The 115,343-nt window shown below is 42.9% G+C and carries 113 protein-coding genes, 4 rRNA genes and 4 pseudogenes (2 of these 121 only partly in view); 85 read left to right on the forward strand and 36 right to left on the reverse strand.

Annotated elements, in window-relative coordinates:
- From ONZ52_RS24595 to ONZ52_RS05040, 7 genes and pseudogenes are all read left to right on the forward strand, one after another.
- Positions 1 to 44, forward strand: partial view of a septum site-determining protein MinC gene (locus tag ONZ52_RS24595; protein WP_321160256.1) — the 3' end only. Its footprint begins 208 nt before the window's first position; only the last 44 of its 252 coding nucleotides appear in the window; its start codon lies off the left edge, out of view; its stop codon occupies positions 42 to 44.
- The gene (gene minC / locus ONZ52_RS24600; protein ID WP_321160257.1) at positions 7 to 435 is read left to right on the forward strand and encodes a septum site-determining protein MinC; all 429 of its coding nucleotides are present in this window, start codon (positions 7 to 9) and stop codon (positions 433 to 435) included. The genes ONZ52_RS24595 and minC overlap by 38 nt, the downstream gene beginning before the upstream one ends.
- A 144-nt stretch (positions 436 to 579) precedes the next feature.
- Positions 580 to 1,383 (forward strand): annotated as a pseudogene (gene minD / locus ONZ52_RS05025) (septum site-determining protein MinD); the annotation flags it as partial.
- Positions 1,384 to 1,389: 6 nt separating this feature from the next.
- On the forward strand, positions 1,390 to 1,647 hold the full coding sequence (gene minE, locus ONZ52_RS05030; RefSeq protein WP_111605983.1) for a cell division topological specificity factor MinE: 258 nt from the start codon (positions 1,390 to 1,392) through the stop codon (positions 1,645 to 1,647).
- Positions 1,648 to 1,737: 90 nt separating this feature from the next.
- Positions 1,738 to 2,607, forward strand: coding sequence for a cytochrome-c peroxidase (locus ONZ52_RS24605; protein ID WP_321160258.1), 870 nt, complete (start codon positions 1,738 to 1,740; stop codon positions 2,605 to 2,607).
- A gap of 2 nt (positions 2,608 to 2,609) precedes the next feature.
- The gene (locus ONZ52_RS24610; RefSeq protein ID WP_346433223.1) at positions 2,610 to 2,996 is read left to right on the forward strand and encodes a hypothetical protein; all 387 of its coding nucleotides are present in this window, start codon (positions 2,610 to 2,612) and stop codon (positions 2,994 to 2,996) included.
- A 156-nt stretch (positions 2,997 to 3,152) separates the two neighbouring features.
- Complete coding sequence (locus tag ONZ52_RS05040; RefSeq protein ID WP_265217623.1) at positions 3,153 to 4,205, forward strand: aldo/keto reductase; 1,053 nt, start codon at positions 3,153 to 3,155, stop codon at positions 4,203 to 4,205.
- A gap of 169 nt (positions 4,206 to 4,374) precedes the next feature.
- On the opposite strand, the gene fusA is transcribed toward ONZ52_RS05040, so the two are convergent.
- The 5 genes from fusA to ONZ52_RS05065 form a co-directional block, all read right to left on the reverse strand.
- Complete coding sequence (gene fusA / locus ONZ52_RS05045; protein WP_265217624.1) at positions 4,375 to 6,465, reverse strand: elongation factor G; 2,091 nt, start codon at positions 6,463 to 6,465, stop codon at positions 4,375 to 4,377.
- Positions 6,466 to 6,852: 387 nt separating this feature from the next.
- On the reverse strand, positions 6,853 to 7,521 hold the full coding sequence (locus ONZ52_RS05050; RefSeq protein ID WP_265217625.1) for a TIGR04211 family SH3 domain-containing protein: 669 nt from the start codon (positions 7,519 to 7,521) through the stop codon (positions 6,853 to 6,855).
- Between the two features lie 123 nt (positions 7,522 to 7,644).
- Positions 7,645 to 7,791 carry a DUF934 domain-containing protein gene (locus ONZ52_RS05055; RefSeq protein WP_265217627.1) on the reverse strand — a complete coding sequence of 49 codons (147 nt, stop codon included), beginning with the start codon at positions 7,789 to 7,791 and terminating at the stop codon, positions 7,645 to 7,647.
- Positions 7,763 to 8,122 carry a DUF934 domain-containing protein gene (locus tag ONZ52_RS05060; RefSeq protein ID WP_265217628.1) on the reverse strand — a complete coding sequence of 120 codons (360 nt, stop codon included), beginning with the start codon at positions 8,120 to 8,122 and terminating at the stop codon, positions 7,763 to 7,765. The genes ONZ52_RS05055 and ONZ52_RS05060 overlap by 29 nt, the downstream gene beginning before the upstream one ends.
- A complete protein-coding gene (locus ONZ52_RS05065) occupies positions 8,106 to 9,767 on the reverse strand; it encodes a nitrite/sulfite reductase (RefSeq protein WP_265217629.1) in 1,662 nt (553 codons plus the stop codon). The genes ONZ52_RS05060 and ONZ52_RS05065 overlap by 17 nt, the downstream gene beginning before the upstream one ends.
- Before the next feature lie 251 nt (positions 9,768 to 10,018).
- Between ONZ52_RS05065 and nfuA the strand changes: the two genes are divergently transcribed.
- Positions 10,019 to 10,600 carry a Fe-S biogenesis protein NfuA gene (gene nfuA, locus ONZ52_RS05070; protein ID WP_111605977.1) on the forward strand — a complete coding sequence of 194 codons (582 nt, stop codon included), beginning with the start codon at positions 10,019 to 10,021 and terminating at the stop codon, positions 10,598 to 10,600.
- Positions 10,601 to 10,684: 84 nt separating this feature from the next.
- Here the strand turns inward: nfuA and ONZ52_RS05075 are convergent.
- Together ONZ52_RS05075 and ONZ52_RS05080 are read right to left on the reverse strand one after the other, a co-directional pair.
- Positions 10,685 to 11,762: pseudogene (locus tag ONZ52_RS05075) on the reverse strand (3-deoxy-7-phosphoheptulonate synthase).
- 96 nt (positions 11,763 to 11,858) lie between these two features.
- Positions 11,859 to 12,620: a sulfite exporter TauE/SafE family protein gene (locus ONZ52_RS05080; RefSeq protein WP_265217630.1), complete on the reverse strand. Its 762-nt coding sequence runs from the start codon at positions 12,618 to 12,620 to the stop codon at positions 11,859 to 11,861.
- Positions 12,621 to 12,727: 107 nt separating this feature from the next.
- On the opposite strand from ONZ52_RS05080, the gene cysB reads away from it, so the two are divergent.
- Positions 12,728 to 13,702, forward strand: coding sequence for an HTH-type transcriptional regulator CysB (gene cysB / locus ONZ52_RS05085; protein WP_111605974.1), 975 nt, complete (start codon positions 12,728 to 12,730; stop codon positions 13,700 to 13,702).
- A gap of 97 nt (positions 13,703 to 13,799) precedes the next feature.
- Here cysB and wrbA read toward each other — a convergent pair whose 3' ends face one another.
- The 4 genes and pseudogenes from wrbA to ONZ52_RS05105 all read right to left on the reverse strand — a co-directional run bounded on the left by wrbA (position 13,800) and on the right by ONZ52_RS05105 (position 17,502).
- Entirely contained in the window at positions 13,800 to 14,402 is a 603-nt protein-coding gene (gene wrbA, locus ONZ52_RS05090) for an NAD(P)H:quinone oxidoreductase (RefSeq protein WP_265217632.1), read from the reverse strand.
- Between the two features lie 15 nt (positions 14,403 to 14,417).
- On the reverse strand, positions 14,418 to 14,762 hold the full coding sequence (gene arsC / locus ONZ52_RS05095; protein WP_265217633.1) for an arsenate reductase (glutaredoxin): 345 nt from the start codon (positions 14,760 to 14,762) through the stop codon (positions 14,418 to 14,420).
- A gap of 69 nt (positions 14,763 to 14,831) precedes the next feature.
- Positions 14,832 to 16,557 (reverse strand): annotated as a pseudogene (locus tag ONZ52_RS05100) (proline--tRNA ligase).
- A gap of 75 nt (positions 16,558 to 16,632) precedes the next feature.
- Positions 16,633 to 17,502 carry an SMP-30/gluconolactonase/LRE family protein gene (locus tag ONZ52_RS05105; RefSeq protein WP_265217634.1) on the reverse strand — a complete coding sequence of 290 codons (870 nt, stop codon included), beginning with the start codon at positions 17,500 to 17,502 and terminating at the stop codon, positions 16,633 to 16,635.
- An 85-nt stretch (positions 17,503 to 17,587) separates the two neighbouring features.
- On the opposite strand from ONZ52_RS05105, the gene ONZ52_RS05110 reads away from it, so the two are divergent.
- The 18 genes from ONZ52_RS05110 to ONZ52_RS05195 all read left to right on the forward strand — a co-directional run bounded on the left by ONZ52_RS05110 (position 17,588) and on the right by ONZ52_RS05195 (position 37,271).
- Positions 17,588 to 18,034 carry an HIT domain-containing protein gene (locus ONZ52_RS05110; protein ID WP_265217635.1) on the forward strand — a complete coding sequence of 149 codons (447 nt, stop codon included), beginning with the start codon at positions 17,588 to 17,590 and terminating at the stop codon, positions 18,032 to 18,034.
- A 62-nt stretch (positions 18,035 to 18,096) separates the two neighbouring features.
- Complete coding sequence (locus ONZ52_RS05115; protein WP_265217636.1) at positions 18,097 to 19,719, forward strand: DUF2786 domain-containing protein; 1,623 nt, start codon at positions 18,097 to 18,099, stop codon at positions 19,717 to 19,719.
- A gap of 164 nt (positions 19,720 to 19,883) precedes the next feature.
- Positions 19,884 to 21,401: a fumarate hydratase gene (locus ONZ52_RS05120; protein ID WP_111605967.1), complete on the forward strand. Its 1,518-nt coding sequence runs from the start codon at positions 19,884 to 19,886 to the stop codon at positions 21,399 to 21,401.
- Positions 21,402 to 21,784: 383 nt separating this feature from the next.
- A 16S ribosomal RNA gene (locus ONZ52_RS05125) occupies positions 21,785 to 23,327 on the forward strand.
- Between the two features lie 339 nt (positions 23,328 to 23,666).
- Positions 23,667 to 26,555: ribosomal RNA gene (locus ONZ52_RS05130) — 23S ribosomal RNA — on the forward strand.
- 197 nt (positions 26,556 to 26,752) lie between these two features.
- Positions 26,753 to 26,867: ribosomal RNA gene (gene rrf, locus ONZ52_RS05135) — 5S ribosomal RNA — on the forward strand.
- Between the two features lie 162 nt (positions 26,868 to 27,029).
- Positions 27,030 to 27,144 (forward strand): 5S ribosomal RNA (gene rrf, locus ONZ52_RS05140).
- The 16S, 23S and 5S rRNA genes sit together here, the layout of an rRNA operon.
- 1,531 nt (positions 27,145 to 28,675) lie before the next feature.
- Positions 28,676 to 29,341 (forward strand): response regulator, encoded by a 666-nt coding sequence (locus tag ONZ52_RS05145; RefSeq protein ID WP_265217637.1) that lies wholly within the window; start codon positions 28,676 to 28,678, stop codon positions 29,339 to 29,341.
- A 79-nt stretch (positions 29,342 to 29,420) separates the two neighbouring features.
- A complete protein-coding gene (locus tag ONZ52_RS05150) occupies positions 29,421 to 30,761 on the forward strand; it encodes an ATP-binding protein (RefSeq protein ID WP_265217638.1) in 1,341 nt (446 codons plus the stop codon).
- Positions 30,762 to 30,833: 72 nt separating this feature from the next.
- Positions 30,834 to 30,962 (forward strand): hypothetical protein, encoded by a 129-nt coding sequence (locus ONZ52_RS05155; RefSeq protein ID WP_265217639.1) that lies wholly within the window; start codon positions 30,834 to 30,836, stop codon positions 30,960 to 30,962.
- Between the two features lie 287 nt (positions 30,963 to 31,249).
- Complete coding sequence (ehuB, locus tag ONZ52_RS05160) at positions 31,250 to 32,053, forward strand: ectoine/hydroxyectoine ABC transporter substrate-binding protein EhuB (RefSeq protein ID WP_265217641.1); 804 nt, start codon at positions 31,250 to 31,252, stop codon at positions 32,051 to 32,053.
- Positions 32,054 to 32,205: 152 nt separating this feature from the next.
- Positions 32,206 to 32,778, forward strand: a complete 573-nt coding sequence (gene ehuC / locus ONZ52_RS05165) for an ectoine/hydroxyectoine ABC transporter permease subunit EhuC (protein ID WP_265217643.1) — start codon at positions 32,206 to 32,208, stop codon at positions 32,776 to 32,778.
- Complete coding sequence (gene ehuD / locus ONZ52_RS05170) at positions 32,775 to 33,452, forward strand: ectoine/hydroxyectoine ABC transporter permease subunit EhuD (protein ID WP_265217644.1); 678 nt, start codon at positions 32,775 to 32,777, stop codon at positions 33,450 to 33,452. Before ehuC ends, ehuD begins: the two co-directional genes overlap by 4 nt.
- The gene (ehuA, locus tag ONZ52_RS05175) at positions 33,449 to 34,228 is read left to right on the forward strand and encodes an ectoine/hydroxyectoine ABC transporter ATP-binding protein EhuA (RefSeq protein WP_111607622.1); all 780 of its coding nucleotides are present in this window, start codon (positions 33,449 to 33,451) and stop codon (positions 34,226 to 34,228) included. The genes ehuD and ehuA overlap by 4 nt, the downstream gene beginning before the upstream one ends.
- Positions 34,229 to 34,663: 435 nt before the next feature.
- Positions 34,664 to 35,413: a ZIP family metal transporter gene (locus ONZ52_RS05180; RefSeq protein ID WP_321160260.1), complete on the forward strand. Its 750-nt coding sequence runs from the start codon at positions 34,664 to 34,666 to the stop codon at positions 35,411 to 35,413.
- A gap of 50 nt (positions 35,414 to 35,463) precedes the next feature.
- Positions 35,464 to 36,636, forward strand: a complete 1,173-nt coding sequence (locus ONZ52_RS05185; protein ID WP_265217645.1) for a benzoate/H(+) symporter BenE family transporter — start codon at positions 35,464 to 35,466, stop codon at positions 36,634 to 36,636.
- Positions 36,637 to 36,682: 46 nt separating this feature from the next.
- The gene (locus ONZ52_RS05190; protein WP_265217646.1) at positions 36,683 to 37,027 is read left to right on the forward strand and encodes a GntR family transcriptional regulator; all 345 of its coding nucleotides are present in this window, start codon (positions 36,683 to 36,685) and stop codon (positions 37,025 to 37,027) included.
- A 25-nt stretch (positions 37,028 to 37,052) separates the two neighbouring features.
- Positions 37,053 to 37,271 (forward strand): GntR family transcriptional regulator, encoded by a 219-nt coding sequence (locus ONZ52_RS05195; protein WP_265217647.1) that lies wholly within the window; start codon positions 37,053 to 37,055, stop codon positions 37,269 to 37,271.
- Here the strand turns inward: ONZ52_RS05195 and ONZ52_RS05200 are convergent.
- The 13 genes from ONZ52_RS05200 to nadC all read right to left on the reverse strand — a co-directional run bounded on the left by ONZ52_RS05200 (position 37,250) and on the right by nadC (position 48,045).
- Entirely contained in the window at positions 37,250 to 37,951 is a 702-nt protein-coding gene (locus ONZ52_RS05200) for a sensor histidine kinase (protein ID WP_265217648.1), read from the reverse strand. The two genes, ONZ52_RS05195 and ONZ52_RS05200, sit on opposite strands and share 22 nt — an antisense overlap.
- Entirely contained in the window at positions 37,941 to 38,519 is a 579-nt protein-coding gene (locus ONZ52_RS05205) for a tetratricopeptide repeat protein (RefSeq protein WP_265217649.1), read from the reverse strand. Before ONZ52_RS05205 ends, ONZ52_RS05200 begins: the two co-directional genes overlap by 11 nt.
- A gap of 19 nt (positions 38,520 to 38,538) precedes the next feature.
- Positions 38,539 to 39,153, reverse strand: coding sequence for a response regulator (locus tag ONZ52_RS05210; RefSeq protein WP_265217650.1), 615 nt, complete (start codon positions 39,151 to 39,153; stop codon positions 38,539 to 38,541).
- Positions 39,154 to 39,179: 26 nt separating this feature from the next.
- The gene (gene yacG, locus ONZ52_RS25255) at positions 39,180 to 39,296 is read right to left on the reverse strand and encodes a DNA gyrase inhibitor YacG (protein WP_428981155.1); all 117 of its coding nucleotides are present in this window, start codon (positions 39,294 to 39,296) and stop codon (positions 39,180 to 39,182) included.
- A 79-nt stretch (positions 39,297 to 39,375) separates the two neighbouring features.
- Positions 39,376 to 40,008 carry a dephospho-CoA kinase gene (coaE, locus tag ONZ52_RS05220; protein ID WP_265217651.1) on the reverse strand — a complete coding sequence of 211 codons (633 nt, stop codon included), beginning with the start codon at positions 40,006 to 40,008 and terminating at the stop codon, positions 39,376 to 39,378.
- A gap of 4 nt (positions 40,009 to 40,012) precedes the next feature.
- Complete coding sequence (locus ONZ52_RS25260; protein WP_409419435.1) at positions 40,013 to 40,792, reverse strand: prepilin peptidase; 780 nt, start codon at positions 40,790 to 40,792, stop codon at positions 40,013 to 40,015.
- Between the two features lie 6 nt (positions 40,793 to 40,798).
- Positions 40,799 to 41,863, reverse strand: a complete 1,065-nt coding sequence (locus tag ONZ52_RS05225) for a type II secretion system F family protein (RefSeq protein WP_265217652.1) — start codon at positions 41,861 to 41,863, stop codon at positions 40,799 to 40,801.
- Between the two features lie 121 nt (positions 41,864 to 41,984).
- Positions 41,985 to 42,800 carry a GspE/PulE family protein gene (locus ONZ52_RS05230; RefSeq protein ID WP_265217653.1) on the reverse strand — a complete coding sequence of 272 codons (816 nt, stop codon included), beginning with the start codon at positions 42,798 to 42,800 and terminating at the stop codon, positions 41,985 to 41,987.
- The gene (locus ONZ52_RS05235; RefSeq protein WP_265217654.1) at positions 42,797 to 43,249 is read right to left on the reverse strand and encodes a pilin; all 453 of its coding nucleotides are present in this window, start codon (positions 43,247 to 43,249) and stop codon (positions 42,797 to 42,799) included. The genes ONZ52_RS05230 and ONZ52_RS05235 overlap by 4 nt, the downstream gene beginning before the upstream one ends.
- Positions 43,250 to 43,317: 68 nt before the next feature.
- Positions 43,318 to 43,686, reverse strand: a complete 369-nt coding sequence (locus ONZ52_RS05240) for a hypothetical protein (RefSeq protein ID WP_265217655.1) — start codon at positions 43,684 to 43,686, stop codon at positions 43,318 to 43,320.
- Positions 43,687 to 43,857: 171 nt separating this feature from the next.
- Positions 43,858 to 45,957 (reverse strand): phosphate acetyltransferase, encoded by a 2,100-nt coding sequence (gene pta, locus ONZ52_RS05245; protein WP_265217656.1) that lies wholly within the window; start codon positions 45,955 to 45,957, stop codon positions 43,858 to 43,860.
- 46 nt (positions 45,958 to 46,003) lie between these two features.
- Positions 46,004 to 47,194, reverse strand: coding sequence for an acetate/propionate family kinase (locus ONZ52_RS05250; protein WP_265217657.1), 1,191 nt, complete (start codon positions 47,192 to 47,194; stop codon positions 46,004 to 46,006).
- 2 nt (positions 47,195 to 47,196) lie between these two features.
- Positions 47,197 to 48,045, reverse strand: coding sequence for a carboxylating nicotinate-nucleotide diphosphorylase (gene nadC / locus ONZ52_RS05255; protein ID WP_265217658.1), 849 nt, complete (start codon positions 48,043 to 48,045; stop codon positions 47,197 to 47,199).
- 981 nt (positions 48,046 to 49,026) lie between these two features.
- Here nadC and aceE point away from each other — a divergent pair.
- From aceE to ONZ52_RS05370, 23 genes are all read left to right on the forward strand, one after another.
- Positions 49,027 to 51,693, forward strand: a complete 2,667-nt coding sequence (gene aceE, locus ONZ52_RS05260) for a pyruvate dehydrogenase (acetyl-transferring), homodimeric type (RefSeq protein WP_265217659.1) — start codon at positions 49,027 to 49,029, stop codon at positions 51,691 to 51,693.
- Between the two features lie 97 nt (positions 51,694 to 51,790).
- Positions 51,791 to 53,719, forward strand: a complete 1,929-nt coding sequence (gene aceF / locus ONZ52_RS05265) for a dihydrolipoyllysine-residue acetyltransferase (RefSeq protein WP_265217660.1) — start codon at positions 51,791 to 51,793, stop codon at positions 53,717 to 53,719.
- 909 nt (positions 53,720 to 54,628) lie between these two features.
- A complete protein-coding gene (locus ONZ52_RS05270; RefSeq protein ID WP_265217661.1) occupies positions 54,629 to 55,597 on the forward strand; it encodes a sigma 54-interacting transcriptional regulator in 969 nt (322 codons plus the stop codon).
- A gap of 236 nt (positions 55,598 to 55,833) precedes the next feature.
- Positions 55,834 to 56,070, forward strand: a complete 237-nt coding sequence (locus ONZ52_RS05275; protein WP_265217662.1) for a hypothetical protein — start codon at positions 55,834 to 55,836, stop codon at positions 56,068 to 56,070.
- Positions 56,071 to 56,115: 45 nt separating this feature from the next.
- A complete protein-coding gene (gene tssC / locus ONZ52_RS05280; protein ID WP_265217663.1) occupies positions 56,116 to 58,053 on the forward strand; it encodes a type VI secretion system contractile sheath large subunit in 1,938 nt (645 codons plus the stop codon).
- 43 nt (positions 58,054 to 58,096) lie between these two features.
- Positions 58,097 to 58,711 (forward strand): type VI secretion system tube protein Hcp, encoded by a 615-nt coding sequence (locus ONZ52_RS05285; RefSeq protein ID WP_111607601.1) that lies wholly within the window; start codon positions 58,097 to 58,099, stop codon positions 58,709 to 58,711.
- Positions 58,712 to 58,715: 4 nt separating this feature from the next.
- Positions 58,716 to 59,105 (forward strand): hypothetical protein, encoded by a 390-nt coding sequence (locus tag ONZ52_RS05290; protein ID WP_265217664.1) that lies wholly within the window; start codon positions 58,716 to 58,718, stop codon positions 59,103 to 59,105.
- Positions 59,106 to 59,196: 91 nt separating this feature from the next.
- Complete coding sequence (gene tssF, locus ONZ52_RS05295) at positions 59,197 to 61,041, forward strand: type VI secretion system baseplate subunit TssF (RefSeq protein WP_265217665.1); 1,845 nt, start codon at positions 59,197 to 59,199, stop codon at positions 61,039 to 61,041.
- Positions 61,005 to 62,108, forward strand: coding sequence for a type VI secretion system baseplate subunit TssG (locus ONZ52_RS05300; protein WP_265217666.1), 1,104 nt, complete (start codon positions 61,005 to 61,007; stop codon positions 62,106 to 62,108). Before tssF ends, ONZ52_RS05300 begins: the two co-directional genes overlap by 37 nt.
- A gap of 9 nt (positions 62,109 to 62,117) precedes the next feature.
- Positions 62,118 to 62,630, forward strand: coding sequence for a hypothetical protein (locus ONZ52_RS05305; protein ID WP_162623509.1), 513 nt, complete (start codon positions 62,118 to 62,120; stop codon positions 62,628 to 62,630).
- Complete coding sequence (gene tssK, locus ONZ52_RS05310) at positions 62,627 to 64,024, forward strand: type VI secretion system baseplate subunit TssK (protein ID WP_265217667.1); 1,398 nt, start codon at positions 62,627 to 62,629, stop codon at positions 64,022 to 64,024. Before ONZ52_RS05305 ends, tssK begins: the two co-directional genes overlap by 4 nt.
- Positions 64,021 to 64,161: a hypothetical protein gene (locus ONZ52_RS05315; protein WP_265217669.1), complete on the forward strand. Its 141-nt coding sequence runs from the start codon at positions 64,021 to 64,023 to the stop codon at positions 64,159 to 64,161. Before tssK ends, ONZ52_RS05315 begins: the two co-directional genes overlap by 4 nt.
- Positions 64,154 to 64,552, forward strand: a complete 399-nt coding sequence (locus tag ONZ52_RS05320; protein WP_265217670.1) for a DotU family type IV/VI secretion system protein — start codon at positions 64,154 to 64,156, stop codon at positions 64,550 to 64,552. The genes ONZ52_RS05315 and ONZ52_RS05320 overlap by 8 nt, the downstream gene beginning before the upstream one ends.
- A 73-nt stretch (positions 64,553 to 64,625) precedes the next feature.
- Positions 64,626 to 64,769 carry a hypothetical protein gene (locus tag ONZ52_RS05325; protein ID WP_265217671.1) on the forward strand — a complete coding sequence of 48 codons (144 nt, stop codon included), beginning with the start codon at positions 64,626 to 64,628 and terminating at the stop codon, positions 64,767 to 64,769.
- Complete coding sequence (locus tag ONZ52_RS05330) at positions 64,754 to 67,504, forward strand: type VI secretion system protein (RefSeq protein ID WP_265217673.1); 2,751 nt, start codon at positions 64,754 to 64,756, stop codon at positions 67,502 to 67,504. The genes ONZ52_RS05325 and ONZ52_RS05330 overlap by 16 nt, the downstream gene beginning before the upstream one ends.
- A 31-nt stretch (positions 67,505 to 67,535) precedes the next feature.
- Positions 67,536 to 68,540, forward strand: a complete 1,005-nt coding sequence (locus tag ONZ52_RS05335; protein ID WP_265217675.1) for a hypothetical protein — start codon at positions 67,536 to 67,538, stop codon at positions 68,538 to 68,540.
- A 164-nt stretch (positions 68,541 to 68,704) separates the two neighbouring features.
- Positions 68,705 to 68,842: a hypothetical protein gene (locus ONZ52_RS05340; RefSeq protein WP_265217676.1), complete on the forward strand. Its 138-nt coding sequence runs from the start codon at positions 68,705 to 68,707 to the stop codon at positions 68,840 to 68,842.
- Positions 68,843 to 68,901: 59 nt separating this feature from the next.
- Positions 68,902 to 69,372 carry a type VI secretion system ImpA family N-terminal domain-containing protein gene (locus ONZ52_RS05345; protein ID WP_265217677.1) on the forward strand — a complete coding sequence of 157 codons (471 nt, stop codon included), beginning with the start codon at positions 68,902 to 68,904 and terminating at the stop codon, positions 69,370 to 69,372.
- Between the two features lie 2 nt (positions 69,373 to 69,374).
- Complete coding sequence (locus tag ONZ52_RS05350; RefSeq protein ID WP_265217678.1) at positions 69,375 to 70,130, forward strand: type VI secretion system protein TssA; 756 nt, start codon at positions 69,375 to 69,377, stop codon at positions 70,128 to 70,130.
- 189 nt (positions 70,131 to 70,319) lie between these two features.
- Complete coding sequence (locus tag ONZ52_RS05355; protein WP_265217679.1) at positions 70,320 to 70,748, forward strand: hypothetical protein; 429 nt, start codon at positions 70,320 to 70,322, stop codon at positions 70,746 to 70,748.
- Between the two features lie 1,549 nt (positions 70,749 to 72,297).
- Positions 72,298 to 73,002, forward strand: coding sequence for an IS4 family transposase (locus ONZ52_RS05360; protein ID WP_265217680.1), 705 nt, complete (start codon positions 72,298 to 72,300; stop codon positions 73,000 to 73,002).
- 591 nt (positions 73,003 to 73,593) lie between these two features.
- A complete protein-coding gene (locus tag ONZ52_RS05365) occupies positions 73,594 to 73,728 on the forward strand; it encodes a hypothetical protein (protein ID WP_265217681.1) in 135 nt (44 codons plus the stop codon).
- Positions 73,729 to 74,172: 444 nt separating this feature from the next.
- Positions 74,173 to 75,237, forward strand: a complete 1,065-nt coding sequence (locus tag ONZ52_RS05370) for a GNAT family N-acetyltransferase (RefSeq protein ID WP_265217682.1) — start codon at positions 74,173 to 74,175, stop codon at positions 75,235 to 75,237.
- 134 nt (positions 75,238 to 75,371) lie between these two features.
- Here the strand turns inward: ONZ52_RS05370 and ONZ52_RS05375 are convergent, their stop codons facing one another.
- Positions 75,372 to 75,707: a hypothetical protein gene (locus ONZ52_RS05375; protein ID WP_265217683.1), complete on the reverse strand. Its 336-nt coding sequence runs from the start codon at positions 75,705 to 75,707 to the stop codon at positions 75,372 to 75,374.
- A 565-nt stretch (positions 75,708 to 76,272) separates the two neighbouring features.
- Between ONZ52_RS05375 and ONZ52_RS05380 the strand changes: the two genes are divergently transcribed.
- The 8 genes from ONZ52_RS05380 to ONZ52_RS05415 are packed head-to-tail and all read left to right on the forward strand — an operon-like array spanning position 76,273 to position 84,038.
- On the forward strand, positions 76,273 to 76,968 hold the full coding sequence (locus tag ONZ52_RS05380) for a contractile injection system protein, VgrG/Pvc8 family (protein ID WP_265217685.1): 696 nt from the start codon (positions 76,273 to 76,275) through the stop codon (positions 76,966 to 76,968).
- Positions 76,968 to 77,567 carry a hypothetical protein gene (locus tag ONZ52_RS05385; RefSeq protein WP_265217686.1) on the forward strand — a complete coding sequence of 200 codons (600 nt, stop codon included), beginning with the start codon at positions 76,968 to 76,970 and terminating at the stop codon, positions 77,565 to 77,567. The genes ONZ52_RS05380 and ONZ52_RS05385 overlap by 1 nt, the downstream gene beginning before the upstream one ends.
- 49 nt (positions 77,568 to 77,616) lie before the next feature.
- Entirely contained in the window at positions 77,617 to 79,374 is a 1,758-nt protein-coding gene (locus ONZ52_RS05390; protein ID WP_265217687.1) for a serine-rich family protein, read from the forward strand.
- 2 nt (positions 79,375 to 79,376) lie between these two features.
- The gene (locus tag ONZ52_RS05395) at positions 79,377 to 81,791 is read left to right on the forward strand and encodes a DUF2169 family type VI secretion system accessory protein (protein WP_265217688.1); all 2,415 of its coding nucleotides are present in this window, start codon (positions 79,377 to 79,379) and stop codon (positions 81,789 to 81,791) included.
- A complete protein-coding gene (locus ONZ52_RS05400) occupies positions 81,781 to 82,017 on the forward strand; it encodes a pentapeptide repeat-containing protein (protein WP_265217689.1) in 237 nt (78 codons plus the stop codon). Before ONZ52_RS05395 ends, ONZ52_RS05400 begins: the two co-directional genes overlap by 11 nt.
- Positions 82,018 to 82,024: 7 nt before the next feature.
- Positions 82,025 to 83,092, forward strand: coding sequence for a pentapeptide repeat-containing protein (locus ONZ52_RS05405; protein ID WP_265217690.1), 1,068 nt, complete (start codon positions 82,025 to 82,027; stop codon positions 83,090 to 83,092).
- The gene (locus tag ONZ52_RS05410) at positions 83,089 to 83,628 is read left to right on the forward strand and encodes a DUF3540 domain-containing protein (protein ID WP_265217691.1); all 540 of its coding nucleotides are present in this window, start codon (positions 83,089 to 83,091) and stop codon (positions 83,626 to 83,628) included. Before ONZ52_RS05405 ends, ONZ52_RS05410 begins: the two co-directional genes overlap by 4 nt.
- 11 nt (positions 83,629 to 83,639) lie before the next feature.
- A complete protein-coding gene (locus ONZ52_RS05415) occupies positions 83,640 to 84,038 on the forward strand; it encodes a DUF4150 domain-containing protein (protein WP_265217692.1) in 399 nt (132 codons plus the stop codon).
- Here ONZ52_RS05415 and ONZ52_RS05420 read toward each other — a convergent pair.
- The 3 genes from ONZ52_RS05420 to ONZ52_RS05430 form a co-directional block, all read right to left on the reverse strand.
- Positions 84,028 to 84,618, reverse strand: a complete 591-nt coding sequence (locus ONZ52_RS05420) for a hypothetical protein (RefSeq protein WP_265217693.1) — start codon at positions 84,616 to 84,618, stop codon at positions 84,028 to 84,030. The two genes, ONZ52_RS05415 and ONZ52_RS05420, sit on opposite strands and share 11 nt — an antisense overlap.
- Before the next feature lie 12 nt (positions 84,619 to 84,630).
- Entirely contained in the window at positions 84,631 to 85,071 is a 441-nt protein-coding gene (locus ONZ52_RS05425) for a hypothetical protein (protein WP_265217694.1), read from the reverse strand.
- A 130-nt stretch (positions 85,072 to 85,201) separates the two neighbouring features.
- The gene (locus ONZ52_RS05430) at positions 85,202 to 85,573 is read right to left on the reverse strand and encodes a methionine-R-sulfoxide reductase (RefSeq protein WP_265217695.1); all 372 of its coding nucleotides are present in this window, start codon (positions 85,571 to 85,573) and stop codon (positions 85,202 to 85,204) included.
- Positions 85,574 to 85,993: 420 nt separating this feature from the next.
- Here ONZ52_RS05430 and ONZ52_RS05435 point away from each other — a divergent pair, with 420 nt between their 5' ends.
- Positions 85,994 to 86,131, forward strand: a complete 138-nt coding sequence (locus tag ONZ52_RS05435) for a hypothetical protein (RefSeq protein ID WP_162623506.1) — start codon at positions 85,994 to 85,996, stop codon at positions 86,129 to 86,131.
- 70 nt (positions 86,132 to 86,201) lie between these two features.
- On the opposite strand, the gene ONZ52_RS25580 is transcribed toward ONZ52_RS05435, so the two are convergent.
- From ONZ52_RS25580 to ONZ52_RS05450, 3 genes are all read right to left on the reverse strand, one after another.
- The gene (locus ONZ52_RS25580; protein WP_487348997.1) at positions 86,202 to 86,348 is read right to left on the reverse strand and encodes a GFA family protein; all 147 of its coding nucleotides are present in this window, start codon (positions 86,346 to 86,348) and stop codon (positions 86,202 to 86,204) included.
- 77 nt (positions 86,349 to 86,425) lie between these two features.
- Positions 86,426 to 86,605 (reverse strand): GFA family protein, encoded by a 180-nt coding sequence (locus ONZ52_RS25270; RefSeq protein WP_265217696.1) that lies wholly within the window; start codon positions 86,603 to 86,605, stop codon positions 86,426 to 86,428.
- A 40-nt stretch (positions 86,606 to 86,645) separates the two neighbouring features.
- Positions 86,646 to 87,470 (reverse strand): pyridoxamine 5'-phosphate oxidase family protein, encoded by an 825-nt coding sequence (locus tag ONZ52_RS05450; protein ID WP_265217697.1) that lies wholly within the window; start codon positions 87,468 to 87,470, stop codon positions 86,646 to 86,648.
- A gap of 160 nt (positions 87,471 to 87,630) precedes the next feature.
- Here ONZ52_RS05450 and ONZ52_RS05455 point away from each other — a divergent pair, with 160 nt between their 5' ends.
- Both ONZ52_RS05455 and ONZ52_RS05460 read left to right on the forward strand, forming a co-directional pair.
- Positions 87,631 to 87,819 (forward strand): hypothetical protein, encoded by a 189-nt coding sequence (locus ONZ52_RS05455; RefSeq protein ID WP_265217698.1) that lies wholly within the window; start codon positions 87,631 to 87,633, stop codon positions 87,817 to 87,819.
- 1 nt (position 87,820) lies between these two features.
- Positions 87,821 to 88,342 (forward strand): dienelactone hydrolase family protein, encoded by a 522-nt coding sequence (locus ONZ52_RS05460; protein ID WP_265217699.1) that lies wholly within the window; start codon positions 87,821 to 87,823, stop codon positions 88,340 to 88,342.
- Between the two features lie 80 nt (positions 88,343 to 88,422).
- Here the strand turns inward: ONZ52_RS05460 and ONZ52_RS25275 are convergent, their stop codons facing one another.
- From ONZ52_RS25275 to ONZ52_RS05475, 4 genes are read right to left on the reverse strand one after another with little or no spacing between them, the layout of a single operon-like run.
- Complete coding sequence (locus ONZ52_RS25275) at positions 88,423 to 88,788, reverse strand: TOBE domain-containing protein (protein WP_428981157.1); 366 nt, start codon at positions 88,786 to 88,788, stop codon at positions 88,423 to 88,425.
- A gap of 23 nt (positions 88,789 to 88,811) precedes the next feature.
- Complete coding sequence (locus ONZ52_RS25280) at positions 88,812 to 89,504, reverse strand: ABC transporter ATP-binding protein (protein WP_428981158.1); 693 nt, start codon at positions 89,502 to 89,504, stop codon at positions 88,812 to 88,814.
- Positions 89,505 to 89,521: 17 nt separating this feature from the next.
- On the reverse strand, positions 89,522 to 89,860 hold the full coding sequence (locus tag ONZ52_RS05470; RefSeq protein ID WP_265217701.1) for an IclR family transcriptional regulator C-terminal domain-containing protein: 339 nt from the start codon (positions 89,858 to 89,860) through the stop codon (positions 89,522 to 89,524).
- Between the two features lie 4 nt (positions 89,861 to 89,864).
- Positions 89,865 to 90,305, reverse strand: coding sequence for an IclR family transcriptional regulator (locus ONZ52_RS05475; protein ID WP_265217702.1), 441 nt, complete (start codon positions 90,303 to 90,305; stop codon positions 89,865 to 89,867).
- A 203-nt stretch (positions 90,306 to 90,508) separates the two neighbouring features.
- On the opposite strand from ONZ52_RS05475, the gene ONZ52_RS05480 reads away from it, so the two are divergent.
- The 23 genes and pseudogenes from ONZ52_RS05480 (at position 90,509) to ONZ52_RS05585 (ending at position 112,946) form a co-directional block, all read left to right on the forward strand.
- A complete protein-coding gene (locus ONZ52_RS05480) occupies positions 90,509 to 91,384 on the forward strand; it encodes a carbohydrate ABC transporter permease (RefSeq protein WP_265217704.1) in 876 nt (291 codons plus the stop codon).
- Positions 91,384 to 92,235, forward strand: a complete 852-nt coding sequence (locus ONZ52_RS05485; RefSeq protein ID WP_111607572.1) for a carbohydrate ABC transporter permease — start codon at positions 91,384 to 91,386, stop codon at positions 92,233 to 92,235. The genes ONZ52_RS05480 and ONZ52_RS05485 overlap by 1 nt, the downstream gene beginning before the upstream one ends.
- Before the next feature lie 5 nt (positions 92,236 to 92,240).
- Positions 92,241 to 93,704 (forward strand): alpha-galactosidase, encoded by a 1,464-nt coding sequence (locus ONZ52_RS05490; RefSeq protein ID WP_265217705.1) that lies wholly within the window; start codon positions 92,241 to 92,243, stop codon positions 93,702 to 93,704.
- A gap of 1 nt (position 93,705) precedes the next feature.
- Positions 93,706 to 93,909: an alpha-galactosidase gene (locus ONZ52_RS05495; protein ID WP_265217706.1), complete on the forward strand. Its 204-nt coding sequence runs from the start codon at positions 93,706 to 93,708 to the stop codon at positions 93,907 to 93,909.
- A gap of 1 nt (position 93,910) precedes the next feature.
- A complete protein-coding gene (locus ONZ52_RS05500; protein WP_265217707.1) occupies positions 93,911 to 94,402 on the forward strand; it encodes an alpha-galactosidase in 492 nt (163 codons plus the stop codon).
- Positions 94,403 to 96,139, forward strand: a complete 1,737-nt coding sequence (locus ONZ52_RS05505) for an IlvD/Edd family dehydratase (RefSeq protein ID WP_265217708.1) — start codon at positions 94,403 to 94,405, stop codon at positions 96,137 to 96,139.
- The gene (locus ONZ52_RS05510; protein WP_265217709.1) at positions 96,139 to 96,912 is read left to right on the forward strand and encodes an SDR family NAD(P)-dependent oxidoreductase; all 774 of its coding nucleotides are present in this window, start codon (positions 96,139 to 96,141) and stop codon (positions 96,910 to 96,912) included. The genes ONZ52_RS05505 and ONZ52_RS05510 overlap by 1 nt, the downstream gene beginning before the upstream one ends.
- Positions 96,912 to 97,415 carry a 2-dehydro-3-deoxygalactonokinase gene (locus ONZ52_RS05515; RefSeq protein ID WP_265217710.1) on the forward strand — a complete coding sequence of 168 codons (504 nt, stop codon included), beginning with the start codon at positions 96,912 to 96,914 and terminating at the stop codon, positions 97,413 to 97,415. The genes ONZ52_RS05510 and ONZ52_RS05515 overlap by 1 nt, the downstream gene beginning before the upstream one ends.
- The gene (locus ONZ52_RS05520) at positions 97,375 to 97,917 is read left to right on the forward strand and encodes a 2-dehydro-3-deoxygalactonokinase (RefSeq protein WP_265217711.1); all 543 of its coding nucleotides are present in this window, start codon (positions 97,375 to 97,377) and stop codon (positions 97,915 to 97,917) included. Before ONZ52_RS05515 ends, ONZ52_RS05520 begins: the two co-directional genes overlap by 41 nt.
- Position 97,918: 1 nt before the next feature.
- Complete coding sequence (locus ONZ52_RS05525; protein WP_265217713.1) at positions 97,919 to 98,554, forward strand: 2-dehydro-3-deoxy-6-phosphogalactonate aldolase; 636 nt, start codon at positions 97,919 to 97,921, stop codon at positions 98,552 to 98,554.
- A 40-nt stretch (positions 98,555 to 98,594) separates the two neighbouring features.
- Positions 98,595 to 99,023, forward strand: a complete 429-nt coding sequence (locus ONZ52_RS25005) for an SMP-30/gluconolactonase/LRE family protein (protein WP_346433224.1) — start codon at positions 98,595 to 98,597, stop codon at positions 99,021 to 99,023.
- Entirely contained in the window at positions 98,998 to 99,348 is a 351-nt protein-coding gene (locus tag ONZ52_RS25010) for an SMP-30/gluconolactonase/LRE family protein (protein ID WP_346433225.1), read from the forward strand. Before ONZ52_RS25005 ends, ONZ52_RS25010 begins: the two co-directional genes overlap by 26 nt.
- A 125-nt stretch (positions 99,349 to 99,473) precedes the next feature.
- The gene (locus tag ONZ52_RS05535) at positions 99,474 to 101,444 is read left to right on the forward strand and encodes a beta-galactosidase (RefSeq protein ID WP_265217714.1); all 1,971 of its coding nucleotides are present in this window, start codon (positions 99,474 to 99,476) and stop codon (positions 101,442 to 101,444) included.
- A 115-nt stretch (positions 101,445 to 101,559) separates the two neighbouring features.
- The gene (locus ONZ52_RS05540) at positions 101,560 to 102,783 is read left to right on the forward strand and encodes an ABC transporter substrate-binding protein (protein ID WP_265217715.1); all 1,224 of its coding nucleotides are present in this window, start codon (positions 101,560 to 101,562) and stop codon (positions 102,781 to 102,783) included.
- Positions 102,784 to 103,029: 246 nt separating this feature from the next.
- A complete protein-coding gene (locus ONZ52_RS05545) occupies positions 103,030 to 104,577 on the forward strand; it encodes an ABC transporter substrate-binding protein (RefSeq protein WP_265217716.1) in 1,548 nt (515 codons plus the stop codon).
- Positions 104,574 to 105,509, forward strand: coding sequence for an ABC transporter permease (locus ONZ52_RS05550; protein WP_265217717.1), 936 nt, complete (start codon positions 104,574 to 104,576; stop codon positions 105,507 to 105,509). Before ONZ52_RS05545 ends, ONZ52_RS05550 begins: the two co-directional genes overlap by 4 nt.
- Entirely contained in the window at positions 105,506 to 105,820 is a 315-nt protein-coding gene (locus tag ONZ52_RS05555; protein WP_265217718.1) for a hypothetical protein, read from the forward strand. The genes ONZ52_RS05550 and ONZ52_RS05555 overlap by 4 nt, the downstream gene beginning before the upstream one ends.
- Positions 105,787 to 106,293 carry an ABC transporter permease gene (locus ONZ52_RS05560; protein WP_265217719.1) on the forward strand — a complete coding sequence of 169 codons (507 nt, stop codon included), beginning with the start codon at positions 105,787 to 105,789 and terminating at the stop codon, positions 106,291 to 106,293. The genes ONZ52_RS05555 and ONZ52_RS05560 overlap by 34 nt, the downstream gene beginning before the upstream one ends.
- Positions 106,290 to 107,681: an ABC transporter ATP-binding protein gene (locus ONZ52_RS05565; RefSeq protein WP_265217720.1), complete on the forward strand. Its 1,392-nt coding sequence runs from the start codon at positions 106,290 to 106,292 to the stop codon at positions 107,679 to 107,681. Before ONZ52_RS05560 ends, ONZ52_RS05565 begins: the two co-directional genes overlap by 4 nt.
- A 189-nt stretch (positions 107,682 to 107,870) precedes the next feature.
- Positions 107,871 to 108,122: a hypothetical protein gene (locus ONZ52_RS05570; RefSeq protein WP_265217721.1), complete on the forward strand. Its 252-nt coding sequence runs from the start codon at positions 107,871 to 107,873 to the stop codon at positions 108,120 to 108,122.
- Positions 108,123 to 108,237: 115 nt separating this feature from the next.
- Entirely contained in the window at positions 108,238 to 109,740 is a 1,503-nt protein-coding gene (locus ONZ52_RS05575) for a PAS domain S-box protein (protein WP_265217722.1), read from the forward strand.
- Positions 109,706 to 112,021: a PAS domain-containing hybrid sensor histidine kinase/response regulator gene (locus ONZ52_RS05580; RefSeq protein ID WP_265217723.1), complete on the forward strand. Its 2,316-nt coding sequence runs from the start codon at positions 109,706 to 109,708 to the stop codon at positions 112,019 to 112,021. The genes ONZ52_RS05575 and ONZ52_RS05580 overlap by 35 nt, the downstream gene beginning before the upstream one ends.
- 5 nt (positions 112,022 to 112,026) lie before the next feature.
- A pseudogene (locus ONZ52_RS05585) lies at positions 112,027 to 112,946 on the forward strand (GGDEF domain-containing response regulator).
- A gap of 91 nt (positions 112,947 to 113,037) precedes the next feature.
- On the opposite strand, the gene leuA reads toward ONZ52_RS05585, so the two are convergent.
- Complete coding sequence (gene leuA / locus ONZ52_RS05590) at positions 113,038 to 114,711, reverse strand: 2-isopropylmalate synthase (RefSeq protein WP_265217724.1); 1,674 nt, start codon at positions 114,709 to 114,711, stop codon at positions 113,038 to 113,040.
- A 194-nt stretch (positions 114,712 to 114,905) separates the two neighbouring features.
- On the opposite strand from leuA, the gene ONZ52_RS05595 reads away from it, so the two are divergent.
- Positions 114,906 to 115,343: the 5' portion of an Lrp/AsnC family transcriptional regulator gene (locus tag ONZ52_RS05595; protein ID WP_265217725.1), read on the forward strand. Its footprint extends 36 nt past the window's final position; the window shows 438 of its 474 coding nt (coding positions 1-438); its start codon is at positions 114,906 to 114,908; its stop codon lies off the right edge, out of view.

A 115,343-nucleotide genomic window follows, 5' to 3' on the forward strand; every position in this document is an offset into this window, starting at 1 on the left:
CGGTCAGTGGCACTCGGTCTTGGTGTGATTGGTTGGCGTTGTGATCCAGAGGCTTTGCCTGTATGGAAGGCGTTGGTCAAAATTCCGCTTTTGCCTGCGAGTAAAGCAAGGGCAATTACGACATCCACAGCGGAAAAAGAAGAGGCTAGTCCAGATGTGGTGGTGAAAACCGTTGTTGAAGAGCGCCTCGTGCCTCAAACAACGAAAGTGATTACTAAACCGATTCGTTCTGGGCAGCAAGTCTATGCCGAAGGGGATTTGATTATTCTGAATCAAGTCAGTGCGGGCGCGGAAGTGTTAGCCGATGGTAATATTCATGTCTATGGTGCATTGCGTGGGCGTGCCTTGGCTGGCGTAAAAGGTGACGTTGAGGCAAGAATTTTTGTAAAAGCATGGAGGCTGAACTGGTTTCTATCGCAGGTAATTTTATGTTGAGTGATGCGCTGCGAAATATCGTTTGGAAAGATGGGGCGCAAGTGTTATTAGTTGACGATAGTTTAGAAATCGTACCGCTCTAAGGTTTACTATTCATTTAATTAGTTAGATAAACCCTATTTGGGTTTGTCGGGGGATAAAGCATTGGCAAAAATTATAGTAGTCACCTCAGGCAAGGGGGGTGTCGGAAAGACGACATCCAGTGCTGCTATTGGGACTGGTATCGCGTTAAAAGGACATAAAACGGTTATTATCGATTTCGATGTAGGCTTACGTAACTTAGATTTAATTATGGGCTGTGAGCGTCGAGTGGTTTACGACTTTGTGAATGTTATCAACAAAGAAGCGACTCTATCTCAAGCTTTGATTAAAGATAAGCGGACAAAAGATTTGTTTATTTTGCCTGCGTCACAGACTCGCGATAAAGATGCCTTGACTACTGAGGGCGTTCAGTGGGTTCTTGAGGAGCTTGCTAAAGAGTTTGAGTACATTATTTGTGACTCTCCAGCCGGAATCGAAAAGGGCGCTCAAATGGCGCTGTATTTCGCTGATGCGGCCATCGTTGTAACGAACCCAGAAGTGTCATCTGTGCGCGACTCTGATCGTATTTTGGGTATTTTGCAAAGTAAGTCAAAACGTGCAGAAGAAGGGAGAGAGCCTATTGAAGAGCATCTACTCTTAACTCGTTATCATCCTGGGCGTGTTGCTCTAGGAGAAATGTTAAGTGTATCCGATGTGGAAGATATTTTGGCGATTCCATTGCTTGGTGTCATTCCTGAGTCGGAAGCGGTTTTAAAAGCGTCAAACCAAGGTACGCCGGTTATATTAGATACTGAATCCGAGGCGGGTCTTGCTTATATGGATGCGGTTGACCGTTTGATGGGCGAAGAGCGTCCGTTGCGATTCTTAGAAGTTCAGAAAAAAGGCTTCATCAAACGATTATTAGGGGTTAGTGTGGGAATTTTTGACTATTTTAAAAGCAAAAGCGTGCCTAGCTCCGCGTCTGTTGCTAAAGACAGACTGCAGATTATTGTGGCTCATGAGCGCAGTAAGCGCCATCAACCTGATTATTTGCCACAAATGCAACAAGAAATCATTGATGTGATTCGTAAGTATGTGAATATCGGTAATGAAGATGTGCAGATACAGCTCGACAATACCGATGATTGCTCTGTGTTGGAGCTAAATGTCACGTTGCCTGAGCAAAATTAGTCTTATTTTACGGGTTACCATTAGAAAACACCTAACACCTTCTTGATATAGATCGTGTTAGGTGTTTTTTTTTTGCAAAATTAATTAAGAATGATTGTCATTGTTTTACTGATTTTTTGTGTCGGTGTATTATCTAGCTTATTCATTTTTCAGTTTGAGCAAAATTTAATGCTGCGTTCTTGTTTTAGTATGATGGCTGTTGTGGTGTTTCTCTCTGCTTGTAGCGAACCTAAACAAGCAGTGGGTGTATCTAACGCTGAGAACGTTTCTCCCGAACTTCCCATTTCTCTTTCAGATCCGAAAGCGCTGCTTGGTTCGCAATTGTTCTTTGATACAAATTTATCGAAACAGCGTAATCAGTCTTGTGGTACGTGTCATGATATTGCTAATGCGTTTGTTGATAAGAGACAAGATGCATTGTTGGGTGCGGTCTCATTGGGAAGTGATGGCCATTCAATGGGCGGACGCAATACACCAACAGCAGGCTATGCGGCTTTTTCTCCTGCTTTTTATCGTATGTCGAATGGCGAATATCGTGGCGGTCAATTTTTGGATGGTCGGGCCTCTGGATTGGCTCAACAAGCTGAAGGGCCTTTTTTGAACCCTTTGGAAATGGCCTTACCGGACGGTGCTTCCGTTGTTGAACGAGTCAAAGAAAATCCACGCTATGTTGATTTGTTCAATACGCTTTATGGTCAAGATATTTTAGAAGACGCGCAAACCGGCTATGCAGCCATCACGAATGCGATTGCAACGTTTGAGAAAACGGCATTGTTTATGCCGTTTGATTCAAAATATGACCGAGCATTACGAGGTGAAGCTAAACTGACGCCTCAAGAGGAGCTGGGAAAACCTTGTTTTTCTCTCAGCAATTTACTAATTGTAACGCATGTCATCAACTCGGTACGTCACCACTCAATGCCCAAGAAACGTTCACGAATTATGAGTATCGTAATATAGGCGTGCCTGCGAATCCGGCCTTGATGGCGTTCAATGGCAATAAAAAAGACCTCGGCCTTTTAGATAATCCAATGATTGATGACCCTAAGCAGGCTGGTAAATTCAAAGTACCTTCTCTGCGTAATGTCGCTGTGACAGGACCTTATATGCATAACGGTGTGTTTAAAGATCTGCGTACCGTTGTGCTTTTTTACGATAAATATAATAACCCTATGCGTAAGTTGAATCCTGAAACAGGTGAGCCTTGGGCAGAGCCTGAAGTGGCGGAAAATATCGACTTAGTGAGCCTAGAGAAAGGCCCTGCCTTGCCAGATCAGCGTGTAGATGCCATTGTGGCCTTTCTGAAAACATTAACAGATCAGCGATATGAGCCCTTGCTTGAGAAATAGCGCTGTTTTCTACTTGTTTTCTGATTGGCGATTTTGGTCAACTCCTTATTGTTTTCATTGATAAAACTGGCGAGTGAGTGCGTTTTTTATTACATTGTCTCTTTGGTGTAAATTCCGCATCTTATATGTGTCACTTGAATTTGAAGGATTGAGAGAATGAAATACGTTCCACTCGGCCGAACTGGCTTAGATGTTTCTCGTGTTTGTTTGGGTACCATGACTTGGGGGACTCAAAATAATCAAGCAGATGCTGATGTTCAGATTGAATACGCGTTAGCAAATGGTGTGAATTTTATTGATACGGCTGAGATGTATTCTGTTCCGCCAACGCCAGAGTCTTATGGTAAAACGGAAACCATCATAGGTAATTGGCTTTCTCGCAATCCATCGCGCCGTAAAGAGTTCGTGCTTGCCACCAAGATTGCTGGCCCTGGTATGAAGTACGTTCGTAATGGTAGTAATATTTCTGGCAAGACGGTGATTGAAGCGGTTGATGCTTCGCTAAAGCGTTTGCAAACGGATTATATTGACCTCTATCAGCTTCATTGGCCTAATCGTTCTACTCCTCACTTTGCTAAGCACTTTCCTGGTGTTATCAGTTTTACGGATGTCGACCGCGATGAGCAGTCCGCTCAAATGTTGGATATTTTGCAAGGCTTAGAGACTTGTATTAAAGCGGGCAAAATTCGTCATTTTGGTTTGTCGGATGATACGACATGGGGGATTAATGAGTTTATCCGTTTAAGTGATAAACATGGGTTGCCTCGTGTTGCGTCTATTCAAAATGAATTTAGTTTATTGCATACCAAAGATTGGCCTTATTTGATTGAGAATTGTGTGCACGAAGAGGTTGCCTATCTGCCATGGTCACCTCTAGCGGCTGGTGCCTTAACTGGGAAATATCTTGGAGAGTCCCGTCCTGAAGGCAGCCGTTGGACGTATGCTCAACGCAATGGTATTTTCCGCGATACCGCTTTGGTGGAGAAGGCTGTTTCTGCTTATTTAGACGTTGCGAAGAAGCATGGTTTTACTCCTGCGCAGCTTGCTTTGGCTTGGTGTGATCAGGTAGATGGTGTTAGTTCAACGATCATTGGTGCAACGTCTCTAGAGCAATTGAAAGAGGATATGTCTGCGTTTGACATGGCACTGTCTGAAGATGCGTTAAAAGACGTTATGTCGGTGTTTAAAGAGTATCCAGTGCCTTTCTAAATGGCTTTTAATGGTTCTTAAATCATGTGATGTAAAAAGGCGCTTCGGCGCTTTTTTTGTTTCTTTAAAAAGGGAGATGTAAATAGGGTGATGAGCAGCTGTTTATTTAGGCAATAAAAAACCCGAAACACAATTATGTTTCGGGTTTTTGAAGATTAAAAGCGAGTAATTAGTTCTTTTCTCTTTCTTTCTTTTCTTTAACTGCAGCGATAACAGTTTCCGCTACGTTAGAAGGACATGGTAGGTAGTGAGAGAACTCCATAGAGAACTGACCACGACCAGACGTCATTGTACGTAGAGTACTGATGTAACCAAACATTTCAGAAAGAGGAACGTCTGCTTTGATGCGAACACCAGTCAAACCTTTCTCTTGGTCTTTGATCATGCCGCGACGACGGTTCAAGTCACCGATAACGTCACCAACGTGGTCATCTGGCGTGAACACGTCAACTTTCATGATTGGTTCAATCAACTGTGGGCCAGCTTTTGGCACAGATTGACGGAAAGCACCTTTTGCAGCGATTTCGAAGGCAATCGCAGAGGAGTCAACTGCGTGGAAGCCACCGTCGAACAATTCAACTTCAACGTCTAATACAGGGAAGCCTGCTAGAACGCCTTGGTTCATCATAGACTTGAAGCCTTTTTCTACCGCAGGGAAGAATTCTTTTGGTACGTTACCACCAACAACTGTAGAAGTGAACTTGAAGCCAGAACCCACTTCACCAGGTTTGATACGGTAGTCGATTTTACCGAACTGACCAGAACCGCCAGATTGTTTCTTGTGAGTATAAGTATCTTCAACCGCTTTAGTGATTGTTTCGCGGTAGGCTACTTGTGGTTGACCAACGATTAGATCTACACCATAAGTACGTTTTAAGATATCTACTTTGATGTCTAGGTGAAGCTCACCCATACCTTTAAGGATGGTTTCACCAGAATCTTGATCCGTTTCAACGCGGAAAGTTGGATCTTCTGCAACCATTTTACCGATAGCGATACCCATTTTCTCGTTACCACCTTTATCTTTTGGTGTAACAGAGATAGAGATTACTGGCTCAGGGAAAACCATCGCTTCAAGTGTGCAAGGATGTTTTGGATCACAAAGAGTGTGACCAGTTTGAACGTTTTTCATGCCCACGATAGCAATAATATCGCCTGCTTGTGCAGTGCTGATCTCGTTACGGTCGTTTGCTTGCATTTCTACCATGCGGCCTACACGTTCAGTTTTGCCCGTGAAGCTGTTAAGGATAGTGTCGCCTTTGTTCAATACGCCTGAGTAGATACGTACGAAAGTAAGTGCTCCGAAACGGTCGTCCATGATTTTGAACGCAAGCGCTTTAAGAGGCTCTTTAGCATCCACAATCGCTTTTCCACCTGTTGGGTTACCTTCTTCATCAGTAAGATCTTGAGGTTCCACTTCAGTTGGGCTAGGTAGGTAGTCAACAACCGCGTCTAGAAGAAGCTGCATACCTTTGTTCTTGAAAGCAGAACCACAGTATGTAGGGAAGAATGCTAGATCACGAGTACCAATACGGATGCAGCGTTTCAAGTCTTCAACAGAAGGCTCTTCGCCATCCATGTAAGCCATCATCACGTCATCATCTTGCTCAACCGCAGTTTCGATTAGCTTTTCACGGTATTCTTCAACTTGATCAACCATGTCTGCAGGAACATCTTCGATACTGTAGTTTTCTGGTTGGCCAGAGTCATCCCAGATGTACGCTTTGCGAGTTAATAGATCAACAACACCACGGAACTCATCTTCTGTACCAATTGGTAGAACCATGATTAGTGGTGTTGCGCCTAGTACTTTTTTAACTTGTTCAGTAACGCGGAAGAAATTAGCGCCAAGACGGTCTAATTTGTTAACGAAAATCAGACGTGATACTTCTGAGTCGTTCGCATAGCGCCAGTTAGTTTCTGATTGTGGTTCAACACCACCAGATCCACAGAATACACCGATACCACCGTCAAGAACTTTAAGTGAACGGTATACTTCTACTGTGAAGTCAACGTGTCCAGGTGTGTCGATAACGTTAAAGCGGTGATCTTTCCAAAAACAACTAACAGCCGCAGACTGGATGGTAATACCGCGCTCCGCTTCTTGTTCCATGAAGTCAGTAGTAGATTCACCCTCGTGAACTTCACCGATTTTGTGGATCATACCGGTTAGTTTAAGAATACGTTCTGTGGTGGTGGTTTTGCCCGCGTCAACGTGAGCAAAAATACCGATGTTTCTGTATTTTGATAAGTCAGCCATTACATTACTCTAAATAAGTGAGGACGAAATTTGCGCGTTAGTATACAAGACTTTTTGCTTTGTAGTCAGGTATTTCGCGCTATTCTATTATATTTTATGTGTTTAAAGGAAGGGCAAGATAAAGGCATTTTGGAAATGAATAACAAAGATGTAGGAATTGTTAGGAAAATGTTCTCTAAAAGTCCACATCTCAGCATAACTAATGCGATACATTGAAAAGGCGTGGTGTTCCTTTGAGCGTGTTGGGTGTAGTTTTGTTCGGTCCTTAGGGGATGAAAATAACCAATGCCAGTGTTTACTGCATTTGGTTTAAGTAATGGGGTGGCGAAACTGCCTATTTGATAACAAAAAAACAAGTCAGCACGACCCCCATGTTGTATTTTTACATTAACCCCAAGAACCTGAGTTGCTCTTCTTTCGTCTTAGCATGGGTAGCAAGGAGCCTAATAACAAACTACCCGAAAGAAGTGGCGGCGCCGTAATAAACCATTGTTGCTCTGTGGTATCTTGCAGTTTTTCTGACTGGGCAATGGCGGCCTCTGCTTGCTGTTTGAGGCTCTCAAGTTGATAACTTGCATCGTCATTTTGAGCGACGATGATTTGTGCTTTTTTCGTTAAGTTAACCGCCTCTTGTAATTGTTGCTTGAGTGACTCATTTTCTTCTTTTAGGGCGGTGTTGATTTTACTGAGCTCTTGAAATTTCTCTTGGCTTAGATTGAGAGCTTTGACAATTTCTTCTCGGCTTGCAATGCTTTTATCAAGACTAGCCTGTATTACGTCAAGTTGATCTCGAGTAATAATATTTTCACTAAGGAAGTAATCAGCAACCCATCCTTCGTTGCCGCTAGGCGTGCGAACTTTAGTATAACCTTCGCTTTGTTCTAATACCTCTAAAGGTGTGCCACTTTTTAAACCTCTTTCTACGGCTCTAGTATTGTTATCCAGCCCTTCTCTAATGGCGACAAACTGGATGTCTGAAACATACACTGTCGCGGAGTGCGCAGTGGCAGAAAGTAATAGGCCAACAATTAGGCCTGTAATGCGTTTTTTAGACACGTTAAGTTCCTTTAACAATCAATCACTTTATCTTTTTAGTACGATAATCATGAGGTGATCATTACGCAATAGAAAAGGCCATTGTAATGGCCTTTTCTGTGGTTTTAATTGTAAAAAGTATCTTTAACGGCGAAGAAATAGAGGTCTTGGCTCCGAAACATCACCTTGATAAGCGACTGAGAAGGATTTATACAAGAGAAGGGCTTTTTCTAAGTCAACGTTGTCGTTAAATTGAAAGCCGTTAAATCCGACTCGTAAAAGATAGCCCAACTGATCTGGGATGAAGTTGCCAAGGGCATCTTATTTCGCCTTGGTAATGTAGCCTCTCTCTTAGTAGTCGAGCGTAACTAAAACCTCTTCCGTCGGTAAAAGCCGGAAAATGTATGCCAATAACATCGAATTGACTCAAATCAACGTCTTGTAGAAATTCGACCCCATCACCAGCTTCTAGCCAAATACCTGCGACACTGCCAATGGTATCTTTATCAGTAAGCCATTTTTGTGCTGCTACAATACTGTTTGATGTTATTTCTTGCTCAGCATCTTGTAACCAGTTGTATGGATTGTCGATGATGTTGCCGTTTTTAATTAGCTTTGGCATAAGCGGCCTCTTTAAATGGTGTGATGCCAACGCGGCGGTAAGTATCAATGAAACGTTCATCTTCATAGCGGTTTTCTACATAAACGTTCATGAGCTTTTGTATGACACTACTTATTTCTTCTTGGGCGAAAGAGGGGCCTAAAATTTTACCTATGCTTGCATCGTGTCCAGAAGCGCCACCAATTGAAATCTGGTAGAACTCTTCGCCTTTTTTGTCTACACCAAGGATGCCTATGTTGCCGACATGGTGGTGACCGCATGCGTTCATACAGCCAGAAATGTTCAAATCAATGTTGCCTAGGTCATATAGGTAGTCTAGGTCATTGAACGTTTCTTGGATTTGAGCCGCAATGGGGATAGATTTTGCATTAGCTAATGCACAGAAATCGCCACCAGGGCAGCAAATCATGTCTGTGAGTAGGCCAAGAGTAGGTGTCGCAAATCCCGCTTCTTTAGCGGCATCCCAAAGTTCTATCAATTGGTCTTGGCGAACATCGGCTAATACAAGGTTCTGCTCATGGCTGACACGCAATTCGCCGAAACTAAATTGATCTGCAAGGTCTGCAGCCCTATGCATTTGCTCTGCCGTTGCATCACCTGGAGCTTGGCCTGCTTTTTTTAGTGTCAGCGTAACGATGCGGTAACCTGCTTTTTTGTGTTCGAATGTGTTGCGTTCGAACCAACGAGCAAAGCCTGCACTGTCAGCCAGTTTACTGGTTAAATTTGCTGGATTATTTTCCAATACGGCATAGTTTGGTTCGCTGAAAAAGCTTTGTAGGCGTTCGAACTCACTCATTGGAACGGTGCTTTCTTTGCCTCTTAAATGTTGCCATTCAGCCTCAACGCGGCTTCTGAACTCTTCGATACCTAACGCTTTGACTAATATTTTGATTCGCGCTTTGTATTTGTTATCACGACGGCCTTGTTGGTTGTAAACACGAATAATCGCGTCTAAGTAAGTCAATAGGTCCATGCGTGGAATGAATTCGCTGATAGTAACGCCAACCATCGGGGTGCGGCCTAAACCACCGCCAACGATAACTTTAAAGCCAATTTCTCCAGCTTCGCTTTTCTTGATGTGTAGGCCAATATCATGCACTTGCGTCGCTGCACGGTCTGCTGATTCAGTCGCATTGACAGCGATCTTGAATTTGCGTGGTAAAAAGGCAAACTCAGGGTGAAAGGTAGACCATTGGCGAATCAGTTCGCAATAGGGGCGTGGGTCAACAATTTCATCAGAAATAACACCAGCGTACTGGTCTGTTGTTGTGTTGCGGATGCAATTCCCACTGGTTTGAACCGCGTGCATCTGCACTTCTGCTAATTCAGCTAAAATATCTGGCACGTCTTCTATTTTTGGCCAATTCAGTTGCAAGTTCTGGCGCGTACTAAAGTGGCCATATGATCTGTCATAGCGACAGCTAATATCGGCTAGCTTTCTTAATTGCGTACTGGATAGCATCCCGTATGGAATGGCGATCCTAAGCATTGGGGCGTAGCGTTGGACATAAAGACCATTTTGTAGTCTTAATGGTAAGAATTCTTGATCGCTCAATTCTTTATTTAAATAGCGGCGTGTCTGGTCGCGGAATTGTGCTACACGCTCTTCAACAAGTTGTTGGTCAATGGCGTCGTACTGATACATAGTGAAATGAACCGTGGTTAATAAGTGTTAGTTGACTCATGGTAGCAAATATCCTTTATTCTAAAAATGAATATTTATCTATATCTTTAGGGGTTTTCCTAATAAGGCTTATTAAGAATCTTATTATGAGAAAATCCTCTAATTGAGAAAGAGGAAAAATACCCTACTTTTTTACTTGGTCTTTGGCTTTGCTCTTCATCTCCTGTAATATATCCCCTATTGATCGTTATATAGATTTTGAAAGGGTTATTATGAATATTACAATTACCGATGGTGCCCAAGAATATCTTTCTTCTTTGCTAGAAAAACAAGGTGTAGAAGGTATTGCTGTGCGAATTTTTATCCAGCAACCAGGCACACCTTACGCTGAAACCTGTCTTGCTTATTGTCGTCCGGATGAAGTTAATGAGTCGGATGAGATATTGAATCTGCCTAAATTGAAAGTGTACATCGAAAAAAATTCTGTGAACTTTTTAGATGAGGCCTATGTAGACTATGCGACAGAAAAAATGGGTGGTCAGTTAACCATTAAGGCGCCTAATGCAAAGATGCCGAAAGTAACCTCTGACAGTCCTATTGAAGATCAAATCAACTACGTATTGTATTCTGATATTAATCCAGGGTTGGCTGCCCATGGCGGTGAAGTGAGTCTGCTTGAGGTCATTGACGGTCAGATTGCTGTGCTGAAATTTGGTGGTGGTTGTCAAGGTTGTAGTGCGGTTGACCTTACTCTTAAAGAAGGCGTTGAAAAGACCTTAATGGAGAAAGTTCCAGGACTGACGGCTGTAAAAGATTCAACGGATCATACTGTTACTGATAACGCATTTATGTAAATTTACTTACCGAAGAATTCGGTATGTAAAAAAGGGGCACCTTTTGATTGAGGCGCCCCTTTTTTGTTGTGTGCTTTTTAATGCTTATCCGCGTTGGCGTTTTGGTAATACGTCACGCAAGGCATTCGACATTTCTGTCAATGCTTTTTCCGTTGTTTCCCAGTCAATGCAGGCGTCAGTAATAGAGACGCCATATTGTAAATCCTCGAGATTGGCGGGCACCTTTTGATTGCCCCAGCCAATGTTGCTTTCTATCATTAACCCCATAATGGATTGGTTGCCATTAATAATTTGTTGTGTTGCATCTTCTGCGACAGTGACTTGGCGCTCAGGTTTTTTGCTAGAGTTCTCATGAGAGGTATCTACCATGATATTTACTTTAAGATTGGCTTTTGCCAGCTCTTGCTCTGCTTCTGCAACAAATTTTGTTTCGTAGTTTGGTTTGCCGCCACCGCCTCGAAGTACAATATGTCCGTAATCGTTGCCTTTTGTGTTTACAACAGTGACTTGACCTTCTTCGTTGATGCCCAAGAAAGAATGCGAGTGAGACACTGATTGCATGGCATTAATCGCAACGGTTAGTCCGCCATCCGTGCCGTTTTTGAAGCCAACTGGGCCAGATAGCCCTGATGCCATTTCGCGGTGGGTTTGCGATTCTGTGGTCCGAGGCTCCAATGGCAGACCAGCTAATGAGGTCTTGAATATACTGAGGTGAAATTGGATCTAGTGCTTCAGTGGCAAGAGGAAGACCAAGTTCGGCTAAATCAATAAGCAACTTACGGCCAATACGAATGCCTTTATTGATATCAAATGTTCCATCTAGATTTGGATCGTTGATTAAACCTTTCCAGCCTACAGTAGTGCGTGGTTTTTCAAAATAAGCGCGCATGATGATGTAAAGTGTATCATCCAGTTTTTCCGCAAGGGCTTTTAGGCGTGTTGCATAATCTAGAGCGGCTTTCGGGTCATGAATGGAGCATGGTCCAATAACGATTGCCAAGCGATGATCTTTTCCATCCATAATGTTTTTGATAATGTCGCGTGATTGCGCTACGTTGCTGCTAACACTTTCGCTTACGGGCAGCTCTTTCTTTAATTGACTCGGTGTTACCAGAGGGGTAAAGGAGGCAATATTTAAGTCTTCAAGACGTTTGTTACTCATTGCGGGGTTTCCTGCTTTTTTGCTTTTAGTTATAGCTGCTTACAATATCGTGTTTTTCTCTTTGAATGAACCGCTTAGCTGTGATTTTTTGACTTTTTAGAAGAAAAGATATTTTACTCCAAAAGAGAGTAAGGCAGAGGCTAATAAAGGCTGTAATACATGATTTGGAACATGGCTTGCGATGCGGGTTCCAATATAGATGGTCGGGATAGAGCCAATTAAAAGGGCGGCCAGTAAGGTGTAATCAACATTGCCCAAGAAAATATGTCCAGTACCCGCAACGAGGGTAAGGGGCACGGCGTGAGCTAGATCTGTCCCTACAATGTTTTTTGCTCTCATGGCGGGAAACAGTATCATCATTATAGCCGTGCCTAAAGCACCAGCGCCCACGGAAGTGAGTGTAACAAGGGCACCTAAAATAAAGCCACAGATGAAGACAATTTTTGTGCTTTTACTTTCTGCCATATTGAAGCTGAATGTTTTGGTCAGTTTGGCTCTGAATAGTATAACGATGGCGGTTAAAACTAACATCGCGCCTAATGTGCTGGTGAGTATCTCTTGATAATGATCGGGCTTTTCAAATCTTGATAATGCCCATACTGTGATGAAAGATGCGGGAATACTGCCTGCTGCCATAGCGAAAACAATTTTCCAGTTCACATTGCCGCGTTTAGTGTGCATCACGACACCAGTGCTTTTGGCTATCCCTGCGTACATAAGGTCTGTACCAATGGCAATATGAGGTGGGAAGCCAAACATTAACAAAAGTGGCGTCATCAGTGAGCCACCGCCCACGCCCGTGATGCCGACCGCTAACCCAACAGCAGCGCCAGCAAAAACATACCAAATAAAATCCATAGAAAGCCACATTAAGGTTATTTAAGCTGGCAACACTAGAGGTTTTTTACTATTCTATAAAGTAATATTTTATTATGTTTTTAACTCTTTTTCGAATAAGGCTCGCAATGAAGTTACAACAGCTTAGGTACATATGGGAAGTGGCGCGTCATGACTTAAATGTTTCTGCGACTGCACAGAGTTTATATACGTCACAACCAGGCGTGAGTAAGCAAATTCGTCTGCTAGAAGATGAGTTGGGTGTGGAGGTGTTTGCGAGAAGTGGAAAGCACTTGACGCACATTACACCAGCGGGTGAAAAAATCATTGCGTTAGCTGGCGAAGTGTTGAGTCAGACACAAAATATTAAGCGTGTCGCGAAAGAGTTTAGTGACGAACGTAAAGGCTCTCTTGATATTGCAACAACTCACACGCAAGCACGATATGCCCTGCCTAAGGTGATAAATCAGTTCATTGAAGGTTACCCCGACGTCAGCCTGCATATGCATCAGGGTACACCAATGCAGATCGCTGAAATGGCCAACGATGGGGTTGTGGACTTTGCGATTGCAACCGAGGCTTTGGAGTTGTTTGGTAATTTGGTGATGTTGCCTTGTTATACTTGGAATCGCTCTGTAGTGGTGCCAAAAGGACACCCTTTGGCACAGGTTAAAAAGCTCACCTTACAAGCTCTGGCTGAATATCCTATTGTTACATATGTATTTGGCTTTACTGGGCGGTCGCAGCTAGACCAGGCTTTTCAACAAGCCGATTTGCAGCCAAATGTGGTCTTTACTGCCGCCGACTCTGATGTCATAAAGACATATGTTCGTTTGGGGCTTGGTGTAGGTATTGTGGCTTCAATGGCCCATGATGCTGTGCAAGACGCCGATTTGGTTGCTTTAGATGCCTCTCATCTTTTTGCTGATAGTTGTACGAAAATAGGCATTCGGAGCAGTACATTTATTCGAGGTTATATGTATAGGTTTATTGAGTCGTTTGCCCCGCATCTGACAAAGGACTTGGTGATGGCGGCGATGGCGGCAGGAAACCGACAAGAGGTTGAATTGTTATTCAAGGATATTGAGCTTCCAAGGCACTGACGTTAAGCGCCTTTTTAGGCGTGTAGGGTGTTAAAAAAGCCGCCGCAGAATGTCTTGTGCGACGGCTTTTTTATTGGTTTTGGAGGGATCAAAAAGATTATTTTTGCAATTTTATTGCCATTTCAGCAATGCGCTTTCCTTGCGCTTCGCAGAGTGCTTTTTCATCATCTGTCAAAGCGGTTTCGTTGGTGCTATTTGCTAGGTGGCTGGCGCCATAAGGGGTTCCGCCAGCCGTTGTGTTAATCAGTTCTTTGTTTTTATACGGAAGGCCAAGCCAAACCATGCCATGATGCAGTAATGGTGTCATCATGCTGTGAATACACTGTTCTTGTCCGCCATGCATGGTGCTCGCACTGGTAAAGCCGCAAGCGGGTTTGTCTATCAATCTTCCCGTTAACCATAATGTCGAAGTTTGATCGATAAAATGTTTTAGTGGGGCGGCCATGCTGCCAAAGTAGGAAGGTGAGCCGATAGCAAGCCCTGCGCAGTCTGCGAGTTCTTCCAAGGTGCAATAAGGGGCGCCTGCATCGGGCAGGGCGGGTGATGCGATTTTTGTGGTGTCGGATACCTCGGGAACTTGGCGTACCTTTGCCTCGATGTCACCAACTTTGTTGATCCCACGAGCGATATGTTTTGCCATTTCGGCAACTGAGCCGTGACGACTGTAAAATAAAACTAATACGTAAGGTGACTGGGTCATTTCCGTACTTCCTTGTTAATTAAATAAAGTCAAAACATCTTCAGGTGGTCTGCCAATCTTTGCCTTGTTGTTGTGTATGACGATAGGGCGTTCTATTAAAATTGGATGGGAATGCATAGCTTGCAGGCATTCTTCGTCTGTTGAGTGTGTGCTTAGGCCAAGTTCTTTGAATATGGCTTCTTTTGTGCGCATGAGTGCCTGCGGTGTTATCGCAAGCTGGGTCACAAGTGTTTTAATTTCTTCTAGGTTGGGTGTGTCTTGCAAATATAGGCGGATAGTGGGCTGGATATTATTTTCTTCGAGCAGTTGTAGGGTTTGTCGAGATTTAGAGCAGCGAGGGTTGTGGTAAATAGTCGTCATGCGGGGTCCATTTGTAGCGATTATAAAAAAGCCTGACAGAGGCAGATGCTTCCATCAGGCTTGTCGATTTTATTTTTTGCTTAAAATGAAATCGACAGCATCGGCAATTGCGATGTCTTCGTTTTCACCTGCTTTGCGATATTTGTATTCTAGGGTGCCTTTTTCAAGCCCTTTATCTCCGACAACTAAGCGATGCGGGATGCCTAGAAGTTCGCAATCCGCGAATTTAACACACTGGGCGTTCTTTGCGGTCGTCTAGTAATACGTCTAAGCCTTTCGCTTTAAGTTCTGCGTATAAGCGATCACATTCTATTCGTACAGCTTCGGATTTGTCGTAATTCATTGCCACGATGACAATATCAAATGGCGCAATACTTTCAGGCCATAAAATACCTTTTTCATCAAAATTTTGTTCGATTGCTGCTGCAACAATACGAGAAACACCAATGCCATAACAGCCCATGTGCATGACTTGCGCTTTACCATTTTCATCTAAAACGGTGGCTTTAAGGGCTTCAGCATATTGTTGGCCAAGTTGGAAAATATGGCCCACTTCAATGCCGCGTTTGATGACAATAGTGCCTTGACCATCTGGTGATGGGTCACCTTCTACAACGTTACGGATATCAGCAATTTCAAATGCCGCGCAATCGCGTTCCCAGTTTAAACCAGTAAAGTGGTAGTCGTCTTTGTTTGCGCCAGCACAAAAATCGGACATGACAGCGGCTGAACGATCTGCAATAACACGAATGCCTTTTTCTGCTAGACCTTTTGGTCCAATGGAGCCGGGAGCGCAGCCTATTTTAGCAATAATGTCGGCTTCATCAGCAAATTCAAAAGGAGAGAGAATGCCGTTTAATTTTTCTACTTTGATTTCGTTGATGTTGTGATCGCCACGCAACACAAGAGCAACAATTGTTGGTTGGTTGTCTTCGTCAATAGCCTTTACTAGCATGGTTTTTACTGTGCTAGTAACATCGATTTGTAAGAATTCAGCCACTTTTTGGATAGTTTTGCAGTCGGGCGTAAATACTTCTTTTATCTCTTGGGTTGGAGCGTCGGCTTTTTGTTTTAGACAAATTGCTTCGGCAAGTTCAATGTTGGCCGCAAAATCTGAGGAGTCGCTAAAAGCAATGTCGTCTTCGCCGGAGTCTGCTAGCACATGAAATTCATGTGAGTATGCGCCACCAATGCTGCCTGTATCAGCACGAACAGGACGATAGTCTAAACCAATACGATCAAATACATTGCAGTACGCTTGATGCATGACATCATACGTTTCTTGTAGTGATTCAGCGCCAACGTGAAAAGAGTATGCGTCTTTCATGCAAAACTCGCGAGAACGCATTACGCCAAAACGAGGGCGAACTTCATCGCGGAATTTGGTCTGTATTTGAAAGAAATTCATTGGTAGCTGTTTATAGCTAGTCAATTCATTGCGAGCCAGTTCAGTAATGACTTCTTCATGAGTTGGGCCAAGGCAATAGTCGCGCCCGTGGCGGTCTTGCAGACGAAGCAATTCTGGGCCATATTTCTGCCAGCGTCCGGTTTCTTGCCACAGCTCTGCAGGTTGAACACCAGGCATGATCACTTCAAGTGAGCCGGCTTTCTCCATTTCGTCACGAACAATGTTTTCAATTTTGCGGAAAACTTTTAAGCCTGTTGGTAGCCATGTATATAAGCCTTTAGAGACTTGACGAATCATGCCCGCGCGAATCATAAGCTGATGGCTGGTAACAACTGCATCCGTTGGGGCATCACGTAGTGTGGAAAATAAATAATTGCTTGCGCGCATAATAATGTTTGTACTTTAAGGTTAAGTGATTAATGTTAAGTTGCAGATTTAAGTGTAATCATAAAACTAAAGGTTTTAGCCTGCGAAGCGAGGCTCAATTTGGCCCGTTACATCGGTTTCAATGGCAAAAATCCCGCCAGCTTCTGGGAACTGCTTTAGTTCCTCTTCGGTTTGTGCGGCACGACAAGTACTCACAAATAATGTCTTCATTTCAGGTCCGCCAAAAGCAACCATTGTTGGATAGGTGGCAGGAACGGGATATTCTTCTAAAATCTTCCCTTGAGGGCTAATTTTAACAACGCGCTGACCTTGGTAAAGTGCTGACCAGTAGTTTCCTTCGCTATCAACAGCGGCACCATCTGGTCGGCCGTTACCTCGAGGAAATTCAATGAAGGTGCGTTTATTTGTTGCGACACCGCTTGCTAAGTCATAATCAAATTGATAAACCACATGGTTCGGAGTATCAGAGTAGTACATAATCGTATTGTCAGGAGAGAATGCTAGGCCATTGGAGGTCCATGCCGCTTGATCTATAAGCGTTTCTTTGCCTTGACTGAACTGATGCAGGGCGCCATTGAAGGCGTCTTTTGGAGAGTACATAGTACCCGCTAAAAAGCGTCCTTTTGCATCACATCGGCCATCATTAAAACGTGTAGTTTTTTGATCGTAAGAAGCGAGCCAGTAGGGTTTTAACTCGGCATTAAAATGTTCGAATGTGTAAACGCCAGAGCGAAACGCAGCGACAAAGCCTTCTTGCTCGTCTAGTGAAAAACAGCCTATTTCTTCATCAAATTTACGATGTGCTAGGCTTTTGGATTTTGTGTCATAGGCGTATAGTATGAAAGAATCTATATCGACAAAATAGAGCGTTTGAGTACGTTCGTCCCAACGAGGACATTCGGCTAATTTTGCTTGTGCATTTACAGCGCACTGCATATCAGTCATGCGGCCTCCAAGTCTCTGAGAGTTTTAGAAAATAGGATGCTATAGTGCTTATTAAAGCCTTTTTTGTAAATAGGAAGATGTAAAGATGTTTGAGTTAGATCCAGTATTGAGTCGTGATTCTATTCTTGTCGGGCACTTTTCACTGTGTCAGCTTCGTCTCATTAATGATGCTCAGTTTCCATGGTTTATTTTGGTACCTCAAAGAAATGATATTACTGAAATATATCAACTGGTAGAGGAAGATCGTCAACAATTGATGGCAGAAAGTTGCCTTTTGGCGGAAACGCTTCACGATGCTTTTTCCGCCACTAAGCTTAATATTGCCGCTATTGGTAACCAAGTGCCACAGCTGCATGTGCATCATATTGTACGTTATAAAGTAGATCCATGCTGGCCAGCACCAGTTTGGGGTAAATTGTCGGCCGTTCCTTATGGAAAGGAAGACTTGGCTGAAATATTGCAAAAGGTTCATTCGTTGTTGAGTGATGATTTGACGTTGCCGAGCGATGATGACGCAGAGCTCTATTACTGAACAAATATCTCAACTTATAATCTATACTGAGTGAAAATTAGCCAACTTGGAAAGCATGTTTTATGAGCATTAGCAAAAGGAAGAAGGCCATACAAAAAGTGGTTAAATTATTAAATTTAGCGACTTCGACTAATTCAAGTGAATCTGTTATGGCTTTGCGTCATGCGGAGTCTCTAATTAGGCAGTATCAGGTGGCTCAAAGGGAGTTACCCATTTTGCAGTTGTGTGATCGATCCATGCTTTATCGTGTAAGTTGGGGCGGGGCTGCGCCACGCCATCAAAAAGAGAGTGCGGTCAAATCGTCTTCAGAAGGGTCTGTTTATCAGCGGCGTTTCAGTGAAAAAAGTAGCGATGCTAGTAGGGCTTATGAATCGGCTCGCACTATTTTGGATGATATAGATTTGTCAGGTTACCAAGGTGCCGAAGAGGTGCTTCGTGATTCATTTACTGCTGATAACGTTGACGATGTTGAAATTGAGAGTGAATGTTTTAGTGTTGATGATGTAGTGCCGGAAAATATGTTGGAAGGTGTGGAAATGGCAGCTCAGTCTGTTGTGAACGATGGGGGACAAGATAGCTCAACTATTTATACGTCTAGTGACAATGTTATTAATGCGACAAAAGCTTTTCGTCCTGATGGATATGAGTTTACTGAGACGCTTAAAACGCAATACGCAACTAGCAACCCAAATGTGCCATTTGTTGAGGATGGCTATTGGTCTAAGGTGTATGAAAAGCTTGTTGACTTTGATGAAATCAAGGTTCAAGCAGACATAGAGGCGTTAAATCAGCAGCTTCTTCTTGCACAAGAGAATTTGCAGCTTAAGAAAAAGAAGCGTTATGAGCATGAGCAAAATGAAGTGCAGGAGCGCTCTGAGCGAGCTCGTATTGAGCAGAGTTTTGAAGAGGCCATTGAGCGTGCTTTTCAGGCTAGGGCTAAATCTTACGAGGCTTGGGAAAGTAGTTGTACTAAAGTTCGCATGGAGCGTTTGAAAGAAGAGCAAGAGGCTGTTCAAGGGTATGATGCAATTAGTCATGCTTTGGCAAAAAATAAAGAATCCTTTAGGCAGCATTTGCAGCGTAAAGAGGATTACAGGGCGGCGAAAATTATGCACGAGTTGCGTCGGCACCTTGTGTTGGCTGTCTCTGTAGGTGCAGAAGCAACGGCATCATACGAGAAGGTTATTGATATTATGTCAACCAATGGCTTATCTCTTAAAGATTTAGAGTTTTCAGATATAAAAAATAAGAGTTTGTTTATTCGGTTGTTGGAGCGTGAATCGGCAAGTATTGCAGATGTGCATGCAAGAGAAGCGCATACGGAAGAAATGTTGGATAAATTCTTAACCTCCAGCCAAGCCAAAAAAGAGTCTCGAGCGTCAGAAAATCCGATACAGCATATTCAGCGTTTGCTTATCGCTGCTAGTGAAGGTGGGCAGTTTGAAACGCAGAAAAATTTAGAACAAGTGACTTACTTGATGGAAGTTAATGGTATAGGTGTAAGGGATATTGGTTATGGATTCATTAAAAAGTATTCGGTTTTTATTCGCTTGATTAATTGGGAGGCGGAGAGAATCTCTTCCTTACCAGAGCGTGAGAAGTTTACCGCTCAAATTTTAGAAGAGTACATTCAGCACTCGGTACAAAAGCCGAAGTCGGATAGAGAGCAAAAAGCTAACCGTTAATGATCTTAGGTGTAGTGTGCCAAATTTTTCCTCTATATACCCCTCATTCATTTGATTGATGAGGGGTATATTTTTTTAAAACCCACCTTAATGCTTTCCTTGCAGGGCTGCATCTTTTACCATTTCGTTTTCGATTTAATCGTGAGACTCGGCAGGAGAGAAGCATGAGCATTATTAAAGAAGATGATCTGATTGATAGCGTTGCAGACGCGTTGCAGTTTATCTCTTATTATCACCCTTTGGATTTTGTAAAAGCAGTACATGAAGCGTACGAGCGAGAAGAAAGTAAGGCTGCGAAGGATTCGATGGCACAAATTCTTATTAACTCTCGTATGTGTGCAGAAGGTAAGCGTCCAATCTGTCAGGATACCGGTATTGTTACTGTATTTGTTAAGATAGGAATGAATGTGCAATGGGAGAGCACAAGAAGCGTCACTGATATGATTAATGAGGGTGTGCGCCGTGCTTATCTTCATCCAGATAACGTCTTACGTGCTTCTATTCTCGCTGATCCTGCTGGCGCTCGTAAAAACACCAAAGATAATACGCCTGCTGTGATTCACATGGAGGTCGTGCCTGGTGATACGGTTGAAGTTCACGTCGCTGCTAAAGGTGGTGGTTCTGAGAATAAATCCAAACTGGCGATGTTGAATCCTTCTGATGATATCGTTGAATGGGTTAAGAAAACAGTTCCTACTATGGGGGCGGGTTGGTGCCCTCCAGGTATGCTTGGCATAGGTATTGGTGGTACAGCAGAGAAAGCCATGGTGATGGCGAAAGAATCTTTGATGGAGCCAATCGATATCCACGAATTGAAAGCTCGTGGCCCTCAAACTCGTGTTGAAGAGCTTCGTCTGGCTATTTTTGATGCAGTGAATAATTTAGGTATCGGTGCGCAAGGCCTCGGTGGTTTGACAACGGTTCTTGATGTGAAAATCATGGATTATCCAACGCATGCCGCTTCTTTACCTGTTGCTATGATTCCAAACTGTGCAGCTACTCGTCATGCGCATTTTGTGCTTGATGGTTCTGGTCCTGCAGATTTAGTTCCACCGTCATTGGATGATTGGCCAGAAATTACTTGGGAGGTTGGTGAGAGTGTTCGTCGAGTAGATTTGAATACCATTACACCGGAACAGGTTAAGGAATGGCAGCCTGGCGAAACGATTTTGTTAAATGGCAAAATGCTGACGGGTCGCGATGCCGCGCATAAGAAAATGGTTGAGATGATGGCTAACGGCGAAGAGCTTCCTGTTGATCTTAAAGGGCGTTTTATCTACTACGTAGGTCCTGTTGATCCAGTAAGGGATGAGGCGGTAGGTCCTGCTGGTCCAACGACGGCGACTCGCATGGATAAGTTTACTCGCACCATTTTGGATAAAACGGGCTTGCTTGGTATGATTGGTAAGTCTGAGCGTGGTCCTGTAGCCATTGAGGCGATTAAAGAGTTTGGCGCTGTCTACCTTATGGCTGTTGGTGGCGCGGCTTATTTGGTATCTAAGGCGATCAAAAAAGCAGACGTGGTGGCCTTTCCAGAGTTAGGAATGGAGGCTATCTATGAATTTGATGTTGTCGATATGCCAGTCACTGTGGCGGTAGATACCATGGGGACATCTGTGCATATTACTGGGCCTGCTGAATGGAAGGCGAAAATTGAAGCGCAAGCGCTCGAAATAAAATAGTCGATTTTAAAAAGGCTATGTTAAAAGTTTTAAAAAAAGTCACTGCGTTGATCGGCGCAGTGACTTTTTTGTTTTTGTAGTGTTTTTTTATTTGCAAAGTGGTTGCATAGATATAAATAGTCTGTATTATACACGACCTCAGCCGCACAACGTGTGTGGTGACGCTCTTTAAAATAAATAATCAGATAATTTGTGTGGGCGCTCGCTGGAGGCTTCAGAAGATTGTCCGGATTGGTTTTTAACTGATTCGAGATGGTCAAAAAAATTGAAGTCTTGCGAAACGTCTAACACGTCAATTCGCTTTATGTTGTTTCGTTGTTCTTCGGGATGATGAAATGATTAAGTTATTGTTAGTGTAATAGATTTTGAGTAAGCAAACTTTTTAACTGAAGAGTTTGATCATGGCTCAGATTGAACGCTGGCGGCAGGCTTAACACATGCAAGTCGAGCGGTAGCACGGAGAAACTTGTTTCTTGGGTGACGAGCGGCGGACGGGTGAGTAACGCGTAGGAATCTACCTAGTAGAGGGGGACAACATGTGGAAACGCATGCTAATACCGCATACGCCCTGAGGGGGAAAGGAGGGGACTTTTCGGAGCCTTCCGCTATTAGATGAGCCTGCGTGAGATTAGCTAGTTGGTAGGGTAAAGGCCTACCAAGGCGACGATCTCTAACTGGTCTGAGAGGATGACCAGTCACACTGGGACTGAGACACGGCCCAGACTCCTACGGGAGGCAGCAGTGGGGAATATTGGACAATGGGCGCAAGCCTGATCCAGCCATGCCGCGTGTGTGAAGAAGGCCTTAGGGTTGTAAAGCACTTTCAGGGGTGAGGAAGGGTGATTGGTTAATACCCAATTATCTTGACGTTAGCCCCAGAAGAAGCACCGGCTAACTCTGTGCCAGCAGCCGCGGTAATACAGAGGGTGCAAGCGTTAATCGGAATTACTGGGCGTAAAGCGCGCGTAGGTGGTTTGTTAAGTCGGATGTGAAATCCCAGGGCTCAACCTTGGAATGGCACCCGATACTGGCAGGCTAGAGTATGGTAGAGGGGTGTGGAATTTCCTGTGTAGCGGTGAAATGCGTAGATATAGGAAGGAACATCAGTGGCGAAGGCGACACCCTGGACTAATACTGACACTGAGGTGCGAAAGCGTGGGGAGCAAACAGGATTAGATACCCTGGTAGTCCACGCCGTAAACGATGTCTACTAGCCGTTGGGTTGTAATGACTTAGTGGCGCAGCTAACGCAATAAGTAGACCGCCTGGGGAGTACGGCCGCAAGGTTAAAACTCAAATGAATTGACGGGGGACCGCACAAGCGGTGGAGCATGTGGTTTAATTCGACGCAACGCGAAGAACCTTACCTACTCTTGACATCCAGAGAAGAACGCAGAGATGTGTTTGTGCCTTCGGGAGCTCTGAGACAGGTGCTGCATGGCTGTCGTCAGCTCGTGTTGTGAAATGTTGGGTTAAGTCCCGTAACGAGCGCAACCCTTATCCTTACTTGCTAGCGGGTAATGCCGAGAACTTTAAGGAGACTGCCGGTGACAAACCGGAGGAAGGTGGGGACGACGTCAAGTCATCATGGCCCTTACGAGTAGGGCTACACACGTGCTACAATGGCGTATACAGAGGGCTGCGAACTTGCGAGAGTAAGCGAATCCCAGAAAGTACGTCGTAGTCCGGATTGGAGTCTGCAACTCGACTCCATGAAGTCGGAATCGCTAGTAATCGTGAATCAGAATGTCACGGTGAATACGTTCCCGGGCCTTGTACACACCGCCCGTCACACCATGGGAGTTGATTGCTCCAGAAGTAGGTAGTCTAACCGTAAGGAGGACGCTTACCACGGAGTGGTCAATGACTGGGGTGAAGTCGTAACAAGGTAGCCCTAGGGGAACCTGGGGCTGGATCACCTCCTTAAACGATAGAAACCTCTGGTGAGCGTTCACACAAATTATCTGATGTGTATGGAGCTTAATGATTATTCATTGGCGAGATACAGTATCTAGTTTAGAAAAGCTTAGCGATCAAAGCTTTTGAAGCAAGACACTAAACAAAGCGTCACGCAAGTGATGGTTTAGTCTCTGACTTAGTGCTTTGCACTAAACTTGCTCTTTAACAATTCGAATTTTGAAATAGACGATAATCAAGCGTCAAACCGGTGGAAAGCATCTTTAACCTAGATGACTTTCTAAATCGTAAATCCAGAGGGGTACAAAAGCCCTTTGGTATGTGATCCGAAACTATTTTGGGTTATATGGTCAAGTGACCAAGCGTGCACGGTGGATGCCTTGGCAGTCAGAGGCGATGAAGGACGTGGTAATCTGCGAAAAGGTTCGGGGAGTCGATAAACAGGCTTTGATCCGAACATGTCCGAATGGGGGAACCCACTCTACTTGTAGAGTATCCCACAGTGAATACATAGCTGTGAGGAGGCGAACGAGGGGAACTGAAACATCTAAGTACCCTTAGGAAAAGAAATCAACCGAGATTCCCTAAGTAGCGGCGAGCGAAAGGGGATTAGCCCTTAAGTGGTTTTGGTGTTAGTAGAAGGCTCTGGAAAGTGCCGCGATAGAGGGTGATAGCCCCGTATACGAAAACACCTTAATCATGAAAACGAGTAGGACGGGACACGTGTTATCCTGTCTGAATATGGGGGGACCATCCTCCAAGGCTAAATACTCCTGACTGACCGATAGTGAACCAGTACCGTGAGGGAAAGGCGAAAAGAACCCCTGTGAGGGGAGTGAAATAGATCCTGAAACCGTGTACGTACAAGCAGTGGGAGCGGACTTGTTCCGTGACTGCGTACCTTTTGTATAATGGGTCAACGACTTATTTTCAGTAGCAAGGTTAAACATGTAGTGGAGCCGTAGGGAAACCGAGTCTTAATAGGGCGTTTAGTTGCTGGGAATAGACCCGAAACCGGGCGATCTATCCATGAGCAGGTTGAAGGTTGAGTAACATCAACTGGAGGACCGAACCCACATCCGTTGAAAAGGCTGGGGATGACTTGTGGATAGGAGTGAAAGGCTAATCAAGCTCGGAGATAGCTGGTTCTCCTCGAAAGCTATTTAGGTAGCGCCTCGTATCTCACCATTGGGGGTAGAGCACTGTTTGGGCTAGGGGGTCATCCCGACTTACCAACCCCATGCAAACTCCGAATACCAATGAGTGCAATTACGGGAGACACACGGCGGGTGCTAACGTCCGTCGTGGAAAGGGAAACAACCCAGACCGTCAGCTAAGGTCCCAAAGTTACAGTTAAGTGGGAAACGATGTGGGAAGGCTTAGACAGCTAGGAGGTTGGCTTAGAAGCAGCCATCCTTTAAAGAAAGCGTAATAGCTCACTAGTCGAGTCGGCCTGCGCGGAAGATATAACGGGGCTAAAACTGTACACCGAAGCTACGGATGCTTAGTTTACTAGGCATGGTAGAGGAGCGTTCTGTAAGCCGTTGAAGGTCAAGCTGTAAGGCAGGCTGGAGGTATCAGAAGTGCGAATGTTGACATGAGTAACGATAAGGGGAGTGAAAAACTTCCCCGCCGGAAGACCAAGGTTTCCTGTCCCATGTTAATCAGGGCAGGGTGAGTCGGCCCCTAAGGCGAGGCAGAAATGCGTAGTCGATGGGAAACAGGTTAATATTCCTGTACTCGTGCATATTGCGATGGAGAGACGGAGAAGGCTAGGCCAGCACAGCGATGGTTGTCTGTGTTTAAGGCGGTAGGTTTAGGGCTTAGGCAAATCCGGTACCTTTTAAGACCGAGAACTGATGACGAGCCTCTTTTGGGCGAAGTGGTTGATGCCATGCTTCCAGGAAAAACTTCTAAGCTTCAGATATGCAGGAACCGTACCCCAAACCGACACAGGTGGTCAGGTAGAGAATACCAAGGCGCTTGAGAGAACTCGGGTGAAGGAACTAGGCAAAATGGTACCGTAACTTCGGGAGAAGGTACGCCGGCCGGTGTGAAGGACTTGCTCCGTAAGCACTAGTCGGTCGAAGATACCAGGTGGCTGCGACTGTTTATTAAAAACACAGCACTCTGCAAACACGAAAGTGGACGTATAGGGTGTGACGCCTGCCCGGTGCTTGAAGGTTAATTGATGGGGTTAGCGCAAGCGAAGCTCTTGATCGAAGCCCAAGTAAACGGCGGCCGTAACTATAACGGTCCTAAGGTAGCGAAATTCCTTGTCGGGTAAGTTCCGACCTGCACGAATGGCGTAACGATGGCCACACTGTCTCCACCCGAGACTCAGTGAAATTGAAATCGCAGTGAAGATGCTGTGTATCCGCGGCTAGACGGAAAGACCCCGTGAACCTTTACTATAGCTTCACAGTGAACTTTGAACCTACTTGTGTAGGATAGGTGGGAGGCTTTGAAGCGGTGACGCCAGTTACCGTGGAGCCACTCTTGAAATACCACCCTGGTATGTTTGAGGTTCTAACTCAGGTCCGTAATCCGGATCGAGGACACTGTGTGGTGGGTAGTTTGACTGGGGCGGTCTCCTCCCAAAGAGTAACGGAGGAGCACGAAGGTGTGCTCAGCATGGTCGGAAATCATGCATAGAGTGTAAAGGCAAAAGCACGCTTAACTGCGAGACAGACACGTCGAGCAGGTACGAAAGTAGGTCTTAGTGATCCGGTGGTTCTGTATGGAAGGGCCATCGCTCAACGGATAAAAGGTACTCCGGGGATAACAGGCTGATACCGCCCAAGAGTTCACATCGACGGCGGTGTTTGGCACCTCGATGTCGGCTCATCACATCCTGGGGCTGAAGCCGGTCCCAAGGGTATGGCTGTTCGCCATTTAAAGTGGTACGCGAGCTGGGTTTAGAACGTCGTGAGACAGTTCGGTCCCTATCTGCCGTGGACGTTTGAGATTTGAGAGGAGCTGCTCCTAGTACGAGAGGACCGGAGTGGACGAACCTCTGGTGTTCCGGTTGTCACGCCAGTGGCATTGCCGGGTAGCTATGTTCGGACGGGATAACCGCTGAAAGCATCTAAGCGGGAAGCCTCCCTTAAGATAAGATCTCACTGGAACATAAGTTCCCTAAAGAGCCGTTCGAGACTAGGACGTTGATAGGTTGGGTGTGTAAGTGCTGTGAGGCATTGAGCTAACCAATACTAATTGCTCGTGAGGCTTGACCATATAACACCAAAGTGGTTTTTAAAGCGGAAACGCTACAATCACAGACACAGATTACGATAAAGCATCAGCAATGATGAGCATCGGTTTGATACTTGGTTATCACTATTTCAAAATGAATTGTTAAAGATCCAAGCACGTATTCGCGTGTTGTGGTGAGACGAAAAGAGTCCAGCCAGAACAAAACGCAAAACGAATTGCTTGACGATCATAGAGGCGTTGAACCACCTGATCCCATCCCGAACTCAGAAGTGAAAAGCGCCATCGCCGATGGTAGTGTGGGAGATCCCATGTGAGAGTAGGTCGTCGTCAAGCTTTATATTTAAGAAATAGATCCACACTGTAATGTGGGTCTATTTTTGATAGATAAGCATGTGACACTAGTTTATCGTCAAGCTTTATATTTTAAGTCCTATTATATTAGGCAGTTGAGAATTTGGTTTTATTAGACAGTTGCTAATAAAGCAAACCAGTTTTCTTGATGATCATAGAGGCGTTGAACCACCTGATCCCATCCCGAACTCAGAAGTGAAAAGCGCCATCGCCGATGGTAGTGTGGGAGATCCCATGTGAGAGTAGGTCGTTATCAAGATTTAATTAAGAAGGCCCTGATGGCTTCAGCTATCAGGGCTTTTTTTTGTTTTCAAAAAGCGAGTTTTAATACAAAACAAGAGGCGTTGAACCACCTGATCCCATCCCGAACTCAGAAGTGACTTTTTACATGCCACGGCGTTCGCCATCGCCGATGGTAGTGTGGGAGATCCCATGTGAGAGTCCCACAAGGGGATAAGCATAGGTCGTTATCAAGATCTAATTAAGAAAGCCCTGATAGTTCATACTGTCAGGGTTTTTTTTGTTCAAAATAACCCTTAGTGAACCTATAGCGCTCGATGTGTGGGGCTTTTTATAAGAGCTTAGCATGTAAGAGTCCCACAAGGGGATAAGCATAGGTCGTTATCAAGATCTAATTAAGAAAGCCCTGATAGTTCATACTGTCAGGTTTTTTTGTTCAAAATAACCCTTAGTGAACCTATAGCGCTCGATGTGTGGGGCTTTTTATAAGAGCTTAGCATGTAAGAGTCCCACAAGGGGATAAGCATAGGTCGTTATCAAGATCTAATTAAGAAAGCCCTGATAGTTCATACTGTCAGGTTTTTTTTGTTCAAAATAACCCTTAGTGAACCTATAGCGCTCGATGTGTGGGGCTTTTTATAAGAGCTTAGCATGTAAGAGTCCCACAAGGGGATAAGCATAGGTCGTTATCAAGATCTAATTAAGAAAAGCCCTGATAGTTCATACTGTCAGGGTTTTTTTTGTTCAAAATACCCTTAGTGAACCTATAGCGCTCGATGTGTGGGGCTTTTTATAAGAGCTTAGCATGTAAGAGTCCCACAAGGGGATAAGCATAGGTCGTTATCAAGATCTAATTAAGAAAGCCCTGATAGTTCATACTGTCAGGGCTTTTTTATATCATGTCGTTTCATAGGCCTTTGTATCTCGTCGGGTGATAAGCATATGGTGCGTTTTGTGAAAGGCAGGTACTGACTTTACGCTTCACTGTGTGTTCAGGACTTTAGGATAGTTGCTATTACAATATACTTCTAAGTTGGCTGAGAGTGACACGTTTTCTGCTAGCCATTTTGCTAAAAAAAACGTTATCATGGAAATAATAAGATATGTTTCTTAAGGGAAGATTAAATCTTCAGACTGATAATGCTAAGTTCTGCTTAAGCTTGTTTGGTTATAGTGCGGAATGCTTCTGCCATAAAGTATAAAGCGATAATTTTTCTATTATCGTCTTTGATGAGTCTCAAGTCTTCAGTTTGCCTGCTTTGGCGTTGCTATGATTGGTTTGTTTCAATAGTTTGTCTTTTATATAAGATTTTAGTGTATGGGTGATTTGGGGAGAGGTAAAAAGATGAAGTGTTCAACTTTCGATTCAGTCGAAAATATCGGTTTACAGCCGCTGTTATTGTCAAATTATGATGTCTTTAGAGTGCAATTCTACTATCCTTTTTTACTTATAGTGGTTTGATTAACGCATGTCAAAGAGCGATAGGAAAAGTGCGATTAAATCGTGTTTTTGGCTCTGCTTTGGCGTATTTATGAGAGAAGGATTGGGTTTGCGTATACTTGTAGTAGAAGATGATACTTCTTTGGCTGACGGTTTGGTGACGGCATTAAAGCGTGAAGGATATACGGTAGATTTGCTTCATGATGGTATCCATGCATTAGAAGCGTTAGTTAATGAAGTCTTTGATTTAGTGGTATTAGATTTAGGTTTGCCAAGATTAGATGGCTTAGCAGTATTGAAGCAAATAAGAGCAAATGAAAATGCGGTGCCGGTCTTAATATTGACAGCCAGAGATGCATTAGAAGATCGAGTAGCTGGCTTAGATCTGGGGGCTGATGACTATCTTATAAAACCTTTTGATGTCACTGAGTTGAAGGCAAGGACTAGAGCTTTACTACGCCGCAGTTATGGTCGAGCGATCAGTGAGATTTCTTATAAGGGACTTGTTTTGTATCCTGCGAGCCATAAAGTCACCTATCTCGACAAAGAGGTGAGTTTAACACGTCGAGAATATGCTTTGCTTCATGAGCTTATCAGTCAGCCTGGACATGTATTTACGAGAGACATCCTGCAGCAGCTGATGTATGGATGGGGAGATGATGTTGAAAGTAACGCATTAGAAGTTCATATTCATCATTTGCGTAAGAAACTATCGCCTGATTTGATTCGCACCATACGAGGTATAGGTTATGTTGTTGATCAAGAAATGGGTTAATAAGCAAATTCTGAGTTCGATTAGGAAAAGAACGCTCTTCTTTGTGATGTGCCTTTTTAGCATAACAAGTATTGTTGTTATGCTGATAGGTTTATTGTTTGCGAATCATGAAGTTGAGGAGCTGTTCGATGCAAGATTGGCTCAGCAAGCTAGGTTATTGCTTACTTTATCAGGGAATATTGAAAAGCTTGATTCGAACGTAAATGCCATATCACCATTGTTAATTGATGAAGCAAACACAGACCCATCCGTTGGTCATAAATATGAAAGCAAGATTTTTTATCAAATTTGGCGTGATGATGAGCTAAAAATCGCGTCAGATTCAATGACATTATTGCAACAAGAAGAAGACACTGATGGCTACGGTAATGCCATAGCAGACCATTATCAATGGCGTACATTTACCTTAAGCCAAATGGCGGGTAACCTTAAGGTGATTGTTGCAGAGCGTTCTGATGTGAGAGGAGAAATTGTCGATCAGATCGTCTTTCAAACACTTTTCCCTGAAATTTTAGCTTGGCCTGTTTTGGCTATTTTAGTGTGGGCTGCGGTGGGCTTTGGCCTTGAGCCACTCCAACAGCTTGCTCAACGAATTAAAAAGATTACGCCGAATAAGTTAGAGCCTATCGAAATGTCGTATGTTCCTGAAGAGTTGCTGCCTGTAAAAAACGCTTTAAATGGGTTGCTTATGGAGATTGATTCTCTAATGGAAAGGGAAAAGCGATGGATTGCCGATGCGGCTCACGAATTACGAACACCTCTGAGTATTCTTAGAGTGCATGCCGAGAACGCCGCATCAGCAGAGAATGATCTGGAGCGAAATCAATCCTTATTGCAGTTGACACTCGGGGTGGATAGATCAACAAGAATTGTATCTCAACTCCTTGCGTTGGCTCGACTTGAGCATCAAAAAACTGTCATAAAAACAAAAATTGATGTGTTAGCCATTAGTCGCTCAATGATTGCAGGGATTCTTCCTTTAGCATGGAAAAAACATATTGAGATCAGCTTAGACGTTGAGGATGATAAATCGTGGAATTGTCATGTAGAGCCTAATCATATCGAGATATTGCTGCAAAATTTAATCAGTAATGCCATTAAGTTTTCACCTAATGAATCGATGATACACGTCGCTTGGACTCAATCTGGAAATCAAGTCGAATTGAACGTTATCGACTTTGGTAAGGGGGTGAATCAAGGTGATTTACAGCGGTTGACTGAACGGTTTTTCCGTTGTGGCGAAGTTGAAGGGGCTGGCCTAGGGCTATCGATTGTAAAGAATATTGTCGATAAATACCAAGGCTCATTATTTTTTCAGGAGACGAAACCTAACGGCTTAACCGTATGTGTTAGGTTGCCTGTTTTGTCTGTAATTTTTGACAACCAAAAGAGAGATAGCTTACCTGTATTAGGCTCTTAGCCAGTATCGATTTTATTTAATTTTGATCTCTTATTATGCTGGAATCTGTCTATTATTGAAGAGATTAGTAAAATGAAAGAGCTTGTTAATATGTTGCATAAATTGACTGGATTTCTGTCTCTAAGACGTTCTATTGATACCAACTTGCAAGAGGAATGGCAGGGTTGGGATGCTTGGGTCAGCATTGATAGAATACATTGATAACATCCCAATTGGTCTGAAGTGGCTCAATCACTAGGCCGCTTCAAACGTCTAATCTTGTCCTTTCAAATTTACTTTCTTAGCGTTATTCCCTCCCGCAATGTGCGCCCAAAATTCGGTAAGTTTCTTTTAGAAAACACCTTATTGTTTGCCTTTTTTATTGGGTTTTAAAAGAGATCTAATGATTACAGATCTAAATAATGCTTGATCATTTGGTGCATTTTATTTAGGGTAAAAAGACTTATTGCGATTTTTTAACCATTTTTCTAAGTGACATGAGGTTTATTATGAAAAAACCATTACAAAAATACATTATATCTCTAACGAATATTGTGTTCGCTCTCTGCTCTACTGCCGTTGTGGCAAATACGTTAGATAAAATACAGGATGAAGGCACGGTAACGATCGGGGTGGCGAACGAAGTGCCTTATGGCTACACCACATCAGATGGAAAGCCTGCGGGTGAAGCGCCTAGCATTGCTGTCCATGTTTTAAATGAATTAGGCGTGGATGATGTAAACGTTGTGGTAACGGAGTTTGGTTCTTTGATTCCTGGTTTGCGTGCAGGGCGTTTCGATGTTATTGCGGCCGGTATGTATATTACGCCAAAGCGCTGTGAACAAATTTTATTCTCCAACCCAACATACAGTATTGGCGAGGGCTTTTTAGTGAAAAATGGCAATCCAGAAGGATTGAATGGTTATGATGATATTAAAAGTAAGCCTGTTAAATTAGGTGTTATGTCTGGAGCGGTAGAATACGGCTACGCTCGAGATTTTGGTATTGAAATGAGTAAAATCGTTACATTGCCTGATTATCCTTCTGGTGTGGCGGCATTGAAGTCTGGTCGCATTGATGCGCTTGCAGGAACAAGTTTAACCATGGCCTCTTTAGGGCAAAAAGATGATCGTGTGGAGTTAGCTCAGCCATTCAAAACTTTGGTTATCAACGGTGAAGAAATTAAGGGTTATGGTGGTTTTGGCTTCCGCCCAGCCGATACGAGTTTGCGCGATGCATTTAATGAAAAAATAGCGAGCTTTGTTGATACTAAAGAACACATTGCGATGGTTGAATCTCTATGGTTTTGGTAAACACACCTCACCAGGTGGTATGACTGCAAAAGAATTATGCCAATAATACTGGGGAAATAGCGTATGGAATTTGGAGAAATTGTCTCCGTGTTGCTCCAGGGAGCCATTGTCACAATAGAGATTGTGGCGATGGCTCTACCCTAGCTGTGGTGATGGCTTTTAGTTTCGGATTGATTCGTCTTTATGCACCAGCCCCTTTCAAACAAATTGCTATTTTTTATATTGAATTTTTTCGCGGTACTTCCGCTTTAATTCAGTTGTATTGGATATATTTCGTGTTGCCGTTTTTTGGTATCACAATTGATGCAATGACGGCTGCTGTGGTGGCTTTGGGGTTAAATATTGGCTCTTACGGCACTGAGGTCGTTCGAGGTGCTATTCAAGCCGTTCCAAAGGGGCAGTATGAGGCTTCAATTGCGCTCAATTTTACGGCTTCTCAGCGTTTATGGCGCATAATCATGCCTCAAGCTCTTGTGAATATGATTCCTCCTTTTGGTAATTTGGCTATTGAGTTAGTAAAAGCAACCTCATTAGTCTCTTTGATTACGATCGGTGATTTAACCTTTAAAGCCAAGTCATTGGCCGATACTACTTTACAAGTGGGGGAAATATTTGGTGTTGTTTTATTATTTTACTTTGTAATTGCTCAGTGCTTAGTATTTTTCATTAGGCGCTTAGAAACACATTTGGGCAAGGGCTTAGGTCGTGGAGGCATTAACTCATGAATGGATTTCAATGGGATTGGGCATTTACCTGGGAAGTGTTACCGATGATTTTGTCCGCAGCAAAAGTCACTTTATTGGCCACCTTGCTAGGCAGCATTTTTGCTATTTTTATGGGTTTGGTATTTGCCTTACTTCGTCGCAGCAACAGAGGTTTACTGCGTATTAGTGTTTACTGGGTAGTCGAGTTTATACGCAGTACGCCTTTATTAGTGCAGATTTTCTTTTTGTATTACGTCATGCCAGAATTTGGCGTCAGTTTATCTCCGCTTGCAACGGGTGTATTGGCCTTAGGCCTTCATTATGGCGCTTATCTATCAGAAGTCTTTCGCAGTGGGATTGATGGTATTGAGAAAGGCCAGTGGGAAGCCGCAAGGGCGTTAAATCTTTCTTTGCTCGATACTTACAAAGACATCGTATTGCCTCAAGCTATACGTCCTATGATTCCCGCAACAGGGAATTATATCATCGCGATGTTTAAAGAAACCCCTCAGCTTTCAGCAATTACGCTCTTAGAAATGTTGCAGATAGCAAAAATCATTGGCTCTGAAAATTTTCGCTATTTAGAACCATTTACCTTAGTGGGTATTTTGTATCTTGTATTTAGTATAGCAGCAGCCTACGGCATCCATCAGGTTGAAAGACGCTTTCCAAAAGAAGGATTTAGTTTGAAATGAACGCGCCAATTATTGAGTTTAAAAATGTTAAAAAGTGCTTTGGCGATACCGTTATCTTCAGTGATTTTAATTTTAAAGTAGAAGAAAATGAAATCGTTTCGATTATTGGACCTAGTGGTTCTGGTAAAAGCACGCTATTGCGAATCTTGATGACTTTAGAAGGCATCGATGGTGGCTATATTAATGTGGCGGGTGAGTCACTTTGGCATATGCCTTGGCAGGGGCAATATGTCCCTGCCAACGGTAAGCACTTGCATAAAATGCGACACCATCTTGGTATGGTGTTTCAGCATTTTAACTTATTTCCACATATGACAGTGAAGAGGAATATCACTGAAGCGCCGATGCGTGTGAAAGGTATTTCACGTGAGGAGGCCGAGGCATCAGCGGAAAAACTGCTTAAATTAGTGGGGTTGTCTGATAAAGCAGATAGTTACCCCAATGATTTATCGGGAGGTCAGAAGCAGAGGGTAGGTATTGCTCGAGCTTTGGCCATGAAGCCATCCATTTTGTTACTGGATGAAATAACCTCCGCTTTAGATCCTGAGCTTGTTGATGAGGTTTTGGATGTTATTCGAAATCTGGTTAAAGAAGACAGTTTTACCATGCTACTTGTCACCCATGAAATGTACTTTGCTCGTGAAATTAGTGACAGAGTTTGCTTCTTCGACAATGGTGCGATTGTTGAAGAAGGGGCACCAGAGACGATTTTCACGCAGCCTAAAGAAGAGCGTACAAAAGCCTTTCTAAATGCCTATCTTGGTAACAATAGTTAGGGACGATGCGAACAAGCCCTCTTGCCTCAGCATGTGGATAAAAGCCTGTTGTTCGAGGTGAGTGCCGAATGTGAATCGTGGTTCTATTTTCGAGGTGCTCAACAAAGAATGCAGACTTTTAGACCATGCCCTGCGGGTCTTTCGGAGCTTGCTATTAGAAGTAACAGGCCACATATCGTTGCGACTCTTTGAAAGGTATCTACATTCCTTCAGAGTCGCGCCTTATTTGACGATTTCTCTGAAAGACTGAGTCTTAGTAGACTTATTCGTACCTTCCCTAGCAAGACCTTCCTATATTCGTGTTAATAACTCAATAAGGCGTCTATTCGTGTTAATAACTCAATAAGGCGTCTACCGAGCGCCTTATTTTATAACGATAGCAAATCCCTCATTCTCCACTGATAATGGCGCTATATATTATGGAGTATCAAATATATGACGCCTTTGTATGGTTTACTTTTGCTGACTTTATTTGCGGGTTTGGCTATGCCTTTGGGGGCATTAATTGCGCATTTTGAGCGTATAACGCCAGAATGGCTAGAAACAGAGTTGATGCACGGCATCACGGCTTTTGGTGGTGGTGCATTGTTGTCTGCCATTTCCCTAGTCCTTGTACCTGAAGGGATTGGGCATTTTTCCACTTGGGCTGCTGCTATATTGTTTCTTTTAGGTGGCATGATGTTTATGTGCCTAGATATCTTTTTATCTCACAAGAAGACCGCTATGAGTCAGCTAGTGGCAATGTTAGCTGATTTTATTCCAGAATCACTAGCTTTAGGTGCCGCATTGGCTTTGGGTGGTGTCAATGCCGCATTGCTTGCCGTTTTGATTGCAATGCAAAATTTACCTGAGGGCTTTAATGCTTTTCGAGAATTGAAATTGTCTTCCGATTATGGTCCTTGGACTATTATCCTGTGCTTTTCCGTATTGGCTTTGTGTGGCCCTGTGTCTGGCGTTATCGCGTATTTGTGGTTATCTGATTGGCCCGCTATTGTGTCGGGTATTATGTTGTTTGCTTCTGGCGGCATTCTATACGCTGTATTTCAAGATATTGCTCCACAGGTTCCTTTAGAAAAGCATTGGTACCCCACCGATGGGTGCGGTATTGGGTTTTGCGTTGGGTTTGGTGGGTTATATGCTTACTCAATAATTAAGATAACAAAAATGTATACAAAAATAGTTTGAATGCAATATAGTTAGTGTCCTATTTAGCTTATTCCCAAGGAAGTAGTGTTGTGCTTAGAATTTTAAATGATATGAGTTTAAGTGCATTAGTTGCAGGTTTTGTAGCGGTGTTAATTGGTTTTGCTAGCTCGGTTGCTATCGTATTTCAAGCCGCTCAGGCGGCTGGTGCGGATTCAAGTACGATCATTTCTTGGATTATGGCATTGGGCTTTGGCATGGGAGCGACTTGTTTTTTTCTATCCTTATGGTATCGGTCTCCAGTAATTACAGCCTGGTCCACACCTGGTGCGGCTTTACTTGCTACTAGTTTGGGTAATATTATTTATACCGAAGCAATAGGGGTGTTTATTTTCGCAGGAGTGTTAACGCTATTAACAGGTGTATCAGGCTTATTCGATAAAGTGATGCGTCTGGTTCCTTTGCCAATTGCTTGTGCTATGTTGGCTGGTGTTCTTTTTAAGTTTGGTCTTTCGATTTTTGATTCAATGATGAGTGATGTTTTCCTTGTCGGAAGTATGTTGCTGACTTATTTGGTAAGCAAGCGTTTTGTGCCTCGCTATGCTGTGTTATTCGTGTTGATGATTGGAGTTACTTATGTCTTGGCAAGGTCTGATACTTCCATTGTGTCTAACATTCCTTTAGAAGTGGGTGATTTGGTCTGGGTTTGGCCGGAGTGGAATCTGAGTGCTTTATTGGGTATAGGCATACCCTTGTACATTGTTACTATGACATCTCAAAATATCCCTGGTGTCGCGGTCATGCGAAGCAGTGGCTATGAAACACCTGTGTCGTCTTTGATCAGTTGGACAGGTTTTACATCGATTGTGTTAGCGCCTTTAGGTGGTTTTGCATTCAATCTTGCCGCTATAACCGCTGCGATTTGTTCTGGTGACGAGTGTCATAAAGACCCTAAACGTCGTTATATTGCGGGACTTTCTGCTGGTATTTTTTATGGGTTAGCAGGGCTGGCAGGTACATCGGTTGTTGCCTTGTTTTCAATTTTCCCAGTCACTATGGTCGCAGCATTAGCAGGTATCGCCTTATTAGGGACCATCGGGATGAATTTAAAAAATGCCATGGCGGATGATGCTAATCGCGAAGCGGCACTGGTTACTTTTTTGGTAACGGTTTCGGGATTATCATTTGGTGGGATTGCGTCTGCTTTTTGGGGCATTCTATTAGGGGGTGTGTGTCTTCTAATCGGTAAGATAAAATGGCAATAAGTAGGTTGATAACGTGGATATTTGCCAAAAAATTAAAGATGACATATTGAACAACCAATTACCAAAAGGGGTTCCGCTGCGGCAAAATGAGTTGTCTGCGCGCTATGGCGTAAGCCGGATTCCGATTAGAGACGCATTATTATCTTTAAAAAATGAGGGGTGGCTAGTTCCAAATGGTAAAGCTGGCGTAATGGTTCCTAAATTGAATTGGCAGGAAGCCGAAGATCTTTCTTTTATGAGAGCGGAATTAGAATGTCAGTTGTTGAGTTTAGCGTTTGATCGCATTACAAAGAATGACATCCTATCGGCCAGGCTTTCTCTTGTTGAGTTGAATGAGAATAATTTAACGCTTATTCGTCGAGGCGAGCTTCAATTGGCGTTTTCACGATAGCCTTTATCGACCTGCTGATAGGCCTGTGTTGCACAGTACGGTAGAACGTCTAAACCGGCAGGCGGTTCGTTATTTAGGATTTCAGTATGGTCCATTGGCTTATCGGCAAACGAGCGAAGATCAACATGATATGTTATTGCAATTTATTGAGTCTAAAAATAAAAATGCTGCACTCGTATTATTGAGGCAGCATATAGAGGATGCTGGAAATTTATTGGCAAGCTATTTAAAGGAAAGAGTTTGATCTGCAGAGGGTTGTGGCAAATAAACGCTCAAATTTGCCCCACCAAGCGAAAGAGAAGACTCTTTTTTAATGAAGCCTTTTACCTCGTCGATAACATGAGCCGTGGCAGATAATTCTGCGAAATACAATCCTAGCCCAGTATTGCCTTCAAGAAAAGCTTCCGGCTGATCATCGCTAAGGTTAAAACCTTGTCCGTCGTCTTCAACAGAAATGACTAGGTAATCTGTCTTTTGGGTTGCGCTAATGCGAATTTTTGTCTTGGCGAAGCGTAATGCATTATAGACTGCTGTGCTTACGACCGCAGTCATAAGGCGTTCATCAAATGTACCTGTTAAGCTGGGATCGCACGCATAGTCCAATTCTAAGTTTTTTGCTTTAGCGGAAGGTTGTAGGGCAAAAACTTGGTCATCAAGAAATTCATCGAGTAAAAAAGTATCTACGTGTAAATCGTAACCATCTGAGGCCAATCTATAAAGATATAAATATTCTACCCATTCATCATTGAGTTTTTTTAGGGACTCTTCAATTAAGATGATTTTCTTTTGATTAGCATCATTATTGCTAATCGCATCTTTAAGGCTTTGTAATTGATAAAGCAAGGTCCCTACTTGGTTTTTGCTCTCGTGTATTGCACTGGCTAAGATGGTGCTGATGTCGATTTTTTCATCTTTAGCTTCCAAAAGATTTTGTAAAAAAAGTACTTTGCTGTTTGCTAGGTGGTGTGGCACTGCCAGATTTTACTTCACTAAGCCAAGCTTCGAAAATTTGTTTTGCGGTTGATTTGTCGTTATCCGCGAGATAAACATCAATTTCGTAACTATAGGTTTTGGCTTTATTATCTGGATCATCAAAAAAAGACTCATGTATCTTTTTGAGCGTACTTTCAAAATTATCTTTTTGTCGAGGTAGTAGAGGCCCACTGTCCGAAATTCTAGCGAGAGATTCTAAATGTTTTATGTAAACTTCGGCCGTGTTGTAGCATGAGTATTTTGCTAAGAATACGGCTCTTCGATAAGCCATTTCGGCGGCTATATAGTCATTTAATAAGAGGCTTATTTTCCCCAGTTCCATTTGTCTTAAAATATTTTTTGGGGATTTTCCGACCGCCTCGATGAGGGTGGCCTGCGCCTCTTCAAGGTTATTATTTTTGACTTGAATTTTAGCAAGCCAATCATAGGCGCTGACGAAAAAGCGATTATCGAGCATAAGCTGCCGAAAGCTTTGCTCCGCTTTTTCTAGCTCACCCATGAAAAAATAGGTTTTTGCTTTACCAAATAGAGCCCCAAGGCATTTTGCGGTTTTTGAGTGTTTTATTAAAAAGTGAAAGGGCTTTTTTGTACTCTTTTATTTCTAGAAAACTTTCACCAATAATTCTTTCACATTTTCCGAGCAATGATGGGTGTTTTTTGACTACTCTTTTTGCAGCAAGAATAGCCTCATTAAAATTGTTTGCATCTAATGCTAGGTTGACTTCAAGTAATCTTTCTTTGGTTTCTAATAATTTACTGAGGCGTCTTTGTAAAACGGCCTGAGAAAATGGCTTGGTAATATAGCCATCTGGTTGGTATTCAATCGCTCCCATTACCATCTCAATGGATGTTTCGGCCGTTACCATCAAGTATGTAGCGGTATGCGGTATGAGTTTTGAATGTCTGATTTCTTCTAATAGTTGTTGCCCATCTTTACCATTGCCTAGATTGTAATCAGATAAAATGACATCGAACGAGTGGCTTCGCAGAAGTTCGACTGCCGTTTCTGCTTTCATTGCAATCTCAATGGAAGTAAAACCGAAGTCGGACAGCATTTTTCGCTGCATGATACGGGCTTCTGCCATATCCTCTATCAGTAATGCTTTTTTCTTAGAGAAATCTTGTTGAGCCATAAATAATTACATTCCGTGTTTAGCAATTATAAAAAGGATTTATTTGGATCGATGACCAGATCTTCTGAGAAAATTTCATCCTCTTCTGAGGTTTGCTGTGGAATGGCATAAGATTCACTCGCCCACGCTCCTAAATCAATCAATTTACATCTAGGGCTGCAAAAGGGCGATCAATATTTTCTTTAGACCAAGCTGTTTTGGTTTGGCACGTTGGGCAGGCAACTAACGTTGCTGTGTTACTGTTTGGCATAATAGTGACTCTAAAATTTTTTGGTGCAATTTTAAGACTTTAGCATTCATATCAGCAATATTGCCAGTGTTTTCCAAGACGAAATCGGCTCTCTTAATTCGTTCAATATTAGTTAGTTGAGTGACGAGGATTTTTTTAACACTCTCTTGGGTTATTTGATCTCGATTCATGGTGCGTTGGATCTGTATCTCTGTTGGAACATCAATCGCAATCACCCATTTACATAACGCATTTTGGTTTGTTTCGAATAGCAGAGGATGGACGAGCAAAACATATTTCGACGTTGCGGCCTGAAGTTGAGCGCTTATCTCTTTTCGGATTGCGGGATGTGTTAACGCTTCTAGCCACACTCTTTCCTTGGGCTGGTCAAAGATGATCTCTCGTAATGCTTTTCGGTTCAGGGTACCGTCTTTTTGTAAAATATCGTTCCCATAACGCTGGTGGATGCTCTTCAAGCACTCAGAGTTAGGCTGAACCACCAATCTGGCAACGTCATCAGCATCAACACTTTGAATGCCTATTTCGTTGAAATACTTTGTAATCGTACTTTTGCCAGAACCAATCCCGCCAGCAAGACCGATGATTGTAGGAGGGATATTTGTCATAGTGTTATAAATAAAATACCAAAATAGCTGAAAATATTAAAAAAGGACCGAATGCTATTTGTTTAGATCCATTTTCATTTATCAATATAGTGTATAGGATTCCACTTAAACTTGCACAAAGTAAAAGCGCTGATAAATTAGACAATCCAAGCCACGCGGCAAGTGCGGCCACCAGCTTTGCATCACCTAAACCTATTCCCTCATAGCCTCTTATGACGAGACAACATTGCCTTAATCCACAGATAAGGCTAAAGCCTACCAGTAGGCCTAGTACGCTATTTTCGAGTGTGTCTAAGCTTAAGTGCAAAAGTAGGGCGCAGCCTACTACGAGCAGGTTGCATTCATCAGGTAGCAGTTTGTGTTTCATGTCAATGGAGGCTGCTGTCAGCAAAGTGCTCATCACAATAGTGTGTAATACGAGCTGAAAGGTACCATCGGTAAGCCAAGGCAAAGGAAGGCAGCACATTATATGAAGGCATTCAATGATAGGGTACTGGTAACCAATGTTTTTTTTACAATAGCGACACCTTCCTTGCAAAAATACATAGCTTATTATCGGGATAAGGTCTTGCCATGCCAGTAAATGACGACAACTCATGCACTGGGAACGGCGTTGGCGGATTGTTTCTGGTTCATTTTTTGAGAAGGGTAACGACAATAGAAGGTGAGCTTCTTTTCGCCATAAATACTCATTTTTAACAGGCCATCTCGTTGCGAAAGCGGCTGCGTAACTACCTAGACTGGAAGTAAATAAAATGTATAAAAACCATTCAGTTATTGTCATATTGATTTAATGTATTTCAAGTAAAGGGGTGTATAGGGAGATGAGTGCTGAGGCAACAAATCCCCCTGCTATGAATAAACAAATAGCTGGTATGAGTTTTTCCAGTAAAGCGATATTTTTTTGCCAGCGCCTTTCATGCTCTTTAGTGGCAAGAGTAAGTGCTCTTTCAATATTGCCATCTTTTTCGGCAGAATTTAGGGCAATTTCTGCTTCATTCGGGAACCACGTGTTTGGGAAGCTGTTTGTGTAGCTTTTGCCTAATTGTAGGGTGTAATAAACTTGGTATATTTGCTCTTTTGTTACTTCATGTTGGAAATAGGTTGGCATGTGCTTTAATGCTTCTTGCAAAGTGATCCCCGTTTGTCTTGTTGTATTAAGTAATGAGAAAAGCTTAGTGAGTCGAAAATTTTGACTGTATTTTTCAAGCCAGGAGCAGGCATAGCCCTTATAAAGACTGTTAATAATCACTAACTGAACCGCACTACAGGTAAGGTAGAGAGAAATATTGCTTATCAACATAAAATAATAGTGCTCGACAGCGGTGTGCTGCATGACAAGGTTTGCGATGAGTATCATCAGGGCTATTTGAATGATGCAAAAAGGATAGGTAAGGGCTTTTAGTAGTCTATGAGACCAATCGAGTAGTGATTTAAGCTGGAGTATAGAAATCGTTAGACTTTTCTCACAGTCTTCTCGACTGCCTTGGGCATTGAGTAATTGACAATAAGGGGCAGCAGAGTGACTGGTCAGTTTACTGAGGGTATCGTTAAAAAGGCGGCCTTTTTCTAATTCGGTCAATAATGCTTGGCAGTTGATGGAGATAATTGGGTGAGGAGAAGAGAGTGCAAAATGGGAGATAGCTTGATTAAGCTGTAAGCCTGAGTGTAAAGCATTCTGGAGTTCATCATAAAAGGTCTTTAATGATTGATAATCTAATTTTTTGGGCTTCCACTCCGCTATTGATATTTGCCAAGTGCCAAGTTTTAGTAAATCAAAGGTAACCGCGTCCTCTGATGAACCATAGCAGTAATCAATCTTTCCATTTGAGTGTTGAATTTTATACCAAGGCATATCAAGTCTCCTTGCTTTGAGAAGGAAATGCTTTCCAAAGAGAAGGCGTTGATATCAGGGTGTCGTAATCTTTTGGCAATACTTCTCCCCATAATGGTTGCAAACCATTAAATATGGGTTGTTAGGAGCTAGATTTATAGAGCATGGATTGGTGAATAATCAGCTTTAGAGAGCTTACCAAAGAGAAAAAGTCTACCTGCCAACCGTGGCAACGATGAATAGCATCAAGGGCTGAATTAGTATGTAGTGTGGCCAACACAAGATGTCCAGTAAGTGCGGCATTGACAGCAAGGTTGGCGGTGACGGCGTCGCGAACCTCACCAACCATAATCACATCAGGGTCTTGTCTTAAAAAGGATTTCAAAAGAGCAGCAGAATCTAGGCCGATAGCGGTGTTTGGTTCGCATTGAAATAAACCAGGAATTTCATATTCAACCGGATCTTCAATGGTGAAAATAGTTTTATTGCCTGTGTTTAGAGCGTCGAGACAGGAATAGAGTGATGTACTTTTTCCTGCCCCCGTCGCACCACAGACCAAAACCAAGCCGCTAGAATAACCAAGAGTTGAACTAAGTGTGTTAAGAAGGGCGGTTTGTATGCCAATGTCATTGAGTGCCAAACGGCTCTTTTCTGGTAGTAATCGCATGGCCACTTTCTCGCCTTTAACGGTAGCGATGATGCTGACTCTAATAAAGGTGCTACGATGTTTTTCTTCGAATAAAAATTGTCCTTCTTGTGTTCGCCTCGTTTCAGATAAATCTAAATTTGAGCGCATCTTAATACGATTGATTAAGCTACTATCCTGTGGGAGCTCGGCTACTTTTTGCAACACGCCGTAGCAGCGTTGATAGATAATTGTCGCATGCTTTGAATGCTCAATGTGAATGTCGCTAGCATGCTGGCTGACGGCTGTAACAATGATTTCTTCTAATGTCATTGTTTTTCTCCCGCCAAACTCTTGCATTGTAACGGAAGAACGTTTTCAGCCAAGTCTGAAGTACAGTGCCAGTTTCTATTGGTATCACGTGCGTATTTTAAATACTGGTTTTCTGTTATGCCGGTACTGTCATTCAATGTGAGTTGAATATTTCCGGTTCCCTTATTTTGATCATTAACAGTAATCAATTTTACAATTGAATCTGTGTCGAGAGGGTTTTTTATTAAGTTAAAATCCGCTTCGCTAGGAAAAGAGCCATGCAAAAGAATAAACTCTTCAACCAATGACTGGTGTTGAGTCGCCAGATTTTGGACTTCGATCAATTTTGCTTTTGTGATCTGACGCGTGAAAGCGGGGGCTGATAAGCTGGCTAAGATAGAAATGATTGCAATGACAACCATTAGTTCTAGTAACGTAAAGCCACGCATTGAGAGGCGAGAGGATCGCATTCTTCACTCCTTGAAGATTTCTGGTTATTGGCATCCTGCCGAAAAATTCATATCATAACTTTTATATGCTAAACGATTTGATCAAGAAAGTCTCCCACATGAGTTTTTTCTTGATAGCTTAGGGTTTTATTATCTTTGTGGGCTGTATTGATCAATGGGTGAATATCGTCTTCGATAAACTCTTCCTCTGGTTCTAGTTTGTCGCGTCGATTGATTTCATCGTCTTCGATTTTTTTACGATTTCTCTGTGATAAGGCTTGACCTTGTTCCGATATGGTAACGATAAGATCGCTGGATGCCTTTGCATTGCGAGCGTTTAGAGCCGCCATATTGGTGTCTTCATCTGAACGCAAATCAAAAGTAGTGTAGCCAGGAGTGGCTGTACTCGTGATTGTATGGTTTGATACTGCAATAACGTGAGGAAGGCTGCCAGACATAATGTCCACCAAGTTTGTGATATCAATAAATACTAATAGTCATTTAATGATCTGTCTACTTTTTAACCATCTTTCTTGTTTAAATAATGTGGCCGTTGCGCAAGAGCCGAATTTAAAACTAAGTTAAAAAGTAGACACCAAAAAGACGTATATTTCTCTAGTATAGGTTAGTTATTTTTTATTTTGGCCTGCCTGAATGGCTGTAATCGCAATGGTGTAGACAATGTCATCCACTAGCGCGCCGCGTGACAAATCATTAACGGGTTTACGTATGCCTTGTAGCATTGGGCCGATACTGACAACATCCGCGCTTCGTTGAACGGCTTTATATGTTGTATTGCCCGTGTTTAAGTCTGGAAAAATAAAAACGGTCGCTTTGCCTGCCACTTTGCTGTTAGGCGCTTTTTGTTTTGCGACTTTTTCCATAATAGCAGCGTCGTATTGCAGCGGGCCATCAATTAATAAATCAGGTCGAAGTCTTTGCGCAATAGCAGTCGCTTCTCTGACTTTATCGACATCATTTCCTGTTCCGGATCCACCAGTGCTGTAACTTATCATGGCTACTTTCGGTGTTATACCAAAGGCTGCAGCAGAGTCGGCGCTTTGAATGGCGATTTCAGCGAGTTGCTCCGCGGTTGGATCTGGGTTGATGGCGCAGTCTCCATACACCAATACTTGATCTGGTAAACACATAAAAAATACCGAAGAGACTAAGCTGGCATTAGGTGATGTTTTGATGATCTGAAGCGCGGGGCGAATAGTATTGGCCGTTGTGTGTACTGCACCAGACACTAGGCCATCCACATCGCCAACTTGTAACATCATCGTACCAAGTACAACATTATCTTCAAGTTGTTCACGGGCAACGATGTCAGTAAGTCCACGATTCTTTCTTAATTCCACCATTGGAGCGACGTAGCGTTCACGAATGCTACTAGGGTCTAATATTTCAACTCCATGGCTTAATTCAATGCCGTTGTTTTGTGCAATACGCAGAATTTCAGTTTCATTCCCTAGTAAAGTACAACGTGCAATGCCTCGTTCCGCACAAATAGAGGCTGCTTGTATTGTACGAACTTCTTCCCCTTCCGGTAGGATAATACGCTTATTTAGAGAGCGGGCAAGCTCGATCAAACGAAAGCGGAAGGCAGGAGGAGAGAGTTTTCTTTCTTCTTGGTTCATCGCAAACGAGTTGATCCAGTCATGATCTATGCATCGAGCAATGTGCTCTTTAACCATGAGTACGCGCTCTTTGTCATCCAGTGGGATTTCTTGGTTGAATGATTGCATATTAATGACGGTTTCCCAACTGTTGGATTCAACCGATAGGACAGGTAAGCCTTTGGCCATCGCTTTTCCGCAAAGTGCCATAAGAGATTCACTTGGCTGATAACCACCGGTTAAAACCAGAGCGGCGATTTTAATGTCATTCAATGCAGCAATCGCGGTGGCCATGATGACATCAGTGCGATCGCCTGGCGTGAACACCAAAACACCAGGGCGCAACGCTTCAAGCATATTTTCCACGCCACGAGCGCAGAGTGTATAAGACTGCACGCGTCGAGATTCAATTTCACCGGCATTCACAATGCGAAGTTCCCCAAAAAGTCGGCTACGTCTTTGACACGAGGATAGGTGAGGCTCGTCCGCTTTTGGAATTTGACCCAGTAAACTGAAGTTACGTTTAAAAATACCTCGTTGTGCAAACAAATCCCCGTATGACTTGACGCCTAACGAACCTGGAGTGGTTTTATTTAAAATACAGCCAATGACATCATTGGCTTTAATGCCGCCGTAAGATCCAGCTGCAATTTCCACATGATGCTCTAGTTCATTCACTCTCATGTTGTTTGGTGCTGTGACCAAAACGAGTCCCGCATCAAGGGTGCGAGCGATGGCTTTGTTTAGTCTTGTTGCATAGGGGTGGCCTGCAATTTGCGCGAGACCCTCTACAATAACCGTTGAGTCAGGCTCTACACTGGCTTGAAAGCGCCCTACGATTTCTTCCATGAGTTCATCAATATTGTCATTATAAAGGTAGCGTTCTGCCTCATGCAGTGGGATAGGTTCAGCAGGGGTGAGGGTTGAACCCTGAGCTACCATGGCGGTTGACTTATCTGGTCCTTTATCGCCAGGCTGAGGTTGAGCGATAGGTTTGAAAAAACTAGCTTTTAAACCTTGCTGTTCTAACGCGCGAACAAGGCCGACTGAAACTGACGTTAAGCCAACGCCTGGGCCAGTAGGAACGGTCATTAATACATTTATTGACATTTTTGATGAATCCTAAATTAGTCCATTTTTGAGGGCAAAGTCTTGATCAGTGAGAGATCAAACTTATCGTATCCAATGCAATCATTAGTTCCTCATTCGTCGGAATTATCCACACGTTAGTTCCACTGCTTGCTGAGCTAATATTGGTCGTATCACCGCGTGGCGCTGTTTCGTTTAGCGTCGAGTCTATAGTGATATTGAGTGCTTTTAAATGATCACAAATAGCTTGACGTAAATAGGATGAATTCTCTCCGATGCCCCCCGTAAACACCAAGTGATCAATACTTTCCAAAGTGGTTGACATGCTAGCTAGATGTTTGGCTGTTCGGATTGCAAACATGTCCAGTGCCAGTTTCGCTCTTTGGTCTCCTGATACCATTGCGTCTTCAAGCGTTCGGCAATCGTTGGAGATTTCTGACACTCCGAGTAGACCGCTTTTTTTATTCAATATATCAAGAGCCGCATCCGCTGAAATGCCCTCTGCTTGGCTAATAAAAGACAGTAGGCTTGGGTCTATACTGCCGGAACGAGTCCCCATCATTAAACCTTCAAGTGGGGTGATCCCCATGCTGGTATCGACTGATAGGCCTTTATCAATTGCACATGTGCTTGCACCATTGCCTAGGTGTGCCACAAGCACGCCTTGTTGATCGCTGCCTTTTGCTACTTGTTCTAAACGTTGGCTAATGTATCGGTAGCTGGTGCCATGAAAGCCATATTTGCGAAAATGATGTTGTCGATAAAAATGCATCGGTATGGGATATAAATATTGTTCAGGGGCAATGGTTTGATGAAAGGCTGTATCAAACACCGCAACTTGAGGTAAACCTGGGAAAAGTTCAAACGCAATCTCTATGCCCTTTATATGTGCTGGATTATGAAGCGGAGCAAACTGCGCGCATTCTTTTATGCCATCTAGTACGGTTTCATTAATTAAAACGGATTGGCTAAATGTTTCACCACCATGAACAACACGGTGACCTATACCTACTAGTGAATCAGCGATGTCTGGATGACTGTTAAGCCATTCTTTAATTTGAGCCACAGCGTTTTTATGGCTACCGTCTTCTAAAAGAATCGTCTTTTTTTTGCTCTCAAATTTAAAGGTAATATTACTTTCTTCTGTACCTAATCTATCGGCTATACCCTCAATTAATGAGTCTTGACCTGCATTGGCAAGAACGGCAAACTTTAAGGAGGAGCTGCCGCAATTAATCACTAAAATACTATCTTTCATCATTATTCCTGAGATACACGCATAGACAGATCTATTGCTTGAACATGTTTTGTAAGAGCACCTATGGACACAAAATCCACACCAGTGGCAGCAACCTTTAAAAGCCGTTCCTTATCCATGTTTCCTGAGGCTTCAAATTTTACCTGTCCTTTGTATTTGTTCACTGCAGTGGTCATGTCTTCGTAGGAAAAATTATCCAGCATAATAATATTCGCACCAGCACTTACTGCCATGGCAACTTCTTCAAGGTTTTCGGTTTCGACTTCAATAGTCTTGCCTGGTGCTATTTTTTGCGCCATTTTGACGGCATTAGCAATGGAGCCTGCGGCCATAATGTGATTTTCTTTTATCAAAAACGCATCGTAAAGCCCCATACGGTGATTTTGTCCCCCTCCAATGGTGACAGCGTATTTTTGTGCTTGTCGCATGCCGGGTAATGTCTTGCGAGTATCGAGTATTGTGAGTGGCGTGTCCTTAACAATTTGACAATATTGACGAGTAACACTCGCTGTATAGGACAGTGTTTGTAAGAAGTTCAATGCTGTTCGTTCGCCCGTTAAAATACTTCTTGCATGGCCTTTTAACGATAGAAAAGGTTGGTTGGGCTTCACCAGATCGCCTTCTTTGTTATGCCAATCAAGAATCACCTTACCACCTAACTGAGAAAACACTTCATTTACCCAAGCTTGACCGCATAATACGGCATCTTCTCGGCTGATGACTGTTGCGACTATTTCTTGATCATCTGGTATAAGTTGCGCTGTTATGTCACCTAAGCCCATATCTTCTTTTAACGCAAAAGTCACTTGCTCTTGCATGTGTTCTATTAATAGTGAAGTCGGAAGGGTCATGTGTTGTCCTAAATAAGCCACTTAAATAAAGCCACTATTGTAGCTTGATATACTTAATGCGTCAGTGTTGTTTTTTTATATTCCTTGTCGTAGATCTATTGTTTTATCTCAAAAACGAGCGAATAAATTGTTTTTGTGATGTTTGTTTTTTTGATGATTGTTATGTGTCTTTGTTTTTTAGATAGTGTGTCTTGTTTGCTATATTGCGATGAATATATTTCAAAAAATACAGCTTGACGACGCGCTAGGGTGTCATTATGTGATATTTTGTGAGGAAATTCCCCTGTGCTGAATAAAGCGAATAGCCACCTTATACATAAATGGATTTAAAATTCATAGTGTTTATAGGCTTCATATTTTTTGTGAATTTTGGTGTGGTGATGTGTACTTTAGCGCGATAACGTGGTCTTTTTGTCAGTTTTTAGATAAGATTTGGTCTGCAAAAAAGATTCAAAAGCCTCTTAGAGACTTCAATCTTTGTGGGGGTGGCTAGGCGATCTCTTGAATAGGTGTTAATCTTACGCCCGAATTGGACTCTTTGTGCCCAGATAAAAGCTTGGTACAAAGTAAGATTTTTGTAAAACACGGCCAATAAATACTAGGTTGAGGCTGTGTTATACGCATGTACTACATGTACTAAGTAGACAAACAGTTTTGAATTTTTATGTGCATCTAGTAAGGCTATCTTGCATGTGAAAACTTAATGTTGGGTTTGATGAACCAAACCCAAAATGGAAGCGAACCGACTAGATACACTGGTGGTCGATGCAATGGACATAATCTTAAAACAATAATAATTGCCATTGGAACGGATAAAAACGACGCTTTAAACGCAAATTAATAGGGTGTCGTTTTATCCTAGGTCGGCTGGAGCTTACATATAAGCTCTGATGGTTCGTTTAAGTAGCCTCCAAGGCTTACATACACATAATGTCCTTGGTAGGTTAAGTATCTGTTCTAATAGCGGGAGTTATTAACACGATGACTGAGCAGCATATTCTCGAAGACATCGATCCAATTGAAACCAAAGAGTGGGTCGATGCGCTTGAGTCTGTCCTTCGCGAAGAAGGTCCTGATCGCGCGCAATACATTTTAAATCGTTTGACGAATGAAGCTTCAAAAGCGGGTACGTCAATGCCGTCGTCTATTACGACGCCTTACCGAAACACAATCGCTCCTGAAAATCAGAAGCCATTGCCTGGTGACGTGTTCATGGAACGTCGTATTCGTTCTATTATTCGTTGGAACGCATTGGCTATGGTAATGAAGGCAAACCGTGTTGACTCAACACTTGGTGGCCACATTACGAGCTTTTCTTCAGCAGCAACGCTTTATGATATCGGCTTTAACCACTTTTTCCGTGGTACAAGCGAGAAACAAGAAGCGGATATGGTTTTCTTCCAAGGCCATATTTCACCTGGTATCTACGCACGTTCATATATTGAAGGGCGCTTGACAGATGAGCAGCTTGATAACTTCCGTCGTGAAGTGGATGGCAAAGGTATTTCTTCCTATCCTCACCCTTGGTTGATGCCAGATTATTGGCAATTCCCAACAGTGTCTATGGGATTAGGGCCACTTCAGGCTATTTACCAAGCACACGTTATGAAGTATCAGCATAGCCGCGGTTTAATCGACCAAGGCGATCGGAAAGTATGGGCATTCTTGGGTGATGGTGAGTGCGATGAGCCAGAATCTTTAGGTGCTATTGCTTTGGCTGGCCGCGAGAAATTGGATAATCTAATTTTTGTTATTAACTGTAACTTACAGCGCCTCGACGGTCCTGTTCGTGGTAATAGCAAAATTGTTCAAGAGCTTGAAGGCGTATTCCGTGGCGCTGGTTGGAACGTCATTAAATGTTTATGGGGCCGTCACTGGGATCCATTATTCGAAAAAGATGACAAAGGTTTGCTGATCAAGCGTATGAATGAAGTATGCGATGGTGAGCTTCAGAACTACAAAGCAAATGGCGGCGCTTACACCCGCGAGCATTTCTTCGGTAAGTACCCAGAATTGCTTGAAATGGTTAAAGACATGACAGATGAAGAAATCATGAATCTTAACCGCGGTGGTCACGACCCTTATAAAGTTTATGCTGCCTACGCCGAAGCCACATCTCACAAAGGTCAACCGACTGTAATTCTTGCCCAAACTGTTAAAGGTTACGGCATGTTTAAAGCGGCTGAAGCGCAAAACACAGCGCACCAAACGAAGAAATTGGATGAAGAGTCATTGGCTCAGTTCCGTGATAAGTTTGGCATTCCTATTAGTGATGAAGAGCTAAAAGATTTACCTTACTACCGTCCAGCGGAAGACAGTCCAGAAATGCAATACTTGCGCTCTCGTCGCAAAGAATTGCATGGTGATTTCCCAGTGCGTCGTCGTGATTGTGAAGCACTTGAAGTCCCTTCTTTGGAAGCCTTTAAGTCTCAGATCGCGGGAACAAACGGTCGTGAAATATCAACTACTATGGCGTTTGTGCGTGCATTGAACGTCATGGTTAAAGATAAAAATATCGGTGAGCGCGTTGTACCGATTGTTGCGGATGAAGCGCGTACTTTTGGTATGGAAGGTATGTTCCGTCAGCTGGGTATTTACACATCTGAAGGTCAGCGCTACACGCCGCATGACCATACTCAGATCATGTATTACAAAGAATCTGCAGACGGTCAAATTCTACAAGAAGGTATTAACGAACCAGGCGCATTTTCTGCTTGGTTGGCGTTAGCGACTTCTTACAGTAACAGCAATCTTCCAATGATTCCTGTGTACATTTACTACTCAATGTTTGGTTTCCAGCGTATTGGTGACTTGGCTTGGGCGGCAGGTGACTCTCAGGCTCGTGGTTTCTTGATTGGTGCAACTGCCGGTCGTACAACGCTTAACGGTGAAGGTTTGCAGCACGAAGATGGTCATTCACATATTCTTGCGGGCACAATTCCTAATTGTGTGTCTTATGACCCTACTTATTCATACGAAGTCGCTGTTATCATGCAAGATGGCTTGCGTCGTATGTATAAAGAAAAAGAGAGTGTTTTCTATTACTTAACCGTAATGAATGAGAACTATACGCACGAAGATATGCCTGAAGGTGTTGAAGACGGCATCATTAAGGGTATGTATAAGCTTAAATCTCACGCTAAGAAAACCAATAAGAAGCAAGTTCAATTACTTGGTTCTGGTGTTATTCTTCGTGAAGTGGAAGCGGCTGCAGAGATCCTATTTAATGATTACGGTGTTAACTCCGACGTATGGAGCGTGACATCTTTCAACGAACTACGCCGTGAAGGTCTAGATGTAAGCCGTTGGAACATGCTTCACCCAGAGTCTGAACCTCGTGTATCTCATGTTGAATCATGCTTGAATGGCAACGGTCCTGTTATTGCTTCTACCGATCATATTAAATTGTTCGCAGATCAAATTCGACCATTCGTAAAAGGTACATACAATGTGCTTGGTACAGATGGTTTTGGCCGCAGTGATACTCGTGCTCAATTGCGTCACTTCTTTGAAGTGAACCGTTATTGGGTAGTGGTTTCTGCCTTGAATGCACTGGCGAAAGACGGTGTGATTGATGCATCTGTAGTTAGTGGAGCAATTGCTAAGTTTGGTTTAGATCCTGAGAAGCCAAACCCTGTCACTTGCTAATTACCTGACAAGCTAGGTATCTGGCTTAGTGTATTTTTTCTACCTAAGCCAGATAAGTTTTTAAGTTTGATGCGTCTATAAGACAAAGGAGATTTCTGTGAGTACTGAAATCATTCGAGTACCGGATATTGGTGGTGCGACTGATGTCGAGATTATCGAGATCAGTATTAAGGTTGGTGACATGATCGAAGTCGACCAATCTATTATTGTTTTAGAAACAGATAAGGCTTCCATGGATGTTCCATCTTCTATGGCTGGTAAAGTAAAAAGCATTTCTGTGAAAGAAGGCGATAAGGTTTCTGAAGGTGATGAACTTCTTGTTATAGAAGTTGAAGGTACAGAAACGACTACGCCTGAGTCAAAAGCAGAAGCATCTGCGCCGGTAAAATCTGCTGATAAGGCGACAACGGGATCTTCTTCTACTGAAGAGAAAGTGTCCGTGCCTGATATTGGTGGTGCAACGGATGTAGAAGTGATTGAAGTTTGCGTATCTGAAGGCGATATTGTCGAAGAGGGTGACTCTTTAATCGTATTAGAAACAGATAAGGCTTCTATGGATATCCCTTCTCCGTTTACGGGTAAGATAGGCAAAATTGCGATCAAAGTAGGTGATACTGTTTCTGAGGGTGCTGACATCCTTGTGATAACAACAGAATCCTCTGCTCCTGTTGCGTCTGAAGAAAAATCGGAAGCACCAAAAGCGTCAGCTCCAGCCTCAGCCGCGCCTGCTTCAGGTGGCGTTGAGTCTGTTAAAGTGCCTGATATTGGTGGTGCTGAAGGCGTTGAAGTTATCGAAGTTGCGGTAGCGGCTGGCGATAAGGTTAAAGAGGGCGACTCCATTATCGTTCTTGAAACTGACAAAGCGTCTATGGAAATCCCAGCTCCGAAATCTGGAACAGTCAAGTCCGTTTCCATTAAGGTCGGTGACAAGGTCTCTGAAGGTGATCTCGTTCTTGAACTTGAAGTAGAAGGTGGTTCTGCACCGGCTTCAGCTGCGCCAGTTGCTGAAAAAGCCGTTGAAAAAGCGACGCCAGCAGCGGCTGAAGAATCTAAAGTAAGCTCTGCAAAAGCGGCGCCTGCAGCGGATCAATCGGCTGTATTATCTGAGCCTTCGAAAAAGGTTCATGCGGGTCCTGCTGTCCGTATGCTTGCTCGTGAGCTTGGTGTTGATCTATCTCTTGTTCGCCCTACAGGTCCTCGTGGCCGCATTATAAAAGAAGATTTGCATGCTTATGTGAAAGCGGCTGTTCAGAAGGCTGTATCGGCTCCTGCTGCGGTTGCAACAGGTTCTGGTCTTCCTACTGTGCCTGATCAAGACTTTAGCAAGTTCGGCGATGTCGAAATTGTTAAGATGAGCAAGATCCAGCGTCTAACGGCTCAGAACATGGTTCGTAACGCGCTCGTTGTGCCTCAAGTGACTCAGTTCGACAAAGCGGATATTTCTGATCTTGAAGAGTTCCGTAAGGGCTTGAAAGGGGAAATGGAAAAACAAGGTGTTAAATTGACACCACTTCCATTCCTTATTAAAGCGGTAGCTCAGGCTATGGTGGCGAACCCTAGCTTCAATGTGTCGCTAATGGCTGACGGCGAAACATATGTTCAGAAGCATTATGTACACATTGGTATTGCGGTAGATTCACCAGCTGGTTTGGTTGTGCCTGTCTTGCGTGATGCAGATAAAAAATCGGTTGTGCAGATCGCTAAAGAGGCAAGTGAACTGATTAAGAAAGCGCTTGATAAGCAACTTAAACCTGCAGACATGCAAGGTGGTTGTTTTACTATTTCTAGTTTGGGTGCAATCGGTGGTACTGGCTTTACGCCTATCGTTAATTGTCCTGAAGTGGGTATTCTTGGCGTTTCTAAAGCGGATATTGAACCACGCTGGAATGGTAAAGAGTTTGAACCTCGTACCATGTTACCATTGTGCTTGTCTTATGATCACAGAGCCGTTAATGGTGGTGATGCGGGTCGGTTCATGACCTTCTTGAATTCACTGCTAAGCGATGTACGTCGTTTGTCTCTTTAATGAGGCGGCTTAATCTGTAGTAAGAGAATGAGTTACGGGTAAAGTTAATTCCGCTTTACTCGTAGTCATTATCTTCAAGTAAGTATAAAAAACCTCATTACCATTTGTTTGGTAATGAGGTTCTTTTTTGCCAATATCACCAGCATTACTCCTATGTACTTGTTTACTCTGAATTACCTCTCGTAAAGCCTTCTCTTAATTTGAAAAAACTATGAAATCGTCTTTTTATGGCTCATCAAGATGTAATCTGTGAGTCAGATAGCGTTAGATTGACTGGATCCTAGATATATTTTATCAATATTCAGCCTTTGCTTTTCGTTGTATTTTCTCTTACCGAGTGACGTGGTCTATTCGAGATGATCAATGAGTGAGATATGCCCAATGAGTTTGTTGTCCGATTTTATTTGAGTGCCAGACACTTGCTTAATCAAGTGCAATGTCAAGTATTGCAAGGCAATTTTTAAAAAAACAAAAAGTACTAGGTTAGAAACACTAATTTTATAATCATTGTTAGAGGAAATCAGCGATACTGTATCTAGAGTTAACGTTTTATTAGATAGTTTTTCGTTATATTGACCCAGTCGGGTAAAAAAACACCCGAAACAGTATCGTTTTGACCAATTTGAGCTAGATTAAGTATTGTAGAATGGCGCTATTAGGGGTGAAAGCGATTGGCCTTTTTTTTGCTACATAAAATCACTGTTCTTTTTTAATGAATTGCCAAGATTTTATTTTACTCCATTTGTGTCTTTTCCGAGGAGTGATACTAAAAAATACTTAACGTGTTGTATTTATAAAGGAATAAGAGGGATATATGAATATTATTGATAGTAATATCATAGGGAAATCTCAAGTTATAGTACAGATGAGGAACTCTATTAAAACAATGGCTCAGTACCGGCAACCGTTTTGATTACTGGTGAAACCGGTACTGGTAAGGAACTTGTTGCTAGAGGGTTGCATTATGGAGGTGGTTTGGCAAATAAACCCTTTATTGCCATCAATTGTTCTACATTTTCTGATGAGCTGTTTGCCAGTGAGTTATTTGGCTATAAGAAAGGAGCATTTACCGATGCGAAAAATGACAAAGAAGGGCTTCTTTCGTCAGTAAATGGCGGTACGATTTTTCTGGATGAAATAGATAGTCTATCTTTAAAGTCACAAGCGGCATTGCTGAGAGTGTTGCAAGAGTCAGAGTTTAGGCCGATTGGTTCAAATGAGGTATTAAAGACCAATGTTAGGTTTATCGCGGCCGCTAACTGTGATCTTGAACTTAAAATTGAACATCATGACTTTCGACAAGACCTGTATTTTAGGCTATTTATCTTGTCTATAAAGGTGCCTGCGTTGAGAGATCGCAAAGAAGATATTGCTTTACTAGTGGAACATTTTATTGAAAAACTTAATTCACAATATGGATTAAATAAGAAAGGGGCCAGTGATAGACTAATGAGTTGGTTTTACTCTCATTATTGGCCTGGTAACATTAGAGAATTGGAAAACAGTGTGCATCGTTATTATTTGCTTGCTAATGGAGAACTATTAGATACTTCTGAAACGCCAGAGGCTAATTTTGATTTTCCCCCTTCTGCTTTACCTCGATATATACATGATAAACCTAAGTATAATGGCTCCTACGAAAATAATATTATAAATGAATCTGATCTTAATAGTGATATTCAGGATTCAGATTTAATTTTCTCAAGTGCAAAACGTTTAGCAATTGAGAGATTTGAAGCGAAATTTGTATCTAGATTACTTGTTCTGACTAATGGCAATGTCACAAAGGCGGCGAGTTTATGTGGGAAAGAAAGAAGAGCCTTTGGAAAGCTAGTCAAAAAATATCATATAAAAAGTAATGAGATACACCTCTACTGATACTATGTTTTTTTAAGAGGCCGTGTTTTTTAACACGGCCTTTTTGTTTCTAAAGAAAGGTGGTGTTTTTTTATACCCACTTAATATGGGGTATTTATAACCCTGATGGGTGTTTAAATTATTTTTCACCACATTTGATTATAAATTTTTCTTTAAAATCAAAGGTTTGAAATTCATTTTGAGTTGGCACTTATTATGCTTTAAAGATAAATCACAAATGTAATGAGACGAATCTGATGAGCATAAGTTACTACTATCAAACAGATGTAGCTCGATTGATTAAGAATTATTTGAAGGAACATCCAAATAGTGAGGATACTGTTTTAGGTATTACCGATTGGTGGGTAAAGCAACAAAAAATAATGGATTCTATGGCTGCGGTAGATAATGCTTTAAAAATTTTAGAATTACAGGGTGAGGTAAGTTCGGTGACTCGAAATAACCAAACCTATTTCAGGTTAAACGATAAATAACTGACAGTAATTCAATTTATTCACTTGAAAGTTGGAGATTAAATTTTGGAAAGTAATCAGAAAAAATTATCCAGGGTGAGATCACCAAGAGTACACATCACATATGATGTCGAAATAGGTGATGCAATTGTTCGAAGGGAATTGCCTTTGATTGTTGGCGTGTTAGCTGATTTATCTGGCATGCCAGCGGTTTCGTTACCTCCGGTGAAAGAGCGAGTATTTGTCGAAATAGACCGCGACAACTTTAATGATGTGATGACCGGTAATGCTGTTCGCTTGGTTTATAAAGTTGATAACGTCTTTGACACAAGTGCTGGGCCGCTTAATCTTGAGTTGCTATTCAATAGCATAGATGCCTTTGAGCCTATCAATTTGGTGAAGCAAATAGATGTTACTAATAAGCGCTATGAATCAAGAAATCGAATACGAGATATGATGGCGAAACTGGATGGCAATGATCCTTTAGACGGCATTCTTGCGGAAGTATTGGCTGATGAGACGCTGCAAAAAGAACTTAAGGACCTCTTTGGTGCAGCTGAAAAATGGTCTACGGTGGTGCCAACAGACTTAGTCAATCGAATGTTGAAGCAAGGCCGCATGGCGTTAGATGAAAGCCAAATTCCTTATGCTTTAGAGCTTATTGGTGAATTTTCGGTCTCGATATTGGAGGGTGTTGCTGAATTGAACGGCCGATTCGCCAGTGATTTGATGGGAGATAAAATCGCTCAAATTGACAATCAATTGACCAATCAGATTAATTTGGTGATGCATTCTCCTGAGTTTCAAGCATTGGAGGCGACTTGGCGTGGTCTGCATTTCCTAGTTAAGAATACCGAGACTGGCACCTCTTTAAAGATTCGTCTCTTGAATATTTCTAAGCGTGATTTGCTTAAGGATTTGCAGAAAGCGGTGGAATTTGATCAAAGTGCTTTATTTAAAAAAATCTACGAAGAAGAATTTGGTACTTATGGTGGTGATCCTTTCTCTTTCCTCGTGGGCGATTACGAATTTGGTCGTCATCCAGAAGATATAGAGTTATTGGAAAAAATTTCTGGTGTTGCCTCATCCGCTCATGCTCCTTTTATTTCTTCTGCTTATGCAAAACTCTTTGATATGGAAGATTTTTTTACGCTTTCTCAACCAAGAGACTTAAGTAAGATTTTTGAGAGTGCTGAGTTAATAAAATGGCGTAGCTTCCGTAGTAGTGAAGACGCACGTTATGTGTCCTTAACCCTGCCTAAAGTATTATTACGGTTACCCTATGGCCCTGATACAGTGGTTGCGGAAGGCTTTGATTTTATTGAGGACGTGGATGGTTCGGATGCACATAAATACTTGTGGGGTAACCCAGCTTTTGTACTCGCTCAGCGAATTACCAATGCTTACTCAAAATTTGGTTGGTTAGCGGCTATTCGTGGTGTAGAGGGCGGTGGATTAGTCGAGGGGTTGCCGGCACATACATTCAAAACACCAGCAGGTGATATCAAGCTAACTTGTCCTACTCAAGTGTCGATTACTGATCGCCGTGAAAAAGAGCTGAACGATTTAGGCTTTATGGCGATTTTGCACTGTAAAGGCAGTGATAAAGCCGCATTTTTTGGAGGGCAGACAACTGGGCAACCTCAAAAATACAATACCGAGGCGGCGAATGCGAATGCGCGAATTTCTACTATGTTGCCTTATGTGTTGAATGCCTCTCGTTTTGCCCATTACATTAAGGTCATTATGCGCGACAAAGTGGGTAGTTTTACCACTAAAGAAGGCGTCTCTGATTATCTTAATAACTGGATTAGTAATTATGTATTAGTTGACGATAGTGCTCCGCAAGAAATGAAAGCGAGTTATCCGCTAAGGGAGTCTCGGATTGAAGTGACAGATGTGCCTGGTAAACCTGGAAGCTATCGTTCAATTGTATTTTTGCGCCCGCATTTTCAATTGGAGGAGTTAACGACGTCTATTCGATTAGTGGCGGAGTTACCTTAATGCTAGAAATGAATACATCAACCAATGAAGAGAGATAGGGATCATGGATTTAATACTATTGCAATTTGGCGTTCCCAATTTTAATGGAACCAATACCGATGCAACGGGGGTTGGCTCGCTCATAGATGGTGCTGCTGGCGAGGGCGATGGACCGGCATGGAGCGAATTAAAAGCGAATGCAGGTGGTGCACAATTTGATTGGACTAATTGCGTTGAGCTGGTGTCTATCAATCAAGGCATTAAACAACAGATTACAACGGATGTGAGTAATAATGCTCGAACATCGGGGCGTCCTATGATTACAGATTTTACTTGTGTGAAATATGTGGATCAGACCTCTCCTAAGATGTATGACTTTTGCCTGAGAGCAAAAACGCTTGATGTGGTTGGTGGTACACCGACGATTATCTGGGTACTACGAAACTCTGGAGATCAGTTTAATATTATTATGCGCTTTGAATTGCGTCTCGCATTGATTAGCGAAATTGACTTTCAATCTCATCCCAATGACATGCCTACCGAGCAGTTTAAGCTGAACTTTACGGAAATAGGTTGGCATCATCAGGTGCAAGGCGCCAATGTTGGTAATCAAGGCGGTTTCTCGGCAGCGGCTTGGAGTGTGGCTAAAAACCGTCCTATTGCAGCGCTATCAAGCTAGGGTAATGTCAAAAATGGCAAAAGCTTTTTTTGAAAAAATTACTCATGCTGGACAAGCAATCAGCACCCAAGAGTCTGTTATAAAAAACGTAGAATATATTTTAAATTTTGGCGGATTTTTAGATGCGGGTGTTGATGGCTATAGCCATCGTTCGATATCTACCATGGAAGGTATATATCGTAACGGATTGACTGCGGTAGTGGATCAGTCTTTGGATAATCAGGGACAAATTACTCAGTTTCAAAAGGACATTGTTCAAGTATTGAAAGTATTTGAACCGCGCATCAAAAAAATTTGGGTATTGAACATAGGTATTAGCAACCAGCGATCCCGTTGCCAGTTAAAAATAGAGCTAGAAAATGAGCATTTTGAACAAGGTTTTATTTTCGGGTGAAAAGTAAACAATAACGAAGGGGACTCCGTGTTTTTTAGCGGTGCATTTCTGATGAGTGCTGGACGTATTTTAGATACAGGATAAAAAGTTTATGTCTCAAAATTACCCCTTTTTTCAACAAGAAATGCGTTATCTACGCCAATCGGTAGAGTCCTTCAGCCATACTTACCCAGATGTTGCCGCAGAATTGAAATTGAGTGCTGGTCGTTCTGACGATCCGCATGTAGAACAATTGCTTCAGTCTTTTGCATTTATGACGGGTCGATTGCGGGCTGATTTAGAGCAACAGCGAGACCAGATACCAAATCAATTACTACATAGCCTTTACCCCAATTTGGTGCGCTCTTTACCGTGCATGGTGGTATTACAAGCGAACGTAGAGGCCGATGGTGCTAATTTTATCAATGGTTATTATTTTTATAAAGGTCGACAATTCATTGGCACGGCGTCACGTATAGGAAATAGTGGTCAAAAAGAAAAAGTGGAATGCCGGTTTGAAAATTGCTATCACACACAATTATGGCCATTGGATGTTATTAAAACAGAGATATTGCCAAAGAATTTATTTTCTGGATTAGACGAGCTAAATATCTCACCTGGACGCGATCTTCAATCGGTAATTTCATTAACTGTTTCTAATATAGGTACAGAGTCAATACAAGATTATCCCATTGAACATTTACGTTTTTATATTGCTGATATTGAGCAAAGAGCGAAAATTTTTAAACTATTAAATGATGATTTAATAGGCGTTGCTGTACGAGTCGGTGATAAAGTGACTCGATTGGACAGTGACACTTTCCCTTTATCGAAAGTATTGAAATGGCAAGGCTTTGATGATGATCAAAATGTCTTACCTGATGATGCTGGTAGTCAACGAGCTTATAGATTATTACAAGAATATTTTTCTTTTGTGGAAAAATTTTATTTTTTAGATATAGCCGAATTGCATCATAGTGGTGTACTTCGTCATGCACAGAACAGTTTTGAAATACTTTTTTTACTAGAACAATCTGCAAATGCAATTTATCTACACAAACGCTGCTTTAGGTTAAATTGCTTTCCTGCAATAAACCTATATGAAAAAACATTCAAACCTATTCAACTTCAGCATAATCAACATGAGTATCGCCTTTTAGCAGATGAAAGGCATTATTTACAAGGAGAAGTACACAGTATAACGGAAGTGAAAAGCATTTCTTTTAATGGGCGAAGTCAAGTGCTGAGTTCATGGTTAGGCCCCAATGGAAAAGGTAATGTTAATCAATACTATGTTACGCGGCTATCTGGATTATTAACACCAGGAGAGCGTGGATGTGACACTTTTTTATCCATCTACGATCCAGATTTTTCTCCCAGTCAACCCGTCGATCAGACTCTTATTGTTCAAGGACTTTGTAATAATAGACGTTTGCCTGAGGCGCTTCGTGAGGGACAGAACTTACAGTTAGTTGGCTCAGGTCCTATGTTGAACGCCTCTATTTTAGGCATACCTACTAAGTTTAAAGGTGCCAGTTTAGTAGGTAAAAACAATATAAAATTATTATCACAGTTGTCGCTTAACTTGGACGCCCTTGGTTCGGGCAATGAGCGTTTGGCGTTGTTAAAACAAATTCTACGTTTGTATTGTGATCCCTTGTCTCCATCCCATAATCGACAATTGGAAGGGTTAGTCAGTATGTCATCACAAATGGTGACAAGGCGAATTGGCGGTGATATGTGGCGTGGACATTGTCGGGGCAATCAAATCTCATTGGAAATAAATGAAGATTATTTTTCCGATGCTAACCCGTTATTGTTGGGTAGCGTACTGAGCTATTTTTTCGGTTTATATACAACACTGAATCATTTCGTACAGCTGCAATTGATTAGTGATCAACGCGAAGGAGTGTGGCATCAATGGCAACCACGCATTGGCGAAAAGGTTATTCTGTAGCTCAGCTTTATACCCAACCTGATGCTGGTTGGTCATTTCATCAGCTAGCGCATTTGCTACTTGGTATGAAGGTGGGTGAAGACGATGTACTAGAATCCCTGACAGCAAAAATTACGTTTGTGGGTTCCTTGCAACGTAGTCTTCCTCCAGGAGAAATACGAAAAGTGTTATTTTCTGAAGACATGATGGAGACAGCTTTATTAAAAGAGACAGTGAGACAAAAAGAAAAAAATAACAAAGCAGGCTCTACAAACTGGTTGAAAAGTAAGAAACACACAATTGAGTGTTCTTATTATAACTTGACTGGACTAGACGGACCGTTGGCTGAGCCATTTTCCGATATGATGCGTGAAGATAAATATTACGGGGAGGGGGCAATGGCCGCCTTTATAAATATTTTTAATAATCGTATTCACGCATTGCGTTATGTTATTCACGCTCAAACTAATTATACCCTCACTAATAGTAAAGCGAGTGAAAGTACTATAGGGGAGTTTTTATTGGCGTTAAGTGGTCATTACTATTCAACGCAGCGAAGTTTACACGGTCAGCATGACGATACTTTATTAGCGTTATCCGGTCATTTGGCGAACTGTCGCATGACACTGTCAACCGTTAGAAAACTGTTTGAAATTGTCTTGGCGTTGCCTGTGGTGAAGATGAATAGTTTGATTGGTCGTTGGCTTAGTGTGCAATCGACTGATCATTCTCGTCTCGGTAAAAAAAATCATCGTCTAGGTAGCGAAGCGGCTTTAGGAAAGAGAGTTTGGGACCAACAAGCCGTATTTGAGCTTGAATTAGGGCCGATGACTAGGCAGCGCATCAGTGAATTAGTTCCTGGTGGTATTTTTCATTATCAATTACGAGATCTATTGGCTTGGATTAGTGAAAGACGAGTGGATTGTTTGATTACATTTATTTGTTTGCCAGACAGTCAGGTAGAAAACAATGCTACTTTGCTGAGTACTCAATTAGGTGTTACGAATCGATTAGGTTACGGATCAGCACTAATCGCTCGGACTCAACGAGTGCAACGTATTCGTTTTTTAGTCGCTACGGTGTGTTAAATGTATACCATGAAGATTGCCTTTTATGGTGTGTTTTGGTTATCAATACTTTTTTTGTCGGGTTGTGAGACGGCTGCAAGCATTGGCAATAGTCTTGATAAAGGCATGGCGAAAGTTGTGCCTTTCTATCATTTTGATAAGACATTATTAGAGTCTGTCTACATACAGTCTTCTGTCGACAGTAATAATAATGTACCGGTTGCACTGGATATTGTATTCGTCTTTAACGATAAGGCGGCGGAAGTGTTGAGTGCGTTAAGCGGTCCAGATTGGTTCATAAATAAAAAAAGATTATTACTTCGTTATCAGAAAAAGTTAGTTGTCAGTGAACAGGAAGTGGTGCCATACACAGCAGAATACGTTTTGATTTTGCCAAAAAATTATTTTAATGCCGTTTCTGTTTATCTTTTCGCTAATTATCTTGACCAAGATGGTCAATACCAAGCAGACCTTACTCAATATAAGGTGCTGAAAATAACTTTAAACAGGCAAAATTATTTGCTTGAGGAACATAAACCATGAGCCAATTTGATAGTTTGCCTCTTTCTGTTTGTTGGCATGAAGGAATGTTGTTATCTCCCCAACATTTTCAGCAAAATCATATCTATTGGGAGAATCAATTGCAGAGCCTGATGCGAAATATTCCCTATCATTGGGGCATAATAAATATGGCTATTGACGAGGCAAGGTTATTAGAAGGCGTGGTTTATTTAAAAAAACTACGGGCTATTATGCCCGATGGTCTTCAAATAAATTATGACGTCACTGAGCACGCTCCTATTCAGATTGATTTAAAAAAAGACGTGCAGTTTGACGATCAGGTTGCATTAAAGATTCAGCTAACCGTACCTATTCGCGTATCTGGTAGCGCAAGTAGCAGCTCTGATATTCAGCGTTTTAATGTCGTCGACGGGGAACTGGCGAAAGACGACAATACAGGAGATGGGGAGACTGAGGTTTTACGATTGCAGCCCATCCTGTCATTGCAAGTAGCCAATCGAGTACGAGAGCAATATGTTGCTTTACCTCTTTTGGAAATCAGTAAAATTGATAGTGCACAATACCAAGTAACATCCTATTGCCCACCGATGTTACGTATAGAAGCCGACAATTTTATAGCCTATGAAGAAGCTCGAATGGAGCGCTTCCCCCTTCAACTTCGTTTACAAAATATGGCTTTTATGATTCGTAAAAAAGCACGACTCTTGGCTGGTTTTTCTGAAAATGGCGAAGAACTGTTGGGGAGCCGTGTTAGTGATCAACATCGATTGTGGATTCGCTCTATGGTTCAGCATTTAGCGGAGCTGGAATTGATAGTGGATAATGGTGTTAGTTCCCCTTGGATGGTGTATCAAGTATTAGCTCGGTTGATTGGTTCAATGTGCGAGTTGGATTCAAGTCGTATTCCTCCTAAATTACCACCTTATATACATTTAGATTGTGGTAGTGGGTTGGCATTTGCTATTCAGTATATCGAACAGCGACTGGAAGAAGTGAACTTACGTTACTCAAGTTTAGTCTTTGAAGAAAGCCAAGACGGCGTATTTTCCATTGCTTTTGATAAAGCATGGAGCCGAAATAAGTTACTTATTGAGTTAAAACCCCGCCAACAACAAACACAGTCCGATTTAGTCCAATGGATGACAGATTGTCGAATTGCGTCAGGAAAAATACACAAAGAGCTTTCTATAAAACGCCTTTTAGGCGCCAGTGTTGAGCGAACTGAATATGATGAGGCAACAGGTATTACCGCTTTGCCTGGACACGTATTATTTTATATTTCAGTTGACCCTTTGTATATAAAGTCCGGACAACCCTTAGTGGTGGCTTGTACCAATGGTAAGTTAAAGCCAATGCAACCGAAGCGCATTGTTTTGCATCTTCCTCATGATGTGAAAATGAAAGAGGGTGAATGACGATGGCCAGAACAGACTTCAATCTTGTTAATTTGATGAATCAGTTTTATCAGCAGATTGCTATGGTTAAGCGTTGGATTAATCATGATCAGTTGGCCTTAGAAGCAAAAAATCCTGAAACTTCAGGCTATGCCTAATGACGAAGAAATGGCGACCGCCATTAGTTTACACCTGAGCCAATGGCTGGGTGATAAGCGTTTGTATTGGCGAGATAAATTGACTGAAAGGCAGCAAGTGTTATTAGATCAAGCTTGTTTTGCTATGGTAGCCCTTGCTGATGAATTATTTATTATTGAATTAGATTGGACAGGGCGAGATTATTGGCAGCGGGTATTATTAGAGGAGCATTTTTATGATAGTTGCTCAGCTGGTGGTACCTTTTATAGGCATTTAAATACTCTTTTAGCCCATGGCAAATATGATCAACTTGAAGTACAGCTGTGTGCCGTATATTTGCTTGCGCTGCGGCTCGGCTTTGCTGGGCGTTATCGCGATAAAGAAGCCCATATTAGAAGTCTATCGCCATAAGTTATTTAAAATTATCACTCAACATCAACCTATAGCTGCTCAGTATATCCATGTTCAAGCTTATGAACATTGCATGGCGTCACAATATGAGCAGCGTCTCGCCCCATTATCGAATTGGTATCGTTGGACTGTTTACAGTATTAGCCTGTATTTTTTAATAGGCGCAGTGGTGTGGTTGTTATTGAATCAGGGGCTTGAAAAATGGCTACTGACCTAACTGGAATGATACGTTGGATAGAGCAATCTCTTTCAAAATTTGATCGTATTACTCTGCAAGTAGAGCGATTGTATCAAAGTCTTGTGGCGCGATTATCCCCTTTGATTGAGCAGCTTAAACCGATTTGGCAGGATCCTCTTTGGCAAATGATTGGCCTCATCTTATTAGTGATCATAGTCGTTGGGGTAGGATTATGGTTGATTAAAAAAGGCTCTAAATGGTTGCTGTTACTGACCAAGTCTTTGGTTCGGTTTATGTCATGGCTGGTTGATCTTTTTAGTATGCCAGTGCTCTGGTTGATTAAAAAATTTAGAGGAAAAGAAAAACCAAAAAATAAGAAGAAAAGTTATCGCCAGCTCGTTGGTATGGCTCAAATACGCCGCGCAGTGAATGCGATAGAGTATTTAACAACTCAACGAGAATGGCGCTATCAAGTAGAGTGGTCGCTTATAATTGGTCAGGAACAGAGCGGTAAAAGCCAATTAGTGCAATCTATTAAACAAGGTAAGCGAGCACAATTGTTACCAAGAGAGAAGCGCTTATTAACCGCGGCTAGTGGGTGGCATTTTTTTGACCATGGTGTGGTCATCGAATCTTCAATCGATACCTTGGATGATAACCTTGAGCAACTCAATTGGTATCGCCCAGAGCGTGCCCTTGATAAGATTATTTTATGTATTTCTGCAGAATCTCTACTGCATCCAGATGCGCCTGCAGCATTAGAAGAGCTTGGCGAACAGCTGTTTCAACAACTTTGGAAAACTCAAAAGAAGACGGGTTTTGTGCTGCCTGTTTATGTCTTTATCACGCAATGTGATCGCATTGAAGGCTTTCCAGCTTTCTGGAAAGCACAAGATGAAAAGGTTAAACAGCAGATGATCGGTTGGTCAAATCCGTATCGCCTAGAAACCGCATTTAATGTCGAGTGGATACACGAAGCGTTTACGCAATTATTGGCGTCTTTACAAATTACTCAGTTGCAAGTGGCATCCGGTGGTGAAGAAATAGCCGACATAGACAGGTTTATGCTCTACATACACCAATTTTCAGCTTTGCAGCAGCCGCTTACAAAAGTGATGGCGTCGACTTTTGTTCGTAGCAGCTTACAAGAGGCTTTACCCCTTAGAGGTATTTATTTTTGTGGGCAGCTAGACGATAAAACGGCCTTTATTGAAGATGTTTTTCAACAAAAAATCTTTGCAGAAAAACACCTTAGCTCCATATTAGAAAAACGTCGATTTTCTAATAATAAAGTGTTGCGACAATTTCAGATTGGGGTTTTAGCTACTGCATTGGTAATGTCTTTGCTGTTTGTGTTCGATGTTACTCGTGTCGTTCAATTTAATACTTTTAGTCAAGATAAACTCAAACAACTTCATTCTATGTTGGTAGATTGTAGTGCTCAAGGCGCCGATACTTTTAGGCTTATGCAAGGTTTGAGTGATGTTGGTGAGCGTTTGTTGACGATATCTATGCCGTTGTCCTGGTTGGACATGATTGAGGTAGAAAAACAGCAATTGGTAGCGCAGCATTTGCTCGAAAAAAACCTTTTTATTGCTCTGGAGTGCCGATTAAAGCAAAGAGCTGATGCTCTGCTGTTGGCAACACAAACCCCTTTGGCAGTGGGTAATTATCAGGCATTGTCTCAACAGCTAGAGGATTACCAGCAAAATTTAATTGAATTTGAAAATGAGCAAGCATCATTTGAAACGCTCGCAGGTCCATTAAAAAATAATCGCGGGTTAAGTACGGCATTAGCTAAGTTACTTAATTATCTGTATGACAACCCGGTACCCAATAGTATTAATTTTGCCAGTGACCTTATTGTTGGGGCGGTACGTCGAGCCGAGTACAGTCCTAGTTGGATGCGTAACGACGAATCCTTAGTAAGCCGTCAGCTTAGTACGCAATTTTTAGAAACGCTCACAGGCGAGCTACAAATTGCTTTATTGCAACATGCTGAAAATATTCCCCTAGCACCACTAGAAGCCTTCAATGCCCAGACTGTTTGGATGGCGAGAGATCGGCGTTTGCCTGCGTCTACGGTCATCCAAGATTATAAAAAGTTAAGGCAATGGACCGTCAAGACAAGCAATGATTGGCTTGCAAACTCGAACAGCACTAGTCCTTGTGGCCGCATTGCCGAACAAATGAATACATTACGCCAGGAATTGGTAGTGCATGGTTTTGACAGTCGTCAATTAGAGCAATTAGCCGAGCGCTTTTCGCCACAATCGTGTGATCAAATCGTGCGAGAAAGCTTTGCCGAGTTAAGTTTTGCTCCTTTTGGGGCGTTGTTTGAGTTTGGCCCCAAAGGGCTATTGATAAAAACACCTGAACTGCAAAAATTAGCCGAAAAGGTCGAGGCTATTACAGAGCTGTCGTTTGTAAAAGACAGCTATCCTCCGGTGATAGATTCATCAGAAGGTGTTGATCAATGGCAGCAAGCGCCTTTGCAACAACTGATCGATGTTTTAGTGAATTATCAACAATTCACTGATGAGCATGGAGACACTGCGTTATTTAACAGTGCCTTGGATGTGCGTTTACAACAAGTCACAGAGCGCTTATTAAGTGCAGCCATGATACGACCTGCCCAACGTATAAAAGCGCCAAAACCAGTCAATGATCTTATTGATTATCGTGAAAGAAGTGTCGCAGACGCCGTGAATAGTTTTAAGCAGGTTCAAGAGGCTCCTGTTACAAATTCAGATACTTCTTCAACAACTTGGTGATACCAGCAATGTTTTAAGGCTTAACCAACAAGTGCAGAAGTTCATTTTGCAGCAGCTGACTCAATTGGACAGGCTGGTGAGTGACTATCAACTCTATCAGCCTTTGCCTTTTCCTCAATGGCAAAAGCCAGATTTTGCTCAGGCAATGTTTAACATTCAGGATGATAAGCAGGCTGAACTTTATTTGACCAATCAGCAGCAAAAAATGAGCTATTTTGCGTTTAATTATGCTCAGCCATTATTGCAATACTTGCAAAACAGTGATACAGGGTTAAGCGATCCTAAAGTACAAATATGGATGGCTACTTTGCAAGATTTAGGGCGCTTTGAGCGTGGTGAGCCTAATAATCAGGTTGTCTTATTGAATGATCTGGTCACTCAAAAACTGGCCGATATTTCCAATAGCCAATGCCCACAGAGTGAATATTTTGATGCAACACACAGTTCTGGAAGTTGGTTTGCTAAACGTCGTGAACAAATAGAGCAGCAGGTTGGTTTGCATTGTAGCAGTGCCGATAAAAAAGCCCTAGTTGCACGCTATACATATTTAGCTGAACGCTTCAACCAAGAGGTTGCTGGTCGGTATCCATTTGCTGAGATACACCAAGCCGGTAACCAGGATTTGAACTCGAAAGCGTTGCAGGCGTTTCTCAAAGACTACCATGAAAAGTCAGAAAACCTCTTAGCGGATCTGGATAAACAAAACCAAAAAGACGGCAGTATTCCAGCGTCTTGGCGTGAATTTATCGAGCAGATGAATGTGGTCGATGATTTCTTCGCTCAAACTTGGCAAGCCAAGAATAAACAGTGGCAAGTTCACATGCAGGTCACTTTTGACGCCCAAGGTGATTTATTAAAGGCTTCAGAAGGCAGTAATCAGATTATTGAATGGGTCTTACAAAGTGGTCGAACACAGGCGCTTTTCCTAATGGCAATAACACTATCATTTGGTCACCGGCAGTCGCATGCAATTGGATTTGCGCTGGGCGACTGGCTCAGCCTATTTGCCCATTGGCTTACCCGGTATTCATTCTGATCCTACCCAATTGGGGACAGCAAAAGCATTAACCGCAAGTTTTGTCAGCCGAGGTCCATGGGGGTTGTTTGAGTGGCTGACGTTATACGCTAGCGATTCTGCCGAATTAGACAATGAGAGTATGTTGTCGTTTTACGTCCCTGATGGGGGTAAAAGGTGAGCGAGTGTATCTCGAAGAACCCGCGTATGTCAGTCGATCAAACTTATTGGTACAAGCGTTTGTTAGTGATGACAAAGGTGAGCAGCATGCCATTGTTTTACCGCGCCATTTTCCCACTCAGGCGCCAGGGTTAAATGATTAATAGTTAAATAACCAATGATCAAATACTGAATAGTGACAGGATTAAAATAGGAACCCATTATGAGATTCGAAGCGGCTACCCATTCCCCCGATGCCTACATGCAATTTCACATGGGCTATACGCTCACCCAATTAATGGCGCCAATAGGAGAGGAAAGGGTGGGTGCGTCGGTACGCCATAATGGTGTGTATTCTAGTATTAAAGAAGCCCGTAAGGCCGACGATCCGACTTTGCCGATGGGGGTTTGGACCTATGAATTTAAAACCGCCGACTGGTCGCAAGTTAAAAATATTGCTCTTAATGCCTTGGCTGAAAAAAGCAAAGATTTACAGCTAGGTATTTGGCTGTTTGAAGCGAATTTGCATTTAGAAGGTATAGGAGGCATCGCCCCAGCGGCTTTATTAATACAACAAATGTGCGAAATCTATTGGGCAGACATGCACCCAAAAATGCTAGATGGCGACTTGGAGTTTCGAACCAACCCTCTTAATTGGATTAACGACAAACTCACCCCATTATCAAAAGTTTAGCCATGACTGAAACGAATCTAGATGGCGAAGAATTGAGCTGGAATGATTGGGAAAATGCCCAACATTTTGAAAAATTAAAAAAACAAAATCAACTCAAATCGCCTTGGAAAGGCCCAACCAGCCAAGATTTTAAACAACGTTTGGCCGCTACCGATACAGAGTATTTTTTGGCTCTTATTAGCCAATTAGAGGACGCATTGCAATCATTAGAGCGGCTACAAAAATGGTTAGACGACTGTTGTGGTGATGCGAGTCCAAGCTTTAGTGATATCAAAGGTGTTTTGCACCAAATAAACGACACTTTACATCAAGAGCTTACTCGTCGGGGTGTGTCTTTTAGTAGTCAGCTAATAGGCGAAGATAATGGTGCGGATATGAATGGCGATGGGGAGTCTGAGAATGGCGCAGGCCATAATAACGGTAGCGGAGGTGATGGAGAAGGAGGTAATGGAGAAAGGTCTAATGGTGTTCTGCTCACCCGTGATGACGCTTTTGCATCTCTGCGCAGGGCGGCTGACTTCCTAATCAAAGACGACCCACACTCCATGGTGCCTTACCTTATTTACACCGCCTGCGACTGGGGAAAACTCAGCGCACCAGAACTGTATCGAGAAATTTTTCTACTAAAAGGTGGTCAGATCAACGTGTTTGAAATCATGGGCATTGAAGGACAGGGAGGAATTGATCCAACCCAATTGGGTAAAGAACAACCCAACCAAGAGAATAAAGTTAGAGCGGTTTTGGTTTTAGTGTATTGAAAAATAAAGATTTTTATTTTTTATGCCGAATTCTTAAATTGGCAATCTTATTGCAAAACTAATGAAAGTGAAAATTAGGGTCAGATCAAGAAACTTCAAAGTGTTGTTGAGAATTGAAGGTTTTTTAAATATGAAAATGGAGTTTATGATCTGTAGCAAAATGTCCTAAAAGGACGAAGAGGTGAAAATATGCCGAAAAAACTGACTCAAGAGCAACGTCAAGAGAAAAACGCAGCCCGTAGGGAAAAAGTGGCGGCAGGAACTACAACCACCCACCTTACAGCGACAACCACCACAGGATTCGCATATTCAAGAGACTTTACTATAAAACCAGAGGTGGCGGGTGGCACTAGACGACGCGGTGTATCCGTTGGGCGTAGGGAAACGACAACGAATCACTATGAAGATAGAACAACGTATACTGATGGAAGAGCAATGGTGGTATCGAACTCACGCACAGTGGCAAATACTCGGGATGTTGATCGACTCCACTCCCATGAGGCGGTCCCAGATTGGCACACCCCAACAGGGAGCAGAAGGCCAGGAGACACTGATACGAACACGCATGGGGATGTGAGTGCGAGCAGTGTACGGAACTCACTTGGGAAAGTTAAATAAATGAATAATTGGCTGCAGATCAAGAAATTTCAAGCTTTGTTGATAATTGAAGGTTTTTAGATATGAAAATGGCGTTTTTTGAACTGTCTAAAAAATATCAAAATATCGTCAGAACTGACCCCAAACTTGCAATTTTTTATCCGTTACCAAATTTCGGTGGAAGCAGCAGATGGGGATGGTAGATGTATTACTCTACCCCCTTAGTTGACTTATATTAATTGAGATTAAGAGGAAACAGTCAATGTCTAATATGAGTGCATATGATCATTTAGCACCCAATTCACACCCTACACGTGTTGGTGTCCAAGCATTTCGAGCTAATGTAAACAGGGGAGGGAGGAACCTCCAAGATGCTGATATCGGATACCAACAAACTAGGCCTAATGGCGATGTCGCCCAAATGACAAGGCACAGGTCAGGCAGTATCACTGAATCACATTTTACACCAGGTCCGAACCCAGGGACACATAATTCATATCACTACTCTGTAACGACAGGAGTCGTAACAAGTGTACGGGGCGAGTCGGCAGGTGGGCAAGCAATTCAAGCAGCTCATACTTCGGGCCAGAATGTCTAACTAGAAATAAAGAGCGAAGATATTGTGGTGTCAGATCAAAAACTATTTCTACTAGGATAGAGGTGCTCAAACATCCATACATCATATGGTGAAACGAGTACTGGGCTATCTTTAGTTTCTTGATCTGACCCCAATATCACAATATCAAGAAGGACAGGCACCGCAACTATTGGCTGGTCCCGCGACAGTGCTATGCGCACTTTAAACTTGGTAGTAACAGTGCAGGGAATGTTTATAGGCGGTACAACGTGGCATATAACAACTGAGGGTAAAAAATATGAATCTACAAGGCTCATGGGGCAGTGGTGCTCCAATCATCAAGAAAGAAAAAGCGCCAGAAAAGGAACGGTTTGAGGTGAGACAAATCACTCAGACGCTTAATCAACGACGGGAATTTACACCGGCCGGAAGTCAGAACCGAAGTTTATCTGTATCTCGTCGTCATGAAACATGTACGAGAACATATGATAATGAGAAAAATACCTATACGCAGACGCCTTGGACTCATACTGGAGATACAAATAGAATGCATACGCATAATGCATTTACCCGAAACCCCGGTGTGTCTCATACGCCGACGGCAGTACCTGGGTTTGCGGGCGGATCAACATCAACGCCAGCGGAACGGATAGCTTTAGACAATGCACCTACTACAACGAGAAAGTCACATACCGTTTAGCTCAAAGCGCAATGTACAGAGCCGTGGAAGATATTTGATGGGTAAGAAGTGGGGTGGGAATAGATTTAAATGACGTTCTTAAGGTTTTACGTAAGTGTGAGCTTGGGAGCTTTTTAAAGATAAGGGTGTTTGGGGTTGAGTTTTTGTTTGGTTAATTAGCTAAATAGATTTTCATCTGATCCTGAGGTATCCCCACAAATTTGATATAAATAACAATTAGTTAACGCAATAAGGGAACGTTCATGGCCCTTGGTGATCAATAATTTCGCCAAAAACAACCAAACACGAGAGCCATGAACGCGACCACTATTCTGAACAAAATCCTTCCGATTGTCAGCCCAAACATGCATAAAACTCGCCGCAAGGCGTTATCGGCTTGTGTACTCAGCTTAGCGCAAGGCAATCTTTGCACCGTGACGAGTATCGGTCGAGGCATCCAATCAAAAGCGTATGAAAAGCACTGCATTAAACGATCAGACCGATTGCTCTCCAATCCGAATTTACGCCGCGAAGCATTATCGATTTACGCTTATATATGCCGACTCTTTGTAATTCAAACGCGTCCAATCATTAGCGTGGATTGGTCTGATTTAGATGCTCGTGGACAACACTTTCTAATTCGTGCCAGTATGGCTTTTGAGGGGCGATCCATTACGCTTTATGAAGAAGTGCATGACAAGCTCACAAAAGAAAAGCCTAAAACACATAGACAATTTTTAAGCGTTTTAAAAGCACTGCTTCCAAGTAAAGCAAAGCCCATCATTGTAACGGATGCTGGATTTAAGACACCTTGGTTAGATGAAGTTGTGAAACAGGGCTGGGATTATGTCGGGCGAGTCAGAAGGCCGCGTAAGTACTATGATGACTCGCTTCAAGCTTGGCGCTGCATATCCACTTTGTTCTCTAGTGCTAATCAAAAACCTAAGCATCTAGAGCTTAAACATCGTCAATCTAGCCCAATCACCAATCAGTTTGTCCTTTACAAGAGTCCCACCTAAAGGGCGTCACTCCATCAATCAAAAAGGTAAAAGACGTGCTTCTTTATCTTCGCTTACCGCAGCCAGAGGTGCAAAAGAGCCTTGGTTATTAGTGTCTCTCTTCCTGTGAACCGTCTTTTTGCGAAGCGTTGCGTCAAAGCATATGAAACGAGAATGCAAATTGAAGAAGGGTTTCGCGATATGAAAAGCAGCCGATTCGGCCTAGGATTTGAGTTGAGTTTGACATCAAAGATAGAACGGTTGAGCAACTTAATCCTGCTTACAACTGTCACTGCGCTTCTGCTTGTTTTAATCGGTAAAGTCATAGAGCTAGCAGGCTATGCAAAACGCTTCCAAGTGAATACCCTACGTAAGCGAAGAGTTCGGTCACACTTTTACCTTGGGAAACGAGCCATTATGACTCGTTTCCAGATATCAAAAAGGAATGGCAGGACGGCATAAGGCAACTCGTTCAGCAGCTCGAACAAGGAACCTATTTATGAGTAAATTCGTGGGGATACCTCAGCATCTGATCCTAAATATCTAATAAGTGTTTTATCTAAACCAATTCTAAAGTGACAATAAAGTCTGCGTAAATAAAGGAGCAAGGTGATGTCAAGAAAATCTGACAAACAGCAAGTACAACAACAAGTGACCAAGGCAGGTGAGCGAGCTGCGAAAGCCGTGCTAATGCAAGCGCCAGAATACCTTGCAGGTCGGATATGTCCTTTAAATAGTGATTGGTAGTTTTTTGATTGTTGATGGTATTTGCCTAGCACTACATATAGTGGGTGCGATGCCAGAAGTTAGCGATGAGTCTTTCTTCCTTTTGAAGAACGTGGGGGGTAGTCGCTTGGTCTTTTGTAGACTGCTGGGTGGCCAACCATGTTTGCTCGGACGGGGTTTAGTTCGATGTAACGTTGGTATAATTGGTTTTCTGCATCACTATTGCTGCGCTAGAAGTCCGTAAAAGACCACCCAGTAACAGGGTAGGTAATCACCCAATTCCACATTGTTTGTACCCTTTTTTACGCTAAAAGCCAGTAAAAATGCGCCATAGTGCGTCCTTCCTATGTTGGCATCGATCCTGCTAGCTCTCTCTTTGTTAGTTGAATGTCATCTTGGCAAATCGCAGATGAGGCAGAGGAATCATGGTTGCACTGCAAAAACAAAGCTCTGTTATAGAGTCTAATGCTATTGAGTCCTCATGAGAAGCTTGAAGAAGAGCATTGCTCTAAACCGAGTCAGCAGAATTGGGTATTAGCGCTGCGTGATGTTCATCGGCAGCCAATTTATGCTGAGGATAGGCTCTATTGGATGCTGCAGCTAAGGGATTATGTATACCAAAACACGTTATCAAATACTGAACTATCTGAGCGTCATTTCGTCACGGCAAAATATCCAGTGTCAGATTATCTTCTTATGCTAGATCTTGCTGAGCGGCTCTGTGATTGGGTGATGGTTGATGAGATCAGTAACACTCTGTTAAATCTCGATGCTGACTGTTTAAGTAATGAGCAGTATAGCAAAATTATTGTAGCGAATGCCGAAGCCTGCGTTCAGTCGGGTAAGTCTTTTCAAGCGCTGCAAAGCGTTAAATGTGCCTTGCTCAATCAATATCAAAATGCAGAATTGCTTAGCTGTTATCGCTGGGTGCAATATCACGCTGAACGAGCCAATCAAAGCTCTATTCCGTGGCAGGATTATTGTGCAGCAGGACTCATGTTAACGCCATTGGAATCCTACCATATAGATGCTTATCGTTGGGTTTACTGCAAGCAAAGTGAGGGTGCTGCTAGCGTAGCAGATTTATGTAATCTACCGAATTTTAGTCATGATGATGACTGGTTAACTTGGTTACAGAATTGTCGTCATTACCACAATCATTACCTTTATGCGGTCATTCATCAGGAGTGGGGCTTTATTGGTTCAGTTTGCTTAGAGGTTTTTAACGGCATCGGCTTTTTTTATTATTGGCTTGGAGAGGATTTTCAAGGCTATGGTTTTGGGCCGCGAGCAGTGGCTATTTTGCTCAAACTTGGCGATCTGCATAAAGGCATGACAGCTTGCTATGCCAAGGTCTATGACAACAATCTGCACTCGCAAAAAGCGCTAGAAAAGATCGGCTTTTCGGCTTTACCGATTTATCTGGCAGCACCCTACGACAATGAGCTTTTGTATTATTTTGGGCCGGATAAAACTCAACGGCAATGGCGTGATGAATTATTAACCTTGTTCACCGATATGGGTTTCTGATTTTAAATTGGAAGTCACCAGAGATTATCTATTGCATCATCTTAGCTGATTCGAGACAGCGGGTTACATTTTATTTTTGGTGGAGAAACGATAGGGATAGCTTGCTGTCCCTATCGATAATGAATACCTTATTGCTATGCGTGTTCTGACTCAGGTTCTGGCTCTGGCTCTGGTGCGGCTACAACACTTTCTTCTACGGATTCTTCAATAGTGACCTCTTCTTCCACCACCGCTGGGTTTATTTTTGCATCGATGCTGGGTAGTACGACGTTATCCAGAAAGATTTCTAAGCTTTGCATGACTAGGACTTTTACATCATCAAGCGATGGGGCTTCTTCTCCTTCTAATGTGCCTTCTTTAACTAGATTAATGTGGTCTTCAATAATGCTGGTTAGGTTTGTTTGAATCGTGCTTTTTAACTTGGGTAACATAATGCCTAGCTGAATTTTGAATGCGATATTATCTGACATAGTGGTTCCTCTTTTGTAAATAAATTCTGATGAGTAAAACCCACGTGATGTAGTGGGATTCTTTCTTATAGTCATTGCTTTTCGTTTACTAATCGTAGCCAGCATATGTATAGCAGAGGTCATGCCATTACAGCCTTTTTTATTTAAAGGCATAAATATTTTGACTAATGATTTGATTTATAAAACGTTTTGCAAATTTTTAATGATTAAAAGAAAATAATTTACGTTTATTTTTTGTGAAAAACTCATAATGTTGGGTATGAAATCTACCCGAAAATGGGTGATTACCGACCCAGTCTTAATCACTTTCATGCGCTGATTTTAATTAAATCTAATAATATCAACTGGTTAACTATCTGGCACTATTCCTGCTTTTAATTATGAATGACGAAGAATAAAAAATCATTGTTACCAAAATGATCGTTGGTGTCTTTTTATTTGATGGATTAGTTGAGCGAAGATGGTATGACAGAAAATAAACTTCCCCTAGATTATATGGCGATAGAACCCAGTCGGCAGTTTGCTACCTCGTTATCGTTTAGTGTGGTGGCTGAATCTTCTGGCGGTGAGCCTCAATAGTGACTATTTTCGAGTAGTGTCAGTAGAGGGGCAGGAACAGGTTTCTCAGCCTTTTAGTTTTACCATCAGTCTGCGTGCCAATGAGCGAAATGAGCCGCCCATTAACCCTAAAGATGCCAATCGTTCTTTTGCCAATCTATCAAAACCGTCTTATAGCCCGAATCAATCACTTTCTTTAGTGCAGGGTGTTGGAGGAGATCTATTAGCGCAGTGGACTCAGTTAGTGATTGGTTTTGAATCTTACCCAAACGCTATGGGCGAGCGAGATGGTATGTTTGATGCTCAAGCAACATCGAGTGTTGACCCTCTGCCGTCGCGATATTTTTCTGGCATTGTATCTTCGGTTAGTCAAAGTGCACCAGGAGAGTATAGCTTGGTGATGCAGTCTCCCTTGTTTCCTTTAACATTACGCAATCGCTATTTTGTTCATCAGGGAATGAATCTAGAACAAATTATTGGTGCCTTAATTACCCCCGAGCTATCCCGCTACGGCAAGCATTTTTCGGTACGTTATAAAATCGCTGGTTTAACCGCGACGAGAGTGCAAGATTGGATGCAGGCTGGTGAAACGGATTTTGCTATGTTGCAACGAGTCATGAAAAAAGCCGCTGTGCATTTTTATTTTATTCATAGTGAAAACGGTTTAACGCTTGTTTTTTCTAATCAGACAACGAGCTCCTAATGAAGTCTACATTCCGGGCTGTAAAAAAGGGATCTCTCGCTTTACGTTATAGCTATACGGATGCACAATCACTTGGTTTACAGCAGAATGATTTATTCTGTCACTTAGCCTATCAAGCACAGATGGTGCCGCAGACGGTTGGCACAGTGTTAACTCGTCAGCAGGCCAACTGGGAAACTAACGAAGTGGCGAGTTTTAATAGTTTTCCTGCTACAGCAGACACGACAAAGGCGAATTATCTGTTTTATCAGAATTATTCTTATGGCGTCGATAAACGCGAATCTGAAGAAACACATCGACAGATTGCTCAACAAGTAGCGACTCAACAAGGTACCTTGACGGGGGAAAGTACCTCAACTCTGCTCAGCCCAGGATATACCTTTACCTTAAGCCAGATGGCGATAAATCCAAAAGACACAACCGAACAAGATGAAGACGGGAAATTGCCTGTTACCGCTGACAATTTGATGCCTATTCAGTTTAATGATAAGACCTTTGTGGTCACAAAAATAACCCATAAGGTGACGGAAAGTACGCCCTATTCTGGGACGCTAGAAGCGACATTGGTGTCAAACGGCACTGATTCAAAGAGCCTCTGAGGCAACCTTTATTACCCCTTTTGAAATACAAGACACTCATCAAGGCAATGTGTTAGCTAAAGTGTTAAAAAGTGCGGTTCCTAAAAACCCTTATTTTTTCGAGAAAAATAACTTTCAAACCGAAATTACGTCCGTCCAGTATGGTGACTCATCATCTGGAGATTCGGTAACGAAACTGAAGCAAATAGGTTGTTTGGTGCAGTTTGCCACGGACGAGGGAACAGATATTAGCCATTGGGTGGCTCTGTCTAGTACATCGCAGACGGCTCCTGCCGTAAATTCTATGGTGCTGGTGGGGCGTGGCGATAATGAAAGTGAAATCCCACAGATTCAGCAGGTCGTGTCTTCTCACGGAGAGAAAACCATTCAGCCTGCCTTTTGGCGCAATAACAGTTGGACCTTTAATACCAATTGGGGAAGCAGCTGTAGTACCAGCTATGGTGATAGCATGAGTATACGCTTTGGCAGTGAGGCTAAGGCCGATTTAAAAACGGCGATGAATATCGTTCAAACCGCCTACAGTAACCTAACTGTCTTAGGGGCTAGTTTTGGCGGTGTGAGTTACGACATGGGCTGTTCTTTTAGTTACTCAACGACGGGCAAAGGAGCACAAGGTTTGGCTGGTGCCAGTGTTTCCCAGGGCAGTCGTTTTAGCGAGAGTCATAGTGAGCAGGAGTACAGCGTCAGTTATAACAATGCGCGGCAAAGCTTTTCTAAATCTAATAAGAGTGTCAATGTGTCGTATCAGGGGGCTTTCTCCGATAAGGTGGATGAAAATAACTTGAGCTTCATCAAAGGCAAAATTCCCAATCAGGAGATTATTGATATTTGCAATACGTTACCAGATGGTTCTAGTTATAACCGAAGTCATATTACTGGTAAAACCATTAATTTGAGTGGAATGGGCGCCGAACCACCGACAGCAGATCCTTCTAGCATCACCAGTCTCTCTTATTCTCATTCTATTATGTATGGAGATTCTGAAAATATTAATGAGCAGACGGGTGATAGTAAAAATACCAATACTCATAATGGTAATAGCACGAATTCATCGATGACGAATGGGAATTCTACCAGTAAAACGACAGTTAATGGCAATTCAAGCAGTGATACTAACGTTACCGGGAATGCGGATAATAACAGTAAAACGATAGGAGCAACCAATCAAACGGACATGTTTATTGGCGCAAGAAATAACTTAACAACAAGTGTGGCGGCGACCAATGCTGTAAATACTTTTGTGGGGGCAACGAATGATGTTAGTACAAAGCTGTCTGTTGGAAACTCTATAAGCACTAATATAGGTGCTTCTAATTCAGTAAATACATTCATCGGAGCTACCAATGATGTCAGTACAAAGTTGTCTCTTAGCAATTCTATAAGCACGACGATAGGTGCATCCAATACAGTAAATACCTTTATTGGAGCTACTAATGATGTCAGTACAAAGCTGTCGTTAAGTAATTCTACGAATACGACCATAGGTACATCCAACTCAGTCAGTACTTTTATTGGAGCCACTAATGATGTGAGTACAAGGCTGTCTATGAGTAATTCTGTAAGCACTAATATAGGTTCATCCAGTTCTATTTCAACCAACTTGTCTGCAAATACGTCGATTAGCTCAACAATGGGATTAGATTTATCGGTTTCAACTCGAGGTGGATTATGTATATCCGTTGACAATAATGCAGGCGTAAAAATTCAGTTAGCGACTGGTAGTACCATTATTCAGAAACAAGAAGAAGTTGCTGCCGCCCAAAAAGGCATAGTAGCTAATATGGTCACAATGGCGATGACACTATAATTATGCAAATAATTAAGCCTGGTAAGTTAAGCCTCATTAGTAAGACCTATGGTTTTAATGGACACCAATTTTCGGTAGGAGCATTGTGTTTTTTTAAGCTTGGCGCAGACAACGCCTTGCTTACTGAAATTAGCCAGTGGCCTAGAATCATAAAATACCTTGAAAATGGTGATTTACTCGATATGGGTTTTGCGAAGCCAAATGGTGAGTTATTAATAGCTGGTAGGGCGTTTGCTCCAAATAAAATCCCAGTCACCAATATGACCGTGACTGTGTCACTGGGTAAAGTTAAAAAATCATTAAAGATAATCGGTGATAGATACTGGAGCGGAGGTTTGTTCAGTTCCGTCAGTACGCCGGTAAAGTTTACAGATATGCCGTTGATCTATCAGAACGCTTATGGCGCAGTGGGTTATGAACAGAACCCTTTGGGTAAAGGGGTCATTAATAAAAAATATAAAAATAAAGAAACAGACAGCTATGCTTTGCCCAATATTTATTTAGAAAAAGAAAGTCCAAAGGCGGATAAAGAGGTTCGTAGCGTAGCCGGCTTTGGTCCTTTAAGTATTCAGTGGCCGCAACGGACTCGTTATCAGGGTAGCTATAATAAGCAGTGGCTTGAAAACGACCGTTCTGGATTTCCCAAAGACACCAATCCTAAATTATTTAACAGTGCCCCATTGGATCAGCAAATAGAAGATTTTTTCCAGCCAGATACCGCCTATTCGATTAAAGGTATGAACGTCGACTATCACGTGACTGAAGGTAGGCTTCCTAACATTAAAGTGCGTGCCTTTATTTGTCAGCACGTTAAAGGCGTAGACGTGTTTAAAGAAATTTCAACCGCCATAGATACGGTGTGGTTTTTTCCTGAATTGGAGCTTGGAGTCTGCATTTACCGTGGAGTCACTCAAGTGAATGATTCCGATGGATTGGATGTGAAAAAATTGATGTTGGCCTGCGAAGGCGCGAATGATGCCCCGCGAACGATTGAATATTATCAAGATGTAATAACCTTACGTACGGACCCAGAAACAGCGCTTGCTCATGTGTTTAATGAGTCGCAGCTAATGCCAATGAAAACGAAAGATCAGCAGCAACATTATGACAACATCCATGCTGAGGCAAAACGTTTACATCAGCAAAAAATCGATCATATCACTGAGTTACAGGTGGCAAAAATACAAGCCGACAATCCAAATATTCAGCTTCCTTCATTAGAAAAAACACCACCAGATGTCGACGAACCTGGCCCTATCCCTCAGGAACTTTTAGAAAGCGGTGATATCGATTTGTCACCCTATATAGCGTACGCCAATATGGCAGCTAAAAAAGCAAACGCTGACATGGAATTACAATTATCCGAGTTAAAGCAGCTACAAGCTAAATACTCGAAACAACAGGATAAGGCGTGTGAATCCAGTTCTAGCATGAAAGCTCGGGTAAATAATAGGGTGTATGTTACGGCAACGGATTTAGAGGCGTTTACTTCTTATCAGCCTCCAGAGTGGATGACTGCGCTACCGCCCGAAAACGCACTCACCTTCGAGCAACAAAAACAGGTATGGCAGGCCGAACAATCGGCTGCGAAAAATGCCAGAGAGGCTCGCCAAAATGCTCCCGAAGTAACTGTTTTAGCTCAACCATTACCAGAAAACGGCGCTCAACAGATGCGGGAATGGGTAATAGTGCTAATGGCTTCCTCTGTATCATTGGCGGGTAGGGATTTGGCTGGCGCCGATTTATCTGGTTTAGACTTTTCTGGTTTGGACTTGCGCGATGTGATGCTGGAAAAAACAGATTTAACCTCTTGTAACTTTGCTGGGTGCCGTCTTGATGGGGCGGTTTTTACCTCAGCGATATTAAACTCAGCTACTTTTACAAACTGTTCAATGATTAAGGCAAACTTGGCGCTTACTTATGGAAAAGAAACGCGCTTCAACCATAGCAATTTAAGCCATTCAAATGTTACGAAAGCGGAATTTGATCACTGTGACTTCAGCGATGCCATTCTAGATCATATATTAGCAGTGAACGTCAATATGCAATCGAGTGTTTTGCATCGTATTCAATGTGAAAAAGGGACTTTTATGGAAGCTAAGTTAACTCAGAGTGATTGGCAAAAAGGCAGTTTAAAAAACTGTATTTTCTTTCAGCCAGAATTGCAAGGTGCTAACTGGCAAAACATAACGTTAGAGCGTTGCATGATGTTGGAAACTAAGGCGGAAGGGGCTGACTTCGCCGGTATAAAAGCAGAAAAAGTTCAGTTCAGTAATAAGGGAGATTTTCTGCAAGCTGATTTTTCTAATGGTCTTTGGAAAACATGTGGTTTTCGTGGATTGGATATGAGCCAGAGTAAAGGAAACGGCTCTGTATTTATTGAATGCGATTTTGGCGAAGCCCTACTTGAGAGGTAGCCACTATCAGAATGCTCTGTTTCATAATTGCATTATGACGTTAGCTAAATTTGATAGCAGTGACCTAAAAGAGGTGTGTTTTAACGCCAGTTCATTACGAAAATGCCAGTTTATTGCTGTGGATTTACGCGGTGGTGAATTTTTCAATAATGATCTGACTGATGCTGTTTTTGATGACTGTTTGACTGACGATATGAAACAAAGCCCCATGCCATTGATTAACTAGGTGACTAATGAATAAATTACAAATCATTCAAGAAAAACTCGCCATGTGCCAACCTATAATCGGGGTTGATTTAAGTGGTGTGACGTTTGATCGTTGTGTGCTAGAGGGCGCGGTATTTTTAAATTGCAATTTTAGTGGCAGCCATTTTGACCATTGCGATCTGACTCGAGCTGTTTTTACGCAATGTGACTTCACTCGGTCTTTTATAAACCAATGTAAGCTGAATCAATCGAGCTTGATACAGTGTGATTTTAAAGGGTCGTCATGGGAAAGTGCTTGTGAAATGGCAACGCTTAGCGAGTGTGATTTCAGTGAATGTGTCTGGCGGGATATTAGTGTTAAATCGTCAACATGGCATCAGTGTGTTTTTACCCGTGCAACCTTTACATCTTGTCAGTGGGATACCGTGACATTATCTGAAATGGAATCCAGTCACGCTGTTTATGAAAGCTGTGTTTTTTATAACATAGTTTGGCTAAAAACGGATTTTAAGACCATGCAACTGAATGGCTGCAGCTTCACCCAAGCCTTGTTGCTTGAGTGTGACTTTAGCGGTCAAGACCTCAAAAAAATCACCCTAAAATATTGCACTTGTAGCGAAAGTCTATTTGTTGGAACGCAATTATCAGCAGCGGATCTTTATAGTTCTAATTTTTCAAAATGTGTATTAACCGATGTTGATTTTAGTCAGTCAAAATTACAGCAGGCGTTGTTTATCGAAAGTAAAATCAACAACTGTGTTTTTGATAAAGCGGATTTAAGTAATGCGAATTTTCAGCAAGCGGAAATAAGTCAATCAACCTTTGTATCCTGCCCGATGTCACAAACTTGGATGAAAAGTCTAACCGCTGATCAGGTCGATTTTACAGGTACAGATTTGAGTTATAGCAACTTCTCTTATAGTGATCTTAACAAATGTAATTTTAGCCGTTCGACTTTATTACGAACCGTGATTCATCAAGTCATAGAAAAAGACTGTCGTTGGCAGGGGGCAGATAAAAGCCAGTTATTAACCACAGATGCTAATCAGAAAGCGATTGATGACAAGCTTGCAAAATTTGGAGTAACACCATGACTCATGTTTTAAAATTAAGCGCGAAGACGCTGCCTGACGTTGTTCCTAAAGAAATACAGGTGACTTATGGTGGATTAATTACCCGTTTTGATAAGCTTTCTAATTCTTGGATAATTGATGATGTTTATTGTGCTACCTGTGCCGTTAGTTTACTGATCCAGCCTTGTGTGGGTGATACGGTATGTTTTGTTGAGATGGCTGAGGAGTATTACATTACTCAATTGCTGTCTCGAAAAAATGAAATAGAAACGTTAACGATTTCATCGGATAAAAAAATGCACTGGCAGGCACCTGAGCTAAAGTTTACGGCTTTTGAAAATCTAGAATTGATTTCTTTAGACAAGATGGCATTGATGAGTAAGAACTATGTCATGTCTGTGGCAAATACTATGATTCAGCAGGCAGAGAACCTACTTCAAAAAGTAAGTCAGTACTCTTTATCTGCCAAAGGGCTATTGAGAGTTCATGGAAAGCATCAGGTGATAACTGCTGAAAAAGATGTTCGTATTGATGCCGAACGGATAAATATGGGGTAAGGGGAGCGATTATGTTTGCTAATACACAAATGCCAGCGATGAATTTTGCTTTTCCAGACGTGTGTAAAACCATTGTAGGACTCGCTGTTGTACCGATTCCATATCCCAATATTTCTATGACAACGATGGCGATTCCCAATGTTCCTAATATTTTTATTATGGCCATGCCCAATCATAATTTAATGACAATGGTGCCCATGTCTAATGGCGATGAAGCCGGCATTGCGATGGGAGTCGTTTCAAGTTTGATAATGGACCCAACGCGACACTTATTTGGTAGTGTTAAAGTCTTCACATCGATAATGCCAGCCACAAAAATGTTATCTCCAACTGGGCAAAATGGGATGGTTCCAAATGCTGTTGGTATGACATTAACACCATGTCAGCCAAAGGTTCTAATTATGAGTTAATGTCTTTGTTATTCGAGTGGATAGTTGAATTATGGGGTTGTTGTTTGTCAGCCACAATGTGGTGCGATGGTATAGCGTGCTGATCGGAAACATAGGATATAGGTTCCCTATGGTCGCTTCGCTTGCGCATTGCATGGGGGAGGGTGTTCCGATTCGGATAAATAGTTTTACTATCAGCATTTGGAGATAATTGTGTTCTCAGTTTCGTGCCTGGTGCAGCATCACTTCTGCTCATAGTTAGCCCTCCGCTCATGCCACTCATATACTCTCGAGTTGAAGGGTTTAGTTTATGAAAAAGGGATGATTCAGTACGGGTTGGAAGTAGCCCTCCGTTGGATGTTTGGCTAGGTCGACGTAATGAACTACTGGTGACATTCATCGCATCTAGGGTGCGGATTTGTTGTTCTGTTGGAGAGATACCACCACCATTACCAAATAAAGAGTCGAAATGGCTCGTTTGATGATCGCCAAAAGCGTTGCCTAATTTGAAGCTCTGCGCCGTGACAGCATTCATATTGCCCTTTTCTTTGACAACACGCACCATCTGTTGATGGTTTCTTAGTGGTGGCAAATAGTTCATATCACGCTCCGGTTAGCTCTTTGACATCTTAAGATCTTTAGGCAATAGCATAAGTGTAGCGGATATCTTCTGGTTCTCCAGTACTCGTTTTTGTTGCTCTGCTTTTTCCGCTGTTGGGTGTTGATTAAATAAAAGTAAATACCACTCTCTATTATTATCCACGACCTTTACGATGAATGCTTTACTAGATAGGTCCATAGACTCTGCCGCATTCACGGCTTGTTGTAACTGGCTGTATAAACCTAAACGTAGGGTGAAAACCACGTCATTGGGGGTTGGAGTGATAAGTAAAAATTCTGTCATGGGCAACGGTGCAAAGAGAGAGTCCTGGCTTATTGTGTAATTTGTTTGCTGGCTAAGGTATTGCGAGGAGGGCTGCGGTTTGGGAAGCAATAAACTGAGTCCAATACCGACCAATAATAATACTAAGAACGCGAAAAAAAATTTACGCATGATAAGACTTTATGAGTAATTTAATGAAAATATCCGTTTCTCTAGAGTTTAACTTAAAAGCCTTTTTAATATTCTTTTTTTTGTGAGTGTTAACGTGAGACGTCATAGATGTTCACGTTAACACATTGTACTAACCTTGGCTTACGAAGGTCATTGAGATGGAGTTCACGCAGTGGCGAATGTTGTTTTCAGTTAGTCTTTCTCCTTCAAACACATGGCCTAGATGGCCTTCACAATTGGCGCAGACGATTTCGATACGTCGGCCATCAGCGTCTGGTACACGTTTAACAGCATTGGGAATTTCGTCGTCAAAACTGGGCCAGCCACAGTGAGAAAGGAATTTGTGTTCTGACGTATAAAGCGGCGCATCACATTGACGGCAAAGATATAGGCCACCTTCCATTGTGTCTGTGTATTCGCCGGTAAATGGGCGCTCTGTGCCTTTATCAAGGATGACTCTTGCTTCTTCTGGTGTCAGTTTGTTGTAGGGTTTACTCATCATAACATCACTCTCTTGCCACTCATTAAAAGGGACTTGGTTTGCGTAAATTATGGCATGTCTTATGGTTATTAACTAAGACAATAAAATGCACAATGAGTTCGAGCATTTTTACCTTGCTGATATAGAAAGAATATTGAACTTATGAAACAGGATGTTAGAGCTAAATCGTGCGTTTTTGGTGGAGTCTCCAATGGGGGCGTTGAGTGTTTTTGCTACGTTATGGTGATGTAAATTTGGCAAATAGCCACTATAGATGGCAAGAATATATAATCTATTTTATTTGCTTTTACCAAATTGGATATTCCCTGCTAAGCTTAACATTCCTGTTTGATTGGCCTGAAAATGGAGGGCTGTCTGATGTATCTACACACTACACAAACTATAACACTACCAAGTACTATCTTTATTTCGGAGTCAGTCATGGCTGGTCATTATTCTCTAAGTGATGAGTACGACGAGAATGATGATTTTTACGATGACGCTGACGACGATGAGTCATACTACGGCGACTCAGATGACAGTGATGATGATTTCTGGGATGACTCCAACGACGACTAACTGTCACACACTACAAAAAAGGGGAAGTTGAATTGATCGACTTCCCCTTTTTTTATCACAAATACATGACTTACACCGTAGGGCGTTCCTGATACTGAGGAATATCATCGCAAATCTCATACCATTCTGCTTTTGAGCCGACAAAGATGTGCGAAGAGGGTTTGCTATGTATTTTGCTATCAAGAGTACCGATACGAAGGCGAAGTAGCTCTGGCATTTGTGAACGTCGACTATAAAGTGGTGATGCACATTGCTTGCAAAAGACGCGGAAAACACCAGTGCGTAGATTCGTATTCAGCTAGGAGGCTCTTTGCCTTTTAACAAGGCGAAGGCGGTTGTTGGAATAGCTGCATTGGCGGCAAACGCAGAGCCGTTGGCTTTACGACATTTTTGACAATGACACTGCATGATGTCACCCAATTCGCCTTTTATTTCGTATTGCACGCCATTACACAAACAGCTTCCTGATAACATATTTTTTCCTTAATTGAGGTGTGTTTTGTCCACTTGATCGTTAATCTTTTTGCTGTGGACAGACAACTTTTGTGGCTTTTAGGTGATACATAGTCACTTCTGGGTGACTAAAGAAACCCATTTCCCAAGGATTTTTCTGGATAAAGAGTTCTTGGATTTGTTGGAAAACTGGATTGCTTTTAGGTATTTCATAAACATCACTTTTGATGATGCTGTAATTCCATTCGATGGCTTCTTCAAAAGTAAAGGTGGCACGACCATCGATAGCAAAGTAACACTGATTGTGACGACTTAACAGCTTAGCCTTAAATGTACTCGGGAAGGTAATAAAGAAAATATCATCGTCAACAGAGGATAAGAATGCCATCACGGTGGAATGTGGTTGCTGTTTGGCATATGTCATCAAAACGCCAATTTTATTATCGTTTTCGCTGTCGTCAATTTCGGGAGCAACGGTAAGGGGGCTGCATGGCAGATCGACAGGAGGGCGGTTGTCGCTCGGATGCTCGTAGTCATTCGTTCGGAAAGATTTAACAATGCTAGCGCCATAGTACACTTCGTACTCAATAGCGGTTAGTTGTACTTTTTGGCCTGTTATGGATGAAACTATACCTTTAAAAGAGGAGCGGTAAACTTTTAAGTCTGCATCATATTCAGAAACACCAGTACGATTATCTAAATGTACGGTGATTTTTTGATCTGCTTTAAGCTGATGACCATTAGGAAAGAAAAGTTCCAATGCCGTATCAGATAGTATGTTTACACCGCAAATATAAACATCCATTTCGCTCTCTTTCGCGCCATAAGTACCCGCTACGCCGAGTACTTGTTTACCAATGAGATTACTTAAAGCTATTTGCGTCATTGTTTCATCCTTATCATGAAGTGTTGAGCTTATTATTGTTGGTAATCGGTGAGGAAAAGTGTATCAGAAAGTAGTGAAAATAAGCATGAAGATTGCTTTGACTCTATTTTGCTGGTTACACTGAATAAACGTTATTTATAAATTCTTTAAGGGGTTGCCAGTGAACCAGACATTTGAAGCGATATTTAAAGACAATATTAAGCGTGTGCATTACCAAGTTGACGGACTGAGTTCGGAGAAGAGTCATATTCAAGTGGTTATTTGGCCAACGTTTTCAGGTCTAAGTGACTTTGAAAAAGGTATTGCAGATCATATTGCGTCACTAGGGTTTTCGAGCAACAGCGCTTGATTTGTACGGTATAGATCTGAATCCAGTAGAGATGGAGCAGAAGCGTGCCAAAATGGGGGCCTTGGTCGCAGAAGCTGACCCATTACACGAGTTGCTGAATGAGCTAACACAATCAGCTTGTGATGCTATTCATGGTAAGACCATCGTCCATATTGGCTTTTGTCTAGGTGGTCGATTGGCTTTGGAAGCGGGGTTGCATCTTCATAATAGTGCTGGAGCGGTGAGTTTTCATGGGTTGATGAGCTTCTTTCGTGCTCAGTCGGAAGAAAAGGCCAATACGAAAACAAAGATTTTAGTTTTAAATGGTCATCAAGACCCGCTGGTTACAGGGGACGACGCTCAAGAAGCGAAACGTTACTGGACAAGTTTGGGGATGGATTTTCAGTTTATTGACTTCAGTAACACCATGCATTCTTTTATGTTGCCAAGTGCGAACAATCCAGACCATGGAAGCCAGTATAACCCACAGACGGCCCAGCGAGGTTATCGATACTTAGCGAATTTCCTAGAAGAGTTTGTCTAACGTAAGGTGATGGTTAAGATAGCCCCGCATAAATAAGCTTATACGGGGCTTTTTATGTTAGCGAACAGGCACTGGTCTATTTACGAGTGCTTCGCCGGAGCGATTAAAGAGGTAGCAATCTGCTTTTTCAGACCGACTTCGACACTTTCTCCGTGGCGTGTTAGGTTGGCACCACTGACTTCAATAGTGAGTTTGTGACCCTGAAATTGACCGTAAAGGTAGGTAAGGCCACCGAGATGCTCAGCGACGTCGATATCAATTTTTAAGACGATGTCTGCGTCTTGAGTGTTTTCTTTCACGTGTTCTGGACGTATGCCAAGTTTTACGCTTTCGTTGACGGATATTTTCGTACCATCCACTTCTAATTCGATGGTTTGTCCAGCGATGTCTATCACAGCAATGTCTTTGTTATCGATGCTAATGACTTTGCCGTCTAAAAAATTCATTTTAGGGGAGCCAATAAAGCCTGCTACAAATTCATTGGCAGGATTGTGATAGAGCCTCCTAAAGGCGAACCGACTTGCTCCACGTTACCCGCGCGTAATACCACGATTTTGTCGGCTAACGTCATGGCTTCCACTTGATCGTGAGTCACGTAAATCATCGTGGCTTTTAGACGATTGTGCAGTTGTGCAATCTGAATGCGCATATCAACACGAAGTTCCGCGTCTAGGTTAGAAAGCGGTTCATCAAAAAGAAATACTTCGGGTTGGCGAACAATGGCACGGCCGATGGCGACCCGCTGACGTTGACCACCGGAGAGTTGTTTGGGCTTGCGATCCAGTAGTTCATTGAGTTGTAGAATGTTAGCGGCATTTGATACTTGTGCTTTGATTTTGTCTGGTGCAACACCATTCATACGCAAGCCAAAGCTCATGTTTTCTTCCACTGTCATGTGTGGGTAGAGTGCATAAGATTGAAACACCATAGCAACGCCGCGATCCGCTGGCGCGACGTTATTCATGTTGGTGCCATTGATTTCGAGCTTACCGTCGGTGATATCTTCTAAGCCTGCAATTAAACGCAGTAGGGTGGATTTACCGCAGCCTGATGGACCAACAAAGACCACAAATTCGCCGTCTTGTAGATCTAAATTGACGCCATGAATGGTTTCTATGTCGTGAAACCGTTTGATGACGTTTGTTAGTTTTATCGTCGCCATAATGGATTTTCCTATAGTTAATTAGAGGCCATGGCCCCCATGCGGATGGATACTTTCTTACAGGCGTCTTTGACCAGTGCTTGAAAGTGTTGAAAGCGCGCATCGTCTACACGAAATTTAGGGGCGGTAATACTCAGCGCGGCAATGGGTTCGTTTCTGTGGTTTAAAATCACCGAGGCGGCACATTGAATGCCTTCTTCGTGTTCTTCTAAATCCAAGGAAATCTTGCTGTCACGAATCTTGATAAGATCTTGTCTTAACATATCTTCGTTAATTAAGGTGGTGTCTGTGTGCTTGATAAAGCTTTGTTCTTTGATGGCGGCGGCTAATTGCTCTTCACTGAGAAACGCCATCATGGCTTTACCGACGCCAGTGCAATAGGCTCAGGCCTTTTTTGCCAACAGCCGAAAACAAGCGCAAGCTTTTTTGACTTTCTAGCTTGTCGATGTAAATAACATCGCCACGATCCAGCACCGCAAGGTGAATGGTTTCACCGGTTTCATTCCATAATAATTTCATTTGATCCGCAGCAATATCACGCACATCAATTTTTGACCAGGCTTGGTGGGCTAATTCGAGTAAGCCATAACCTGGGTGATACAGCTGAGTAGCTTCGTCGAAGCGAATTAAGCCTTTCTCGGTCAATGATGTCAGGGTGCGATGCGCGGTTGCTTTGGGTAGATCGGTTTTTTCGACCAATTCGGCAAAGCGTAATGGCACCGGCGTGACACACACTTCTTGCAATAGGCTAAGTGCTTTGTCTAGCGATGAGCCTCCGCTCTTAGTGTCTTGCTCTGACATGGTTGGGTTTCCTTAATGTCTATTTTTATAATTTTCTAAGGTCTATTTAGCTTCAAAAAAGAGGCCTGACAAAATGTTCTAAATTGAGTATTGCAAAAAATGGAACTTTATTCCATTATTTTATTAGACGAATTACTTGACGCTCAATGTTGGTAGCAAGTAGGGCGGTTTATAAACTAATAAAAATAAGAGGTATGTGCGCCATGCAAAAGTTGCATAGCAAGCAGCAGCAATGGATGCCAGTTTTGTTCTTAGCACCGGCAGTCATTTTGTTTGTGGTCTACGTTATTTTTCCTATTCTTCAAAGTATTTGGTTGAGTTTTTATGAGTGGGATGGCATTGGTGAAAAAACCTTCGTCGGCTTTCGTAATTACATCGAGCTTTTTGAAGACTATCAGTTTTGGGGAGCGTTAAAAAACAATCTGTATTGGATGGTTTTTTTCATGCTAGCACCACCTATTGGATTAGGTATTGCGCTTTTTCTGAACCAGAAAGTCATGGGGATACGACTGGTTAAGTCGATGTTCTTCTTTCCTTTTGTCATTTCTCAAGTGGTTGTTGGTCTGGTTTTTTCTTGGTTTTACGATCCTTCTTTTGGCCTGTTCAATAAGGCGATTGGTTTGTTTGGCATGGAGCCAGTTGCGATCTTATCCGATGAAAATTGGGTAACGTTTGGCATTATTGTCGCGGGGCTATGGCCGCAGATTGCGTATTGCATGATTTTGTATCTCACAGGCTTAAACAATCTCAACCCAGATCAAATCGAAGCGGCACGTTTAGATGGGGCGCATGGTTGGAAAATGTTACGTCATGTGATCCTGCCACAATTGCGACCTGCTACTTTTATTGCCGTTGTCGTGACAGTAATCGGTGCCCTGCGAAGCTTTGACCTCGTAGCAACCATGACCAGCGGCGGCCCATTTGGCACGTCGAGCGTCCTTGCTTACTTCATGTATGAACAATCTATCTTTAATTATCGTGCTGGTTACGGTGCGGCGATTGCGACCGTGTTGTTCTTGATTATGGACATTTATATCGCCTACTTCTTGTGGCGTATGCTGAAGAGTGAGAAAGCCTAATGTTTCCAACGCCTATAGAAAAAAGATCATTGCCTTTCAATTTAAGTTATCGCGTGGCGATTTGGATTGCCTTATTGCTTTGGTTGTTGCCTTTAATTGCCGTGATGCTGACGTCAGCAAGATCGACCGCTGACATAAATGCCGGCAATTACTGGGGCATACCTTCCGAATGGATGTTGTTTGAAAACTATGCCTTGGTGTTCACAGAAACCCCGATGGTGCGGTACTTGTTGAACTCTATCCTTATTACTTTACCTGCGGTATTTGGCGCCGTTGCCTTGTCGACACTGGCGGGTTATGCCCTAGCCAAGTTTAAATTTCGCGGTAATGTGGCGCTGTTTGCGGCGTTTATTGCCGGTAATTTTGTGCCGTTTCAAATTCTGATGATTCCCGTACGGGATTTAACCATCAGCATGGGCTTGTATGACACGGCATCAGGTTTGATTCTTTTCCATATCGCTTTTCAAACCGGCTTTTGTACCCTGTTTATGCGTAACTTCATTGTTGGTTTACCCGATGAGTTGATCGAAGCCGCACGTGTAGAAGGGGTGAGTGAATGGCAAATTTTCTGGCATATCGTATTGCCATTGGTTCGTCCTGCTTTGGCAGCCCTGTCGGTATTAATTTTTACCTTTATTTGGAACGATTACTTCTGGGCCTTGGTATTGGTACAAAGTGATGAGGTACGTCCGATTACCGCGGGTATCAGTGCGCTAAAAGGTCAATGGATGGCGTCTTGGCAGTTGATTGCGGCAGGTTCCATTGTGGCGGCTTTGCCTCCGGTTATTTTGTTCTTCGCCATGCAACGCCACTTTATTGCAGGTTTAACTTTGGGCGCTACAAAAGGATAAAAATAATGAAAAATGGTTTGAATGTCAGTCTTTATCGACAAGATTTACCAGAGCAAAACGCACAGGGCAAAACCTTGGTGATTGCTTGTCCAAAACAGGGTGCACCTGAGTTGTTGTATTTTGGTGATGCTTTGCCCAAAGCAACCGATTTAAATAGTCTCTATTTGTCACAGCAGGCTGCCATACCCCAAGGCATGATGGATAAACCAACCCCCATGTCGCTGATTCCTGAAGCGGGCCGAGGTTGGTTGCAAACGCCAGGAGTGGAAGCCATGGCCGCAGATCGGCCAGCGTGGGCAGCTTGCTGGACATTGGTGGATGTGGAAGAGCAGCAAAATGGCTTTTTGATTCGCTTAGAAGACAAGGTTGCGCAGTTGTCGGTTGCTCTGAATATTGGCTTGTTGCCGTCTGGTGTATTGCGTCAGCAGTTAACATTGATCAACCACGGTCAAGCCGATGTCACGCTGCAACGTTTGGCTTGTACTTTACCCGTTGCCAGTAAATGTACTGAACGAATGGGATTTTATGGCCGCTGGTGTCAGGAGTTTCAGCAAGAGCGCAGTGATTGGTACGCCACTTGGTTGCAAGAAAACCGCAATGGTCGCAATTCTCAAGCGAACTTTCCGGCCGTTATTGTGGGTGAACAAGGCTTTGGTGAGCAACAGGGTGAGCTTGTTGGTGCGCATCTAGCGTGGAGCGGCAATCACAGATTAAAAGCTGATTATACCGCCGAAGGTCATCGCTATTTGCAAGCCGAAGTTTTGTATTTGCCGGGGGAAATCGTGCTGGCGACGAATGAGTCGATCACTACGCCAGAATTCTTAGCCGCACACAGTACGTCTGGTTTAAACACCATGAGCCAACAGTTTCATCAAGAAGCGCGTCATCGTTTGAAGTTAACTAAGCCTCGTCCTGTTCATCTCAATACTTGGGAAGCCTTTTACTTTGATCACGATATGACCAAGCTGAAAGCACTGGCGAAAGCCGCCGCCGAAGTAGGTGTCGAGCGATATATTCTTGATGATGGTTGGTTCCGTGGTCGTCACCACGACAAAGCGGCGCTGGGTGATTGGTTTGTTGATGTCGGCAAATACCCAGAGGGTTTAATGCCGTTGATTCGTTATGTGAAAGACGACTTAGGTATGGAGTTTGGTTTGTGGTTTGAACCTGAAATGGTCAATCCAGACTCTGATCTATTCCGTGCGCATCCGGATTGGGCATTGCAGTTGCCCCAGTACGCACCGGCTTTGGCACGTAATCAATTGGTATTGAACTTAGCCAAACCAGACGCTTATCAATATATCCGTGAGCGCTTATTTACCTTGTTTAGCGAATATCCGATTGATTATGTGAAATGGGATATGAACCGAGACTATACCCAACCAAGTGGTGATATTGCGCCACAGGCTCATGCGCAAGTTGACGCTTTGTATCGTTTGTTGAGCGAGGCTCAATCAAGCGTTTCCTAATATGGAAATTGAGAGCTGTTCGTCCGGTGGTGCGAGAGTGGATTTTGGCATTTTAAATTACACCAAACGTTTTTGGGCATCAGATTGCAACGATGCCTTAGAGCGCCAAAGTATCCAGCGCGGTTTTAGTTATTTTCTGCCGCCAGAGGTAATGGAGCTCTCATATTGGCCCAGACAAAAGCCATACCACCAGCCGAGTACATGACGTGACTTTTCGAGCAGGAACCGCCATGTTGGGGCATTTGGGCATCGAATGGAACTTACTAGACGCTAACGAAGAGCAAAAAGCCATCATTGCTAATTGGTTGTCTCATTATAAGCAGCATCGATCTGTGTTGCATCAAGGCAATAATTGGCGTTTGCCCAGTGCCGATGGTCGAGCACAAACCCAATGGGCGTTGAGCCAAGATCGCCTGCAAGGCTTGGCCGTTTACAGTCAACTCGCCATGCCAAAACAAGCGCAAACCTTGCCTGTTTGCTTGCCGAATTTATGGCCAGATCAACTCTACCGAGTAGAGGTTCTGGAACACAGCCCATTACCAGGCCATCTGATGAAAGCCTTGCCTGCGTGGTGGAAAAAAGACCTTATTTTAAACGGTGCGAGTTTGAGCCAAGTTGGCTTGCAGCTGCCTATTTTTGACCCTGAATCTCTCGTATTGCTAGCGATTCAAGCCGTACCTTTGATGGAGAAACATTGAATGAGCGACAACAATAACAAAGATAAAAAACCATTACGCAGCCAACAATGGTACGGCAAGTTAGATAAAGACGGTTTTATTCATCGTAGTTGGATGAAAAACCAAGGTTTGCCAGATCACAGTTTTGATGGTCGCCCCATCATTGGTATTTGTAATTCATGGAGTGAATTGACGCCGTGTAATTCGCACCTTCGTGAATTGGCGGAATACGTAAAACGTGGCGTGTGGGAAGCGGGCGGTGTGCCGTTAGAATTTCCGGTTATGTCGTTGGGTGAAACCCAAATGAAGCCGACGGCGATGTTGTTCCGCAATTTGATGAGTATGGACGTTGAAGAATCCATGCGCGCGTACGGAATGGATGGTGTTGTGTTATTGGGCGGTTGTGACAAAACCACGCCAGCGCAATTAATGGGCGCTTGTTCAGTCGATTTACCGACTATCGTTGTGTCTTCAGGCCCTATGTTGAATGGTAAATATCGCGGTAAAGACATCGGCTCTGGCACCGATGTGTGGAAATTCAGTGAAGCGGTTCGCGGTGGCAAAATGAGCCTTGATGCTTTCATGCGCGCGGAATCGGGCATGTCTCGTTCTCGTGGCACTTGTATGACCATGGGCACGGCGTCGACCATGTCGTGTCTGATTGAAGCTTTGGGCATGTCGTTACCAGAAAACGGCACTTTGCCAGCAGTAGATGCCCGCCGTCAGGCGTTGGCGCATATGACAGGCGCTCGCATTGTCGAGATGGTCAAAGAAGATCTAAAACCGTCGGATATTTTAACCAAGACCGCGTTTGAAAACGCCATTCGTGCTAATGCCGCCATTGGTGGATCAACCAATGCCGTGGTGCATTTGTTGGCGATTGCGGGTCGTGTCGGCGTGGATTTAACGCTAGAAGATTGGGATCGCATTGGTGCGGAAATTCCTTGTCTAGTAGATTTGATGCCTTCTGGCCGGTTCCTGATGGAAGACTTCCATTACGCAGGCGGTTTTCCCGCGTTAATTCAGCGTTTGAGCCATCTGTTTGATATGAACGCCAATACGGTTTGTGGCGCTACCTTGGGTGAGATTACCAAAGGCGCAGAGTGTTTCAACGAAGAGGTGATTCGTCCTCTTGATAAGCCATTACGAGCGAACGCGGGCATTGCGGTGTTACGCGGTAACTTGTCGCCACTAGGCGCGATTATTAAACCGAGCGCAGCGACACCAGCGTTGTTGCAACATACAGGCAAAGCTGTGGTGTTTGAAAACATCGAAGACTACAAAGCTCGTATCGATACGCCAGAGCTGGAAGTCGACAAAGATTCGATTCTGGTGCTTAAAGGCTGTGGACCAAAAGGTTATCCGGGTATGCCAGAAGTGGGCAACATGGCGTTGCCCAGTAAGTTGTTAGAACAAGGCATTACCGACATGGTGCGCATCAGTGATGCGCGCATGAGCGGCACCGCGTTTGGTACTGTGGTGCTGCATGTGGCGCCCGAGTCGACTGTCGGTGGGCCGTTGGCTTTGGTGCAAAACGGCGATGAAATCACCCTTGATGTAGAAGGGCGTGGTTTGCATTTGCATATTTCTGATGAAGAAATGGCGCGTCGCAAAGCCGCATGGCAACCAGAAGAAAGCGATTATCATCGCGGCTATGCCAAGTTATATATAGACCATGTTATGCAAGCAGACCAGGGAGCCGATCTAGACTTCCTTGTTGGTAACAGTGGCTCAAAAGTGAGCAGGGAGTCCCATTAATGACACACAATAAAAATAAAACGGTTTTTCCCAGTTTGGCGGGGCGTCATGCTCTTGTCAGTGGTGGCGCGTCTGGTATTGGTGAAGCCTTGGTTAGAGCGTTAGCTCGACAAGGTTGTTTGGTCAGTTTTTTCGATATTGATCAAACTGCAGGTGAGAACCTTGCAAACGAGCTAAACGATCAAGGCTTGAAAGCGCATTTTAATTTGGTTGATTTGACTGAAATAAACACGCTTCAAAAAGTGATTACTGAGCGAATGGCTGATTGGGGCGCGATTCGCATTCTGGTAAACAACGCAGCCAACGATCATCGTCATACTCTCCAAGACATGACCTCAGATGCATTTGATCAATGTATGTCAGTGAATTTAAAACACCATTTCTTCGCAGCTCAAGCGGTTGCACCGGCAATGGCTGAAGCCGGTGGCGGAAGCATTATTAATATGAGTTCTAACTCTTGGATGCTAGGACTAGCAGGTTATCCTGGCTACGTGACCGCCAAAGCGGGTATTTCAGGCTTAACCAAAGGCTTAGCTCGTGAGCTTGGCGGTCAAAAAATTCGTGTCAATACGGTATTGCCTGGTTGGGTAATGACGGAAAAACAAAAGCGCTTGTGGTTAACGCCAGAAGCTGAAGCCGAGTTGATGACACAGCAAGCGCTGAAAGAAAAAATTGAGCCAGAAGATGTGGCGGATTTGGTGTTGTTCTTGAGCGCTGATGACAGCCGTATGATCTCTGGACAAAGTTTGGTTGTGGACGGAGGGCGTTTGTAATGACCCAATTTAATCCTGTTTCACAACCTGCTGGTGGCCAAGCAAGCTTTATTGCCGTTGATTGGGGAACCACCAATTTACGTGCCTTTTTGATGAATCAGGATGGTCATATTCAAGCGCAGCGTGATAGTGACCGAGGCATGTTAAAGCTCGGTTCGGCTGAATTTGAAAACGTCTTATCTGATTTGTTGGGGGATTGGCTAACGCCTGACCTGCCGATTTACATGGCGGGTATGGTGGGCAGTCGTGGTGGTTGGCAAGAAGTGCCTTATCAGCATTGTCCAATCAAGTTAGACGACTTGTCAGATCATCTGTTTTGGCTAACGACATCGTTACCAAACAAAGTAGCAATCGTACCTGGCTTACGAGGTACGGGTGTGGCTGGTTTGCTTGATGTCATGCGTGGCGAAGAAACGCAATTATTGGGCGCGCTCGATTGGTTAGAAGGGCAAGGTCGATCCGATGAATCACCGGTATTTTGCTTACACTGGAACTCATTGTAAATGGGCGCAAATCACTGAAGGCAAGGTGATGCAGTTTTCCACTTCCATTACGGGCGAGCTTTTTGCCCGTTTGAATGATGAATCCAGTTTGGTAAAAAGTTTGCCTAAATCCGATCAGCTTAACGAAGATGCATTCAAAAAAGGCGTGCAAGCCAGTCGACAAGATGGCGGAATTTTACATCATTTATTCAGTGCTCGTAGCCGTTTTGTATGTGGTGAATTGGCTGCAGACGAAGTGCGAGATTATTTGTCTGGTGTGGTGATTGGTCATGATGTGAATGACACGTTAAAAGCTTTAAAGGGGGGATCGTTAGAAGTGCCAAAAAATCCTGTAGTGATCATAGGTAGCGAAGCACTTAGCGAACGTTATGCTCTGGCTTTGTCTTTGCGAGGTTTTACTTGTGAATTTTTAGCCGCTAACGAAGCCAGTATTCGTGGTTTAAAACGCTTGGCGAATCGTCAGGCAGTGTCGGCAAATAACCCGACAACAGGGGCGTTATGATATGAAACATTCTTTTGATGCATTGATGCAAGAGTTTCCAATGGTTGCCATTCTTCGCGGTATTAAACCCGACGAAGTGGTTGAGCATGCTCAATCTTTGATTGATGCTGGTTTTCGCCTAATCGAAGTACCGCTGAATTCGCCTGATGCGTTTACCAGTATTCGTACCTTACAAGACAAATTCGGTGATCAAGTGTTGATTGGTGCCGGTACGGTTTTGACCATGGCACAGTTGACCGAACTAGTCGCCACTGGTGCAAAATTAATGGTTTGCCCGCATACAGACGTTGAGCTGATTAAAGCCGCAAAAGTCGCAGGTTTATACGCTATGCCAGGATTTTTTACCGCGAGCGAAGCATTTGCAGCACTGCACGCAGGTGCTGATGCGGTGAAACTGTTTCCTGCTGAAGCATTGCCTACGATCAATGTGGTGAAAGCCTTAGGAGCGGTGATTCCCGCCGAGACTTGGTTATGCCCCGTTGGTGGTGTCACACCAAACAACGTAGCTGACTATTTGAATGTTGGCGCTCGTGGCTTTGGTCTAGGCTCGGCTTTGTATAAAAAAGGCCAGTCTGTCGAAATGACGAAAGCCAATGCTGAAGCCTTTATGGCTGCTTGGAAGACTTATCAGAAATAGCTTTCTTTAAGCAGACAAGACAAGTTGGAGAATAAAAATAATGAAGCAAATTAGTACGCAACGTCACCAATTAGCCGAAGGGCCATTTTGGAGCCAGTCAGAACAAGCTTTGTACTGGGTTGATATTCCAGCCTGCCAAGTATGGCGTTGGCATCAAGAGTCCAATGAATACCAGCATTGGACTCTGCCGAAAAAAGTATCAGCAGTTTTCACTACTCAAAGCGATCGCTTATTAGTGGCTTTGGCGGACTCTGTCGCCTATTTGGATAAAACGACAGGTGAATTAGAGCACTTGTGTGATTTGGATACCGATATTCCGGGGAATCGTAGCAACGATGCTAAGTGTGATCCAAACGGTGTGTTGTGGCTTGGTACCATGGACGATGCAGAAGAAAACACATCGGGTCGGTTATGGAAGATTACACCGGAAGGCAAAAACTCTGATGCTCGAAGACGTTGGTATTTCTAATACTTTGGCGTGGGATGAGTCTCGTGGACGTTTTTATTTTGGCGATTCTATGGCACGTAAGGTACATGCCTTTCCTTATCCAGAATTTTATGACATTCGTAGCCAGAAGCCCTTTTTTGAAGTGAAAGAGGGGATCGGCGCTGATGGCTCTTGTATCGATTCCGAAGGCTGTATTTGGAACGCCAATTGGAATGGAGCGAGAATAGTGCGCTATAACCCAGAAGGCGAAGTGCTTCAGACCATCGAATTGCCTTTTCAAAACCAACAAGCTGTGTGTTTGGTGGTCCCGATGGCAATACTTTATTCATTACCTCCGCCAGCGTAGCAACCAGTGAAGGTGAGTTAGTTGAAAAGCCGCTGTCTGGTCACGTGATTGCGATTGATGTGAGAAATACGATGGGACTAGATGTCGTCGGTGAGCCAAGTCAACCTTTTGCAGGAGCATAGAATATGAAATTAGGTGTGTGTTATTACCCAGAACACTGGCCAAAAAGTCGTTGGGTTGAAGACGCTCAACACATGCAACGTATCGGTATTGAATACGTGCGAATTGGCGAGTTTAGCTGGAGTACCATTGAGCCAACGCCCGGTGAGCTACATTGGGAGTGGTTGGATGAATCCTTGGATATTTTGCACTCTTATGGGTTGAAAGTCATTTTAGGAACCCCAACCGCGACACCGCCAAAGTGGCTGGTGGATCGTCATCCGTCGATGTTGGCGAAAGACGAACAGGGCCGAGTGCGTCACTTTGGTTCGCGTCGCCATTATACGTTTGCCAGTCTTGATTACCGTGAAGAATGTCGTCGTATCGTCACTTTGATGGCGGAACGTTATGGTCAGCATCCTGCAGTGGCTTCTTGGCAAACCGATAACGAATATGGCTGTCATGATACGATTTTAAGCTATGGTGAAGCCGATCTTGCTGCGTTTCGTCTTTGGTTGGCAGAGAAATACGAAACAGTGGCTGCCTTGAATAAAGCCTGGGGCAATGTGTTTTGGAGTATGGATTATCGCTCTTTTGACGAAATCGAATTACCAAACTTAACCGTGACCGAAGCCAATCCATCTCATCGTTTGGACTTTCAGCGTTGCTGCTCAGATCAAGTGGTGGCTTTCAATAAGCTGCAAATAGACATTTTGCGTGTGCATTCTGCTGGCCGTGATTTAGTGCATAACTACATGGGGTTCTTTACAGCGTTTGATCACCACAAAGTAGGTCAAGATCTGGATGTGGCTAGTTGGGACACTTATCCGCTGGGTTTTTTGGATCAAGAAGCGATTTATACCGCAGAAGAAAAACACGATTACATGCGCGTTGGGCATCCCGATTTTGGTGCTTTTCATCATGATTTGTATCGAGGCTGTGGTAAAGGCCGCTTATGGATAATGGAGCAGCAGCCAGGTCCCGTGAACTGGGCGCCACATAATCCTACTCCTGCCAATGGTGCTGTACGCTTGTGGACATGGGAAGCGTTTTCCCATGGCGCAGAGTTAGTGTCTTATTTTCGCTGGCGTCAGGCGCCATTTGGTCAAGAGCAAATGCACGCAGGTTTGCTGCGCCCTGATGCACAAGAGGCCGAAGCCGCAAAAGAAGCGACTTTGGTTGCGAGTGAAGTGAAAAAATTAGCTCAATCGCTTGGATTGGATGCAGAAGAATTGATGTCTTTGCCGAGCGCTGGAAAAGTGGCCTTGATGTTTGATTATGACGCTTGCTGGTCATTAGACATTCAACCGCAATCGCGTGCTTATCGATATTTATTCTGGTGTTATCGCGTGTATGAAGCCATGCGTGAGCTTGGTCTATCAGTGGATATTATTCCAAGCGATGGATCTTTGGATATGTATGAGCTACTGGTACTTCCAGCACAGGCGCATATTACACCGCAACTGCAAGAAAGACTGAATGCTTACAAAGGTGTGTTGCTGGCTGGGCCAAGAACCGGCAGCAAAACAGAAACTTACCAAATTCCAGAAAATCTTGCGCTGGGTCCATTAGCCAGTCTTTTGCCTCTGACGGTTGAACGGGTTGATGCGTTGCCTGAGCATACTCAGCCTGCTGTTTCTGGTCGTTGGGGGGCAGGGAAGTTGAAGCATTGGCATGAACAAATACACACGCAACTGCCCTGTTTGTTAAAAGATGACGGCGGTAATCCCGTATTAATGGGAGAAGGCCGTCATTATTACCTTGGGTCTTGTGTTGACAATAATGTGTTAAAAGCCAGTTTGGCTAGATTGGCAGAAATGGCCGGTTTAGCAACGGATTATTTACCCAAAGGTGTACGAGTCCGAGAGCGTGGTAATGTCATATTTGTCTTTAACTATGGCTCTAGTTCTGTGTTTTATGCGCCTGAAAATGCACAGTTAGTGGTTGGTCATAAGACAATAGAAGCCGCAGGTATTGCGATTTGGCAAAAAATTTAACATAAAAAATGGAACTGAGTTTCTTTTAATGGTTTTTGTGGTTGATAAATGAGCAAACATGATTAATACTGAAACCCAGTTCCAATTAATAAAAAGAAAAAGAGGGCTTATTTAAATGAAAAAATTTCAATCGTTATTAGTAGGGGTAATGGCATTAGGTGCTGTCTCTATGGTCAATGCTGGAACCTTGGTGATTAACTCCGACCAAGCCGACCCAGCACCTAAAAAAGCGTTTGCTGACATTATTCAAAAATTTGAAAGTGAAAACCCTGACATTACCATCAAATACAATTTGTACGATAAAGAGGGCTATAAAACGGCTATTCGCAACTGGTTGTCAACAACCCCTCCAGATATTGTGTTCTGGTATGCTGGTAATCGTATGAAGGCATTTGTTGACCGCGGTCTGTTTGAAGATGTGAGCGATATTTGGGATCAACAAGAATTAAAGAAAAACATGGCTTCCGCTGCGCCAGCCATGACCATCAATAATAAACAGTGGGGGATTCCTTACACTTATTATCAATGGGGTATTTATTACCGTAAGGATATTTTTGACAAGCTAGGTTTATCTGAACCAAAAACATGGGCAGAATTTTTAGCGGTCAACGAGACACTTAAGGCAAATGATATTGCGCCTATTGCGATCGGTACGAAGTACTTATGGACAGCGGCAGGCTGGTTTGACTATTTGAACTTACGTACCAATGGTTTGGATTTTCATATTGACTTGATGGATGGCAAGATTCCTTATACAGATCCTCGTGTACGCAAAACCTTTGAGAACTGGAAAGTACTCATTGATAAAGGCTACTTCTTAGAGAATCATGCCTCCTATTCTTGGCAAGAGGCTCAGCCATTTATGTACAACGGCAAAGCCGCTATGTATCTCATTGGTAATTTCATTGTGCCCAATTTTCCTAAAGAACTTGATGGCAAGATGGGTTTCTTCCAGTTTCCACAGATAGACCCGGCTGTTGGTATGGCGGAGGATGCACCAATGGATACGATTCATATTCCAGCGAAAGCGGCCAACAAAGAAGATGCTCGTAAATTCTTAACGTTTATGGCGCGTGCCGATAACCAAACCCTAGTGAATGAGGCACTATTGCAAATTCCTCCTCATGCTAAAGCCAAAGCACCGGATGACTTTTTCTTAAATAAAGGTGTCGAAATGCTCAACAATGCGTCTGGTACGGCTCAGTTCTATGACCGTGATACGGATCCAAGTATGGCGCAAGAAGGCATGAAGGGTTTCCAAGAGTTCATGGTGAAACCGGATCGCCTCGACGCTATCTTGCAACGATTAGAAGGTGTGAGAAAACGCGTATTTAAATAATCTATACGATAGCCTGCACCATAAAGAGTAGTTAAAAAGTTGTTCTTTAAAACAGAAAGCCAGTTCAAGACATGTTGAACTGGCTTTTTTTGTTTTCACATTTATTGTTTAGGAAAAACTATTTATACCAATCAGTTAGATAAGCACTATTTTTAATTGACGTTATTCTCAAATGATTGTCAGAAAGCTTTATTATGTTATATCATAACTTTTTATTTCTTTGTGGATAATATGGATATGATAGTAATGCCTTCTTTGAAGCGAATAGTCTCTGGCGTGTTGGTTATGAGTGCTTTATCCGGTACGACGGTTTTTGCTCAACCAACTCAGTCGAATACCTTGTCGATCAGTGCTGCGTTTGAATTTACCAGTTTAGATCCTTCTAAAAATGGTTTTATCTACAGTCGAATGCAAGTTTTGGAAACATTGCTTGATGTGGATGATAGTGGCTTATTAATGCCAGCCTTGGCTGAACGTTGGGAAGTCAGTGAGGATGCAAAAAGCTGGTCTTTTCATTTGCGCGAGGGGGTGCGTTTTCATGATGGTGCCTTAATGGATGCGGATTCCGTGGTCAATAGTCTTTCTCTTGCGCAAGCCAAACATGGTGCATTACGTAACGCTCCCATTGAAAGTATTCAAGCATTAGATAGAAATACGGTCGTGATTCACTTGTCTCGACCTTACACCTTGCTAGGGGCCGTGTTGGCAAATTATGCCAATGGTATTTTGTCTCCGGCCGCTTATGGAAAAGACGGCGAAGTGCTCGCTTTGTCTGCGACAGGGCCTTATCAGCTCTATCAGTTCGCACCGCCACATAAATTAGTCGTAGAAAAATTTGATGATTATTGGGGGAAAAAAGCCAGTATCCCCTACGCCAGTTATTTAACGGGGCATCGTACGGAAAGCCGCGTATTACAAGCGCGCAGTGGTCAAGTGGATATTGTGTTTGGTTTAGATCCTGCCAGTCTGCCTTCCTTAAAACGTTTGCCTAGTTTGGATTTATATTCCAATGCGATTCCGCGTACTATCGTTTTAAAAGTGAACAGTGGTCATCCGTTCTTAAAAGAGGTGAGTGCTCGCCAAGCGTTGAGCCTCGCTATTAATCGCCAAGGCATTGCGAATGGTATTTTGCGTACGCCAAATGCTGAGGCTGAACAGTTGATGCCTGCTTCACTGTCTAATTGGCATCTTGATGGTGTGTCGGTGCGTCGTGGTGCCCAAGAAGTGAGTGCAGAAGATTTGTTGGCATCATTAGGTTGGAAGAAAAATGCCAAAGGCCAACTTGAGCGTGATGGAAAACGGTTTGAACTGACACTGATAACCTACGCCGATCGACCAGAACTAACAACAGTCGCTACAGCCATCCAAGCTCAATGGCAAGCTATTGGTATTACAACAAAGGTTGAGGTGACAAATTCCAGTGCTATTCCAATGGGGCATCAAGATGGCTCGTTAGAAGTGGCCTTGATTGCTCGCAACTACGGTTTTATTGCCGATCCATTAGGGGTCATGTTATCGGATTTTGGTTCTAATGGTGGCGGAGATTGGGGTGCTATGAATTGGAATAATGCGGAATTGAGTCAGCTTTTGCTGTCTCTTGAGCACACCTCAGATTCTAAACAATACCAGGAAAAAGCCCAGCGTAGTGCGCAGTTAATTTATAACGAACGTCCGATGATTCCAGTGACGTTTTATGTGCAGCAAACTTCCGTGAATAAGCGAGTGAAGGGATTTCGATTCGATCCTTTTGAGCGCAGCTTTTTCTTGAACGAAATGGAGTTTGTTAAACCATGAAGGCAATGCTGTTAAAAAGAGCGTTGCAGTTAGTGACGGTGGTTTGGGGTGTCGGCACCTTAACCTTCATTCTAATGCGCTCTCTACCAGGTGACATGGCCTATCGCATCGCCGCGAGTCGTTATGGTCAAGACAATGTGAACTCAGACGCCGCGGCTTTAGTTCGTCAGGAGTTGAATTTAGACCAAGGTGCTTTTGCGGCGTATTGGCACTGGTTGTTGGACTTGTTGCAATTCAATTTAGGTCATTCTTTGGTGAGTGGTTTACCGGTCATAGATGCGATTCAGCATATGTTAGGGCACTCTTTACTGTTGGCTTTGGCTGGTTTGTTGGTGTCGATATTGATCGCCGTGCCAGTGGGGTTATTTTGCGCATGGCGAGGTAATCCATTGGATTCTATTTTTATGGGCTTATCGAGCATGATAAGAGCAATGCCAGTGTTTGTATTGGGTGTGTTGTTTATCTTGTTGTTTGCTTTGCATTGGAATTGGTTTCCCGTGGCTGGTTTTGGTACCCCTGCGCATTTGGTTTTGCCTGCATTGACGCTGGCGCTGAGTTTGGCGGCTGTCTCGAACAGAGTGGTCAGAGACTCGGCCAAACATACCTTCCAAGCGGCTTTTTATCAATTTTCCAAGGTGAAGGGCTTATCCGCATGGCAGACTTTTAGACGGCACGGGGTGCGCAATATTGCTGTGCCTGTGGTGGCGTTTTTCGGTATTCAATTGGTGAGTATGATTGAAGGGATTGTGATGATTGAGTCTTTGTTTTCTTGGCCGGGTATTGGTCATGGTTTGGCTCACGCGATTTTTGCCCGTGATATTCCTGTTATTCAGGGGGCGGCGTTGGTGATGGGAATCTTGTTTGTTGCTTTGAATACCTTGGTGGACATGCTGTGTTTATGGATCGATCCAAGAGGAGTAAGAGAAGCATGAAATTCACAATGACAGGATCTCAGTGGGTTGGTTTGGGTGTGTTGTTAAGTTTGCTGATTTTTGCTGTGCTGGGAATGATGTTTTCCCCCTTTAGTATTTCTCAGCAGGATTTGAATGCCGTATTAGATTCCCCTTCGGCGGTTCATTGGCTTGGCACGGATCACTTTGGGCGTAGTATGTTGGCACGTATGGCGCACGCGGTGGGTTTGTCGTTTGCCTTGGGGGTGTTGTGTGTGGTGACGTCTTCCTTGCTAGGAACAGCATTGGGGTTTGGGCTGTGTGGGGTGGTAAAAAGGTCGATCATATCTTAGGGGTTATGGTGAATATTTTACTGGCATTACCTGGACTGGTCGTCGTACTTTTATTCGCCGCTATTGTGCCTGGATCGTTTTGGATCTTGTATTTAGCGATTTCACTGGTGCAATGGGTGGAGTATTTTCGTGTGGTTCGCGCTATCACACAGAATGTCATTCATAGTCCAGCTAGACAGTCTTCTCAGATGATGGGCTTTGGTCGTTGGTATCAGTTTAAACGCCACATTTGGCCAGCCATTGCGCCTTCTGTTTTTACTTTGGCGGCGTTTGGTGGCGCCAATGCAATTTTAACCATGGCGTCGTTGGGCTTTGTGTATGTGGGCATTCAGCCTCCGTTAGCTGAGTTAGGTTTGATGACAGTGGAGCTGTTTCCATTTTACAGTGATGCCCCTTGGTTATTAGCTCAACCCTTAGTTGTCATTGCTTTAATGGTGTTTGGATTTCATTTATTGGCAGGGAAACGAGTATGAGTGTATTGCTTAAATTAACCAATGTAGCGGTTTATGTGGGCGACACTTGTTTGCTAGAGCCAATTTCGTTGGAATTAAAACAAGGTGAGCCTCTCACAATTTTGGGTCAGACAGGTTCCGGTAAGAGCTTGTTGGCGCAAGCCATTATGGGATTATTACCTGACAACTTATCCCTTCAAGGTGATGTTGAGGTATTTGGTAAAGCCTTGACTCTCGAACAACGGCAGGCCTTGTGGGGGCGGGATTTGGTGATGTTACCCCAAGAGCCTTGGCATGCTTTGGATCCGTTGATGAAGGGTATCAATCAGGTTGCTGAGGTATATCAGCATGTGCAGGGCAAGGGGCACCATGATGCCCTTGTCTATGCACAGCAAGATCTTCTTGATGTTGGTTTGGCTGATAGTGCGCACAAACGGCCAGGTCAATTGTCAGGTGGGATGGCTCAGCGTTTGGCTATCTCGGCCGCGACGGCGGGCGGTGCTCATGTGATTTTGGCGGATGAACCAACCAAAGGTTTGGACGTTTCTCGTCGCGACGGTATCGTGCGCTTACTGCAATCGCGTTCGATAGAGGGCAGTTTATTGACTATTACCCACGATGTGGCCATTGCTCGTCAGCTAGGTGGTACGCTGTTAGTGATGAAACAAGGGCGATTAGTAGAGCAAGGTGAGGCGACTCAAGTGCTTGATTATCCCAAAGACGATTACACTCGAGAGTTGATCTCCGCCGAGCCAAGCGCATGGCACGATATTACGCCGAGTATTCGTGAGGATAGCGCAGAAGCGATTTTGGTTGCTGACAATTTGAGTCTTGCGCGAGGTGGGCGAGTGTTGTTCGACGGTTTGTCTTTCTCTATCAAACAGGGCGAAGTAGTTGGTATTGTTGGTGACAGTGGCTGTGGTAAATCGTCGCTTGGTGATGCCTTGCTGAATCTGTTGCCGATTTCGGCTGGGAGTATTCTTCGCTCGAATAAAACAGCTAAGCCGCACCAATGGTTAAAACTGTATCAAGATCCGCCGTCGGCGTTTTCGTCTAGTGTGTCGCTTGGTCAGTTACTGGAAGATTTGATACTTTTGCATGGCATTGATACAGATCGTATTGCACCTTTGATGGATCGCTTGAGTTTGCCGCATGGGATTCTTGAACGAAATTGTTTAGCGGTTTCTGGTGGCGAATTACAGCGTTTTGCTATATTACGAGCCTTGTTATTAGATCCGGTATTTTTATTCGCTGATGAGCCGACTTCTCAGCTTGATCCAATTACGGCAAAAGAGGTGACTGCCTTGTTAGTCGAGTTGGCCCGCGAAGCAGGCTGCGCGGTGCTGTTGGTTAGTCATGATGCAGCATTGATTCAAAAACTTGTCATCAGGTTATTTCGATATAAATAGCCTTGTCTTGTTGCGGCATTGAGATGGAAGTTGCTAAGTGCTTTTGCTTAATGTTCGTAACAAGGTGTTACAACGACTTGATGATTTAAACATGTAAATGAGTGGTTGTGGCTCAGCTTAAGGTTTCACTTTAGCTTCGTCTATGGTCTAATTTTTCCTATAATTAAATAGACTGTTTAGGAAAATATTATGTTGTTCAAAACTTCACTCTCTGTTGGCTTGGTGGGGATCTCTGCATTCCTTACTTCAACTAGCGCCTTGGCATTTGACGATTATTGCACGCCAAAGTTAGATGCTTACTTGAGCAACGTTCAAAAGACAGTTGATTCAAAATATGTTTCAGAGCGCCAAAAAGACGTCGCGCAAAAAATATTAGATAAAGTCAAAGCCAGCCGTAATGATACTAAGGATTGTGTTTTGATCGATAAGTTACTGCCATAGTATTTCTATCTTTTGCCAAGCAGAATCCTGATTTTCTGATATGTTTTATAAGTAGGGTAGTGCTTAATTAGTTTTTCTGATTGCGTTTGACATGCATAAGCTCAAGGGGAAGTGAATGGGTCAATTTGAGGCTGCTTTAAAAGTAGCTAGGTCTCTTTTAGGTATGTCTTGTGCTGGTTTACTTTTTAAAGATGGTCGTGTGGTTTTATCTGGTGAACTTGGGACTCTTTCTCGGGATGAGCTGATAGGCAAGGTTTTTCGTATTAACTCACTTCCTTCTTCTCGATACCTTGATATAAAAAATATCCCTTGGCTACCTTCTTTATCTGCAGATTTTTCATGTTTATCTTGTTGTATTATAGAAAACTTGTCTATTGATGACGTTCGATTGTTTTTGTTAAGTGATACTCCTTGTTCGGTAGATAGCAAACAGCTTGAAGAGCATCTCGCTACTTTAGTTGATTTGCTTTCAGGCTTAGTCTCGCTGAGTCAAACGCCATTGTCTTCCTCATCGCTTTTCGATGAAACACCTTTGTCAATTAGTTATGGCTTGACTGGGCAAACAGGTACATTACGGACATTAAAGAATTTACATGCAGTGACGGCCAATTCAGGTTTGTCATTGGATGAAAAATTGCAAAAAATTCTACAAGTTGGCGTCGAACATTTTGCCTTACCGATTGGACTTATCAGCTCAATTAACGGTGATATTTATCAAGTGGAATACAGTCATACTCCAAACGGAGAGGTGCTTCCAGGTGCGCAGTTTGAACTAGGAAACACCTATTGTGTTCACACTCTTGGTAGTGATTTGCCGACATCTTATTACCATACAGCAATAAGTGATATTAAAGAGCATCCCTGTTATAAGGACTTTAAATTAGAAGCTTATATTGGCATTGTTATCTATGTCAGTGGTAAGCGCTGGGGAACACTGAATTTTTCTAGTCCGCATCCGAAGGCTCAGCCTTTTGGTGAGGATGATTATGAAGTGATGAAGTTGCTTGCTCAGTGGGTTGGTAATGAGATGACTCTTGCCTACGATAGATCTGTACAGGCTCAATATGAGAATGATTTGCGCGAGCAAAAAATATTCTTTGAGTCACTTTTTGAAAATGCACCAGAGGCGATTGTGCTTGTCGGACGAAATCGTGAAATAAAAATGTTAAATCCAGCTTTCACTGAGCTGTTTGGTTATAGCCTTGATGATTTACTAGGTAAAACCACCCAAGTTTTGTATGCGGATGAAAGTGATTTTATTCGACAAGGCCAAGCGTATAAAGATGATGTTGAAGATGTTTTAAATCGTTATCGTGTGAGCTATAAAAATAAACAGGGTAAAATTTTTCATACGGAAACGATTGGTAGCATGATTCGAAATGCTGACGGAAGCCTTGGCGGCTATATCGCCCATATTCGTGACGTGACAGAGCGCCTAGAAGTTGAGCAGAAAATGATAGATACCAATTTGCGTTTATCTATCGCAGCGGATGCTGCTGGTATAGGTGTCTGGGAATTCGATCTGCAAGACAGTACTTTGCATTGGGATGACTGGATGTATCGACTTTATGGTTTTTCTATAGGTGAGCGAGTCTCAGCCACTTTTGGTTTGGGATGATTGTGTTTATCCGGAAGATAAAATTAGATTAAGAGATGTGTTTGCTGGATTAGAAGAAAGCGGAGCGTATTTTACCAGTAAAGAGGATGCTTCCCATATTTCTAAAGATTTAGATTTTGATTTCAGGATCATGCGAAAAGATGGGCAGGTTCGTTATTTGAAATCCAATGCTGCCATTGTATTTGATAAAAAAGGCCATGCATCACATCTTATAGGTGTGAACATGGATATTACTTCTAGAAAAGAAACAGAAGTACTTTTACGGGAAGCGAACGATCAAGCGGTTGCAGCCAGTAAGGCAAAAAGCGATTTCCTTGCCACTATGAGTCATGAAATTAGAACACCATTAAATGGTGTATTAGGTATGGCTGAATTGCTTTCTGGTAGTAAGTTAAACGCAGAGCAAAAGGAGCAATTGCGCATACTGAAAGAGTCCGGCGAGGGGCTTTTAGGTTTAATTAATGACTTGTTGGATTTTTCCAAAATAGAGGCGGGTCATCTTTCTATCGAGCGTGTTGATTTCAATTTAGAAAAAGTCATTTATGATGTTATGCGCTTATTGCTGATGAAGGCGGAAGAAAAAGGCATCGATTTATTGGTAGAATATGATGAATCTTGTCCACGCTTTTTGGTGGGCGATGTGTTTCGTATTAAGCAAGTATTAACTAATCTTATTAGTAATGCGATTAAGTTCACCAACTCGGGCCATGTATTGGTATCCGCAAAAGGGGCTGTTGATCCGCAAGGGTTGGTGGCCATCACTTTGAGTATTGCTGATACTGGAGTAGGTATTGCAGATCATGTGCAGCCTCAATTGTTTAGTGCGTTTGTGCAAGCAGATAGTTCAACAACACGTAAGTTTGGTGGAACTGGTTTAGGTTTGGCAATTACGAAACAATTGGTTGGTTTAATGGGGGGCAATATTTCTTTGTCGAGTAAATTGGATGTCGGATCTGTTTTTACAGTGTCATTTACATTACCAGAAAGTCATGCAATGTCTTATATTGAAACTGTAGTCGATGAGAATTCATTACTTGGTAAGAAAACCTTAGTTATAGACGATAATGAAACGAATTTAACCATCCTTAAAAATCAGCTCAGGTCCTGTGATATTTATGCGGATGCAGAAATAAGTCCTGTTGATGCTTTATCTCGAATCAAGCAGTCAATTGATGACGGTTCGCCATATCAGATTATTGTTTTAGACTATTTGATGCCTGAATTAGATGGTTTGATGCTATCTAAACTCATTCGAGAAGTGAGTGGATCTTTGTATCAACCTATCATTTTAATGACCTCTTCAGCAGGGCGTTTATCTCAGGTTGAGCTTTCTGGCGCTGGCGTAAATATCTGTATTACTAAGCCCATGAGTGCTTTGGCCTTGAAGAGAGGTCTGATTACGGCATTGTCTGATAATGTGCTTGGGCATCAACTTTCATACGCAGATAGCAGTGATGATGACGAAGTATCAGATGTTAGTGATAGTGGAAATAAGAGGGGTCTCATCTTAGTTGTTGAAGATATGAAAGCCAATATGGCAGTAGCGCAGGGAATTTTAACGAGAATGGGGTTTGATGTTATTGGTGCTGAAAACGGCTCGATTGGCGTAGAAATGTGGAGTACCCATCAGCCGGACCTTATTTTTATGGATTTACACATGCCAGTAATGGATGGATTATCGGCTATGCGTCGTATTAGACAAGCCGAAAAATGCAGTTATCATAAACGCGTGCCTATTATTGCATTAACGGCTGATCTTATGGCTGAAACATTATCGGAAGTGCTGCGTGCTGGTGGTGATGGTTTAGTGCCAAAGCCTTTTAAACAAAAAGAGATCATTAATATGTTAGATGAGTGGTTACCTCATAGTCATCAATCAAATGATGATACGTTGGACAAAACTATGCAAGCGACTGATTCTGTTTTTGATGTGAAGTCGGATATTGTAATTGATGAATCTGTTTTGAATGAATTAAAAGTTTTGTTGGGAAGTGATTTTACCTTGTTGATTGATGCCTTTTTTGATGACGCTAAAAGCATCATGGCATCATTTGACAAGATGTTGAGTGAAGAGGGTGATGTCGATTGCGCAGCGGTTTCTCGGCTTGCTCATAGCTTAAAATCTGTCAGCCAAAATGTAGGTGCAATGACGTTGTCAGCAATGGCTGCACAGCTAGAGCAAGAAAGTCGTCAGGGGGCTGTGTCTGAACTGAATGCTAAATTGCGAGAAATACTAGCAATGTATCAAAATGTGAAGACTAAACTACAGAGTATGCTCTAATGCCGATGAAAGTGTTAGTGGTAGATGATACCAACACGGACCGTTTGTTACTGAAACTTCACTTGTCCAAGCTTGGTTACAGGACGGTCGAAGCCAGTAATGGGCAGGAAGCGATAGATCAATTTTTGGAGCATTCACAGGACTTGGATCTTATTTTAATGGATGTCCAAATGCCTTATATCAATGGCTTTGATGCCGTTAAAGCTATTCGTAAAATACAAGAGCAAAAAAATCAAGAGTGGCTGCCAGTTATCTTTTTAAGCGCAAGTGCAGAAGATGATGATATAGAAGATGGTATTCTAGCTGGTGGTGACGATTATCTTATGAAGCCTATAAGTCAGAAAGTTCTGTCGGCTAAAATGTTGGCTATGCAACGCATTGCCGATATGCGGCGGCGTCTTGTGGATTCAAATCTTGCTCTTGAGCATTTAGCATCAACTGATCACTTAACAAATGTTGCCAATCGTCGTTCTTTTGAACTTATGTTAGATCGAGAAATGTCTTTTACTCGTCGCTATGGCGTGCCTATGGCATTTGCTATGTTTGACTTTGATAAATTCAAAGTTGTCAATGATACCTATGGACATGATGCTGGAGATGCTGTCTTGGTTGAAGTGTCAAAGCGAATCAAAATAGCCCTAAGAGGCAGTGACATTATTGGCCGTTTGGGGGAGAAGAGTTCGGTATTATTCTACATAATGTTAAAGAAGAAGATGTTTTCAAAGTATTTGATCGTTATCGTAGTATCGTTGCCGATTATCCAGTGGTGCATGAAGGTATGGTAATTCCTATTACAGCCAGTATTGGTGTAGCCATGTATACAGGTGAGCTGGAAGATAAAACTGTATTAATAAAGCGTGCAGACGACTGTTTGTATGAGGCCAAAGATACTGGCCGAAATAAGGTGGTTTACCGCTCTCACTAGCGTTTAAAAAACTAAGCACAATACATAAAAAAGCCGAAGATCGATTAGATTTTCGGCTTTTTGGGGTTAATTCTTAAAGGATAATATGGTACTAAGCGACAGCGATGTTTTGGTTTTCAGCAACTTTTTGGTTCACTGTTGCCAATAGTGCTTGAATGGAGGCCGAAACAATGTCGTTATCAATGGCGACACCGTTGAAACGATCCCCTTCAATGTTGGCTTGAACATAGGCAATGGCTTGAGAATCGCTACCAACAGTGAGCGCATGTTCTTGATATTGAATAATATCCACTCGCATATTGAAGTGTTTGCCTAATGCCTCGCTGAAAGCAGACAACGCGCCATTGCCATTGCCTGTGATTTTCACTTTTGTGCTATTGCTAATCAATTCAGCGTTGACTGTGTCAACATCGTCCTTAGTAAGATCGTATTTGCCCAATTTATAGGGTGCGCTGCCGGTCATGAAGCTTGTCTCAAACAAGTTTTTCATGGACTCTGCATCGACAACGCCACCGTCTTTTTCAGCAAAGCGTTGGACCACGGGGCTGAATTCAACCTGTAACCAACGAGGCAACGCCAAGCCGTACTCTTGCTCAAGGGTATAAGCCACACCACCTTTACCTGATTGACTGTTGACGCGAATAACTTCTTGGTAGCTACGGCCCACATCACGAGGGTCAATGGGCAAATATGCCACATCCCAAGGTTTGTCATCAGTTTGGTTTGCCAAACACTTCTTAATGGCGTCTTGATGAGAGCCAGAGAAAGCGGTAAACACCAATTCGCCTGCGTATGGATGACGCGGGTGAACTTGTAGCAAGGTGCAGGCTTGAACCACACTTATGATGCGGTCCATATCGCCTAACGCCAACTCTGGATCAATTCCTTGGCTATACATGTTCATAGCCATCGTGACTACGTCCATGTTGCCTGTGCGCTCACCGTTGCCCAACAAGGTGCCCTCAATACGGTCAGCGCCAGCCATAATGCCTAATTCTGCTGCTGCGACGCCACAGCCACGGTCATTGTGTGTATGCAAGCTAATAAACATACAGTCGCGATTTTTCACATGGCGACAAAAATATTCAATTTGATCTGCATAACGGTTTGGTGTTGATACTTCAACGGTAGCGGGCAAATTGATGATGATTTTATTGTCTGGTGTAGGTTGCCACACGTCGGCAACCGCATTGACCACTTCAATCGCGTAATCGATTTCTGTGCCCGTAAAACTTTCAGGAGAATACTGGAACACCCATTCTGTTTCTGGGTGTTTCTCTGCATGCTCTTTTACGCATTTTGCGCCGTTGACTGCGATTTGCTTGATGCCTTCCATGTCCATACGGAACACTTGTTCACGTTGTGTCGTGGAGGTTGAGTTGTAGACATGTACAATGGCTTTTTTAGCCCCTTTTAGGGACTCATAAGTGCGAGCAATTAATTCTGGGCGCGCTTGAGTCAATACTTGAATATACACGTCATCTGGTACTTGGTCTTCTTCAATCAACCAACGCACAAAGTCAAAATCTAATTGAGAGGCTGCAGGGAAGCCAACTTCGATTTCTTTAAATCCCACATCCACTAGAAGAGCAAAAAATTGTTTCTTTTGTTCTACCGTCATAGGTTCAACCAATGCTTGGTTGCCATCGCGTAGGTCTACACTAGACCAAATCGGCGCTTTAGTGATTGTTTTGTCAGGCCAAGTGCGGTTTTCAATAGCGACAGGCTTGAATGGCGTATATTTTCTATGGTCAAAAGATGTCATGATCTTTCCCTTCTTTTATATTAGAGCTGGTAAGCTCTGGTTGTTATTGCGTTCACTTGGTTAAGTGACTTTCTATGGTTTCTATCATAACGAATTTTATTGAGTAAAAGATTGCGTTTTTTTAATAAAAAAACAAATATAATGGCATTATATTGCGTAATATTTTTAAATCTTAGTTGTTTGGAGCGTTGCTAATGGGGTTTGATAAAATTGATTTGAGAATCTTGCGTGAATTGCAGCAAGATTCTAGCTTAACCAATCAAGAGTTAGCAGACCGCGTAGGATTATCTGCTTCACCTTGTTTGCGGCGTGTAAAGGCATTACAAGACAGTGGTGTCATAGATCGCAGTGTGACGTTATTGAATCAAAATAAGCTGGGGTTAAAACTAACAGCCTTTATTCAGATAAGTATGGATCGTCACACACCAGATCGTTTTGAGGTCTTTGAGTCGACATTAGAGTCTTATCCAGAAGTGAAGTCGTGCAATCTTGTGACAGGGCAATCAGCGGACTATTTGATAGAAGTGGTGGTAGAAGACATGGATCGTTACCAGGAGTTTCTATTGGGAAGGTTAACGCGCATACCCGGTGTGACAGGTGTACATTCAAGCTTTTTGTTGCGTCGAATCATA

This window comes from Marinomonas rhodophyticola, assembly GCF_026113935.1.
Classification (GTDB): domain Bacteria; phylum Pseudomonadota; class Gammaproteobacteria; order Pseudomonadales; family Marinomonadaceae; genus Marinomonas; species Marinomonas rhodophyticola.

Bases quoted from the DNA above. Each gene is read 5' to 3' on its own strand.
- ONZ52_RS24605 (WP_321160258.1), top strand. From the start codon at position 1,738: ATGATTGTCATTGTTTTACTGATTTTTTGTGTCGGTGTATTATCTAGC.
- ONZ52_RS05040 (WP_265217623.1), top strand. From the start codon at position 3,153: ATGAAATACGTTCCACTCGGCCGAACTGGCTTAGATGTTTCTCGTGTT.
- fusA (WP_265217624.1), bottom strand. From the start codon at position 6,465: ATGGCTGACTTATCAAAATACAGAAACATCGGTATTTTTGCTCACGTT.
- ONZ52_RS05060 (WP_265217628.1), bottom strand. From the start codon at position 8,122: ATGCCAAAGCTAATTAAAAACGGCAACATCATCGACAATCCATACAAC.
- ONZ52_RS05065 (WP_265217629.1), bottom strand. From the start codon at position 9,767: ATGTATCAGTACGACGCCATTGACCAACAACTTGTTGAAGAGCGTGTA.
- nfuA (WP_111605977.1), top strand. From the start codon at position 10,019: ATGAATATTACAATTACCGATGGTGCCCAAGAATATCTTTCTTCTTTG.
- ONZ52_RS05080 (WP_265217630.1), bottom strand. From the start codon at position 12,620: ATGGATTTTATTTGGTATGTTTTTGCTGGCGCTGCTGTTGGGTTAGCG.
- cysB (WP_111605974.1), top strand. From the start codon at position 12,728: ATGAAGTTACAACAGCTTAGGTACATATGGGAAGTGGCGCGTCATGAC.
- wrbA (WP_265217632.1), bottom strand. From the start codon at position 14,402: ATGACCCAGTCACCTTACGTATTAGTTTTATTTTACAGTCGTCACGGC.
- arsC (WP_265217633.1), bottom strand. From the start codon at position 14,762: ATGACGACTATTTACCACAACCCTCGCTGCTCTAAATCTCGACAAACC.
- ONZ52_RS05105 (WP_265217634.1), bottom strand. From the start codon at position 17,502: ATGACTGATATGCAGTGCGCTGTAAATGCACAAGCAAAATTAGCCGAA.
- ONZ52_RS05110 (WP_265217635.1), top strand. From the start codon at position 17,588: ATGTTTGAGTTAGATCCAGTATTGAGTCGTGATTCTATTCTTGTCGGG.
- ONZ52_RS05115 (WP_265217636.1), top strand. From the start codon at position 18,097: ATGAGCATTAGCAAAAGGAAGAAGGCCATACAAAAAGTGGTTAAATTA.
- ONZ52_RS05120 (WP_111605967.1), top strand. From the start codon at position 19,884: ATGAGCATTATTAAAGAAGATGATCTGATTGATAGCGTTGCAGACGCG.
- ONZ52_RS05150 (WP_265217638.1), top strand. From the start codon at position 29,421: ATGCTGATAGGTTTATTGTTTGCGAATCATGAAGTTGAGGAGCTGTTC.
- ONZ52_RS05155 (WP_265217639.1), top strand. From the start codon at position 30,834: ATGAAAGAGCTTGTTAATATGTTGCATAAATTGACTGGATTTCTGTCT.
- ehuB (WP_265217641.1), top strand. From the start codon at position 31,250: ATGAAAAAACCATTACAAAAATACATTATATCTCTAACGAATATTGTG.
- ehuC (WP_265217643.1), top strand. From the start codon at position 32,206: ATGGCTTTTAGTTTCGGATTGATTCGTCTTTATGCACCAGCCCCTTTC.
- ehuD (WP_265217644.1), top strand. From the start codon at position 32,775: ATGAATGGATTTCAATGGGATTGGGCATTTACCTGGGAAGTGTTACCG.
- ehuA (WP_111607622.1), top strand. From the start codon at position 33,449: ATGAACGCGCCAATTATTGAGTTTAAAAATGTTAAAAAGTGCTTTGGC.
- ONZ52_RS05180 (WP_321160260.1), top strand. From the start codon at position 34,664: ATGACGCCTTTGTATGGTTTACTTTTGCTGACTTTATTTGCGGGTTTG.
- ONZ52_RS05205 (WP_265217649.1), bottom strand. From the start codon at position 38,519: ATGGGTGAGCTAGAAAAAGCGGAGCAAAGCTTTCGGCAGCTTATGCTC.
- ONZ52_RS05210 (WP_265217650.1), bottom strand. From the start codon at position 39,153: ATGGCTCAACAAGATTTCTCTAAGAAAAAAGCATTACTGATAGAGGAT.
- coaE (WP_265217651.1), bottom strand. From the start codon at position 40,008: ATGACAAATATCCCTCCTACAATCATCGGTCTTGCTGGCGGGATTGGT.
- ONZ52_RS25260 (WP_409419435.1), bottom strand. From the start codon at position 40,792: ATGACAATAACTGAATGGTTTTTATACATTTTATTTACTTCCAGTCTA.
- ONZ52_RS05225 (WP_265217652.1), bottom strand. From the start codon at position 41,863: ATGCCTTGGTATAAAATTCAACACTCAAATGGAAAGATTGATTACTGC.
- ONZ52_RS05230 (WP_265217653.1), bottom strand. From the start codon at position 42,800: ATGACATTAGAAGAAATCATTGTTACAGCCGTCAGCCAGCATGCTAGC.
- ONZ52_RS05235 (WP_265217654.1), bottom strand. From the start codon at position 43,249: ATGCGATCCTCTCGCCTCTCAATGCGTGGCTTTACGTTACTAGAACTA.
- ONZ52_RS05240 (WP_265217655.1), bottom strand. From the start codon at position 43,686: ATGTCTGGCAGCCTTCCTCACGTTATTGCAGTATCAAACCATACAATC.
- pta (WP_265217656.1), bottom strand. From the start codon at position 45,957: ATGTCAATAAATGTATTAATGACCGTTCCTACTGGCCCAGGCGTTGGC.
- ONZ52_RS05250 (WP_265217657.1), bottom strand. From the start codon at position 47,194: ATGAAAGATAGTATTTTAGTGATTAATTGCGGCAGCTCCTCCTTAAAG.
- nadC (WP_265217658.1), bottom strand. From the start codon at position 48,045: ATGACCCTTCCGACTTCACTATTAATAGAACACATGCAAGAGCAAGTG.
- aceE (WP_265217659.1), top strand. From the start codon at position 49,027: ATGACTGAGCAGCATATTCTCGAAGACATCGATCCAATTGAAACCAAA.
- ONZ52_RS05275 (WP_265217662.1), top strand. From the start codon at position 55,834: ATGAGCATAAGTTACTACTATCAAACAGATGTAGCTCGATTGATTAAG.
- ONZ52_RS05285 (WP_111607601.1), top strand. From the start codon at position 58,097: ATGGATTTAATACTATTGCAATTTGGCGTTCCCAATTTTAATGGAACC.
- ONZ52_RS05290 (WP_265217664.1), top strand. From the start codon at position 58,716: ATGTCAAAAATGGCAAAAGCTTTTTTTGAAAAAATTACTCATGCTGGA.
- tssF (WP_265217665.1), top strand. From the start codon at position 59,197: ATGTCTCAAAATTACCCCTTTTTTCAACAAGAAATGCGTTATCTACGC.
- ONZ52_RS05300 (WP_265217666.1), top strand. From the start codon at position 61,005: ATGGCAACCACGCATTGGCGAAAAGGTTATTCTGTAGCTCAGCTTTAT.
- ONZ52_RS05305 (WP_162623509.1), top strand. From the start codon at position 62,118: ATGAAGATTGCCTTTTATGGTGTGTTTTGGTTATCAATACTTTTTTTG.
- tssK (WP_265217667.1), top strand. From the start codon at position 62,627: ATGAGCCAATTTGATAGTTTGCCTCTTTCTGTTTGTTGGCATGAAGGA.
- ONZ52_RS05315 (WP_265217669.1), top strand. From the start codon at position 64,021: ATGACGATGGCCAGAACAGACTTCAATCTTGTTAATTTGATGAATCAG.
- ONZ52_RS05320 (WP_265217670.1), top strand. From the start codon at position 64,154: ATGCCTAATGACGAAGAAATGGCGACCGCCATTAGTTTACACCTGAGC.
- ONZ52_RS05325 (WP_265217671.1), top strand. From the start codon at position 64,626: ATGGCGTCACAATATGAGCAGCGTCTCGCCCCATTATCGAATTGGTAT.
- ONZ52_RS05330 (WP_265217673.1), top strand. From the start codon at position 64,754: ATGGCTACTGACCTAACTGGAATGATACGTTGGATAGAGCAATCTCTT.
- ONZ52_RS05345 (WP_265217677.1), top strand. From the start codon at position 68,902: ATGAGATTCGAAGCGGCTACCCATTCCCCCGATGCCTACATGCAATTT.
- ONZ52_RS05350 (WP_265217678.1), top strand. From the start codon at position 69,375: ATGACTGAAACGAATCTAGATGGCGAAGAATTGAGCTGGAATGATTGG.
- ONZ52_RS05355 (WP_265217679.1), top strand. From the start codon at position 70,320: ATGCCGAAAAAACTGACTCAAGAGCAACGTCAAGAGAAAAACGCAGCC.
- ONZ52_RS05360 (WP_265217680.1), top strand. From the start codon at position 72,298: ATGAACGCGACCACTATTCTGAACAAAATCCTTCCGATTGTCAGCCCA.
- ONZ52_RS05365 (WP_265217681.1), top strand. From the start codon at position 73,594: ATGTCAAGAAAATCTGACAAACAGCAAGTACAACAACAAGTGACCAAG.
- ONZ52_RS05370 (WP_265217682.1), top strand. From the start codon at position 74,173: ATGCTATTGAGTCCTCATGAGAAGCTTGAAGAAGAGCATTGCTCTAAA.
- ONZ52_RS05375 (WP_265217683.1), bottom strand. From the start codon at position 75,707: ATGTCAGATAATATCGCATTCAAAATTCAGCTAGGCATTATGTTACCC.
- ONZ52_RS05385 (WP_265217686.1), top strand. From the start codon at position 76,968: ATGAAGTCTACATTCCGGGCTGTAAAAAAGGGATCTCTCGCTTTACGT.
- ONZ52_RS05395 (WP_265217688.1), top strand. From the start codon at position 79,377: ATGCAAATAATTAAGCCTGGTAAGTTAAGCCTCATTAGTAAGACCTAT.
- ONZ52_RS05405 (WP_265217690.1), top strand. From the start codon at position 82,025: ATGAATAAATTACAAATCATTCAAGAAAAACTCGCCATGTGCCAACCT.
- ONZ52_RS05410 (WP_265217691.1), top strand. From the start codon at position 83,089: ATGACTCATGTTTTAAAATTAAGCGCGAAGACGCTGCCTGACGTTGTT.
- ONZ52_RS05415 (WP_265217692.1), top strand. From the start codon at position 83,640: ATGTTTGCTAATACACAAATGCCAGCGATGAATTTTGCTTTTCCAGAC.
- ONZ52_RS05420 (WP_265217693.1), bottom strand. From the start codon at position 84,618: ATGAACTATTTGCCACCACTAAGAAACCATCAACAGATGGTGCGTGTT.
- ONZ52_RS05425 (WP_265217694.1), bottom strand. From the start codon at position 85,071: ATGCGTAAATTTTTTTTCGCGTTCTTAGTATTATTATTGGTCGGTATT.
- ONZ52_RS05430 (WP_265217695.1), bottom strand. From the start codon at position 85,573: ATGATGAGTAAACCCTACAACAAACTGACACCAGAAGAAGCAAGAGTC.
- ONZ52_RS05435 (WP_162623506.1), top strand. From the start codon at position 85,994: ATGGCTGGTCATTATTCTCTAAGTGATGAGTACGACGAGAATGATGAT.
- ONZ52_RS25580 (WP_487348997.1), bottom strand. From the start codon at position 86,348: ATGCCAGAGCTACTTCGCCTTCGTATCGGTACTCTTGATAGCAAAATA.
- ONZ52_RS25270 (WP_265217696.1), bottom strand. From the start codon at position 86,605: ATGTTATCAGGAAGCTGTTTGTGTAATGGCGTGCAATACGAAATAAAA.
- ONZ52_RS05450 (WP_265217697.1), bottom strand. From the start codon at position 87,470: ATGACGCAAATAGCTTTAAGTAATCTCATTGGTAAACAAGTACTCGGC.
- ONZ52_RS25275 (WP_428981157.1), bottom strand. From the start codon at position 88,788: ATGAATTTTTTAGACGGCAAAGTCATTAGCATCGATAACAAAGACATT.
- ONZ52_RS25280 (WP_428981158.1), bottom strand. From the start codon at position 89,504: ATGGCGACGATAAAACTAACAAACGTCATCAAACGGTTTCACGACATA.
- ONZ52_RS05470 (WP_265217701.1), bottom strand. From the start codon at position 89,860: ATGATGGCGTTTCTCAGTGAAGAGCAATTAGCCGCCGCCATCAAAGAA.
- ONZ52_RS05475 (WP_265217702.1), bottom strand. From the start codon at position 90,305: ATGTCAGAGCAAGACACTAAGAGCGGAGGCTCATCGCTAGACAAAGCA.
- ONZ52_RS05480 (WP_265217704.1), top strand. From the start codon at position 90,509: ATGCAAAAGTTGCATAGCAAGCAGCAGCAATGGATGCCAGTTTTGTTC.
- ONZ52_RS05485 (WP_111607572.1), top strand. From the start codon at position 91,384: ATGTTTCCAACGCCTATAGAAAAAAGATCATTGCCTTTCAATTTAAGT.
- ONZ52_RS05490 (WP_265217705.1), top strand. From the start codon at position 92,241: ATGAAAAATGGTTTGAATGTCAGTCTTTATCGACAAGATTTACCAGAG.
- ONZ52_RS05495 (WP_265217706.1), top strand. From the start codon at position 93,706: ATGGAAATTGAGAGCTGTTCGTCCGGTGGTGCGAGAGTGGATTTTGGC.
- ONZ52_RS05505 (WP_265217708.1), top strand. From the start codon at position 94,403: ATGAGCGACAACAATAACAAAGATAAAAAACCATTACGCAGCCAACAA.
- ONZ52_RS05510 (WP_265217709.1), top strand. From the start codon at position 96,139: ATGACACACAATAAAAATAAAACGGTTTTTCCCAGTTTGGCGGGGCGT.
- ONZ52_RS05515 (WP_265217710.1), top strand. From the start codon at position 96,912: ATGACCCAATTTAATCCTGTTTCACAACCTGCTGGTGGCCAAGCAAGC.
- ONZ52_RS05520 (WP_265217711.1), top strand. From the start codon at position 97,375: ATGAATCACCGGTATTTTGCTTACACTGGAACTCATTGTAAATGGGCG.
- ONZ52_RS05525 (WP_265217713.1), top strand. From the start codon at position 97,919: ATGAAACATTCTTTTGATGCATTGATGCAAGAGTTTCCAATGGTTGCC.
- ONZ52_RS25005 (WP_346433224.1), top strand. From the start codon at position 98,595: ATGAAGCAAATTAGTACGCAACGTCACCAATTAGCCGAAGGGCCATTT.
- ONZ52_RS25010 (WP_346433225.1), top strand. From the start codon at position 98,998: ATGCTCGAAGACGTTGGTATTTCTAATACTTTGGCGTGGGATGAGTCT.
- ONZ52_RS05535 (WP_265217714.1), top strand. From the start codon at position 99,474: ATGAAATTAGGTGTGTGTTATTACCCAGAACACTGGCCAAAAAGTCGT.
- ONZ52_RS05540 (WP_265217715.1), top strand. From the start codon at position 101,560: ATGAAAAAATTTCAATCGTTATTAGTAGGGGTAATGGCATTAGGTGCT.
- ONZ52_RS05545 (WP_265217716.1), top strand. From the start codon at position 103,030: ATGCCTTCTTTGAAGCGAATAGTCTCTGGCGTGTTGGTTATGAGTGCT.
- ONZ52_RS05550 (WP_265217717.1), top strand. From the start codon at position 104,574: ATGAAGGCAATGCTGTTAAAAAGAGCGTTGCAGTTAGTGACGGTGGTT.
- ONZ52_RS05555 (WP_265217718.1), top strand. From the start codon at position 105,506: ATGAAATTCACAATGACAGGATCTCAGTGGGTTGGTTTGGGTGTGTTG.
- ONZ52_RS05565 (WP_265217720.1), top strand. From the start codon at position 106,290: ATGAGTGTATTGCTTAAATTAACCAATGTAGCGGTTTATGTGGGCGAC.
- ONZ52_RS05570 (WP_265217721.1), top strand. From the start codon at position 107,871: ATGTTGTTCAAAACTTCACTCTCTGTTGGCTTGGTGGGGATCTCTGCA.
- ONZ52_RS05575 (WP_265217722.1), top strand. From the start codon at position 108,238: ATGGGTCAATTTGAGGCTGCTTTAAAAGTAGCTAGGTCTCTTTTAGGT.
- leuA (WP_265217724.1), bottom strand. From the start codon at position 114,711: ATGACATCTTTTGACCATAGAAAATATACGCCATTCAAGCCTGTCGCT.